This window comes from Mesorhizobium sp. M0207 (assembly GCF_040321995.1).
Taxonomy (GTDB): domain Bacteria; phylum Pseudomonadota; class Alphaproteobacteria; order Rhizobiales; family Rhizobiaceae; genus Mesorhizobium.
This window is the reverse complement of the sequence record NZ_JAMYSQ010000011.1, coordinates 1-113,261: the sequence shown is the minus strand read 5'-3', so window position 1 is coordinate 113,261 and position 113,261 is coordinate 1. Positions and strand designations below refer to the sequence as shown.

At 59.8% G+C, this 113,261-nt stretch carries 102 protein-coding genes and 18 pseudogenes (1 of these 120 running past the window's edge); 64 read left to right on the top strand and 56 right to left on the bottom strand.

All coding sequences use genetic code 11. The annotated features are described in order from the left end of the window. From NKJ15_RS16820 to NKJ15_RS16795, 6 genes are all read right to left on the bottom strand, one after another. A protein-coding gene (locus tag NKJ15_RS16820) for an ABC transporter permease (protein WP_352816314.1) crosses the window boundary here: on the bottom strand, positions 1-150 show its beginning. It extends 729 nt beyond the left edge of the window; only the first 150 of its 879 coding nucleotides appear in the window; its start codon is at positions 148-150; the stop codon falls past the left edge of the window. 11 nt (positions 151-161) lie between these two features. Then, positions 162-971, bottom strand: coding sequence for an ABC transporter ATP-binding protein (locus tag NKJ15_RS16815; protein WP_352816312.1), 810 nt, complete (start codon positions 969-971; stop codon positions 162-164). Between the two features lie 97 nt (positions 972-1,068). Further along, positions 1,069-2,082, bottom strand: a complete 1,014-nt coding sequence (locus tag NKJ15_RS16810) for an ABC transporter substrate-binding protein (protein WP_352816310.1) — start codon at positions 2,080-2,082, stop codon at positions 1,069-1,071. A 127-nt stretch (positions 2,083-2,209) separates the two neighbouring features. Next, the gene (locus NKJ15_RS16805; RefSeq protein WP_352816308.1) at positions 2,210-2,395 is read right to left on the bottom strand and encodes a hypothetical protein; all 186 of its coding nucleotides are present in this window, start codon (positions 2,393-2,395) and stop codon (positions 2,210-2,212) included. Between the two features lie 35 nt (positions 2,396-2,430). Beyond that, positions 2,431-3,186, bottom strand: coding sequence for a COG4280 domain-containing protein (locus NKJ15_RS16800; protein ID WP_352542774.1), 756 nt, complete (start codon positions 3,184-3,186; stop codon positions 2,431-2,433). A 209-nt stretch (positions 3,187-3,395) separates the two neighbouring features. Next, the gene (locus NKJ15_RS16795) at positions 3,396-3,938 is read right to left on the bottom strand and encodes a phosphatase PAP2 family protein (RefSeq protein WP_352816306.1); all 543 of its coding nucleotides are present in this window, start codon (positions 3,936-3,938) and stop codon (positions 3,396-3,398) included. A gap of 41 nt (positions 3,939-3,979) precedes the next feature. Here NKJ15_RS16795 and NKJ15_RS16790 point away from each other — a divergent pair, with 41 nt between their 5' ends. Continuing rightward, positions 3,980-4,462, top strand: a complete 483-nt coding sequence (locus tag NKJ15_RS16790) for a DUF2127 domain-containing protein (protein WP_352816369.1) — start codon at positions 3,980-3,982, stop codon at positions 4,460-4,462. A 343-nt stretch (positions 4,463-4,805) separates the two neighbouring features. Here the strand turns inward: NKJ15_RS16790 and NKJ15_RS16780 are convergent, their stop codons facing one another. The 3 genes from NKJ15_RS16780 to NKJ15_RS16770 all read right to left on the bottom strand — a co-directional run bounded on the left by NKJ15_RS16780 (position 4,806) and on the right by NKJ15_RS16770 (position 5,727). Next, positions 4,806-5,048, bottom strand: a complete 243-nt coding sequence (locus tag NKJ15_RS16780; RefSeq protein WP_352542856.1) for a DUF982 domain-containing protein — start codon at positions 5,046-5,048, stop codon at positions 4,806-4,808. An 88-nt stretch (positions 5,049-5,136) separates the two neighbouring features. Beyond that, on the bottom strand, positions 5,137-5,379 hold the full coding sequence (locus NKJ15_RS16775) for a DUF982 domain-containing protein (protein WP_352542855.1): 243 nt from the start codon (positions 5,377-5,379) through the stop codon (positions 5,137-5,139). 99 nt (positions 5,380-5,478) lie between these two features. After that, positions 5,479-5,727: a DUF982 domain-containing protein gene (locus NKJ15_RS16770; protein ID WP_352816302.1), complete on the bottom strand. Its 249-nt coding sequence runs from the start codon at positions 5,725-5,727 to the stop codon at positions 5,479-5,481. Positions 5,728-6,332: 605 nt separating this feature from the next. Here NKJ15_RS16770 and NKJ15_RS16765 point away from each other — a divergent pair. From NKJ15_RS16765 to NKJ15_RS16740, 6 genes are read left to right on the top strand one after another with little or no spacing between them, the layout of a single operon-like run. Beyond that, on the top strand, positions 6,333-6,662 hold the full coding sequence (locus tag NKJ15_RS16765; RefSeq protein ID WP_352816300.1) for a hypothetical protein: 330 nt from the start codon (positions 6,333-6,335) through the stop codon (positions 6,660-6,662). A 54-nt stretch (positions 6,663-6,716) separates the two neighbouring features. Further along, entirely contained in the window at positions 6,717-7,712 is a 996-nt protein-coding gene (locus NKJ15_RS16760) for a glycosyltransferase family 2 protein (RefSeq protein WP_352816298.1), read from the top strand. Between the two features lie 2 nt (positions 7,713-7,714). Beyond that, a complete protein-coding gene (locus NKJ15_RS16755) occupies positions 7,715-8,881 on the top strand; it encodes a glycosyltransferase family 2 protein (RefSeq protein ID WP_352816367.1) in 1,167 nt (388 codons plus the stop codon). 7 nt (positions 8,882-8,888) lie between these two features. Further along, a complete protein-coding gene (locus tag NKJ15_RS16750) occupies positions 8,889-11,906 on the top strand; it encodes a trifunctional glycosyltransferase/class I SAM-dependent methyltransferase/polysaccharide deacetylase (protein WP_352816296.1) in 3,018 nt (1,005 codons plus the stop codon). Next, complete coding sequence (locus NKJ15_RS16745) at positions 11,903-12,892, top strand: glycosyltransferase family 2 protein (RefSeq protein WP_352542850.1); 990 nt, start codon at positions 11,903-11,905, stop codon at positions 12,890-12,892. The genes NKJ15_RS16750 and NKJ15_RS16745 overlap by 4 nt, the downstream gene beginning before the upstream one ends. Continuing rightward, complete coding sequence (locus NKJ15_RS16740) at positions 12,889-14,706, top strand: ABC transporter ATP-binding protein (protein WP_352816294.1); 1,818 nt, start codon at positions 12,889-12,891, stop codon at positions 14,704-14,706. The genes NKJ15_RS16745 and NKJ15_RS16740 overlap by 4 nt, the downstream gene beginning before the upstream one ends. Positions 14,707-14,859: 153 nt before the next feature. On the opposite strand, the gene galE is transcribed toward NKJ15_RS16740, so the two are convergent. From galE to NKJ15_RS16690, 10 genes and pseudogenes are all read right to left on the bottom strand, one after another. After that, entirely contained in the window at positions 14,860-15,834 is a 975-nt protein-coding gene (galE, locus tag NKJ15_RS16735) for a UDP-glucose 4-epimerase GalE (protein WP_352542848.1), read from the bottom strand. Then, positions 15,831-16,805: a UDP-glucuronic acid decarboxylase family protein gene (locus NKJ15_RS16730; protein WP_352816292.1), complete on the bottom strand. Its 975-nt coding sequence runs from the start codon at positions 16,803-16,805 to the stop codon at positions 15,831-15,833. Before NKJ15_RS16730 ends, galE begins: the two co-directional genes overlap by 4 nt. A 438-nt stretch (positions 16,806-17,243) precedes the next feature. After that, positions 17,244-17,747: pseudogene (locus NKJ15_RS16725) on the bottom strand (ATP-dependent DNA ligase). Positions 17,748-18,063: 316 nt separating this feature from the next. After that, positions 18,064-18,402, bottom strand: a complete 339-nt coding sequence (locus NKJ15_RS16720; RefSeq protein WP_352542257.1) for a slr1659 superfamily regulator — start codon at positions 18,400-18,402, stop codon at positions 18,064-18,066. Between the two features lie 18 nt (positions 18,403-18,420). After that, positions 18,421-18,981 carry a slr1658 superfamily regulator gene (locus NKJ15_RS16715; RefSeq protein ID WP_352542258.1) on the bottom strand — a complete coding sequence of 187 codons (561 nt, stop codon included), beginning with the start codon at positions 18,979-18,981 and terminating at the stop codon, positions 18,421-18,423. A 2-nt stretch (positions 18,982-18,983) separates the two neighbouring features. Further along, positions 18,984-21,350: a SpoIIE family protein phosphatase gene (locus tag NKJ15_RS16710; RefSeq protein ID WP_352542259.1), complete on the bottom strand. Its 2,367-nt coding sequence runs from the start codon at positions 21,348-21,350 to the stop codon at positions 18,984-18,986. Then, positions 21,347-22,525 (bottom strand): methyltransferase domain-containing protein, encoded by a 1,179-nt coding sequence (locus NKJ15_RS16705; protein ID WP_352816289.1) that lies wholly within the window; start codon positions 22,523-22,525, stop codon positions 21,347-21,349. Before NKJ15_RS16705 ends, NKJ15_RS16710 begins: the two co-directional genes overlap by 4 nt. Further along, entirely contained in the window at positions 22,522-23,043 is a 522-nt protein-coding gene (locus NKJ15_RS16700; RefSeq protein ID WP_502906676.1) for a ubiquinone biosynthesis methyltransferase UbiE, read from the bottom strand. The genes NKJ15_RS16705 and NKJ15_RS16700 overlap by 4 nt, the downstream gene beginning before the upstream one ends. Positions 23,044-23,209: 166 nt before the next feature. After that, positions 23,210-24,856 carry a putative bifunctional diguanylate cyclase/phosphodiesterase gene (locus NKJ15_RS16695; RefSeq protein ID WP_352816285.1) on the bottom strand — a complete coding sequence of 549 codons (1,647 nt, stop codon included), beginning with the start codon at positions 24,854-24,856 and terminating at the stop codon, positions 23,210-23,212. Positions 24,857-25,267: 411 nt separating this feature from the next. After that, the gene (locus NKJ15_RS16690; protein WP_502904338.1) at positions 25,268-26,410 is read right to left on the bottom strand and encodes a helix-turn-helix domain-containing protein; all 1,143 of its coding nucleotides are present in this window, start codon (positions 26,408-26,410) and stop codon (positions 25,268-25,270) included. A gap of 228 nt (positions 26,411-26,638) precedes the next feature. On the opposite strand from NKJ15_RS16690, the gene NKJ15_RS16685 reads away from it, so the two are divergent. The 6 genes and pseudogenes from NKJ15_RS16685 to NKJ15_RS16665 form a co-directional block, all read left to right on the top strand. Next, the gene (locus tag NKJ15_RS16685; RefSeq protein ID WP_352816283.1) at positions 26,639-27,154 is read left to right on the top strand and encodes a hypothetical protein; all 516 of its coding nucleotides are present in this window, start codon (positions 26,639-26,641) and stop codon (positions 27,152-27,154) included. 356 nt (positions 27,155-27,510) lie between these two features. Further along, positions 27,511-27,995 (top strand): annotated as a pseudogene (locus NKJ15_RS16680) (recombinase family protein). Continuing rightward, positions 27,961-28,074, top strand: coding sequence for a helix-turn-helix domain-containing protein (locus NKJ15_RS33005; protein ID WP_502906675.1), 114 nt, complete (start codon positions 27,961-27,963; stop codon positions 28,072-28,074). Before NKJ15_RS16680 ends, NKJ15_RS33005 begins: the two are co-directional and overlap by 35 nt. A gap of 324 nt (positions 28,075-28,398) precedes the next feature. Then, positions 28,399-28,701, top strand: coding sequence for a LytS/YhcK type 5TM receptor domain-containing protein (locus NKJ15_RS16675; protein WP_352816281.1), 303 nt, complete (start codon positions 28,399-28,401; stop codon positions 28,699-28,701). Positions 28,702-28,867: 166 nt separating this feature from the next. Further along, a complete protein-coding gene (locus NKJ15_RS16670; RefSeq protein WP_352542266.1) occupies positions 28,868-29,215 on the top strand; it encodes a PIN domain-containing protein in 348 nt (115 codons plus the stop codon). 195 nt (positions 29,216-29,410) lie between these two features. Further along, positions 29,411-30,286: pseudogene (locus NKJ15_RS16665) on the top strand (CBASS cGAMP-activated phospholipase); the annotation flags it as partial. Between the two features lie 272 nt (positions 30,287-30,558). Here NKJ15_RS16665 and NKJ15_RS16660 read toward each other — a convergent pair. The 4 genes from NKJ15_RS16660 to NKJ15_RS16645 form a co-directional block, all read right to left on the bottom strand. After that, positions 30,559-33,219, bottom strand: coding sequence for a caspase family protein (locus NKJ15_RS16660; RefSeq protein WP_352816279.1), 2,661 nt, complete (start codon positions 33,217-33,219; stop codon positions 30,559-30,561). A 488-nt stretch (positions 33,220-33,707) separates the two neighbouring features. Further along, on the bottom strand, positions 33,708-34,121 hold the full coding sequence (locus NKJ15_RS16655) for a curlin (RefSeq protein WP_352542268.1): 414 nt from the start codon (positions 34,119-34,121) through the stop codon (positions 33,708-33,710). 173 nt (positions 34,122-34,294) lie between these two features. After that, complete coding sequence (gene csgH, locus NKJ15_RS16650) at positions 34,295-34,696, bottom strand: curli-like amyloid fiber formation chaperone CsgH (RefSeq protein ID WP_352542269.1); 402 nt, start codon at positions 34,694-34,696, stop codon at positions 34,295-34,297. Between the two features lie 62 nt (positions 34,697-34,758). Continuing rightward, positions 34,759-35,196 carry a curlin gene (locus NKJ15_RS16645; protein WP_352542270.1) on the bottom strand — a complete coding sequence of 146 codons (438 nt, stop codon included), beginning with the start codon at positions 35,194-35,196 and terminating at the stop codon, positions 34,759-34,761. Between the two features lie 176 nt (positions 35,197-35,372). On the opposite strand from NKJ15_RS16645, the gene NKJ15_RS16640 reads away from it, so the two are divergent. Both NKJ15_RS16640 and NKJ15_RS16635 read left to right on the top strand, forming a co-directional pair. Continuing rightward, complete coding sequence (locus NKJ15_RS16640; RefSeq protein ID WP_352542271.1) at positions 35,373-35,612, top strand: hypothetical protein; 240 nt, start codon at positions 35,373-35,375, stop codon at positions 35,610-35,612. Between the two features lie 129 nt (positions 35,613-35,741). Beyond that, a pseudogene (locus NKJ15_RS16635) lies at positions 35,742-36,119 on the top strand (Tn3 family transposase); the annotation flags it as partial. A gap of 336 nt (positions 36,120-36,455) precedes the next feature. Here the strand turns inward: NKJ15_RS16635 and NKJ15_RS16630 are convergent. Then, positions 36,456-38,435 (bottom strand): annotated as a pseudogene (locus NKJ15_RS16630) (AI-2E family transporter). 212 nt (positions 38,436-38,647) lie between these two features. Here NKJ15_RS16630 and NKJ15_RS16625 point away from each other — a divergent pair. The 3 genes and pseudogenes from NKJ15_RS16625 (at position 38,648) to NKJ15_RS16615 (ending at position 41,263) form a co-directional block, all read left to right on the top strand. Then, on the top strand, positions 38,648-39,718 hold the full coding sequence (locus tag NKJ15_RS16625; RefSeq protein ID WP_352542273.1) for a sensor histidine kinase: 1,071 nt from the start codon (positions 38,648-38,650) through the stop codon (positions 39,716-39,718). Between the two features lie 535 nt (positions 39,719-40,253). Beyond that, positions 40,254-40,429 (top strand): annotated as a pseudogene (locus tag NKJ15_RS16620) (integrase core domain-containing protein); the annotation flags it as partial. 633 nt (positions 40,430-41,062) lie between these two features. After that, on the top strand, positions 41,063-41,263 hold the full coding sequence (locus NKJ15_RS16615) for a CsbD family protein (protein WP_023719429.1): 201 nt from the start codon (positions 41,063-41,065) through the stop codon (positions 41,261-41,263). 1,293 nt (positions 41,264-42,556) lie between these two features. Here the strand turns inward: NKJ15_RS16615 and istB are convergent. After that, a pseudogene (gene istB, locus NKJ15_RS16610) lies at positions 42,557-43,285 on the bottom strand (IS21-like element helper ATPase IstB); the annotation flags it as partial. A 16-nt stretch (positions 43,286-43,301) separates the two neighbouring features. Next, positions 43,302-44,036: pseudogene (locus NKJ15_RS16605) on the bottom strand (Mu transposase domain-containing protein); the annotation flags it as partial. Between the two features lie 472 nt (positions 44,037-44,508). On the opposite strand from NKJ15_RS16605, the gene NKJ15_RS16600 reads away from it, so the two are divergent. Then, positions 44,509-44,883 (top strand): hypothetical protein, encoded by a 375-nt coding sequence (locus NKJ15_RS16600; protein WP_352816276.1) that lies wholly within the window; start codon positions 44,509-44,511, stop codon positions 44,881-44,883. Positions 44,884-45,160: 277 nt separating this feature from the next. Here NKJ15_RS16600 and NKJ15_RS16595 read toward each other — a convergent pair whose 3' ends face one another. Beyond that, positions 45,161-45,337, bottom strand: coding sequence for a DUF982 domain-containing protein (locus NKJ15_RS16595; protein ID WP_352542277.1), 177 nt, complete (start codon positions 45,335-45,337; stop codon positions 45,161-45,163). Positions 45,338-45,820: 483 nt separating this feature from the next. Between NKJ15_RS16595 and NKJ15_RS16590 the strand changes: the two genes are divergently transcribed. Together NKJ15_RS16590 and NKJ15_RS16585 are read left to right on the top strand one after the other, a co-directional pair. Further along, positions 45,821-45,967 carry an FAD-dependent monooxygenase gene (locus NKJ15_RS16590; protein WP_352542278.1) on the top strand — a complete coding sequence of 49 codons (147 nt, stop codon included), beginning with the start codon at positions 45,821-45,823 and terminating at the stop codon, positions 45,965-45,967. 497 nt (positions 45,968-46,464) lie between these two features. Then, positions 46,465-46,719, top strand: coding sequence for a DUF982 domain-containing protein (locus NKJ15_RS16585; protein WP_352542334.1), 255 nt, complete (start codon positions 46,465-46,467; stop codon positions 46,717-46,719). Between the two features lie 351 nt (positions 46,720-47,070). On the opposite strand, the gene NKJ15_RS16580 is transcribed toward NKJ15_RS16585, so the two are convergent. Next, positions 47,071-47,526 (bottom strand): Ros/MucR family transcriptional regulator, encoded by a 456-nt coding sequence (locus NKJ15_RS16580; protein ID WP_352816273.1) that lies wholly within the window; start codon positions 47,524-47,526, stop codon positions 47,071-47,073. A gap of 379 nt (positions 47,527-47,905) precedes the next feature. On the opposite strand from NKJ15_RS16580, the pseudogene NKJ15_RS33000 reads away from it, so the two are divergent. Beyond that, positions 47,906-48,132: pseudogene (locus tag NKJ15_RS33000) on the top strand (hypothetical protein). Between the two features lie 77 nt (positions 48,133-48,209). Here the strand turns inward: NKJ15_RS33000 and NKJ15_RS16575 are convergent. From NKJ15_RS16575 to NKJ15_RS16545, 7 genes are all read right to left on the bottom strand, one after another. Then, positions 48,210-48,452 (bottom strand): DUF982 domain-containing protein, encoded by a 243-nt coding sequence (locus NKJ15_RS16575; protein ID WP_352542280.1) that lies wholly within the window; start codon positions 48,450-48,452, stop codon positions 48,210-48,212. A gap of 76 nt (positions 48,453-48,528) precedes the next feature. Further along, positions 48,529-48,774, bottom strand: a complete 246-nt coding sequence (locus NKJ15_RS16570) for a DUF982 domain-containing protein (RefSeq protein WP_352542281.1) — start codon at positions 48,772-48,774, stop codon at positions 48,529-48,531. Positions 48,775-48,960: 186 nt separating this feature from the next. After that, entirely contained in the window at positions 48,961-49,179 is a 219-nt protein-coding gene (locus NKJ15_RS16565) for a hypothetical protein (protein ID WP_352542282.1), read from the bottom strand. A gap of 277 nt (positions 49,180-49,456) precedes the next feature. After that, complete coding sequence (locus tag NKJ15_RS16560) at positions 49,457-49,651, bottom strand: hypothetical protein (RefSeq protein ID WP_352542283.1); 195 nt, start codon at positions 49,649-49,651, stop codon at positions 49,457-49,459. A gap of 154 nt (positions 49,652-49,805) precedes the next feature. After that, positions 49,806-50,048: a DUF982 domain-containing protein gene (locus tag NKJ15_RS16555; RefSeq protein WP_352816365.1), complete on the bottom strand. Its 243-nt coding sequence runs from the start codon at positions 50,046-50,048 to the stop codon at positions 49,806-49,808. 50 nt (positions 50,049-50,098) lie between these two features. Next, a complete protein-coding gene (locus NKJ15_RS16550) occupies positions 50,099-50,332 on the bottom strand; it encodes a hypothetical protein (RefSeq protein ID WP_352542285.1) in 234 nt (77 codons plus the stop codon). Positions 50,333-50,403: 71 nt separating this feature from the next. Next, positions 50,404-50,664: a hypothetical protein gene (locus NKJ15_RS16545; RefSeq protein WP_352542286.1), complete on the bottom strand. Its 261-nt coding sequence runs from the start codon at positions 50,662-50,664 to the stop codon at positions 50,404-50,406. Positions 50,665-50,830: 166 nt separating this feature from the next. Between NKJ15_RS16545 and NKJ15_RS16540 the strand changes: the two genes are divergently transcribed. Beyond that, positions 50,831-51,094 (top strand): DUF6894 family protein, encoded by a 264-nt coding sequence (locus NKJ15_RS16540; protein ID WP_352542287.1) that lies wholly within the window; start codon positions 50,831-50,833, stop codon positions 51,092-51,094. A gap of 179 nt (positions 51,095-51,273) precedes the next feature. Here the strand turns inward: NKJ15_RS16540 and NKJ15_RS16535 are convergent, their stop codons facing one another. Next, entirely contained in the window at positions 51,274-51,990 is a 717-nt protein-coding gene (locus NKJ15_RS16535; protein WP_352816269.1) for a thiamine pyrophosphate-dependent enzyme, read from the bottom strand. A 164-nt stretch (positions 51,991-52,154) separates the two neighbouring features. Beyond that, positions 52,155-52,814 (bottom strand): annotated as a pseudogene (locus NKJ15_RS16530) (thiamine pyrophosphate-binding protein); the annotation flags it as partial. 700 nt (positions 52,815-53,514) lie between these two features. On the opposite strand from NKJ15_RS16530, the gene NKJ15_RS16525 reads away from it, so the two are divergent. Together NKJ15_RS16525 and NKJ15_RS16520 are read left to right on the top strand one after the other, a co-directional pair. Beyond that, positions 53,515-53,904 carry a hypothetical protein gene (locus NKJ15_RS16525; protein WP_352816267.1) on the top strand — a complete coding sequence of 130 codons (390 nt, stop codon included), beginning with the start codon at positions 53,515-53,517 and terminating at the stop codon, positions 53,902-53,904. Between the two features lie 186 nt (positions 53,905-54,090). Then, positions 54,091-54,222 carry a hypothetical protein gene (locus NKJ15_RS16520; RefSeq protein ID WP_352816265.1) on the top strand — a complete coding sequence of 44 codons (132 nt, stop codon included), beginning with the start codon at positions 54,091-54,093 and terminating at the stop codon, positions 54,220-54,222. 463 nt (positions 54,223-54,685) lie between these two features. Here the strand turns inward: NKJ15_RS16520 and NKJ15_RS16515 are convergent, their stop codons facing one another. The 3 genes from NKJ15_RS16515 to NKJ15_RS16505 all read right to left on the bottom strand — a co-directional run bounded on the left by NKJ15_RS16515 (position 54,686) and on the right by NKJ15_RS16505 (position 58,276). Next, the gene (locus NKJ15_RS16515) at positions 54,686-55,711 is read right to left on the bottom strand and encodes an ABC transporter permease (RefSeq protein WP_352542291.1); all 1,026 of its coding nucleotides are present in this window, start codon (positions 55,709-55,711) and stop codon (positions 54,686-54,688) included. Between the two features lie 23 nt (positions 55,712-55,734). After that, on the bottom strand, positions 55,735-57,273 hold the full coding sequence (locus tag NKJ15_RS16510) for a sugar ABC transporter ATP-binding protein (RefSeq protein ID WP_352816263.1): 1,539 nt from the start codon (positions 57,271-57,273) through the stop codon (positions 55,735-55,737). A gap of 73 nt (positions 57,274-57,346) precedes the next feature. Then, positions 57,347-58,276, bottom strand: coding sequence for a sugar ABC transporter substrate-binding protein (locus tag NKJ15_RS16505; protein ID WP_352816261.1), 930 nt, complete (start codon positions 58,274-58,276; stop codon positions 57,347-57,349). Between the two features lie 464 nt (positions 58,277-58,740). Here NKJ15_RS16505 and NKJ15_RS16500 point away from each other — a divergent pair, with 464 nt between their 5' ends. The 14 genes from NKJ15_RS16500 (at position 58,741) to NKJ15_RS16435 (ending at position 75,459) form a co-directional block, all read left to right on the top strand. Next, the gene (locus NKJ15_RS16500; RefSeq protein ID WP_352816259.1) at positions 58,741-59,859 is read left to right on the top strand and encodes a LacI family DNA-binding transcriptional regulator; all 1,119 of its coding nucleotides are present in this window, start codon (positions 58,741-58,743) and stop codon (positions 59,857-59,859) included. 80 nt (positions 59,860-59,939) lie between these two features. Beyond that, positions 59,940-62,042 (top strand): hydantoinase/oxoprolinase family protein, encoded by a 2,103-nt coding sequence (locus NKJ15_RS16495; protein ID WP_352816257.1) that lies wholly within the window; start codon positions 59,940-59,942, stop codon positions 62,040-62,042. 14 nt (positions 62,043-62,056) lie between these two features. After that, positions 62,057-63,871: a hydantoinase B/oxoprolinase family protein gene (locus NKJ15_RS16490; RefSeq protein WP_352542296.1), complete on the top strand. Its 1,815-nt coding sequence runs from the start codon at positions 62,057-62,059 to the stop codon at positions 63,869-63,871. Between the two features lie 75 nt (positions 63,872-63,946). Then, on the top strand, positions 63,947-64,855 hold the full coding sequence (locus NKJ15_RS16485) for an aminotransferase class IV (RefSeq protein WP_352542297.1): 909 nt from the start codon (positions 63,947-63,949) through the stop codon (positions 64,853-64,855). 18 nt (positions 64,856-64,873) lie between these two features. Next, complete coding sequence (locus tag NKJ15_RS16480) at positions 64,874-65,638, top strand: SDR family oxidoreductase (RefSeq protein ID WP_352542335.1); 765 nt, start codon at positions 64,874-64,876, stop codon at positions 65,636-65,638. Between the two features lie 71 nt (positions 65,639-65,709). After that, positions 65,710-66,456, top strand: coding sequence for an SDR family NAD(P)-dependent oxidoreductase (locus NKJ15_RS16475; RefSeq protein ID WP_352542298.1), 747 nt, complete (start codon positions 65,710-65,712; stop codon positions 66,454-66,456). 861 nt (positions 66,457-67,317) lie between these two features. Beyond that, complete coding sequence (locus NKJ15_RS16470) at positions 67,318-67,551, top strand: DUF6894 family protein (RefSeq protein ID WP_352542299.1); 234 nt, start codon at positions 67,318-67,320, stop codon at positions 67,549-67,551. Positions 67,552-67,787: 236 nt separating this feature from the next. Beyond that, entirely contained in the window at positions 67,788-69,002 is a 1,215-nt protein-coding gene (locus NKJ15_RS16465) for an ROK family transcriptional regulator (RefSeq protein ID WP_352542300.1), read from the top strand. After that, the gene (locus NKJ15_RS16460; protein WP_352542301.1) at positions 68,999-70,258 is read left to right on the top strand and encodes a M20 family metallopeptidase; all 1,260 of its coding nucleotides are present in this window, start codon (positions 68,999-69,001) and stop codon (positions 70,256-70,258) included. The genes NKJ15_RS16465 and NKJ15_RS16460 overlap by 4 nt, the downstream gene beginning before the upstream one ends. 33 nt (positions 70,259-70,291) lie before the next feature. Then, entirely contained in the window at positions 70,292-71,353 is a 1,062-nt protein-coding gene (locus NKJ15_RS16455; RefSeq protein WP_352472940.1) for a substrate-binding domain-containing protein, read from the top strand. 60 nt (positions 71,354-71,413) lie between these two features. After that, complete coding sequence (locus NKJ15_RS16450; RefSeq protein ID WP_352542302.1) at positions 71,414-72,475, top strand: substrate-binding domain-containing protein; 1,062 nt, start codon at positions 71,414-71,416, stop codon at positions 72,473-72,475. Between the two features lie 35 nt (positions 72,476-72,510). After that, positions 72,511-73,485: an ABC transporter permease gene (locus NKJ15_RS16445; RefSeq protein ID WP_352542303.1), complete on the top strand. Its 975-nt coding sequence runs from the start codon at positions 72,511-72,513 to the stop codon at positions 73,483-73,485. A 12-nt stretch (positions 73,486-73,497) separates the two neighbouring features. Then, positions 73,498-74,697: an alanine racemase gene (locus NKJ15_RS16440; RefSeq protein ID WP_352542304.1), complete on the top strand. Its 1,200-nt coding sequence runs from the start codon at positions 73,498-73,500 to the stop codon at positions 74,695-74,697. Between the two features lie 9 nt (positions 74,698-74,706). After that, complete coding sequence (locus NKJ15_RS16435) at positions 74,707-75,459, top strand: ATP-binding cassette domain-containing protein (protein ID WP_352458022.1); 753 nt, start codon at positions 74,707-74,709, stop codon at positions 75,457-75,459. A 104-nt stretch (positions 75,460-75,563) separates the two neighbouring features. Here the strand turns inward: NKJ15_RS16435 and NKJ15_RS16430 are convergent, their stop codons facing one another. Further along, on the bottom strand, positions 75,564-77,954 hold the full coding sequence (locus tag NKJ15_RS16430; RefSeq protein WP_352816251.1) for a thiamine pyrophosphate-binding protein: 2,391 nt from the start codon (positions 77,952-77,954) through the stop codon (positions 75,564-75,566). Between the two features lie 128 nt (positions 77,955-78,082). Here NKJ15_RS16430 and NKJ15_RS16425 point away from each other — a divergent pair, with 128 nt between their 5' ends. Next, on the top strand, positions 78,083-78,556 hold the full coding sequence (locus tag NKJ15_RS16425; protein ID WP_352542306.1) for an Lrp/AsnC family transcriptional regulator: 474 nt from the start codon (positions 78,083-78,085) through the stop codon (positions 78,554-78,556). A 134-nt stretch (positions 78,557-78,690) separates the two neighbouring features. On the opposite strand, the gene NKJ15_RS16420 is transcribed toward NKJ15_RS16425, so the two are convergent. Further along, complete coding sequence (locus tag NKJ15_RS16420) at positions 78,691-78,891, bottom strand: hypothetical protein (RefSeq protein ID WP_352816249.1); 201 nt, start codon at positions 78,889-78,891, stop codon at positions 78,691-78,693. Between the two features lie 101 nt (positions 78,892-78,992). On the opposite strand from NKJ15_RS16420, the gene NKJ15_RS16415 reads away from it, so the two are divergent. After that, positions 78,993-79,307: a carboxymuconolactone decarboxylase family protein gene (locus NKJ15_RS16415; RefSeq protein WP_352816247.1), complete on the top strand. Its 315-nt coding sequence runs from the start codon at positions 78,993-78,995 to the stop codon at positions 79,305-79,307. Between the two features lie 418 nt (positions 79,308-79,725). Here the strand turns inward: NKJ15_RS16415 and NKJ15_RS16410 are convergent. After that, positions 79,726-80,140 (bottom strand): annotated as a pseudogene (locus NKJ15_RS16410) (ATP-binding protein); the annotation flags it as partial. A gap of 69 nt (positions 80,141-80,209) precedes the next feature. Between NKJ15_RS16410 and NKJ15_RS16405 the strand changes: the two are divergent. The 3 genes from NKJ15_RS16405 to NKJ15_RS16395 all read left to right on the top strand — a co-directional run bounded on the left by NKJ15_RS16405 (position 80,210) and on the right by NKJ15_RS16395 (position 82,657). After that, entirely contained in the window at positions 80,210-80,506 is a 297-nt protein-coding gene (locus NKJ15_RS16405; protein WP_352542307.1) for a hypothetical protein, read from the top strand. Beyond that, positions 80,496-81,086 carry a type II toxin-antitoxin system VapC family toxin gene (locus tag NKJ15_RS16400; protein WP_352542308.1) on the top strand — a complete coding sequence of 197 codons (591 nt, stop codon included), beginning with the start codon at positions 80,496-80,498 and terminating at the stop codon, positions 81,084-81,086. The genes NKJ15_RS16405 and NKJ15_RS16400 overlap by 11 nt, the downstream gene beginning before the upstream one ends. A 698-nt stretch (positions 81,087-81,784) precedes the next feature. After that, complete coding sequence (locus NKJ15_RS16395; protein ID WP_352472952.1) at positions 81,785-82,657, top strand: ferritin-like domain-containing protein; 873 nt, start codon at positions 81,785-81,787, stop codon at positions 82,655-82,657. 368 nt (positions 82,658-83,025) lie between these two features. Here the strand turns inward: NKJ15_RS16395 and soxR are convergent, their stop codons facing one another. Then, complete coding sequence (soxR, locus tag NKJ15_RS16390) at positions 83,026-83,451, bottom strand: redox-sensitive transcriptional activator SoxR (protein ID WP_502895522.1); 426 nt, start codon at positions 83,449-83,451, stop codon at positions 83,026-83,028. A 94-nt stretch (positions 83,452-83,545) separates the two neighbouring features. Between soxR and NKJ15_RS16385 the strand changes: the two genes are divergently transcribed. The 3 genes and pseudogenes from NKJ15_RS16385 to NKJ15_RS16375 all read left to right on the top strand — a co-directional run. Continuing rightward, positions 83,546-84,268 (top strand): SDR family NAD(P)-dependent oxidoreductase, encoded by a 723-nt coding sequence (locus NKJ15_RS16385; RefSeq protein ID WP_352542311.1) that lies wholly within the window; start codon positions 83,546-83,548, stop codon positions 84,266-84,268. Then, on the top strand, positions 84,265-85,389 hold the full coding sequence (locus tag NKJ15_RS16380; protein WP_352816244.1) for an S-adenosylmethionine:tRNA ribosyltransferase-isomerase: 1,125 nt from the start codon (positions 84,265-84,267) through the stop codon (positions 85,387-85,389). The genes NKJ15_RS16385 and NKJ15_RS16380 overlap by 4 nt, the downstream gene beginning before the upstream one ends. Then, a pseudogene (locus NKJ15_RS16375) lies at positions 85,323-85,594 on the top strand (type IV secretory system conjugative DNA transfer family protein); the annotation flags it as partial. The gene NKJ15_RS16380 and the pseudogene NKJ15_RS16375, both read left to right, overlap by 67 nt. Before the next feature lie 223 nt (positions 85,595-85,817). Here NKJ15_RS16375 and NKJ15_RS16370 read toward each other — a convergent pair. Then, positions 85,818-86,468 (bottom strand): annotated as a pseudogene (locus NKJ15_RS16370) (OB-fold nucleic acid binding domain-containing protein); the annotation flags it as partial. Between NKJ15_RS16370 and NKJ15_RS16365 the strand changes: the two are divergent. The 4 genes and pseudogenes from NKJ15_RS16365 to NKJ15_RS16350 all read left to right on the top strand — a co-directional run. Further along, positions 86,469-86,582, top strand: a pseudogene (locus tag NKJ15_RS16365) (elongation factor P); the annotation flags it as partial. Positions 86,583-86,814: 232 nt separating this feature from the next. Then, entirely contained in the window at positions 86,815-87,855 is a 1,041-nt protein-coding gene (locus NKJ15_RS16360) for a glycosyltransferase family 2 protein (protein ID WP_352816242.1), read from the top strand. Further along, the gene (locus tag NKJ15_RS16355) at positions 87,830-88,522 is read left to right on the top strand and encodes a class I SAM-dependent methyltransferase (protein WP_352816240.1); all 693 of its coding nucleotides are present in this window, start codon (positions 87,830-87,832) and stop codon (positions 88,520-88,522) included. Before NKJ15_RS16360 ends, NKJ15_RS16355 begins: the two co-directional genes overlap by 26 nt. Continuing rightward, on the top strand, positions 88,500-88,955 hold the full coding sequence (locus NKJ15_RS16350) for a GtrA family protein (protein WP_352542315.1): 456 nt from the start codon (positions 88,500-88,502) through the stop codon (positions 88,953-88,955). Before NKJ15_RS16355 ends, NKJ15_RS16350 begins: the two co-directional genes overlap by 23 nt. Here NKJ15_RS16350 and NKJ15_RS16345 read toward each other — a convergent pair. The 3 genes and pseudogenes from NKJ15_RS16345 to NKJ15_RS16335 form a co-directional block, all read right to left on the bottom strand. Continuing rightward, the gene (locus NKJ15_RS16345) at positions 88,952-89,491 is read right to left on the bottom strand and encodes a hypothetical protein (protein WP_352816238.1); all 540 of its coding nucleotides are present in this window, start codon (positions 89,489-89,491) and stop codon (positions 88,952-88,954) included. The genes NKJ15_RS16350 and NKJ15_RS16345 overlap by 4 nt on opposite strands. Before the next feature lie 79 nt (positions 89,492-89,570). Then, positions 89,571-90,728, bottom strand: coding sequence for a putative hexosyltransferase (locus tag NKJ15_RS16340; protein WP_352816236.1), 1,158 nt, complete (start codon positions 90,726-90,728; stop codon positions 89,571-89,573). A 195-nt stretch (positions 90,729-90,923) separates the two neighbouring features. Next, positions 90,924-91,043 (bottom strand): annotated as a pseudogene (locus tag NKJ15_RS16335) (phosphatidate cytidylyltransferase); the annotation flags it as partial. A 334-nt stretch (positions 91,044-91,377) separates the two neighbouring features. Between NKJ15_RS16335 and NKJ15_RS16325 the strand changes: the two are divergent. Both NKJ15_RS16325 and NKJ15_RS16320 read left to right on the top strand, forming a co-directional pair. After that, positions 91,378-91,857, top strand: a complete 480-nt coding sequence (locus tag NKJ15_RS16325) for a hypothetical protein (RefSeq protein ID WP_352816234.1) — start codon at positions 91,378-91,380, stop codon at positions 91,855-91,857. 22 nt (positions 91,858-91,879) lie between these two features. After that, on the top strand, positions 91,880-92,461 hold the full coding sequence (locus tag NKJ15_RS16320; RefSeq protein ID WP_352816232.1) for a hypothetical protein: 582 nt from the start codon (positions 91,880-91,882) through the stop codon (positions 92,459-92,461). Between the two features lie 221 nt (positions 92,462-92,682). Here NKJ15_RS16320 and NKJ15_RS16315 read toward each other — a convergent pair. Both NKJ15_RS16315 and NKJ15_RS16310 read right to left on the bottom strand, forming a co-directional pair. Then, positions 92,683-95,476 (bottom strand): annotated as a pseudogene (locus tag NKJ15_RS16315) (MFS transporter). Between the two features lie 893 nt (positions 95,477-96,369). Next, positions 96,370-96,717, bottom strand: coding sequence for a hypothetical protein (locus tag NKJ15_RS16310; RefSeq protein ID WP_352816230.1), 348 nt, complete (start codon positions 96,715-96,717; stop codon positions 96,370-96,372). 204 nt (positions 96,718-96,921) lie between these two features. On the opposite strand from NKJ15_RS16310, the gene NKJ15_RS16305 reads away from it, so the two are divergent. Beyond that, positions 96,922-97,098 carry a hypothetical protein gene (locus NKJ15_RS16305; RefSeq protein ID WP_023680685.1) on the top strand — a complete coding sequence of 59 codons (177 nt, stop codon included), beginning with the start codon at positions 96,922-96,924 and terminating at the stop codon, positions 97,096-97,098. A gap of 679 nt (positions 97,099-97,777) precedes the next feature. Beyond that, positions 97,778-98,893: pseudogene (locus tag NKJ15_RS16300) on the top strand (IS110 family RNA-guided transposase). 1,445 nt (positions 98,894-100,338) lie between these two features. Here the strand turns inward: NKJ15_RS16300 and NKJ15_RS16295 are convergent. Together NKJ15_RS16295 and NKJ15_RS16290 are read right to left on the bottom strand one after the other, a co-directional pair. Continuing rightward, a complete protein-coding gene (locus tag NKJ15_RS16295) occupies positions 100,339-100,971 on the bottom strand; it encodes an acyl-homoserine-lactone synthase (RefSeq protein ID WP_352542323.1) in 633 nt (210 codons plus the stop codon). A gap of 73 nt (positions 100,972-101,044) precedes the next feature. After that, positions 101,045-101,794, bottom strand: a complete 750-nt coding sequence (locus NKJ15_RS16290) for an autoinducer binding domain-containing protein (RefSeq protein WP_352816227.1) — start codon at positions 101,792-101,794, stop codon at positions 101,045-101,047. A gap of 128 nt (positions 101,795-101,922) precedes the next feature. Between NKJ15_RS16290 and NKJ15_RS16285 the strand changes: the two genes are divergently transcribed. Next, positions 101,923-102,138, top strand: coding sequence for a helix-turn-helix domain-containing protein (locus NKJ15_RS16285; protein WP_352816226.1), 216 nt, complete (start codon positions 101,923-101,925; stop codon positions 102,136-102,138). A gap of 28 nt (positions 102,139-102,166) precedes the next feature. On the opposite strand, the gene NKJ15_RS16280 is transcribed toward NKJ15_RS16285, so the two are convergent. Then, positions 102,167-102,445 carry a helix-turn-helix domain-containing protein gene (locus tag NKJ15_RS16280; RefSeq protein WP_352816224.1) on the bottom strand — a complete coding sequence of 93 codons (279 nt, stop codon included), beginning with the start codon at positions 102,443-102,445 and terminating at the stop codon, positions 102,167-102,169. A 128-nt stretch (positions 102,446-102,573) separates the two neighbouring features. Here NKJ15_RS16280 and NKJ15_RS16275 point away from each other — a divergent pair, with 128 nt between their 5' ends. The 6 genes from NKJ15_RS16275 (at position 102,574) to NKJ15_RS16250 (ending at position 108,244) form a co-directional block, all read left to right on the top strand. Then, positions 102,574-103,365 (top strand): IclR family transcriptional regulator, encoded by a 792-nt coding sequence (locus NKJ15_RS16275; RefSeq protein WP_352816222.1) that lies wholly within the window; start codon positions 102,574-102,576, stop codon positions 103,363-103,365. After that, positions 103,355-104,548, top strand: a complete 1,194-nt coding sequence (locus NKJ15_RS16270) for a M24 family metallopeptidase (RefSeq protein ID WP_352816220.1) — start codon at positions 103,355-103,357, stop codon at positions 104,546-104,548. Before NKJ15_RS16275 ends, NKJ15_RS16270 begins: the two co-directional genes overlap by 11 nt. Beyond that, on the top strand, positions 104,545-105,837 hold the full coding sequence (locus NKJ15_RS16265; protein WP_352472980.1) for a threonine synthase: 1,293 nt from the start codon (positions 104,545-104,547) through the stop codon (positions 105,835-105,837). The genes NKJ15_RS16270 and NKJ15_RS16265 overlap by 4 nt, the downstream gene beginning before the upstream one ends. Before the next feature lie 168 nt (positions 105,838-106,005). Beyond that, the gene (locus tag NKJ15_RS16260; RefSeq protein ID WP_352542327.1) at positions 106,006-106,752 is read left to right on the top strand and encodes a substrate-binding periplasmic protein; all 747 of its coding nucleotides are present in this window, start codon (positions 106,006-106,008) and stop codon (positions 106,750-106,752) included. A 107-nt stretch (positions 106,753-106,859) separates the two neighbouring features. Further along, the gene (locus tag NKJ15_RS16255; RefSeq protein ID WP_352542328.1) at positions 106,860-107,516 is read left to right on the top strand and encodes an amino acid ABC transporter permease; all 657 of its coding nucleotides are present in this window, start codon (positions 106,860-106,862) and stop codon (positions 107,514-107,516) included. Further along, the gene (locus NKJ15_RS16250) at positions 107,513-108,244 is read left to right on the top strand and encodes an amino acid ABC transporter ATP-binding protein (protein ID WP_352816217.1); all 732 of its coding nucleotides are present in this window, start codon (positions 107,513-107,515) and stop codon (positions 108,242-108,244) included. The genes NKJ15_RS16255 and NKJ15_RS16250 overlap by 4 nt, the downstream gene beginning before the upstream one ends. 44 nt (positions 108,245-108,288) lie before the next feature. Here the strand turns inward: NKJ15_RS16250 and NKJ15_RS16245 are convergent, their stop codons facing one another. Then, the gene (locus NKJ15_RS16245) at positions 108,289-109,332 is read right to left on the bottom strand and encodes a cysteine synthase family protein (protein ID WP_352542330.1); all 1,044 of its coding nucleotides are present in this window, start codon (positions 109,330-109,332) and stop codon (positions 108,289-108,291) included. Further along, a complete protein-coding gene (locus NKJ15_RS16240) occupies positions 109,329-109,985 on the bottom strand; it encodes a GHMP family kinase ATP-binding protein (RefSeq protein ID WP_352816215.1) in 657 nt (218 codons plus the stop codon). The genes NKJ15_RS16245 and NKJ15_RS16240 overlap by 4 nt, the downstream gene beginning before the upstream one ends. A 942-nt stretch (positions 109,986-110,927) precedes the next feature. Between NKJ15_RS16240 and NKJ15_RS16235 the strand changes: the two genes are divergently transcribed. Further along, positions 110,928-111,368 carry an RNA polymerase sigma factor gene (locus NKJ15_RS16235; RefSeq protein ID WP_502904340.1) on the top strand — a complete coding sequence of 147 codons (441 nt, stop codon included), beginning with the start codon at positions 110,928-110,930 and terminating at the stop codon, positions 111,366-111,368. After that, the gene (locus tag NKJ15_RS16230; RefSeq protein ID WP_352542332.1) at positions 111,362-112,168 is read left to right on the top strand and encodes a class I SAM-dependent methyltransferase; all 807 of its coding nucleotides are present in this window, start codon (positions 111,362-111,364) and stop codon (positions 112,166-112,168) included. Before NKJ15_RS16235 ends, NKJ15_RS16230 begins: the two co-directional genes overlap by 7 nt. A 258-nt stretch (positions 112,169-112,426) precedes the next feature. Here the strand turns inward: NKJ15_RS16230 and NKJ15_RS16225 are convergent. Then, a pseudogene (locus tag NKJ15_RS16225) lies at positions 112,427-112,607 on the bottom strand (helix-turn-helix transcriptional regulator); the annotation flags it as partial. Positions 112,608-113,261 lie beyond the last annotated feature (654 nt).

The following is a 113,261-nucleotide window of genomic DNA, read 5'->3' as shown; positions in this document are numbered from 1 at the left end:
GGACAGGAAGATGACGAGGATGGCAATCCGCCAGAAGATTACCGTCCGGCGGCGGTGCTTCGCCGCCTTTGCGGCGGCGGCTTCGATTTCGGCGTCAGAGGTTCCTGGCCTGAAGCTTCCGGCGCTGACGTCGATGGCAGCATCAGTCATAATGTTCTCCCTCAGGCGGCGGCCCGCGCATAGCTGGTCTCGACTTCTTCCTTGAGATCGGCCCAGATTGTGCGCGAATAATTGATGAAGCTCTGCTCGTAACGGATATCGGCGACGACGCGCGGCCGCGGCAGATCGATGGTGTAGACCGACTTCACTGTCGCCGGACCAGCAGTCAGCACATAGACCTTGTCGGCCAGGGCGATCGCCTCCTCCAGATCATGGGTGACGAAGACCACCGAGGCCTTGGCCTGCGACCACAGCCGCAGCAGCTCTTCATGCATGAGCACGCGTGTCTGCACGTCGAGTGCGGAGAACGGCTCATCCATGAGCAGAATCTCGGGGCCGTTGATGAAGGTCTGGGCGAGCGCCACGCGCTTGCGCATGCCGCCCGAAAGCTGGTGCGGATAATGCTGCTCGAACCGCGACAGGCCGACGCGCGCCAGCCAGTCGCGCGCCGCGGCCATGGCCGCCGACCTCGGCCTGCCGCGAAACAGCGGGCCCGCCATGACGTTCTCGATCACCGTGCGCCAGGGAAACAGGGCGTCGCTCTGGAAAACGAAGCCGATGCGTGGGTCTATTCCCTTGACTGGGCCGCCCATGACGCGAACCTCGCCGGCGCTTGGGGCTGCTAGACCGGTGATCAGGTTGAGGCTGGTCGACTTTCCGCAGCCGGTCGGGCCGACGACGGCGACGAATTCGCCACGCTCGACCGTCATGGTGAAGTCGCGCAACGCGGTCAGCGATTTGCCGGTGGGGGAGAGGAAGCGGCGGCTGACATTGATCAGCTCGATCGCCGGAACGGTTTTTTCGGCAGCCATGATAAAGATACTCCAAGGCCCAGCGGTCGCCGCGCGGGAGATCGCCGGACGCAGAAACAGGATGGATCCGGCGCGAGGCTCGCGCCGGCGATGTCGGCTATTTCACGTTCTTGACGAACTCGGTGGTGTAGGTCTTCGACAGGTCGATCTGCTTGCCCTGCAGGTCCTTCTTGAAGGCCGAGAGCACGGTTAGCACCGTTTCCGGGCCGCCTTCCGGCATGACGCCGTCGGCGGTGAACATTGCTTTGCCGGCGTCCAGCGCCTTCACATAGCCTTCCTTGTCGCCGACATAGTAGTCCTTCGGCATCTTTTCGGCGATCTCGGCGCCGCTATGGGTGTTGATGAACTTCAGTGTCTTGACGAAGGCATTGGCCAGCTTCTGCACCGCCTCCTTGTGGGCGTCGACCCAGTCCGTTTGCATGTAGAGGGAAGCAGCCGGATAGGTGCCGCCGAGCGCGGCTTTGGTAGCTTCCATCGTACGCATGTCGACAAGAATGGAAGCTTCGCCGGTCTTCAGAAGCCGGGTGATCGTCGGTTCGGTCGTCATGCCGGCCTGAATCTTGTCCTGCTGCATAGCGGCGATGAAGGTGTTGCCGGCGCCGACCGGAACCGAAGTGAATTCACCGAGCTTCAAGCCGTTCTTGACGGCAAGATATTCCGTCAGGAAGTTTGTCGAGGAGCCGAGGCCAGTCACGCCAAGGCTCATTCCCTTGAAGTCGGCGGGCGATTTGATCTCAGGATGCTTTGTGGAAACGAGTTCGACTTCTCCGGGCGCCTGGCTGAACTGGACAACGGATTCGACGAATTTGCCCTTCGCCTGCAGATCGATGCTGTGGTCGTAGAAACCGACCACCGCCTGCACGGCCCCGGCCAGCATCTCGTTCTCGGCATCGACGCCGGCCGGCTCGTTCAGCAATTCGACATCGAGACCTTCGTCCTTGAAGTAGCCGAGCGCTTCCGCCAGCTTGGCGGGCAGATAGATCTGCTTCTCGTAGCCGCCCACCATGATGGAGATCTTATCGTCGGCGCGAGCCGATGGCGCGGACAGGGCTATGGTGGCGACGAGTGCAATTGTAGCGGCTGAATCAAGCAGTGTTCGCTTAAGCAACATGGCCTCTTCCCTTGTTCGTTTCCCGCGTCCCTCTCTTCTCCCATCGCTTTTGCGACATTGCGAGGACGCGGGGCATAGTTATGGCATCAACCTTTCATCAACCTGTCAAACGGGAACGCGAACGGCTTCAAGGTTTGGACTTCTGCCGCACCTGTGCAGCGCGGCGAACGCTGTGCAACAGGATGGCGAGGCAACCAATCAGCAACAGGGCAGCGCCGAGCAGCGGGGGCAGCGCCAGCAGCTTTACAGCCGCCGCGATGACTGCCAGCAGAACCAGCGCCAGCAGCGCCAGACTGCCGTCATCGACGAACATGCCAAAGCATTCCTTGGCTGCGAGCCGAATGACGTTCATCGGGCGAGCTCTCCGGTGAGTGTGGGGTAGGTGCTGCGCAGCCAGCGCACCATGGCAAACGACGCCAGCGCGACGATAGCGAAAATGGCGAGCAAAGCGAGATCGGCGCCCGGCCAGTCGGCGCCAATCCCTTCGCCGGTCCAGAAGATGCCGAAGCTGGTCAGCATCAGCCCGACGACGAATTTGAGCGCATTCTCCGGCACCCGCGCCAGCGGCCGGTGGACCGCCAGGCCGATAAGCATCACCAGGAAGAACGCCGCCAGCGCGCCGAGGCCGGCGTAAAGCGTGTGCCCGTGTGCTGCTCCGACGGCAATGACGATGAACACCACCTCGACGCCCTCGAGGAGCACTGCCTTGAACGACGCCAGTCCAGCGAGGTAGTCGGCGCGGCGGTCGTTTGCCTGCTGGTGCAAGGCAGCGGTTTCCCTGGAGAACGCCGCCGCCTCGTCATGTATGGCGATGACGCCAACAGCGCGCAGAATGGCTTTTCGCAGCCAGCGCATGCCGAACAGGATCAGCAGCACCCCGACGACGAACTGCAGCGTGCTGATTGGTACGAGTGCCAACACTGGGCCGAACGCCAGCACCAGGGCCGTCAGCACCGCCAGCGCCAGTGCGGCGCCGGTGAGCGCCGGGCGCCAGCTGCGCGTCAGCCCGACAGCAAGCACGATGGTGAAGGCCTCGACGACCTCGACGAAGGACGCCAGGAATGCCGCCGTGACCGTCGAAAGGATGGGTGTCAGTGTCTGCATGGAGGTTTCTGTCTCGTTTGACCCAATGCTCATCGCAACCTCTAACATCCGGGATGTTGCGACGACCGTTTGAATCCGCCCATCGCGCCGCGATCAACTCGTGAATTCGCCGACCTCAACTAAGGCATGACAGGATCATCGTCAGCCAGCCGCCGCCTTGGACCTCGACGTTTTGATAGCTGCTCGTCTCATTGTTGGCACATAAGGAGCTAGAGAATTCTTGTCGCCAGGTTGTCCAGCCGGGAGTTCTCACGATAGGCCAATCGCACCATAACGGCACCTAAGACGCCCGTCACTGCGCCGCCGATTACGTCGGTGAGGTAGTGGGTCCCAATGTAAATTCTCGACCAACAAATCAGAAATGCCAGCAGGGACAGCACTAACGTCCGGCGCGGCAGAGCTTGCATCGCAAAGGCCGCAACGATTGCGATGGCTGCGGTCGCGTGATCGGATGGGAATGACCAGTCCGCGCTTGGCGCAATCAACAGGTGGGTCACACCGGCATCGTAGGGGCGGATGCGATGCACGAAAAGAAGAATGAACTGATTGATCGCCAGACCGAGCAGGAACGCCAAGCCGGCGGACAAGGCAGCATGGCGCACATGGTAGCGGTCGGCCTTTGCCCACCATTGCAGGGCAACAGCCAGCACCATCAGCGGAACGCCGATTTGTGAGACGGCGATCATTGCCTTATCAAGAAAAGGGCTGATCCCGGCTGCCGCGTTGATCCAGTGGGTTAGGGCTGCATCCATCGTTTCTCGTTTCCGCTGTTGTCGATCGCAGGGTGAATTTTGTGAAAGCAGTAGACGAACGCCGCATCCATCAGATTTTCGAGCTCAGCATCTGGCTTAAAGGGGCGCATGCCCTGATCGAATGCCTGGGCGGGATCCTGCTTTATGTAGTCACCACCGACACCATTGCCTCCTGGGTCAATACATTCACCCAAGAGGAATTGATCGAAGATCCGAACGATTTCATAGCTGGCTATCTGTCGCAGATGGCAAGCCACTTTTCCGTCGCCAGCAAGGAGTTTTATGCCTTCTACCTGCTTAGCCACGGCCTGATAAAACTGCTGCTCGTTGTCGGGCTTTTGAGAGGCAAGCTGTGGTCGTATCCGGCATCGCTTGCGGCGCTGGGCGCATTTATGTTCTATCAAGTCTACCGCTACTCCTACACTCATTCGTTCGGCCTGCTTGTCCTGACCGTATTCGATGCTGTCGTCATGGTGCTGATCTGGCATGAATGGAAGGTCGTGCGGCAGCACAAGCCGGCATGACAGCGAAGTTTCTCGCCGCTGAGTTGGGAACGCATCAATCTCACCGGCATCGACCCTGGGATTGAACACCACATGCCCGAAGGCTCCAGAACGCTTCGCTTGCCAGCACCAATCCGACGGGCCGCGTGATGTTCATATTTACGTGCCTCCTCCGGTGTCGCCCGGTCCTCGCCGGCGTCGATGCATAGTTGCACAGCCTCCCGCCACTTAGGCCCCATCTTGGTCCACTTCATGAGTTCCTCGGCGGCACCCTCGACATTGTTGCACCCGTAGGTGACCCCAGGTCGGTCGGTTTTAGCGTACACCGGAGCGGAGAACCAACGGGTTGCCATGACACCTTCTCCTACGGGGGGAGATACATCTTGGCTTCCTTAGCGGCAGCCTCGAAGGCCTTTCGTACCACCTGAGGGTCAATCGGATCGCCCTCCAGATCTGAAAGGCAGAGGGTCACCGCCTTTTGCCAGCGAGGTCCTCTCCGAGTCCACGTCTTGAGCTGCTCAAGGGCTGCCTTGGCATTGTTGCAGCCACGCCTGTCGCCGGTTTCAGTCTTCACGAACACCGGAGGGACGAACCAATGGGTTGCCATTGAGGGATAATTAGAGGGGGTGAGAATGTTTGGAAGGATGTCTGAGCTGGTGATCGACTTTGGCTCGCGCGAAGAGCCACACGACCTGCTAATCAGGAAAAAGCATGCCCTCCTCCTCGGCAGCCTGCTCGAACGCGTGGCGGGCCTGCATTGGGGACACCTTACCGCTCAAGGCATCCACACAGACGCGCACCGCCTCTTGCCACCTAGAGCCACGCTTGGTCCACAAGACGAGTTCCTCAGCCGCAGCCTGAACGTGGTGGACCGCGTAGCGGAAGCCTTTATGTTCCGTCTTAACGTACACAGGGGGTGAGAACCAGAGGATTGCCATGGGTGGAATTTAGCGAACGACGTCTTCTGCAGCCAGCCTCCGGTCGGGGAGCATTTGGTGGAATTCCTGAGGCTGAGCGGATGTTGAAGTAATTGGCCGTCAGCCACCAGCCCTAATCAGCTTCCCCTCCTCCTCGGCGGCAGCCAGGAATGCCTTGCGGGCCTCCTCAGGTTCCATCTCGTCGGCAATAACAGTCACGCAAACGCGCACCGCGAGGTTCCAGTGAGGGCCACGGTTGGTCCACTTCAGGAGTTCATTAGCTGCTGCCACTGCGTTGTTGACGTGGTGTGTCAGGCCGGGACCTTCAGTCCTGACGGGAACCGGAGGGGAGAACCAATGGGTTACCATGGGGTCACTCTTTGCGGACCGATGAAGTCCCCTAAGCAAGTTTTGCTCATCCGACAGCGTTCGTTCTGATGATAAAGTGAGCAGCTTTCGAAGGAAACTGCGGGCAGCTTCTGACCTCTGCATTGTTCTCTCGACTTCAACCATGATTGTAGCGACCCAACTTCTGTATTTTGTCGGGAACTAATAAGAGATCAACCGACGATTTCGTGTGGAATGGTGGGCTCAGGAACGTTTGGTAGGAATTTCTGAGCGGGGGATCGGATAACTGGCTAGCGCGAGGACCCCCGTGCCCGCTTCGTTTCCTGCACGGTGCGCGCCCGGCGCGGTGCGGAGCGTGCATCAAATTGTTCCTGAAGGCGCGACGGTGAAGCGGCATTCGGAACGACGGCACGATAGCCGCCGTAACCGCCTTCCCGAGCAGTCCCTCGCCTCGGCGGCTTACGTCCGATCCACGCCGTCTGCGAGGGCCGGAATGGCGAGGTCATCGAAGCGGCGCCATCCTACAGCGAGTTCAGCGCGGCCTGAAGGTCAGGCCGCAGCGCGGCGGCTCGATACCGGCCATAGCCGACGTTCACGAGCAGCCCGTCCTCGCACATCCGGGAGAGATGGCATCGTGGGATGGCGATGTCAGTGAGATCGCGTCCGCACCTCGCCGCGCCCTTGCGCCAGAGCAACGGCGCGATCCTGGAGTGACGGCGGCCGCCCGCCTGCAAGGCGTAGCGCTTCTGCGCGGTCACGATCAGGTTTTCGCATTTGATGCCGCTGTGGCGCGTCTCGGCGTAGGGCTACGGCGAATTCGTATTTCTCAAGATGCGATGGATGTCGCGTCTTTCGGCGACATGATTTTGTCGCGGTCACAGGCTTTAGTCAGGCGAATAGGAACGCCCGAGCTGATTTTGCCGCGAATTCGCCCCGATCTTGAAGAGGAGTACTGACACGTATGGTCGCTAGCCGTTTTTGCCAACCCTAAGGAGAAAACGAAGTCGCCGATGATCCAGGACAAACCCACGGTAGGCGTCGTGGTCCCGATGTTTAATGCCGAGCGAACCATTGGTTCTACCCTGATTAGCATCTGCCGTCAGAATTACCAGGCATTGGACATTATCGTGGTAGACGACGGATCGACGGACGAGTCCGCATCAATCGTGGCCTCATATGCCAAGAAAGATCACCGTATACGCCTCATAGCAAATTCGAATGGCGGCGTGGCGAACGCTCGCAACAGCGGTGCGGCTTCCACCAGCGCGGAGTTTCTGGCGTTTGTCGACGCCGACGATCTTTGGGCCCCTTCCAAGATCGCACTACAGTTGCGCGCCTTGCAGGAAGGTGGCTCTTCGGCGGGCTTGGCCTATTGTTGGTTCGCGCATATCGACCAGGATGGTCGAGTATTCTCGCTGCGCCATCGGCCCGACGCCGAAGGTCATGTACTCCAGCGCCTATGCAGACAAAATTTTGTCGGTAACGGAAGTTCGCTACTCGTACGTCGCTCCGCATTCGAGCGAGCGGGACAGTTCGATCCGTCCTTGCGGGCCAGGAACGCACAAGGCTGCGAGGATCTTCTAATGTGCCTCAACATTGCGGAAACTTATGAGTTCCGGCTCGTCCCTCAGCACCTTGTCGGCTACCGAATGACGAACCTCAACATGTCAAGCGATGTCATGCAGATGCTTCGCTCGTGTGAAATTGTCCTTGCCGAATTTCGTGAAAAGTATCCGTCATTCGGGCGCGATTTCGATGCCCACTTGGTCGACATGATCCATTGGCTTGCCACAAGAGCTTTCATTGAGGGACGGTTTTTCGCGGCCGGCGAGCTGCTGAGGAGGCTTTTTGTGACGGAGCCGGGCGTTGCGATCTCCCGCCTGCCCAATATGCTGGAAGAATATTGCAGGGCCCGACTGGTTCCTCGATGGCTCAAGATGCGCGTGAGACGAATGCGAAACGACAAGAGCGAATTTCGGCCTCTCTATAGCGAATTGAGCTGGTGAAGATGTCCGACATGCCGAGTCGGCGCGCAAATTTGTTGAGCGCAGAACTGTACAAGCTGTTTGGCCCGGATGGCTGCGCAGGTATCCGCCACGTGGATTTGGATACCCAAGTCAGTCCCGAGGATTGCGATTCTGGAATGATCGTGTTGTGGCGCGGCGGGCTTCCGGTCGGGCATTTGCTCAGAGGGAGCGACGGTGAGTGCCGCACTATGCCGATCACGGCCGCTGCAGGTCCAACGCTTACTCCACCGGTTCTGCCGAGCGCCAGCGTGGTCATATGCACACGCGACAGGCCGAAAGAATTGCGGCGCTGCCTCTCCTCGCTTCCCCAGCAAAGTGTCCCGCCGGCAGAGATCATCGTTGTCGATAACGCATCGACAGGTAGCGAAACGCGCGAGGTAGCACTCGCTGCCGGCGCAATCTACGTCCGCGAGGATCGACCTGGTCTGGACATCGCTCGCAACCGGGGCGCCCACCGTGCATCCGCGGAAATCGTCGCCTACACTGACGATGACGTCCTGCTTCACCCGCAGTGGCTTGAGCAGCTGATCACGGCGTTCGACAGGCCTTCGACCGGCGCGGTGACAGGCCTTGTACTGCCAGCAGAACTTGCCACCGAAGCACAGCGCTATTTCGAGACGTTCTGGAGCTTCGGGCAAGGCTACAGGCCGCAATTGTTCCGCGCGGCCGACTTTGCCTCTAGCAGGCACGAAGTGTTCCCGGCATGGAAAATCGGTGCCGGTGCAAGCATGGCCTTCCGGCGCGACGTGTTTGACCGCGCGGGGCTGTTTGACGAGCGCCTTGACGTCGGCCAGGCTGGATGTTCGGGCGACTCTGAATATTGGTATCGGCTGCTTGCCAATGGATATGACTGCCGTTACCAGCCAACCTCCGTCGCATTCCATTTCCACAGGCGGACTATGGAAGGCCTGGCCAAGCAAATCTATTTCTACATGCGCGGTCACTCGGCCGCGTTGCTCGTCCAGCATGAGCGGACTGGCGTGAAGGCGAATTTGAAACAGGCTTTCAAATGGAAGCCACTCTGGTACCTCGGCAGGGTCCGCAGAAGGCTGCTTGGATGCAGGAGCGCTGAGGATCGATTCATTTGGCATGAAATCGCCGGCTATGCTTCAGGAATCCTGTTCTACCTCCGAACCAAGCGCGTGTAAGGACGACGTGGCGGACAATCCCTCGGTTTCAATCGTGGTGCCTGCCCGGAACGCGGAGCTGACGCTGGCACAAGCACTCGATTGTCTCATCAATCAAGACATTACTGATTGGGAGGCGATCATCGTCGACGATGACTCGAATGATCGTACTGCCGCAATCATCGCCAGTTATGTTGGGCGCGATGCTCGATTTCGCACGGTGAATTCCTCTGCCCATAGCGCCGCCGGCGCGCGCAATCAGGGGATCTCGTCAGCGCGCGGACGCTGGCTAATGTTCCTGGATGCCGACGATTGGGTAGACGCCAGCTTCCTTGCCAAAATGCTGGCCGCATTGAAAACCGCTCCCGATGCAGTGGCCGCTTATTGCGGTTCTCGGCGCGTGATGCCCGATGGCGCACTCACCCCGTCGAGCATCGCCCCCGAGGTTGCGATCCAACCCTTCGAAACATTCGCGCGCCGGTGCGCCATCCGTACTCACGCGCTGCTGATCGACCGGGCGACGATCGTCGAGTTAGGCGGCTTCGATGTGTCGCTGGCCACCTGCGAGGACTGGGATTTGTGGCAGCGCGTCGCACGTCTCGGGAACCGTTGGGTGATGGTCGACGAGCCGCTCGCCTTCTATCGGGCGAGCCCCAATTCGCTCACCCGAAATTCGACGCAGATGATATCAGATGCGGAGATCGTGATTACCCGCGGCTTTTCTGCCGACCCCAGAGTCAAACACCCAGCGTCTGCACACGCCAAGGGAGCGAACCCGTTGGACGGCCGCGCCGCTTGCGAAGCACTCGCGTGGTTCGCCTTGTGGAACGCTGCGTCGGATTGCGGCAGCGGCGGCGGCTCGATCCCCTCGCGGATCCTGCGCGCGCTCCCGGCCAGATACGAATGGGCGCCTGAGATCGCTAAGGTGGTCTTCGACGGCCTGATGGTAGGAAGTCTATCGACGCCGCAGCAATTGGCCGCCAGATGGGACAGGTTCGGTGGCCCCCTCACCGACTTGGTGATTGAACTCAGCAATCTCTGGAGCGACCCTGCCGCCGGCCGCCGCGTACAATATCATCTTGACCAAATGCTCCTCGACTTCGATGATCTTGCCGCACCGCGCAGGCTGGCGCGAACGCTGGGGATACGCGTCGATGTTCGGCATCCGGGCTCGACCGAACTTCCGGAGGGGATCGATCAATTTTATGTCTACCTAATGATGGAAGGGCAGATCGAAGCTCTCGTGCAGTTCGGTGTACTCGGGAGAGTGACAAGGCGTCATTGGATTGAATTGATCCTGGCTTTCGTGCCCCCTGAGCGGCTTCTAGGCAATCTCTCCGGCCATAGCCGCATGGCGTCCCGCTTCTGGAAGCGTGCCGCGCGACTTGCGAGGCGATCGCCTGTGGATGCACCGCAAAAGGGCGCCGGTGCCGACAAGTCAAACATGTCTGCAGCCGAGGCATTGTTGTCCATGGCGCGACGCCGGTCTGATCGGGACAGCCATTTCGGCAAACTCGCGGGATTGGCCGCGGAAGCGCAGGCGCTGGTTCGGTCGAGCGCCGAAACTAAAGAGCCTTTTGCAGCGCCGCGCCGTGCACGGGCCGCGGATGGGCGCGACAATGACCGCACATCTTTCTGGAATCGCCATTTTGCGATCGAGGATCCCTGGAACTACGGTTCGCCCTATGAGCAGGAAAAATATGAGCGGCAGCTCGAAATTCTGCCTGCCGGTCCCATCGGACGGGCGCTTGAGCTGGCCTGCGCGGAGGGCCATTTCACGCGGCAGCTGGCGCCGCGCGTGGGCCATTTGATCGCGACCGATATCTCCGCTATTGCCATCGAGCGGGCGCGCGCGCGCTGCAGACACCAGTTGAATATCGAATTCAGGGTACTGGATTTTCTTGCGGATGCACTGCCAGACGGGATGGATTTGATCATCTGCTCGGAAGTGCTCTATTTCCTGGACAATCTCGACGAGTTGCGGCGCGTCGCCTCAAAGATCGTCGAGGCGTTGGCGCCCGGCGGCAGTTTCATCAGCGCGCACGCCTTCGTGCTTCGTGACAATATGGAACGGACAGGCTTCGATTGGGACCACAAGTTCGGCGCGCGACTAATTTCGGAGACGCTGGCCGCGACCGAAGGCCTCGTCCTTGAGCGATCGATCCAGACCGATCTCTATCGCATCGACCGCTTTCGCCGCCTGTCCCCGGCAGAATTTGCGGCGGATCCGACGCTCGACCACCTCCCCATCCGCGCGGCCATCGAGACGGACGTCGCGCGAAACATCGTCTGGGGCGGGGCACGGGCGCTGCGCGGTGAGGTTGCGCGTAGCGAGCGGCGGCAGCGCATTCCCGTTCTCATGTACCACGGCGTCTCCGATGAAGGTCCGGCCGCACTCGCCCGTTTTCGGCTCGCGCCCGCCGCATTCGCCAGCCAAATGGCATGGCTGCGCGCCAATGGCTTTCACGCGATCATGTCAGAGCAGCTCGAATGGTTCATTGCCAACCGTCACCCTTTCGTGGGCCGTCCGGTGCTCATCACCTTCGATGACGGCTTGCAGAACTTTGCCGACCATGCCTGGCCAATCCTGCGCGCCAACGACCTGACGGCCGAAGTCTTCCTGGTAACGGACTTCGTGGGTGAACGTGCACAATGGGATGCCGACAGCGGTCCCCCGGCACCACTCATGGACGCCGAGACCGTGCGACGCCTTGCCGGCGAAGGTGCCTTCTTTGGGAGCCATCTGGCGACGCATCGCGCCATCGATGGCCTTTCGAGCTCCGAGCTGGCCGCTGAGTTGCTGCGCTCGCGTATGTTCGTCGAGCGGTGGACCGGGAGGCCAACGACGGCATTCGCGGCGCCTTTCTCCGTCACGGACCGACGGCTGGGCAGGCTGGCCAAGGAATGCGGCTATCGAATCGGCTTCGGCGGCAGACAGGGGCCGGCGGACCTCGATTGCGATCCAATCGACCTTCCACGCATCGAGGTGCGTGGGGACCGTTCGCTCGATGACTTTGTCGCCATGGTAGAGGCGGTGCTCGAATGAACGGCAAACTCGTCAGCGTCATTATCCCCGCTCACAATGCGCAAGATACAATCGACGAGACGCTCCGCAGCGTTCGGTCCCAGTCTCACCGCGCGCTCGAGATTATTGTCGTCGACGACGGCTCGCGCGACCAGACTGTCACCATCGCCCGACACCACATGGAGGTCGACCCTCGCGTGCGGCTGATCCGGCAGGCTAACGCCGGCGTGGCCGCCGCCCGCAATACGGGTTGGCAAGCGGCGCAATCCGATCTGATCGCATTCGTCGATGCCGACGATCTCTGGGCGCCGACCAAGATTGAGCGGCAATTGGCCGCGTTCGATCGGGCAGGCGAGAAAGTGGGGCTCGTCTACTGCTGGTATCGAGTCATCGATGCTCAGAGTGCGGTAACGGATGATCAGCATCGGCCAAACTGGCGGGGCGATGTGCTTGAGCGCCTTTTCCACGGCAATTTCGTTGGCAATGGCAGCGCAGCCTTGGTACACCGGCAGGCCCTGATAGACGCCGATGGTTTCGAGGCTGGGCTGCGCGAGGCCGGCGCGCAGGGTTGTGAAGATATCCTCTTCTATTGTCGCGTTGCCGAAACCTACCACTTCGAAGTCGTCGAAGAGCCGCTGGTGGGATATCGCTATCTACCGGGAAATATGTCGAGCAACATGACCCGCATGCTGCGGTCCTGGATGCTGGTGGTGGACGAGATGCTCGGCCGCCACCCGGATGCGGCAACCACGCTGCGTGAAGGCCTGCATTTCTATTCGGCGTGGCTCCTGGAGCGGACTTTGCGTCAGAGGCACCCGCGCTTTGTGCTTCCGATCCTGTCACTGCTGCTTCGCCGTCATCCCGCGATCGCCATGCGGGTAATCGCCGTGGATTTGCCCCGGATCGGGGCGCATTTGGCCAAACGCGCCGCGACGAAGTTGGTCCGCGGCCGCCTGCCTGTCCGCCCGCAGGTGATCGTACGCTTCCCAACCGGGGAACTGGAATGAGCGCCGCGAAAGAAGGCATTCGCCGCGGTGCGGTCCGTGCTTCGTTGCGCGATCTTTCGCACCTGCTTCGCATCGTGGGCAAGCCGCGCTGGGCGACGCCCGCTCTGCTCGCTCTTGGCTTTCTGTCATCCTTGGCCGAGACGCTCGGCATCACCCTGATCTTGCTGTTCCTCTATTTGGTGTCCAGCCGAATCACGGATGCTGGAAATGGCCTTCAGGGCCGAGCGCTGGGCCTGGCAGTCGCCTGGCTCGGTAGTCCTACCCGGCTCGCCTTCGCGATCCTCCTACTCATCTTCGCTCGTGGAGCGCTGGCGCTGCTGTATTCGTTGATAAGCTCCAGCATCGGCGAACGGATCAGCGAGCGCGTGCGCAACCTCGTCCACGAACAATATCTCACAGTCGCGTTCGGATCCATCCGACAGCACGAGCAATCGCAACTGATGGAGGTGCTCGGGACCGAATCGTGGCTGGTGGCGCAAGCGTATGGTGCAGTGACCCGACTCATCATCAACAGCTGCTCTATTTTCGTGTTCGCCGTCTTTCTCTTCACGATCTCCTGGAAGATCCTGGTGATCGCAGCCCTTGGCTCAATCGCGATCTCGGCGATCTTGCGCATCTTTTCGCGACCCGCGCGGGACCTGGGACATCGGGTGAAGAAAATCCATCAATCGCTCGGCGAGCATATGCTCATGACACTCCAGGCGTTGCGCACCATTCGCGCCTACGGACAGGAGGCGCTACATCAGCGTCGCTTCGTGCAATCGTCGGCGGCCGCGCGCGACGCATCGCTGTCCCTGATTCGCCTTTCGTCCTGGATCGGCCCAGCGACCGAGATCGGCTATCTGGGAATGTTGGGCTCCATCGTCCTGGTCTCCGGGTGGTGGCATATCAGCTTCGAGGTAACGCTGGCCGCTGTCGCCCTCCTCTATCGGCTGCAGCCGCATACGCAGGAGTTCGAGAGCAACCTGCTGTTTCTGGCGCAGATGCAGCCGCAACTGCGCTCGGTGTTGGAGATGGTCCAGTCCGAGGACAAGGAATATCCATCGCAAGGCACCATCGCACTCGGGAATTTGAACGCGAGTATCGTTTTCGAGCACGTGAGCTTTGGCTATGATCAAAATGCGCCGGTGCTCACGGACCTGTCGTTCGATATACCAGCCGGAGAAACCACGGCGCTGATCGGCGCAAGTGGCGCTGGCAAGACGACGATCGTGAACCTCCTCTTACGGCTGTACGAACCGACCTCTGGCGACATCAAGATTGACGGCACCCGGCTGCAGGACATCAGGCGGGACGACTGGCTGTCCAAGATCGCCGTAACGGGTCAGGACGTCGACCTCGTCGAGGGCACGGTGGCAGACAACATCCGCATGGCCAAAGCCGACGCGTCCCAAGAAGAGATCATTGTGGCTGCCCGCAGTGCCGGCGTCGCGTCATTCGTCGAAGACCTCCCCGATCGCTACGATACCTGGATCGGGCAGGAGGGGCTGCGATTTTCCGGCGGCCAGCGACAGCGCATTGGCCTGGCACGAGCTGTATTGCGCAATCCGGACTTCCTGATCCTGGATGAGGCCATGAACGCACTCGATACCGCGCTCGAGGATCAAGTACGGCGTGCGATTGACAGGCAGCTTGGCAAAAGGACAATTTTGCTGATCACGCACCGCATAGAAACGGCGCGTGATGCAGGCAACGTCATTTGGATAGAGAACGGCAGAGTCAACAGCCAAGGACCTGCCTCCGTCGTTGTTCCTCAATACCAAGGTCGCCAGCACGAAATCGTATGTGCCTCTGACGCTGAGGACAAAGGATGATGGCCCTGCTCTATTTTTCTTCAGTTGCCCTCAACGCTGACGCGCGTCCAAACCCGGAGCCTCTCCATCGCCTCCGTCCGGCGCCGACAGTGAATCGAGAGCTGGTCGGCCGGTCTTTGCTGCTCTCTCGGCCACGGCAGCGTGGCGGACCTGTCATAATCGGCTACGGTACCAGGCCAGCGCCGTCTCGACGATCCTGTCTATTCCGGATTGCTCAGGCACCCAGCCAAGTTCCCGCTGCGCCTTGTCGGCCGCGGCCACAAGCGCTGGCGGGTCACCTGCCCTGCGCGGACCGTAAACCGCAGGAAGGCGCGATCCCGATGCCCGGCTGACCGCATCCACCAGCTCCTTCACCGTCGTTCCAGCTCCAGTCCCGAGATTGTAGACGTGGACACCCTTGTCGCGCAGCAGCTTCTCCCCTGCCAGGACGTGAGCACGTGCGAGATCGGTGACATGGACATAGTCCCGCACCGCGGTTCCATCGCGGGTATCGAAGTCGATGCCATTGATGGTAAAAATCCGGTCCCGCCTGACAGCCGCCTCAATAGCGAGGGGTATGACGTGTGTTTCCGGTTCATGCCGCTCGCCGACCTCGCCGTCGGGATCGCATCCGGCCGCGTTGAAATACCGGAGCACGACCGCGTCGAGGCCATGGGCATAGGAGAGATTATCCACCATCCGTTCTATGATAAATTTCGACCATCCATAGGGATTGATGGGCGACTGCGGATGCGTTTCGTCAATCGGAGAGCGAACCGGAACTCCATACGATGCGCATGTGCTGGAAAAGATCAGCTTGCCCACGCCGACCTTCAACATCTCCTCGAGTAACACCAGCGACCCGAAACTGTTGTTTCGGTAGTAGAGTCCGGGATTTTCGACTGACTCGCCCACATAGGCGTAGGCGGCGAAATGCGCCACCACATCAGGCCGATATTGTCGTAGAGCCGCCGACACGGCCTCGGCGTCGGAAATGTCGCCTTCGACAATCGGTCCCCATTTAACCGCGTCGCGCCAACCGCGCGAGAGATTATCATACGTGATCACCGACCAACCCGATTCGGCGAATGCCTTGCAACAGTGTGATCCGATATAGCCGGCCCCGCCGGTGACCAAGACGGTCTTCATTCGGCAGCGGCCGGCCGTACATAGCCCGACGAAACCAGGCCTTCAAAATAGGCAATGGTCTTGACAAGGCCGTCCCGCAATGCGGTTCTTGGCTCCCAATTGAGTTCGCGCAAGGCGCTCCCGATATCGGGCTGTCGCTGTCTAGGGTCGTCAACGGGCAAAGTCAAAAAACTGATCGACGACCGGCTTCCAGTAAGTTCGATCACCAGATTGGCGAGTTCTAGCATCGTGAATTCGACCGGATTGCCGAGATTGATCGGACCAGTAAGATCGTCAGCCGTCTGCATCATGCGAACCAGACCGTCGATGAGGTCGTCGACATAGCAAAATGAACGTGTCTGCTGGCCAGTGCCGTACACCGTGATCGGTTCGTTCAGCAGGGCTTGGACGATGAAGTTGGAAATGACGCGGCCGTCGTCCGGACGCATCCTAGGGCCATATGTGTTGAAGATGCGCGCTATCTTGATCCGCAGACCGTGCTGTCGCCGATAGTCGAAAAAGAGGGTTTCAGCACATCGTTTGCCCTCGTCGTAACAAGAACGGGGTCCTATTGGGTTTACCCTGCCCCAATAATCCTCGGTCTGCGGGTGAACGTCAGGGTCGCCGTAAACTTCGGACGTCGACGCCTGAAGGATCTTCGCGCGAACCCGTTTGGCGAGCCCTAGCATGTTAATCGCCCCGTGGACGCTGGTCTTGGTCGTCTGAACCGGATCGAACTGGTAGTGAACGGGGCTCGCAGGACAGGCAAGATTGTAGATCTCATCAACTTCAACGTAGAGTGGAAACGTCACGTCATGGCGAATGATTTCGAAGGAATGATTGTCGAGCAAATTGGAGACGTTTCTTCGGCTTCCGGTGAAGAAATTATCGACACAGGCAACTTCGTGACCTTCACCAAGCAGTCGCTCGCACAAGAACGATCCCAAAAAGCCCGCGCCTCCAGTCACCAGGATCCGCTTTGCCTGTGGCATTTTCGGGTCTCCAAGACAAATTAGCCAAGCTCACAATCTCGCTTCACCGTAGCCCGATCTACCGGGGTCTGCTTTCAATTTGCGTTACCAACAAGACATTTTTGTCGAAACGCGACCCGTTCCCGATGTCCGCGGCGGAAGAAGGCTGGGTTCGATTCAGATTAGCGGTCGTGGGTCAGTTTGAAATTCCGAGCCGCTTTCCCATCGTTGTTGCCCTTGGGATCGTGTGCGGTCTGCCCGCCGGGCGCGATCATCAGCCTGCCTGTGGCATATTAAGAGCCGCACCTACAGGTCGGACACATGGCGCACCAGCCAGCAACTGCAGAGCGCTCGAATAGAACCCTTGCCAACGGAGAGCCGTCCATACACGGCCGAATTTTGAGCCTCAGGGCGGTGGTGACTGGAACGCGCAGCATGTCGGTCGGCCGACTTGACCGCCTACGCTCTCGAGCCCACCTTCTCGATGGCCCGAAAGATCGCTAGCGCACTGCTCTCGAAATGCTCGCTGTACTGGATCTTGCCGGGGCCGTGCTCAACGAGCTGCCACAGCGCCTGCTTGCGCTGCAGCAGGGGCAAGGAGGTTAGATTGCGACCGTCGAGATGGAGGATATCGAACGCGACGAACACCAGCCGGCTCGGTTCGAGCCAGATCGCAGCTTCCTGCGCAGGTCAATGGGGAGCGCCCTGCTCGCCTGGAACAATGACCTCGCCGTCGATAATGGCAGCCCGGCATGGCAGTTCGGCCGCCAGCGCGATGGGCCAGTATTTCGTGGCCCAGTCACGGCCGTTCTTGCTGTATAGACGCACGCCGCCTTTATCGATGATGATCTGCGTTCGGTAGCCGTCAAGGTTGACCTCCTGAAGCCATCCCTCATCTTCGGGCGGCTCCGTGACCCGAGTCGGGATCTGCGGCGGAATGAACTCCAGCTGGCCGCCGTTCACCTTGGCACGCTTACTCAATGACGCCACCTTTGATCGCGCGGCGGCTGATCGGCACAGACAGCCCGACATCCCCCCAACTTGGACGCCTGCCGCCTGTGCCGAGCCCCCGCCGAGCCATTGCGAGCATCTGCGCACGAGGCCGGATTGTCGTTAGCTTGGCATCCAAATACTTATCCTGGTGTACATATTCGCTGTAGGCGCCGCGCTCCTGCACCTTCTCACTATCGGTGCGGAGCTCCCGCATCGTCCCGGCTGACCTATACTATCTCGGGTTGCCGCAAGCCCACGCAGTCCCTTGGCAAATTTCGGGACCTGGTCAGTCCATCAAAAGCACCACAGCGGGATGCAGCTTCTTCAGATTCGGCAATGATTTCGACTGCCAGGGTATGTCGGGCGTTCCACGCACGACGAGTCGAACATCGGGATGCTTGCGCACCTCGATGGTAAATTTCGCCAGCAGGTTGATGCCGGAAGAGTTGAGAAAGTGAAGGTCCTTCAGATTGAGCGTAATGGAAGCGGGTTTCGAGGCAAGAACACTGGTCGCCAAAGCCGTGATAGGCGCACCGGCCTCGGAACTGGCAAGCCGCATTGCACCGTCGAAGAAAATTTCGCTTCCTTCAGTCCACACACGATAGTCGTCTGTCTTGATTTCCATAGCCTGGCTTCGTTTCTTCTAGTTGTGAATTTGCGAGATCGGAATGGAGGCATATGTCTCCACGCAGATCCGATCGCTTTCGTCGGCGGCGCTGAATATCCAAGCCAGGCGTGCGCCGTAGTCACTCATCAACGTCAGCAATCCAAGTCCGGAGCCTCCTACGTCGGGGTTGGCGGCATTGGCTTCAATTCGCTGTATCAGCAGGTCCATGGGGTCGCCAACCGTGATGTCCGCCAGGAGACTTTGGAACTCAGACGCATCTTCACCATCGACGTCATTCGACACTTTCAGCTTGAAGCACTCCGAATCCATCGACGCCTCGATCAAGATCTCACCCGGTGCGCGAAACTTGACGGCATTTTCGATGAGTTCGTTGACCAGATATCCAATGCTGTGCCGCACTTCCATGTAGTCATTGCGGGACGACCGGAAGCGCAATGCGAAAAGATCGGCGATGAAGTCCGAGGTCGTGGCACAATGACGCCAACTCAAGTCGAGAGGTCCGTCGAACAGCCGCACGCGACTGACGCTCTCCTTCATCCCGATTGCAACGTCAGGGGTCCCGAACAGCGTTGTCATGGCTATGTGTGCCTTATGATCACGAGGGTGATGTCGTCGTGGATCTTCTGGATCCCGATATGGGCCATGAGATCCTCGATGATCCCGGTTTTGATTTCCTCGGCGCTCCCGCCTTGACGTCTTCGTGCGCTCTGGCAGAGGCGCTCGAACCCGAACAGCCTTCTGTCTTGGTCTTCCGCCTCGGTCACACCGTCGGTGTGCAGCACGATCACGTCGCCACTGCCGAACAGGATGTCGCGTGTGGCAATGAACTTCGAGATGTCATTCTCCAGGCCAACCGGCAGACCCAGATCCATCGTATCGATGCGTTCGACGTCCCCGTCCGCACGCACGACGAGAACGTCCTCATGCTGGCCGGATAGCGTTACCCGCTCATCCTCGAAGTCAAGGAAGGCCAGCGAGAGATGCTTTCCGGTGTTCGTCCGCTCGATGTTCTTGTAGATCGCTCTGTTCAGCCGATCCAGAAACTGGTGCGGATCCGCCTCGCTGGTCTCCTGCAGCGCGCGTGCAACAGATTGGACCATCAGCATCAGCACGCCGCTCTCGAGACCATGACCGGTCACGTCGCCGATGCCGATCTTGACCCGTGACCCGTTCTGCAGGACGTCATAATAGTCACCGCCGACCTCGTCGGCCGGCCGCATATAGGCCGCGATCTCCAGCCCCGGAATCGCTTCGAGTTCGAATTGTTTCGGCAGGACCATCATCTGTATCTGCCTGGCGACCGCGAGTTCGGCGCCAAGGCGGACGTTCTCGTCCTGCAGCTTTTCGTTGAGTGCGGAAATCTCCTGATTGGCGTCCCCGAGTTCCCTGGTTCGTTCGTCGACGAGTTGCTCGAGGTTTTCCGTGTGAAAGCTGATCTGCTCGGCCATCCGGTTGAAAGCGATTCCTGCCGCTCCAACCTCGTCGCGCGTCGGAATGTTCACGCGGACTGAATAATCTTTGGACTGGAGCCGCTGGGCGGCGCTGGCAAGTGCCCTGAGGCCCGCGGTGATCCGTTTCGAAATTCCGAGCACGGCCGCAAAAACAATCAGAAGCGAAACGGCGATCGCCGCGATCTGAAACAGCAGGATACGATTGGTTGCGCGAGAAATACTCTCCTGCGCGGCGAACAGGGATGCATAGATCTCCCGTTCGGGAACGACGATCCCGACCGACATCGTTTCGGACTTGATCGGTCCCGAACTCCACAAGTTGGTCGGCTTCAATCTCTTGAGGACAACAATATAGGGAACGTGTTCGCCCTTATTGTCGAGCATGATATGCTGAATGACACCGTCATTGTTCTTGTCTAGAGGTAGTGACGCGATAGCCGGCTGCGTACTTCCCCGCAGAGACCTTTCCAAGCCGGTGACGCCCTGCGTGCCCGCATCGCTCGATGAAGTCAGGCCGATGATCGCCTGGCCCGACGGATTGATCGCCACCACGTTGCCAGTCGACATCGTGAGGAAGCCGAATCCGGTTTCAGCGATCTTCACCCTTTCGACGACTTTCGCGAGCTGATCGAGAGTGATATCTGCTCCCGTCGTACCGGCGATACCGGTGCGATCGCGCGTCCAAAGCGGGTGGAAAAAGCTGACGATCAACTTTCCCGTGATTGCATCGGTGTAAGGCGCCGTCTGGGTAATATCGTCAGGGACCGGACGTGAGGCGGGATCCCTGGCCCATTGCTGCCATGAACCATAGATTCCCGGAAAGAAGAACTCCCAGAATTCCGCCTTGTTGTGACCTGGATAGAGTCGGTCGAAGGTCTGTGCCTGATCCGTATACGGTACCGTCCGGAAGATCGGCCGTTCCTTTGGACCAATATAGTACATCTGCAGTTTGGACGACCCGCTGGCCATGAGAGTCGGCGCGACGAGATCGATCAGAGTACTGTCTTCTATTTCCTGCCGAACGCTGGGCAGCGGACTGTGGTCGGCGCCCAGCAGGTAGCCCCAGACGCTTACCACGGAAGGCGCGCCCGGCAGATTCTGCGCCCAATCGCCCTGCGCGTTGTAGACAACCTTCACGGAGCCGGGCGCCTCATGCGAAAGCGTGGCGCCGACCTGTTGCTGCCTCCTCGGATCGTCGATCTGGGCCTGCAGCACGCCAGCGAGCGCCTTGACGTCCCCGTGAACCCGATCGAGCAGCAGGTCAACGCTCAACGCTGTCGACTCGGCATAGGAACGAATGTATTCCTGGTTTGCGTTCGTCAGGCCCTCACCGACTTCCGAGGTGGCGTCGCGCGACAGCTTTTGAACGTTCCAAAGCGCCAGACCACCGCTCAGCAGGAGGTCGAACAGTACGGCGCCGCCAACGACCAATACGAATTTCGCTCGAAAGGAGCGCAGGCCGAAGCGCGGTGTAGGCTCGTTATCGGCTTTCATTGTGGCCGTCGCCCCGATGCGACCCAGATCGGCCAACCCGCATAACCCTTGGGGTGTAGTGCAGCGAAAATGTGATCCTGGAAGCCCTGCCGGAACCGTGCGACGAACTCCGGTCCGTCACCGCGTCTGCTCGCCATCTCCCCGGCATAGACATCCGCCCAGGCCGCAATGACGTCGGCGAAGTCCTGCGGATCGCCGTCCAGGTTAGTGACCATGAAGGTCTCCACAAGGATGTCTTCGAATCCGGCTTCCACCAGGTATCGCCGACTCTTGGGCCCAAACTCGACGTCCATCTCGAAATGCCCGAACAGCTTCGCCACCTCGTCGTAGGTCCAGCGAATGCTTTCGGCGCGCGGCTCGCCGAGGCAATGCGAATTCTTCTCGTTGGTGATATAGACCCGACCGCCTGGCTTGCATATGCGGTAGAGCTCCTTGAGGATGAGTTCAGGTCGATTGAAGATTTGAAGCGAATGTCGGCAAGTGACCAAGTCGAACTGCGCTTCGTCGAGCAGCATCTCCGACGCATCGCCATAGGTGTACTCGATGCCCCGGATATCGAACTCCCGCATCACTTGTCGAGCATAGTTCAGGCTTGGCATGGAGTGGTCGAGGGCGACGATCCGCGATGGCTGGAACTCCTTCTGCGCGAGCACGGCGAAATCACCGATCCCGCAACAGATGTCGGCCATGACGATGCCGGGCCGCATGCCGTGTCGCGGCAAGATTGCGCGCTCGTGGCGCCAAGTCATCTTTGTCTGAGTGCGCAGGATCGGTACGAACCCTCCTTCCTCAAGGAAGCCCTGCCCCGGATAGAATTCGGTGTCATACTCCTTGACCGTTATGTTCGGTTCTATTCCGCTCAGGCGACCGAATTTTCGCGAGGTCCATCCGACGACGCTTGATGTGATGACCACGAATTTGAGATCGGGTCGAGCGCGACAAGCGTCGATGATGATCCTCGATAAGGTGTGAAACGCAGCGTTGTTCATCTGCGTCAGGCGCCTGACATTGACGTAGAGAACGCCGCGCACACGGCCAATCGCATCGCGAAGCAATGCTATCGCGGGCCCAAGCTCATCGATCGCCTGAGGCCGGACCACTCCCGATATGGAGAACTCCTGGTTGTTCGCGTCGTATTGCGCCTTGAAGCGCGGGAGAAGGTCGTAAGGGTTCAATTTTGAAAGCCCTCGAGCGGAAGATCCACGACAAGCTTGATTGCATCGCCGTCGGCCTCCTCGGTCCAGAGTGTCGCGTTGTAGTCGACAGCCAGTTCCAGGAGTACGACCTCGCGGCTAGGCGCGAGATCCCCAGACAAGGAATTGAGGTATCGTTCTCTGGCCTCTATTCCAGCAACTTGCGATACGGCTTCTTCGTAGAATTGGCGCTCCTCCGGCACACAAGGAATTGTCAACTCGATCCTATCCGTCGCGCCATGGCGAGACACCCTGCATGCCAGTTCGCCTTCGGCATGGCGCGTACGAAAGGCGACTTCCAGCAATTCGTTGAAGGCAGAGGAAAAGAGATTTGCATGATGGACCGAGTCTGACCTGTTTTGACTGATCATCCGGGCCATGTATGTCGAGACATAATCGCAATGTTTCCAAGCGGAGACAAAAGCTTTGATCTCCAAGTCGATCTGGATCATCGGCTCAAAAGTCGGCTCGCCAGTCAGATCATGATGAACGGGTCCCATCGGCATCTCACTTGTTCCATCAGTATTGAGGCCTCGCGGGCCTCCGCGAAGAAAAATTTCACCGCGCCCTTGATGAGTCAGTCTCGCACCCACTCGAAGCTATGCACGGTATCTGCCTCGATCGTTCTACAAATCTCGACTTCACCGTTAACAAAGGTGCAAGGCGCTAGAGCGCTCGATTTGCCTCCCTCGCTCGTACCACCCTCAGCGGGGACCGCTTGATGAAATCGCTGATGGCCTCGGCTCCAAGCGGCTTTCCCAGGAAGTTGCCTTGCAGGCAATCGCAATTCTCCTTGATCAGCCACCGTGCCTGTGCCGACGTCTCCACCCCCTCGGCAGTGACATTTATTCCCAGGCCGTGCGCCAGATTCATGATCGATCGCACGATCGTTTGGCTTTTGAGATCGGTCTCCAAGTCCGCAATAAAGTACTGATCGATCTTCAAAGTATCGAAGGGGAAATTCTTAAGGTAACTTAATGATGAATAGTATGTCCCAAAATCGTCGAGCGAAATTCGTATTCCCAAGACGTTCAGAGTATTTAAGGTGTCGATATTATCGATCGTCTTCTCAAGAAGAACCTGCTCGGTTATCTCGAGTTCAAGTCGGTCAGCCCGGATTCCAACTGAGTCGATGATTTGAGCAACCGTATCCGTTAGCGAACCGCTAAGGAACTGAGCCGGCGACACGTTCACTGCGACCGTCAGCGAGGAAGGCCACGTCAATGCCTGGCGACAGGCTTCCTCGAGCACCCATCGTCCAATCTCGTCCATCAGACCGTCCGCCTCGGCGATCGGTATGAACACGCTGGGTGGAATGATTCCGACCTCGGGGTGCCGCCACCGCAGTAACGCTTCGAATCCGATCACCGACGCGGGAGGTCGAATGAGCGGCTGATACTCAAGATAAAGCTCGCCGCGCTCCAGCGCGGTTCGAAGGCTGCGCCTCAGATTCTCGCGTTGCTCGAGCAAGAGCAGCATCGAACGGTTGAACGTTCGAGCGCAACCGCGTCCATCCGTCTTGGCTGCGTAAAGAGCAATGTCGGCGGCTTTCATCAACTGCTCGCCGTCGGTCCCGTGCTCCGGCCCGAAAGCAATTCCGATACTCGAGCCGACGAAGACGGGAATGCCGTTGATGACAAACGGTTCCTTGAACGCATCGACAAGCGATCCAGCGAGGCGCTCGGCTTCCGCGGGCTGATCCTTTCCCAATTGGATGACAGCGAACTCATCGCCGGCATACCGATACGCAGATTCGCCGTCCTGCAGCGCGTCGCGGATTCGACCTGCCGCGAGTTGAAGAAGCGTATCGCCTGCTCCATGACCGAGCGTGTCGTTGACCGCTTTAAAATCGTCGAGGTCGATTTGCAGCAGGGCGGCTTTCGGCTTTGGTCCGCCGATGGCCGCCAGTGCTTGCTGCAGCCGTTCACCGAATCGCCGCCGATTCTGCAGTCCGGTCAGCACGTCGTGCGTTGCCTGATGGAGCAGAACTACATGCTCCTGCTCTTCCGCCGCGCTCCGCCCGCCGCGTTCCCTTGATTCGATGATTCCCACACCATTTGCAGTGGGGAAGACGAAAACGGACCGGGGCGCTTCGCCTGATGATGACGGCAAGTCGATGCTTGCCGGAGAGCCGCCCTGGAACACACGAAGGAAATCGTCGCGATACCTCGCATTGAGAAAGCTCGGGTAGATCTCCCATACGGCGGCGCCCAGCGCCACCGCGCCTCCGTACACGCCCTTGAGCCTGGTTGCGTAGTGCGTCAGGCGGAAGTCGCGGTCATAGATTGACAAAAGTTCGGTCGTGTTCGCCAAAAGGTCAGCGAGTATCCCATCGCCGGCACGTGGAGCATCGCTCGAGGAAGGCCCCTCACTCTCCGTGCCGACGCCTGATGCCTGTGGGCGCAAGAGCCACCTCCATAGGCGGTGCAAATTCGCGCCCCCAATCTAGGAATAGCATAACTGTCAACCTTAGCAAACTTTCCACTCGCAGTCTTAACAAGTGCCGCATGCAGCGCAGTTGCAATGTATGCTCCGTCGTGACTGGCGACAAATTATCGGTAACGTCGAACAGTCACAGTTCGTTAATAAATCGCGAATTGGCGGGAATCAGCTATGTGATTGATGGCGCAGTGGACGCGACACGAAGATATTCGTGCGGCGTGGTCTTCCCCGCCCCGGCAAGCCTGTTTTGGGCCCGCCCCATCAGCATCGCCGATCCTGTACTCAGCTTCCGAGCGCTTTGAGCCAACCTTCAAAGGAAGAGGCTTTCTCCTGTCCGGCAAGCGAAACAGAGTTGGCGGGGCGCGGCAACACCACAGTGCTGCGGCCTTCGCGGGGGCTGTAACCGAATTCCTTGCTGAATGCCCGGCTGAAATTAGCCGCTGAACTAAACCCGAAGGCTTCAGCAATTTCAACAATGCGCCGGCTGTCCGCCGGATCGCTTAGCGCAACATGGGCTGCCAGAAGGCGGCGACTTTGTATGTAATGGAGAACACCACCGCTTGGTTCGAACAACTGATAGAGACGAGAGCGCGAGACGCCGAGCGCCCGGCACATCGAATCCGGTGTCAAATGAGCCGCATCCAGATTGTGGTGGACGTATCGACGCGCTCGCTCCATTAGCGCGACACCCGTCAATTGTTCGACGGCCGCAGCCTGTTCCGCCGGAGGCCCGAGGCAGGCAATAATCATGCTGCGTGTTGCGTGCACGATGCGGGGCAGATCGTCAGCCGTGAGGCTGCGCAGTCTTGCTTCTATGCCATTGACGTAGTCGAGCAAGAGGTTGGCAAAGTTGCCGGACAGAATTGAATTGTTCTTGGCGTCCAGGGTTGCCGCCGCATCGGCGAACAAATCGCGCGGCAAATAGAGAAAGAGACTTTCGGAGTCCGTTGTCCTCCCGCGAAACGGGTAGCCAAGCGATCTGATCTCCAATTTGCCCGGCTGGTTCTCCGCTACGCGGCGATCGACCTCCGTCCACGACCGGCCAGTACGTGGAAAGGCGATATACCAGTGATCGATCGAGCTGGACCGAAGCTTCGCGGCAGAACGCATATAACTATGTGCCGGTGCGCGCTGTTGAACGATCAGCATGCCACCGAGATTCCAAGCCGTGTGGTCCGCGGGAAAGCCATCGTTCAGCGATTTGTCATCCGGCAACCTGACCTCTATCAGCGGCGCCATATGCGCCTGCCAAGCGGCTAATTGATCCTTTGGCGCTAGTTCGAGCGTTGAAAAGGACAGAGGTTCAGACACCGACGCGAGCGACGAAGCGTCCTCATTGTGGGACTGACCTTCGCGTGGCCAACGACGCCGATCGAGGTCCCGCGGCTGCCTCGCAGGGGCCTCGTCTCTCCTCTTAGTGTCCATCGCGTGGTGCCATATCCGAATCGGCTATGCCCCATGCCCCTCTCAATCATGTGATGTACTTCAGGATCTGGCAAGGCTGGTGAACTCGAGTCGACTGAAACGGCGATCAAGCTGGTTTACGGAAGAAATGCATTCCGAGATAAGTTTCTGGATGGGAAGCTAACGACACTCTTCAACTTGGTACGTATAGAATCGGTCGTCGTGAAATTAGTTGAGGAGTCCACCGAAATGACCGCAAAGCTCGACAGCGAAGCTCGTCGCAGGACAATTCTTGATCAATACAGTAAATTTGGTTGCATGCGAACTCCGAAAGAGGCGGCGGAATTCCGGCAAGGATTTCATGTCCCAGAACAAAGCTGGACGTCTAGAGCTCGCGAGTGCGCGCTGATTTTAGGATTATTGAAAGTACCAGTCAGCGAGTCACCTCATTTCAACAAACGCCCCAGCGGTTCATCAGCAAAAAGAGGCCCGCCGCAACCACGGGCAGCGGGCCCTGAAAGGTTCGCACAGATGCTGCGTCCGCGTTTCGCTCGCACCTGCCTCAGCCATATTGATCTGGCTATTTGTGAAAGTGTGTTTGATCAGGTTTGCGCAGATGATCTCATCGACCCTTTAAGCCGGGACGCCGAGGCCTTAGCGGTGGCAATTGTCGCAGTCTTCCGAAACATTACTACCAACGAGCGCGAACTGCTGGAGGACGTTAGGTCTTTTCGTCCCTCAAAGGGCTCAGAGACGGCCCACTAGCTTGGCGGCGTTGGGAGGCGAATTGTTAGCCCTACTTTGGCATAGCCGGATTCGCATCTGTATTGGCCATTGACGCCCGCCAAAGTGTAGCCACAGCGCTTGTGAAGGGGATGGAAATGGGTTTAGCCCAAGACTTGTCTGATGTTGCCCTCACATTCGATTGTCCGGATTGCTCGCATCCGGCGGTAAGGAAGGGCTCTGCGCTAAGAACGATCGCGCACTTCAGATGCAACGGGTGCAACGCCAAGGTGCGGATCACTTATCCGCAGAAGGTAGCGATCTTCGAAAAGCACAAATTAGCCGCCCAAGGGGCAGTGCGATAAACCCCCAACGCTGCGGGCGTGATACCTTTTGGCATGTCCTTGGGCGGTGGCCCGGCATGTTCCCGGAAGCGCTTCCACAGCCGCTCCCGCATCTCGCCCGGCCAGAGCATGCGGCTTGAGCAAGCCGGCGCCATCAAGGTCTTCTCCGACGTCAATTCCGGCAGGAGCATGGACCGGCCGGGCTTGGCCGAGCTACTAGATTATGCCGGCGCTGGCGACACCCTGGCCGTCGTGCGGCTCGACCGGCTCGGACGCTCGCTGGCGGAGCTGCTGGAAACGGTGAAGATGCTGCGGGGGCGACAGATCGACCTTCTCAGCCTTGAGGAGAAGATCGATACGTCCTCGGCGCCGGCGAGTTGATCTTCCACGTGTTCGGCGCCATCGCTCATTTCGAACGACGGCTGATCTCGGAATGCACGAAAGACGGGGTGGCAGCTGCACGGGCGAAAGGGAAACGACCTGGGCGACAACCGCTCGACCTGAATCAAGCTGATCAAGGCCGAGGTATCGCCGGCTGAAGCTGCGCGGCAATTGGGTCTCGGCCGATCGACCGTTTATCGGGAAATGAGACGACTGGGCATCAGTCGGCCAGCGTAGCGAGCATTTCCAACGCTTGCAAACTCTCGCGCTGGGGAACTTCAAGGGCAAATAGTGACCGAAGTCGACCTTCGCCGTCTCGGTCTTTATGGCTTCATAACTGCTCATTCTGGCCATTCGCATTGCCGGCCGCAACATCGAGCGGGCGCGACAGCAGTGGGTCCCTATGGCGCATGGACCATAGCTGCCGGTGGCGAAACCATCTTCCTTCCCTACCTGTCGGGTGGAGTTCCGTCAACGGGAGTGCGAGATCCTTAATAAATCGTTGACGCAATGGCACCTACGGTGCTGCCAGACCTTGCTCAGATGTCACGGACTACCGGGATGATGTCAGTCATCAACATGATCGAAAGCGCAGCGGTAGTCATTCTCGCCGTGCTTTTCCTCGCCTTTCTGGGTGACCGTCTCGAGCGTTCCTTCTGGGCAAAGAGCATCGTCTTCGGGATCGTGTTCGGCGCGACCGGACTGATCAGCATGGCATCGCCGGTCGAATTCGCCCCCGGGTATTTTGCTGATGGGCGCAACATCGTGATGGCGTTCTCTGGTGATTGCAAGGGCTGGGCGCGTCGACAATTTGCCTCAGGCGGCGTTTGTCCTATCGTCGGATACCATACTCTCGTTGATTGACTCAGTTCGCGATGGAACAGAACGCAAAACTGCACGGCGAAGGCCCGCGAGTGCATTGCTTGCACAGCTAAAGCCGCTCGATGCAAGCGTTGTGAAGATGCGTCTTGAGCCTCGGTCTCAAGAGGAGACTGTTGGCGGACGCGGACGTGTATTTTAGTCGTCGTTCATGTCGCGCTATTTGATGAGCTCCCAGTGCATCTTTGACGTGATCAAGAGGCGTAACCTCACCGCTGAACTTTGGTTAGAATCCGCAGACTCGCGCGGCATCTATGCAGACGATATCTGCATCAGTGCAGTGACGCCCATGACCATCAGATGGCAACTTGAACAAGCGCTCACGGCGGCACGGGCAAAGCCCGAAGCCGCCGTGCATCCCGTGCCGGTGATCAGAGACTTCATCGACCAGGCAAGCAGGCTGTTCGAAGATTTCGCGCGCGATGACCGGATCATTGCGATGGACCATCGGATCGCCGCACGCTGGGGGGATTTGCTTGACATGAGGATCACATATTGACACCCCGACGGTCGGCCATTCGATGTGCCTAGCGCGACAAAGGTTGAGATCGCAACAGCGTTGGTTGGGAGGGGCGATTTCCCATTTGTCTACGTGGACTACCATCAGGATGGGCACGCAGAAATCCCGGGGCTCACGGTAGAAAATCCTGAAGACTTTGTTCGCAAGTGAAATGGCGCAGTCCGCTCCCAATAGATTTCAGATCTTGGCACTGAGCGGTGGGGCTACCGAGGGCTCTTCGGCGCCGAGTTTCTCGCCGCATGCGAGTCAAAGTTCAACGTTCGGTGCAATAACCGCTTCGACATCATTTCTGGAACCTCTATCGGCGCGCTTCTTGCTGCCGGCCTTTCAGCATCCGTTCCAGCGACGACATTGGCGGCAATAATGAAAGACTACGGACCGTCGATCTTCGCTCGTGGTATCGCCACTGGGGTCAAACGGCTTGTGGTCGCGGCACTCTATAGTCCGGTTCCAATCCTTGAGGCTATTCGTAAGACGCTCGGCAAGCCCGTTGCCGAAACGCTACTCAGCGACTACGAACCTGCGCTCATCATCACGGCCATCAACTACTCCACAGGCGAAACGAGTATCTTCCGTTCCAAAGGCATTGCGGGGAAAGCGGCCAGCGCAGTGAGCATCGAAGATGCCATACTCGCAAGCGCGGCGGCGCCGACTTTTTTTCCGACGAAGAAGATTGGCCCTAGCGAGTACATTGACGGTGGTCTCGTAGCGAACGCACCAGATATCATCGCACTTCTCGACGCTTTGAACTTCTGTCACGCGCGGATGGAGGAGGTCTACCAGCTTTCGATCGGCACCGCGTCACGTCGGCAAGGTTCCGCAGTGCATGATAAATCTCGAGCTCCCGGATCTTTTTCATGGATAGCGCGCCGTGGTCTTATCCAAACAATAATGGCAGCCCAAGAACATTTGGTGCTGTCTCAGATGAGCAGCCTCCTTCGAAATCGATTTCTACGCATTGACGAAGAACCTGCGCAAAACCAGGTCGAAGCCATCAAATCACTGGATCTTGCATCTCCGGCAGCAACAGAAACGCTTCCGCTATTGGCGTCACATCGATCGATCCGCAGTAACGGCATAGGAACTGAAGCCGAATATTCGCTCCGTAACTTATGCCAGTCGCGCCAACTTCGGCCTGAATCGCTTTTCCAGGGCGAAGGCTGTCATCAGAAGGCTTTCATCAAGAGAATACAGAAATGCACCAGGTGCCCGGCGACCCGGCGCTCATCGGGTGAGCGTGACGCGAACAGAACCTTGTCCGTATTTCCTGTCCATCTAGAGCCCCACCGATCCACTGCGGCGCCCCGATTGCTTCCGCGCTCCTATTTGCTGCAGGCCGGCTCGCCCGGATGCCCGCAGGACGGCTTCTTGCCTGGCGGCTGCTTCGGCAGTCGTCGCTCTTGCATCTGGGGCTTGGGCTGGACATGGAATTCCGGCTTCGGCTGGGCATGAAACTCCGGCTTCTGCGGCAGGCCTCGCTCTTGCATTTGGGGCTTTGGCGGCGCGTGAAACTCAGACTTCTGCGGCTTGGAGAAAACCTGCAGGTTCGACTTTTCCTGCAGCTTGAGCTGGCGCTGCGGATCCTCGTTCGGCTTGTTGACTTTGAAGTTCCGCTGGACGTTGACTTCCGCGCCGGCGGAACCTCCACCGCCGTTCTGCGGCTTGCGAAACTTCCTGTTCCCGTCGCCCGGCGCCAGATCACTCGGTCCGACAACGGCCTGGCCTGCGGACAGGTCCTTGCGCGTCAGCTTTTTCGGCTTGCCGCCACCCTGGTCGGAAAAGTCAGGTGGATTGTTCTCCTTGAATTTTTCCTGCGCGCTCTGGCCCAGCCGGGCTGGCGCACCGTTGACGGTCGGCAGCTTGCGAAACTTCTTGTTCCCGTTGCCCGGCGCCAGATCACTCGGTCCGACAACGGCCTGGCCTGCAGACAGATCCGTGCGGGTCAGCTTCTTCGGCTTGCCGCCACCCTGGTCGGAGAGGACAGCTGGGTTGTTCTTCTTGAACTTTTCCTGCGCGCTCAGGCTCTGCCCGGCCGGTGCACCGTTGACGGTCGGCAGCTTGCGGAACTTGCCGTTCTTGCCCAGCCCATTGCCGGCTCCGTTCTGCTGACCATTCCCCTGTCCGGTAACGCCAGCGCCGGCATTTCCCGTAGACTGCTGGCTGCCACCCAAGATCCCTCGCTCGCTAAGCAGCTTCTTGGACCTGTTGTTGGGTAAATTCTGCCCGTTGAGCACCGGCGGTTTGCCGTTGACGAGCGGCAGCGCCCTGCCATTCGCTCCCGGCAAAGCATGATCCATTGAGAGCGTCTTCGATAGCGGCTTTGCGCCTCCAGGCTGCTTGCCTTGCGCAGCCCCCTGGCCGAGCTTGCCCAGGGCGGCAGAGTTCCGGTTGGAGAGTGCAGCCTTCTTCTGCAGCAGCGGCGGCAGCGCCACTTTTGCCGTTAGCGCGGCCGCTCCTAGACCCTCGGCAGCGCCTAGCTTTTGGGCGGTAGTAAGGCCGCCCGGCGCGTTACCATTGGCCTGCCCAGCCTCACCGTTGGTCTCGTTGTTGATCGTCCTGTTGTTGATGATGGTGGTGTTGGGGATGTTGTTGAAGACGATGTTATCGCGCGGTGGCACAATGTTGCGCGGCGGGTTGACCCATACCGGCACCGGCACGAAGACGGGCACCGGCAACACGAAAATATCGACTGCCGGCCGTGGTGGCGCCAACACAATGAAGTCCGGCGGAGGCGGCGGCAGGAAGATCACTGCGACAGGCGGCGGCGGCTCGAAATGGAAATCGGGATCGCCGAAATAGAGTACGGGCCGATCGACATAGATGATTTCCTCCTCCTCCGGCGGCGGCACATCGTAGGCGTAGACGGTGAAATCCTCCGGCGGCTCCAGCGCTGCATCGAAATGCTCCAGCCGCCGGCGGGCATCCCAGGCGTGCGGACCGTGCGGATAGCGATTGAGGTACGACCAGTAGGCTTCCGGCGTATCCTGGAGCCAGGTTTCGCGCCAAGTGATCGCTTCGCGCCGCGCAGCGATGATGGCACGCACGCGCTTGGCCATTGGATCGTGTGGGAAAGCGCCGACGAAATCCTCGTAACCGCGGAGCGTGTCGTGGTCGAGGGCCGCAACATAGGCGTCGTGGGCGTCGAAGTCGCGGATCTCCCTGGTCCGGTTGGCCCGAGACTCAGCCTCCGAGACCTTGGGCGCGGGCGCATCCGGAGCGCGGTCGAAGAAGACGAAGGGCGCCGTGATCTTTGAGGCGTTCCACGGAACTTCCGCGCCCTGGGTCACCCCGTTGACGCGAAGGCGCGTGCGATCGAAAACATCGTCAAGCGGCAGACCGCCTTCGCGCATCATCTCGGCCAGCGCCTGGGCGTAGGCGCCGTACGGTCCCTTGCCCTCTGGCGCGACGGTTCCCGGAGCGGCATTGAATGCGATAAGCATGTTCGGATCGGGATCGACCAGCGCGAGGCCGCCGGCCAGCGGCTGTTTCATCTGCGGGAATGCATTCGGCCGCGCCGCATCTAGCACGACGATGTTGACCTTGGTCGGCAGTCCGGCCAGCGACTTCGAGACATCTGAGAGCCGCATTCCCTGAAGCGGGACGTCGGTTGGATTGGCGATCTGGGCATCGATTGGCAAGAAATAGTTCTCGCCTTCAAACTGCACGCCACGGCCGGCGAGATAGACGAAGACGACCGCATCGGAACCGGCGGCGGAAACCTTGCCGAGGAAATCGCGCAGCGCGCCACGCAGCGATTCCTGGTCGACATCGCGGGCGCCGACCACATCGAACCCCGCCGCCTGCAAGGTCTGTGCGATCAGGCCGGCATCATTGGCCGGCGTCACGAGCGTGCCCGAAGGATAGGCGGCATTGCCGATGACGAAAGCGAGGCGTTTTTCACCCTGGGCGTGAGCCCCCGTCGCCGAAGCGGCCACGAAAACGACGAGGAGGAAGAGGCAGAGGAATTTCTGGAGCGTCAGCATGACAATCCGCCATCCGTACAAACAATAACGCTGCAGAGACAGAAATCTTCCGCAGACGTTGCAAAACAGAATCTCGCGCCGCTTTGCGGCACAATTTCGTCTAAAAAAAGCGGTTCAGATCGGCGGTATCCAGCAATTGAAAGCGAGACTTCTATCTCGCCGTGCATGAAACAGTCAAAATGGAACTATGAAGGTTCATGGGATTCGGCTCAAGCGTCATAAGACCGCGCGAGCGCGCCACGTGGCGTTGTCAGTCGGCGCTCCGGGACTGGATACCTAAAGCGCGATGAATGCCCGCCCTCGCGTTCTAGACCTCACATGGTCGTTCACGGAAAAGAGCGGGAAGCAGCTGGCAGGCCTTCGGATCGCACCTACTCCGCGCGCGCCCATTGGTGCGACCGCCAGCACATTGGAAACTGCCGCCAGGCAAGCGAGCCGCTGGGCGACGCGCAACGATTCTCTGGGCCCGAGTCTCGATCGGTCGGCCGCTACCAGCCATAGCTGAAAGTAGCGCCACCACTGCCATTGCCGTTCTGCGCGACATTGGCGTCGGTGTTTCGGCCAAACTGGAAGATACCGTAGGCGTTCTCATTGCCGTTCTGCTGCAGCGTGGCGGAATGGCCATTGCCCTCCTGCTGGATGATGCCCAGATTGCCGCGACCGTTTTGTCCGATGCCAGCTGCGTTTCGCTGTCCGGACTGACGAATGCTGGCACCATGCAGGCCGCGATACAACGAATAGAAGCGCAGTCCAGTCGCCAGAGCGCGGGCGTCGCGGGCGTTGCCGGGGGCAAATGTCGCCGAAACCCAGCCGCCCGCGTAAGCCGGTGCGGACAACGCCGCCTGGCCGATGCTGCCGGCAACGAGAACGGCGGCAAGAGTTTTGAACATATTGCGGGTCATCTTTGGTCTCCATTTTCCGGCTGCCCAGCCTATGGCCAACCTTCTCATTTGGTGGCTGAACCCTCCCGGAATCCTTCGTTCAGCTGTCGTTCAGTCATTTTTTCTCCCGGCCTGACGCACATAGAAAAAGGGCGCCGATTGCCGACGCCCTTTTCGTAAATCTGGCGATGCGATCAGGTCGCGCCGCCGAGCCGCTCGGCACAGCTGATGCTCTTGCCATCGACCGTGAGCTCGAGCCTAGCATCATAGACGGCGCCCTTCGCGTCAAGGGTGACGGCGCCGAGCGTGGCTGGCTTGCCGGGCGCTGCGCTGAAGGCGCCGTCCTGCTCGATATTGGTGCCGCCGGTGCGAGCGGCACTTTCAACATGGAACGAGTAGGTGCCGCTCACGCTTTTGTCGGCATAGGCGAGCGCCTCCAACGAGACCATGTCGACTTCCGGCGTAGCGCGGATCTCGCAGCGCACCGGCCCGAGGGACTGATCGGCGGTGGCCATGGCCGCCAGCGCGCCGGCCGGGATCAGAACCAGGGCGAGCGCGGCCATGACGCGGCGGGGATGCTTCACGATGTGTGGCATATTCGTCTCCTTGGCGTTCGTGGGCCGCGGCCGCGGACTACGGCCGCCCGGCATTGCCGTGTTTATGGGCAGGCCTGGACGAAAGCGGCGACATTGCCACTGCCACCCTGGCTGACATCGGCGTCGCAGCCGTGGCCCACCTGCACGCCGGCAGCAATGTTGCCGTTGCCGTCCTGGGTTAAGATGGTGGTGTGGTTCGAGCCGAACTGGGCGATGCCGGCCACGTTGCGGTTGCCATTTTGATAGGTGGCGCCGTGGTTGCCGATCCCCTGCTGGCCAATGGCCGAAAGGTTGTGGCGGCCGCGCTGCTGGCCGATCACCTTGTTGAAGCGGCCGTTCTGGTAAACCCGGATACGGTTCTTGAAGCCGTTCTGGGCGCCGCCAGCCGAATTAGACCAGCCATACTGCTCGATGCTCACGTCGTTGGCCATGGCTGGGGCAGCGACGACAATGCCGACAAGAGCGGCGAGCGCGGTTGCGATGAAAGAATTGCGGATCATGAGGGCGTCTCCTTTGGCGGACGGGACCGCGAGTTGAACGGCTTCGTTTTAGGAGATGCCGTTCGAACCGATGCTGAAGGCGGCGTTCAGCCGTGGTTCAGGAGGAGAAGCGGGAGGCCGCATACGTCCCTGCCCCTCATAATTGGGCTGATCGCCACTTCAGGCTGAAGAGGGCGGTGGCCGAAAAGCAACGCCACCTCTTCGATCGAAAAGCCAATTTTGAGCATAACGTTCGACATCCGCAGCTTCGTTACGCCATTGCGGCGGCGGACCACGGCAGCTTCTGCCGCGCCGCGCGGGCGCTCGACAATTGGCGCTACTTGCTCGTTCCGATGCACGCTACTGCAACATTTCCTTCGCCGCCGGCATTGTACTTTTCTGAGCGCTGCACTTTGCTCGTAATTCGTATCTCGTAATTCGTATAAAGACCCGAGATTCGCGGGTCTCTATGCTGGACTCCTCGGCCAGTCTGCGGCTGGCGTACTCCTTCCGGTTTAATTGCTTGATTGCTAATGTCCCGCTAGCCTTCAAATCCAAGTGTGTGACCGGTGCGACGTCCGCGCTGCCAAGCCGGCCTCAAGGGCGAAGGTGCGCATTAACTGAAGTGCGCCGTCTTCTTCCACGAGCGCGGCGAAATCCCGCGACCGATCATTCGAAAGCCAAGCGTTCCGCGCCTCCGGCCTCAACCTCGTCGTTAGCGCGATCGTGCATTGGGATCCGGTCTATATCGAACGGGCCGTCACTCACTTGGGCAAAATGCATCGCGAGGTTCCGGATCACCTGCTGAAGCGCGTCTCGCCGCTGAGCTGGGAACACATCAATGTGACCGGCATCTACACATCTACAGTTGGTATGCAGATCATCAGATGCCAGAAGGCTTCCGGCCGCTCAGATTTCCGGCTCGGTTCCGCCACGCCGCATGAAGTTCATGCTCCGTTCGACCTTATCGTGTCGCTGGGAACAATTCTTGTTCCGACCCTAGAAAAGCCTGCCGCTCGTATTTGTGCGTGCTGATCGGACGGCGACATAGTGCGCCGTTGCGCACAGAGGGCCGTGCCCGTCCATCGGCGGGCTGGGCCTGCTATCGTACTGTCCTTGACGAGTTCGAACTGGATGGCCAGATGCTTGGCGTCATTGGCTGTGCGGTCGGTTCTTCGTTTGCCGTACTGGTGTTGAGCAGCTGTCTGCCTGACCGCTGGCCATCGCTGGGATCAATAACCCGCGCGCCAGGAGTGCCCCGCGGTGTCGTCGCCGCGGCCTCAGCTTGCAACCGCAAGCGGCGCTTTCTTCGTGACGGACGGCTGCCGGCGCAAGCGACGCTTGGCTGCGAGCTTGAGCGCTACCGGCGGCTCGCTTGACAGCGCGCCGCGCACTGCATCGACGATGCTATGGGCAACGAAATCGGCATTGATGTCGCCGGCCAGTGCTGCCGCCGCCTGGCTGTCGTCGTTGCCGGCCTCCGACCAGAACGCGATGCCAACCCTGAGCGCCGGCCTGGCGCGCTTCAGCCGGCGCACCAGGAAGCGGGCGTGCTTGACGGAATCGGGGTTGAGGAAAGCCGACAACGACGGTATCGACAGCGGCAAGATCGAGCCGGCGAATGCTCGCCGGGTCCATATCGGCGAAGCCCGCCGTCGACACCGTCGCGCCTTGAACTTCGAGCACCTGCGCCAGCATGGCAGCGGCGGCATCATCAAGCTCGCCGCGCCCGCCGCAACACAGCACTGACATGCCGACGCCGTTAGGCAGTTCGATCTCGTCCTCGGCTTCCTTGCCCTCCCCGGCTGTTTCCTTTCCCACATCCGTCTTGCCATACTCGGCGAAAGCCGGCTCATCCTCTTCGACCGCTTCTTCGTGTGCGCTGTCGTCGAGATTTGCCACCAGCGTCAGCGCGCTGGCTGCCATCTGCCGTCGCGGACACGATCCTGCTCGCCGAGCAACAAAGCGGGAATGACGATCTTGTCGTAGAACTCGACCAGATATTTCTCAAGCATCTCTTCGGCGTGGTCGGTGGCTTCGTCCGGATCGCCGGCCAGGAGCCGCTGGTAAAGCCGGGCATGCGGTTCGAGCACTGGCTGGTTGCCGAACAGCACGTCGAGGAATTCGAACTGCGGCACGTGCCTGCCGAGCACAACCAGACAGACGGTGAGGGGCGTCGACAGGACCAGGCCGAGCGGGCCCCACAGCCAAGTCCAGAAGATCGCCGCAACGATGATGGCCAATGGCGAGAGTCCCGTGCGCGCGCCATAAAGCCAGGGTTCGATGACATTTCCGGTGAGCAACTCCATCACCATGAAGAGGGCGGCGGTCCACAGCACTAGCGACCAACCGGGCGCCACCGCCAGCGCCAGGAACAGTGGTACGAGCGCCCCGATGACCGGGCCGATATATGGAACGAAGCGCAGCGCCAGCGCCAGCAGGCCCCACAGCAGCGCATTGGGGATGCCCAGAATCCAGAGCCCGATAGCGATCGGTATGGCATAGACGATATTGAGGACCAGCTGCATCAGCAGATACTGGCCGACGCGCTTGCCGGCATCCTGCAGCGCCTGGGTGGTGCGGTGCAGATCACCATAGCCGACTAGGCGGATGAAACGATCGCGCAGATCCTCGCGCTCCAGCAGCATGAAGATGACGACAACGACGATCAGAACCGCCGAGGCCAGCGGGCTGATCAACGGACCCATGAGGTTCTGCAGGATCTCGAGTGGCCGTTCTCTCGCGACGATCTCGACCGGCACGGGCTCGGGCCTCGGCGCGTCGGCGGCGGGCGGTGACGGTTCCTGCAGATCGATCTCCTGCCCGACGCGCTGGATCACCTGACTCAATCTGGCAATGATCCCTCCTCCTGCCCCGGTTTCCTTGAGCGAGCGGATCTTGGTCAGGATATTTGTCTGGTAGGCCGGGATGTTCTGCGCCAGTTCGCTGACCTGCGACGCGGCAATGAAGGAGAACAGAGCGAGTGCCGCGAATGCACCGAGCACACTGACGATGACGGCAGGAAGGCGGGGAATGCCGACGCGCTTCAGAGCCGACACCACGGGCGCGAGCGCGAAGGTCAAAAGCAGCGCAATAGCGATCGGCAGGAACACTTCGCGCCCGAAATACAGCGCCGCAACCGCCGTCACGATGGTAGCGACGGTGGGCAATGAAGTGCGCGGACGGGCATTGGGGGCGAACGGAATGCCCACCAGCCCGGGCTCTGATGGGTAAATTCCGTTTAGACGATTTGCCGCCACTGAATACCTCGCCCTGCCAGCCGCCATGATATCGGGCATATTTAGCTGGCGTGCAACATCAGTGGGTCTACGCGCGCTTGCCGGATTCAGCGAACAGTCCGGCTCGCACGTTGTCGTGCTGCGCCGGTTAGATTCAATCCGCGACACGAGCCGTCAAGTGTGTAACAAGGGCCGAAGAGGAGGCGAAGGCGCCTCCAGATCGGCCTTGAGCCTTGTTCCACCCAATTGCGAATATCGAGGACGCGCAGACGCTGTCGCAGGCCATCGTCAACACGATCGCCGAACCGTTCCTCGTCCTCGACGAAAAGTTTCATGTGCTGGCGGCCAGCCGCTCTTTCTATCAGACCTTCAAGGTCGACCCCGAGGAGACACACGGCGCCCTTCTCTATGCGCTAGGCGACGGCCAGTGGGACATTCCGGCACTGCGCCTGCTCCTAGAGACGATCATCCCTGAGAAGACCGCCATGGACGGCTTCGAGGTCGAGTATGATTTCCCCAACATCGGCAAACGCACGATGCTGCTCAACGCGCGAAAGGTACTTTACGACCACAATTCGGCCGTCACCATCCTTCTCGCCTTCAACGACATAACGGCGCGGCGTGTCATCGAGCGGGAGAAGGAAGAGCTTCTCGGCCGCACCGAAGACCTGTTGCGGCAAAAGGATGTGCTACTACGTGAGATGGAGCATCGGGTTGCCAACAGCCTGCAGATTATCGCCAGCATCCTGTTGCTGAAGGCCCGTTCGGTCACCTCCGAGGAAACCCGCCAGCATCTGAAAGATGCCCACCAGCGGGTCATGTCGGTGGCTGAAGTGCAGCGCCATCTCCACACCTCAGCAGGCATCGACGAAATCGACGTCGGCTCCTATCTGCCGAAGCTGTGCAGCAGTCTGGCCTCGTCGATGATCGGGGATGCACAGCCGATCGCCGTCAAAGTCACCGCGGAAGCCGGCAGGATCGACTCGCAGAAGGCGGTCAGCTTCGGGCTGATCGTCACCGAACTTATCCTCAACGCGATCAAATATGCGTTCCCCCGGGAGAAGACCGCAGCCCTGATCCAGGTGTCTTACGAGACCAATGGCAGCGACTGGAAACTGACGGTCTCCGACAATGGCACCGGCAAGCCAGCCGGCCGCGCACCAAATAGCGGCTTGGGAACAGCCATCGTGGAGGCACTGGTGAAGCAGCTCGAGGCCCGGGTGGATGTTATCAGCGACGCCAACGGCACGAGCGTATCGGTGTCCAGGGCAACGTTCACGTCGCGCATACCGCGGGCGGCGTAGCCCTTCCCACAACTCTCAGACCCAAAAAACAGCAAACCCGAACATCGTATTCTGCGTCAACGGCGTGGGCGACGTGCCTCTGGGGCTGGGACCAGGCCGATTGCGAAGTCTGGTTCGGCGAGCCACGCGGAGGTACGGCGAGCAAATACTATTCTCGAGACTACCTGCTTTGCTTGCTCGCCCCCGCCAATGGCAGCGAGTTCACCTCGAACGCCATCCTCTCCTGGGCGGATCAGAACCGCGTCGAATGCCATTACAACGCGGTGTATGTCCATGCCGATAATACGCACGGCTCCCTCCATCGTTGGTCACGAACAGGGAGCGAGCGGGCAACACGACAAATACGGATCCGCGCTCGCAGCGCATCCGGGCGAGTCGTAGGGGCGGCCAGATAATGTGCTCGAACTCGCAGTTCATCTGCATACGACGGCCTGCCCGCACTAGCGTGCTCCCGGTGCCCCGTGGCCCGGATGCGCCAAGCTTACCGAACCTGACGTACCGAACAAACGATGGCACCAAGAACATCATGCCGGATAATGGCTTCATCGAGAGCTTCAACGGCCGACTGCGCGATGAACTGCTCAACGAGACGCTGTTTACTTCGCTGGCTCAGGCACGCGTCGCCATCGCCCTGTGGCGCGCCGACTACACAACACCGCGCGGCCGCATTCCCAAATCGCCTGGCAGACACCGGCCGAGTTCGCCACTACCTTCAATCTGCGACGGTCGCTCGCGCGTGCGCGAACTCGATCCCTTGCCGCCGGGGGCGCGCGAGCCGCTGTCCGAATGGATCGACGATTGTGCCAATGCGCTGGTCGAGGCGATCATCGCCATCACCTCCGTCATCGACATCGAGGCGATCGTCCTCGACAGCATCCTGCCGCGGCCGATTCATCTCGAGCTGCTGGCAAAGGTGCAGACCCAGTTCAACAGGATCAGCGCCATCGGCATCGTGGCGCCGGAAATCGTCTCGGGACAATTCGGCCCCGAGGCTTCGCCGATCGGCGCGGCGATGCTGCCGTTCTCGGCACTGTTGGCGCCCGACAGCGGCGTGCTGATGATCGGCAAGGACAGAACAATGCTGCTGGGCAGCCTGTCGAGGCTTGCCAGCCAAGGCCAACCAGCAAGAAGCTCAGCGCCTTCAACGCATAAGATAGTGCCGCGAAAGAGCATCAAGCTCCGGGCATCATCAACATCAGCTCACAGTCAGGCACGGGCACGGCGGGCTTTTTGCGCCGGCACCGGAACTTTTAGCGGCTGCTAATCTTCATTCGTCACCGACGTTGCAATGCCGATCGGTCCGCGCTCCGCTTCAGTGCGGGCCCAGGAAGCAAGGAGGAACATATGAACTGGGATCAAATCAAGGGAAAATGGACGCAGTTCAAAGGCAAGGCGAAAGAGCAGTGGGGTGACCTCACCGACGATGATCTTGATCGGATCGAGGGCAACCGGGACCAGCTCTTGGGGCGTATCCAGGAGCGATATGGCATCGCCAAGGAAGAGGCAGAGCGCCAGGTTGATAACTGGTCCAGAAGCATCAGCTGAGCCTTGGGCGCAACGCCGTCTTCTGCCCCCACCGGGGTGAAACGCTGCGTCGCCCGCCGTGCCGACTGGTGCGGTGGGCTCTTTCGACAGTGAGGCCCCGCGAGGAACCTTTAGCCGTATCTAATATTCTACTTGCGTGGCGGGCTTCGCCCCGGCGTGCGCCCCGCCCGGAGGCGAAGGAGTGCAATGATGAACAACATTATCTGGCTGGTCGGCGCCATCGTGATCGTAATCGCCATTTTGAGCTTTTTGGGTCTGCGATAGCATCAGAGCCCTCTCTTCAAGCCGGCGACCGTCCCCGCTCGGCATGGCCTCAGCACGCCCAAGCTGGTCAGACTTAGGTCCCAAGCGAGACGCTCTGGGATTGGACCGAAGCCCCGGCTGAGGAACGTAGCCGGCTGGCTCACGTTGTGGTGAGCTTTTGGCGCGACGAAGATGCGTCCGGGCGGAAGAGTTCAAGCCAGGGAGGAGAGGCCCGACGCTCCTAACAGGCGTCGGGGCTGGGCGTAAATGCAAAAATCAGCAGACTGTTCAATTCCCATGCCCAGGCAGCACGTGCTGTGGCCAGGCTTCAGGCTGCCGGGATTCGTCGCCGGCAAATCAGCGTGGTCGGATCTTACAACGACAATGATGAACCGATCAGCGTTGCTGGATATTACGACGATGAGATGAGCGCTCTCTGGCGGGGTGCGATTGCTGGTGCCGCACTTGGCGCCACGGCTGGTCTGTTGGCCGGCTTCAGCGCTTTTGGAGCTCAAGACGTTGATCCCGCGGGGATGACCGGCATGGCTCTGGTCGGTGCGGCGTGGGGCGGCTTTGCCGGCGTGCTTCTCGGAACTTTCGCCAATTTCGCCCAGAAGCCGCGCAAGCCGAAGATCGCAGAAGGTGTCGTACTGGTGATGGCCCGCGTCGATGAAAGGCAGGCCGGCGCCGCGCATACGGTGCTCCGGAGTTTCGCGGAGATGCCTTCCGGGCTGATGAAGAGGAGCGCTTTGCCAGGTTCAAGCCGGCTCCGCGTCCGATCCGGTGCCCGATGAAGTTTGTTTCGCGAAACGGCAATTCAAACCGGAGGCGCCGGACGAAAGCTTGGCAAACCAACACTTTGGAAGCATGCGGGCTACTTGCCGTCGTGTTGTCCTTTATTATTACCGTTCTGTTGGTTGGTCTCATCCTTGGCTGAACCCATGCCCCTGCCACCGGCGACACTATGCCCGGCAATTGGCGAAGGTTGTGGCCAGTTCGAAGGATTAAACCATTCGTGCTAAGCGTTTTGGCGCCGGTCAAGAGCGGCGGTGGTTTTTGCTTTCTCATGCTGTCGCCTTCGAGGGTGACGCGATGGGCGTTGTGGACGATCCGGTCGAGAATGGCGTCGGCGATTGTCGGCTCGCCGATCATGGCATGCCACTGGGCGATTGGCAGTTGCGCGGTGATCAGCGTCGATTTCCGGCGATAGCGCTCCTCGAAGATTTCCAGCAGATCGAGACGCTGCTGGTCGGTCAGGCTGTGGGTGCCCCAGTCGTCGAGGATGAGCAGTTGCACCCGAGCCAGTTTGTCGATGAGACGGGGAAAGCGGCCGTCCAGACGCGCCAGGGCGAGATCCTCAAACAGACGTGGCATGCGCAGGTAGAGCACGGAATGATCGAGCCGGGCGGCCTGACGTGCGAAGGCGCAGGCCAGCCAGGTCTTTCCGGTGCCGGTCTGCCCGGTGATGATGAGGTTCTCATGCGCCTTCAGCCAGGCGCCATGGGCGAGCGATAGCGTATTGCGCCGGTCGAGCCCGCGATGTGCGGCGAAGTCGATGTTCTCGATGCAGGCGTCGACAAAGCGCAGCCTGGCAACGGCGAGATGGTTGGTCACACGCTTGTCGGCACGCCTGGCGGCTTCACGATCGAGCATCAGGCCAAGCCACTCGTCGCGACTGAGATCGTCGGCGTTGCTCTGGTCGGCCAGGTCCCGATAGGCGGCGGCCATTCCGCCAAGGCCGAGAGCCTGCATCTGGTCGAGGGTTGGATGTGTCAGCATGGTTGGTTTCCTTCCTTCACTGATAATAGGAGCCGCCGCGGATGTTGGTGTGCGATAGCGTGGGCTTGACCGGCTCGGCCGCGGGCGGCACGCGGTCGAGGCCGGATTTGAGGATGGCGTTGACGGAGGAGTAGGTGATCGCATTGATGGCCAGCGCCCGCTCGCAGGCCGCCTCGAGCCGATCCCGCTCGTAGCGACGGGCCAGCGAGAGGATGCCAAACGCGGAACGGTATCCCTGCTCGGGATGGGGACGGTCGCGCATCATCCGCTCGACCAGGATGGCGGTGTTGGCGCCGATCCCGGCTGCCTGCCGGATCAGGTTCGCCGGCGTCGTGTTGGCATAGCGCTGATGCGCCTTGGGCATGTGCTCGTTGACGGTGACATGGCCGCAGCGCTGCGAGCGGCGGACATGGCTGGCGACGCGCTTGTGATCATGGAAGAGCTCGACCACCCGGTGGGTGAGCCGCACATCCACGCGCCGCCCGATCAGCGCGTGCGGCACCGAGTAGAAGGTCCTGTCGATCTCGACATGGTAGTCGGGATGCACCTTGGCCGATTTCCACTCCGCATATTCGAACGGCGCCGGCGGCAGCGGCGCCAGAGCCGACCGCTCGATCTCCTCGAACAGTTCGCGGCGGCTTTTGCCGACATGGCGCATGGGGCGGTTGTTGAGATCCTCCAGCAACACCGCGATCGCGGCGTTGAGATCGCCGAGACTGAAGAAGCGCCGGTTGCGCAGCCGGGCCAGGACCCTGCTCATGCGTCAGGCGCAGGATTGATTGTAGGTCTTTCACTGTCGTTCGTCTCGCTTGCTTCCGTCTTGGCATGGCCCCTCTCAACCCGATGATGAGAGGGCAAAATGCCAGAACGGCGCTCCCGAGAACCGACCGTTATCCGCCCTGAAAACTGTCCGGGAATTAGCGGAATCACGGTCCCGTAATTACTGAAATCGCTGTCCGCGAATTAGCGGAATGGGTGTCCGCGAATTTCTGAAACACGCAATCCGCCAGCAATCGGCGCCCACCGACGCGTGGACTACCGAGATCAAAGGGACGGATGCGGAGGGCAAGCGTGTCGAGGACAACGCGTGAACAGTCGCTCCCGATTTATTCCTGGCCTTTTCTGTACTCAATCTCTGAAACCACCCACCCTGCCGGTTGCCGCCACCGATGCACATGCCAGCGTGCCAATGCGCACGACCGAGTGCGCCGGTGCGGCGAAGCTTGCGCAGCTACCGCGTGCTCATGCACCACAGCCTAAGCCTCATGCTAATCACCCAGCCGGTTGAGTGGAGCAGGTACAAACGTCCGCCTGTAGAATGTCCTTCTTGCCTATTATTGCAGACGCTCTACCTCGTCCCGATGATTTGGGCTGCCGCTGGAAGGTTCTGCGATGCCGGCGAAGTCGCCAATCCACCGCCGATGCACGACCTGGTCATTCTGCGGCTGGTCAAAGAAACGGGGATCACCGTCGAACAGGCGCGCGATCTCATCAACCTATTGGGCAACCTCAACTGGGACTCGCTCTTGCGAGAAGCCCGATTCCTTACCAGCGCCGCTGAGGCGATAGGCACTCAGTCACGGATATTGAAATATTGAAAGCGCCACAAAATCCGCTAATCTCAACTGCGGTCGCCTTTGCTTGCCACGGGGTGACCACCTAGCCTAACCCCGCTCCGGCCAAAGGGTCCCCCGCCCTCGCCCCAACGCCGGAGCGGGGCTTTGGTTACCCTGGGCCTTGTCATGCGCATCGTGGTCCTTGCCACGATGGCCAGTAGCCACGGAGTCGGTGCGGTACTTCATTGTCGCTCAACGTCGGCATTACGATTTCGATTGTCGCGCTAAGGTGGGGATCGTGCCTCAAGCGTCCGTCCCGTCAAGGATCACCCGCGACCAGCATCTTCTTCTCGATGGCGGCAGCCTTGAAACCGATGCGGGCGTCGTCGGGTGATAGCTCGCCGGCTAGTGCCGCCATGCACACCCTTTCCGCTTTATTCCATTTAGGACCGCGCTTGGTCCATCTGACCACCGCCAAGCTTACCACCTCGACCATCTGACTATCTTGTCGTTGGCAAGTTGGGGACGTCTATGACTGCACTGATGTTTTGCGTTCTTATTCGTGGTGATGGTCACCTGCCTGGGTGCGGCTTGACGCTTGACGTTGCCCAGTTTCTATCCATTTTTGAGTTCGTTTCCGGCGTGGGTTGTGCCCTGCTGGGCGGGTGAAGCGATTCGAACGCCCAGCTTGCGCGTGCTGTCTTTGTCAACCGCAGAGTATGCTTCCGGTGTTCCAGTCACTGGAGCACAACGGCTGGATCGTGAGGCGCGCTTCCGCGAAACGTGGTTCACGACATTTCCTATTGGGCCGACATGCAAGCGACGACCGCCTCACCAGGGGGGAGCCGACCAAGGTCCACCATCTCGACCGCGACCCCGAATAACGGATCGAGATCCACCGTGTCATGTCGATGAGCAGGGTCTGCGTGTATTTTGGCCAAACAAAATATCGGATTGATCCAGTCAACGGAATATCCCCGTGGAAAGCACAACCCCAATTGTTATCGTTGGTGGGCGCTTAAACAGCCTGACCGCCGCATCGCTTCTGAGCCATCAGGGCGTCTCCTGCATGGTTGTGGAGCGCCATTCGCCAACATCAGGATGCCGATCCTTGTCTTGGGCATGAAAGCCACGTAGGCGCCGAACCCGTTTGTGGAGCCGGTTTTGTTGAAAGGTTTCGGCTCCGAAGGAATCTCCACCGGCGTAGTTGCGTCGCGGCATTGCCCTCCGTGATCATCGTGCCAGAGTGACCGAGCTCAGACAGATATGAGATTCTTGCAGTTGAGGAGGGGTTCTCCGCAACTCGGGTTGCGAAGCTCAAATCATAGGAGAACCACATGCAGGTTTTTCGCCTGCCCGGTCATCTTATACGCAACGCCGGGCGGGCGTCGCGGCTTCTCGGCGCGAAGACCCCAACTATCGAAGCTGAGAGAAGACGCAACGCGGTGGCGCGCGATGCTCAGGTGGCTGAAGGGTCTTTGTCGCTCTTGATCGCTCTGCTTCAACTCCGGCCCAAGCCGGTCGCCGCTAGAGCGCGGATTGTTCACGGTCGACTACTTGCCGAAGTTTGATGTGGCGCAAAGGATCACCGGAAGCTAACATATCTTGTTCTTGGAGGCTGTCGTGCGTACGAGACGTTTCAGAAAGCCCGTCGTCGTTCAACCCGGCCGGATCGATCGCGACAGAGTTGTTGCATCAGTATCCGACGCGGCCGAAGTTCTATTGAGGGATTGGCCGAGGCCGGCGGGCAAGTCGCGGCTCGCCGCAATCGAAGCATGCCTTGCCGTAATCCGTGGAGAAAAACCACCAAGGATAGCGCGCCAGGCGTTCATCGCTGCGGCCAAGGAGGCCAGGATACTGCTCGGGGAAGAAATTTAGGCTTGCCCAGCACCCGTATGGGCATGCCCTTGAAGCACGGAGCGCTGCTGGATTCAGCGGCTTTGTTGCTTAGTGGCATCGAGCAGAGTGTGACGTATCGATGTAGTGCGATTTTGTCGATATGATTTGATTGTCTGTCGAGGGCGACGATGTATCGGCTCGACTTGTCGATCGCACATTGATCGACCTCCCCTGCCCCGTCAGGATACGAGGACGTGAAGACGCAAGCCGTGCAGAAGCTTGTGTTGTGGCGTGAGCGGCGCTTACTGAACCGCGAAGCCAGGCAGCTCATTCTCAGCCAGGCCACCTAGACCATCTAGACCTAATGGCATGGCCCGAATTCGTGCACTGTCAGGCTTTGGCCTTGCGCTTTGCTGGTGCTTTCTTTGGCGGCGTTTTGTCAACCGCCTTGCGGCCGAGACCGGCAGCTTTGGCAAGCGCAGACCGCTGAGCCGCATAGCTGGGCGCTACCATAGGATAGTCCCACGCCAAACCCCACTTGGCTCTGTACTCATCAGGTGTCATGCCAAGCAAGCCCAGGTGGCGCTTCATCGACTTGAACTTGCGCCCGTTCTCAAGGCTTATAATGTGATCGGGAAAGATCGACTTCTTAGGATTTACCGCGGGCGTCAGTATTGGCGATGCTGCAGCGACCGGCTCAGCCAGGCCAGACAACGCAGAATTAACACTGGCGATCAAATTCGGCAGATCCGCCACGGGCGTTGCGTTGCTCTGGACATAGGCTGCGACGATATCTGCTGTCATCCCTAGCAGATCAGCCCTTCGCTGCCCAATTGCTTCATCCATCAAAATCGTTCCCTTGTTGATCTCCGGCGTTCCTATTTGGAAAATTCGGCCTGCGCAATTGCAAACAATGATTATTTGACGCTAGATTACTCCAAGGCCGACTGTGCTGGTCATCGCCTGCGACACGCGTGTGTGCGGCCGATTCCCTTCAGGTGTAGCACCCTCATTCACCCGAATGCGATCAGCAGATCGTTGGCTGAGGCAGCAACGCTTTTTTCTCCCCACCTAGTTGGTGCGTGAGGACGATGATCCCGCATTTACTCTATGTCGAGTCGGCGCTTGTTTCGCCTGTCACTTTCATGCCCTCTGCCTAGGCTTCACCAATCCGAAAGGCACCAACATGTCAGACAGCTTCCTTCTTCAGCAGAAGGCCCCCTAGCTGATTGTCGTCACCGCCTTCGACCCGCGATGAGAGCGGCGACTTCCAGGCAGCCTATGGGCCAGCCGAGCAGCAGACCGAAGACCGAGCGATAAGGACCGCCAAAGCTCTGGCGACGAAACATGCCGATGTCATTGCGTGGTCGCGTGATGCTAATCCGGCGCTGGACGAATACGGCGAGCCGACGACGCTCTTTGGTTCGGAACGACGTGCCCGAGATGGAGTGACGATTAGGCCGGTATCCCCAAGGCTCCCCTGAACTTCTCCTCAGGGTGTAGCCGAGGGGCACAGGGACACAGGAGACCTAACCAGAGGAGCGTAACACCCCCTCCTCCTTGGCAGCAGCCTCGAAAGCCTGACGGACCTCTTCCGGAATCACACGGTCCTGGAGGGCTTCTATGCATAGTTGCACAGCCTTCCTCCACTTAGGTCCCATCCTGGTCCACTTCATAAGTTCCTCGGCGGCATCCTCGACATTGTTGCACGCGTAGGTGGCCCCACGTCGGTCGGTGACGTACACCGGAGGGGAGAACCAATGGGTTGCCATTGGGTGGAAATTGGAGGGGACTCCCTCAGTAACCAGCTTCCGATCGCGAGTTTTGATAAACTTTCAATCACCAGCTCTAATCTGAGGACCGTAACGTCCCCTCCTCTTTTGCAGCAGCCAGGAATGCCTTACGAGCCTCCTCAGGTTCCATCTCGTCGAATATCACGGCCATACAAACGCGCACCGCGAGGTGCCACCAAGGGCCACGCTTGGTCCACTTCATCAGCTCCTCGCCGGCCGTCTCGGCGTTGTTGACGTTGCGGATGATCCCGGGACGCTCGGTCTTGACCGGGACCGGAGGGTTGAACCAGTGGCGAGCCATGCGGTCACTCTTTGTCGACCTTATCAAGTTCCTCCAGCAAATACCTTTGCTCAGCCGGCAGTTCCCGTTGTACAGGCAGATTCAGCAGGTTGCGAAGGTAATTGCGGATTACCTCTGACCGTTGGAATTGGCGCAGGGCGGCGCGCCTCCGTCGCCATGCCACAGTGACTGAAGTTTGGCTGACAGCTACTCGCGACCGTCGAAAGCCACGTAGAGGCCCATGGCCGTTGCTGCCTCGACTATCGCCTCGGTTAATTCTTCGTCGGAGGCCACCAAATAAGGCGCAGCCTCCCGCGCTTCGCGTAGCGCCACTTTGATCGAGACCGTGTCGCCACGGTCCGCCCTGTTGAGGAGTACGTTGATTGCTTGCCCTAAAAGCGGACCTACCCTTTGCGCGACGCTCATCCAGCCCTCCCCAGGCACACGCCGAAGTGGACTTTACTCCCTGCCTGAGCGACATCAAGGCCATGTACGAGTCGTACAAATTGGCACGGTGCTAGGCCGCAACAGTCAGCATTTTTTAGCTGGAGTTTCTGATCGGATGATCGGGTAATTGGCTCGCGCGAAAACCCCCGTACCCCTCTCGACCTATAGAGCGCGCCCCGATTCGCCTTTCGTCCCAACCTGGGTGCTGTCGGTCCTGCCGTAGACTGGAGGGGACAACCAATGGCTTGCCATGCGGCTATTCACGAAGATCGAACCCGACAAACAGGCCAAAGGCTGGGGCAACATTGACAATAAGCTCCACCAACTCGCAGTCAGTTTCCGCCAGATGTGGCCCGTCTCGGCGCACCGCTGCAATAGTGTCTTTTATGGAGATGATTTGGCCGCGACGGGCCTGTAGGATCAGCTGTTCAACAAGCTCATGTGCAGTCATTATGTCGGGTCGGCGGTTTCGTCAAAAACTTCATACGAGGCCTCCCACCTCGGCGAGAACCCAAGCGGCCATCTTATGGGTCACTCCACGGAAAAATCAATCTTCGAATCATACGAAATAAAGGACTGAATATTGGGAGAAATTTCAGCCCCTCCTACGGGGAAAGACACATCTTGGCTTCCTTAGCGGCAGCCTCGAAGGCCTTTCGTACCACCTGAGGGTCAATCGGATCGCCCTCCAGATCTGACAGGCAGAGGGTCACCGCCTTTTGCCAGCGAGGTCCTCTCCGGGTCCACCTCTTGAGCTGCTCAAGGGCTGCCTTGGCATTGTTGCAGCCACGCCTGTCGCCGGTTTCAGTCTTCACGAACACCGGAGGGACGAACCAATGGGTTGCCATGGGGGTAAGTAGGGCGGCACGAAGCCGCCGACCATCCGAATCATGGTGGGTCATGCTCGGTCCCTTCTCGGCAGGGAGCGGGCAACAAACCGAAGGTGTTCGTAGAGAACGGCCTCGTCGAACTCGCCGTCCGAGAAAAGTGCCATTGCGCTCACGCTCAGGCGCTCCGCCTGCTCGCTTCCTACTGGAATGTCTTGCTCGGCGCATACACGATCAAAGACCTGCTTCAACAGAATCAGGTCGCCAGGATAGGCCGTACCACTAGTTGAGCTGCTGCTGGTCATAGGCTGTCACCATTGGGGCGGACGCGCGGTGGGCTCTCCTGCCAGAGCCGAATGCCCGAGCCCCTAAACCTTCAAGTCGCGCGACTCAGAGCAGATGAAACTACAGCCGCTTCCGTTCCCGGCAGTTCGAACAGCATGGGCAGGTGGCGACACTCGGCTTCGTCCACGATCAGCTCCTCGATAGTCGCGATGGAAAGATGGCTTTTGAGGCGCAGCCGGACAACCGCCGCCAGTTTGTGAACGGGCACTGGCACCGCCCCCGCGTGATCGTCTAGCAGACTATTGACCTCAGCAACTACCTTCGGATCGACGGCGTGGGGCAATGGCAGCATAAGAGCGCTCCTTTCGGAAGTAATTCTAAGCCGATCGCGGCGATGAGTCTTGGCGCGTACGTTTTTAACCAAATGTCGCGGACATTGGAGGTCAGTCCACGGTTGTTATCGGTCGGCGTGATTTAGAGCGACAAAGGCCTGCTGACCAACCAATTGCTAGGCAAGCGTGAACCATTCCCGCCATGGTGTGTTTGTAGGAATGCCTCGCTTTTTCTTCTTCACCGACACCGGCCAAGTCTTCCCAGACCTGGAAGGCACATATCTGCCCAACCTCGAAGCTGCAAACCAAGAGGCGGTAAGAGCCTTGGTCGAAATCACCAAAGATAAGCTGCCGGATGGTCTCTATCGAGAGTTTGTGATGAAGGTACGCGACGAAAGCGGCCACAGGTTCGCAGAGGCAATGCTCAAGTTTGAGCTGCGGGAGCGCTAGACGTCTTCAAAATGCTTTCGGCCTGGGACAAGTCTGAAATAGTAGCTGCTCGATTGAATGAGCGCCGCGCGCGCGCAGACATCGAAGACCTTCGGCAGACCATCGACGAAACCCGCCGTGTAATCGCAGCTTCGCGTAAGCTGTTGGACCGGCTAGCCGAAGACCACCCGGCCATCTTGTCAGTAAGCAGCTCCTGCCGGCCTACCAAGGCGCGTTGACGTTGCGGGGCGTCCTGTAGGGTCAGTTCCGAAAATGCAGCCCAGGGCCGGTTTCAGCTTGTCGGCGCTCTCGACGCGCCAGGAGTCGATGCCGAAGCTCTTGGCAATTTCAGCGAATTGCGGCGAGTAGGCGCCGCCATTGCCCATATTGAATTCGCTGGCGGCATGGCGGCCGAGGATCTTTCGCTGTCCGCTGCGGATCGCCATGTAGCCGGAATTGTTTTGCACGACGACGATGATCGGGATGTTGTGCATCGCTGCCACCGCCATCTCTTGCATCGACATCATGAAGTCGCCGTCACCGAGGATGACGCAGACCTTTCGGTCCGGGCAGGCGAGCTTGGCGCCGAGGGCAGCCGGCAGCGCCCAACCCATCGAGGAGTAGCTGCCGGAGGTGATGTGCGTGCGTGGCTCGTAAACCGGATAGCTCTGTTTCACGACGCCTTGCGTGTTGCCTGAGCCGACGAGAAGAATGTCCTCGCGACCCATGATTTCGCGAAGTTCCTTCAGCGGACGCTGCATCGTGAAAGGGAACTGGTTGCTGTCGCGACGTGCGGCGAGCTGCGTTTCCCAATCAGTCTTCTCACGAGCGACCGCGTTGTGGAATGCTTCCCGCCGGGCAAGTGCCTTGTTTGACTGCTCGGACGAAATGGCATCGATGATATCGGCGAGCGCCATCTTGGCGTCGGCAACAAGTCCGACCGCCGTCGGGCAGTTCTTGCCAATCTCCTGATGGTCGATGTCGATATGGACAAGCTTCGCCGGCGGGATAGAGAAACTGACGCCTTTGCGCCAACTGGACGCCGATCGGTGAAGCGGCAGCCGACGGAAACAATGAGGTCCGCCCCGGCAGCGATATTGTTGCCGGCCGAAGTTCCCGTCTGGCCTACTGCTCCTGCGTAAAGGACATGACCTTCCGGGAAGGCACTCTTGCCGTTCCAGGTCGTGACAACCACGGCGCCGGTCTTTTCGGCCAGCTTCCTCACTTCCGGTGCTGCTTCCGCCGTGATGGCGCCGCCGCCAACCACGATCACCGGACGCTCGGCCGAAAGCAACGCCGTGGCGGCAGCCTCGACTGCCCGCTGGTCAGGTCGGGCGCGGCCCATCGCCATCCTGAGATCAACGTCGTGGATGTCCACCTCGGCTGCTTCCGACTGGATATCCATCGGCACTTGGACATGCACCGGACCCGGATGACCGCTGAGCATGGCGTTGAAGGCTCGATGCATTATAAAGGGCAACTCATCAACGCGACCAGCCTCGAAAGATCGTTTGACGGCGCCGCTGGCGATCTGCGGGAAAAAATTGGTGCGGTGACGATCGAGCTCCTGCATGACCCCGTGGCCTCGCATATGCGTCGCCGGCCCGCCTGTGAAGAGCGGGACCGCCGTCGAGTCGGCGTAGGCCGTTGCGAGGCCGATGATGGTGTTGGCGGCGCCGGGGCCAATCGAAGTCATCGCCGCCATCGGCTTGTCCGAGGCGCGCCAGTAACCATCGGCCATATGCACCGCGCATTGCTCGTGCATCACCTGGATAACCGGGATTTCGCTGCCCTTATGCAAGAGGCCTCGAGCATCGCCCAGCATCCGTGCGCGGGGATGGCTGCCACATATTTTATGCCGTACTTCTTCAACGCAGTCGCGATGACCTGGCCGCCAGTAAGCTTCATGCCTGCAGAACTCCCCTCGCCAGCGGTCTGCCGTGGCACGTCTTCACGCGCAGGCATGCATTTGCTCCGCTCTTTTGTGATTTGCCTTCCATGTGCACGACCATTCCTCTGGTAGGTCGGCCCGGATCGGCTGAATGCCCTGCGATATGACTTCGCCGACAGACAACTCGCAATTTCTCAATGATTTCTAATGTGACGCAATCTGAAGCGCCCAGTGCGTAAGATGCTGTCGGTGCATGCTGACCCGCGTTCGGCGACGGTGCCCGGTTTCCGCAACGAAATCGGATCGGCCGCTTGAATTTCGACGCCAGACCCTCTGTCCGCTGTTGGATCGACGACTCAGCCGGTGTCGCGGATGGTGCAATACCGGCCGGCGACGCGAGTATTGCGTCAGATCGCGCTGATCGAAGCGCGCCTGCGAAATTGCGGATGCCCCCTCTTTCTGTCCTGTTGACCGTCAGTCGTTGCGCCTTTTTCACGACTGCCATCGCAGGACGGCATCGCCCCATGGTCCCGAGAGATGTGGGAATCGAATGAGTATTCATCGGGGTAGCGGCCTGCTGCAGCATCGACCTCTGAATTTCACGGACGATTTTGTCGCCGCCGATTTCTTTGAAAATGGCTCCGGCCTGCACATCGAAAGCGGCATAGTCGTCAACCTGTCGAGCACCCGGCTGGCCCTCGATGATGCGATCAAGACTTCAATTGCGCCGTGGCGCTCGGCCATGCTGTCGAAGGCGATGATCGAACAGAGCGGCCGGATCGAAAATTTGCAAGACAGTCGACCTGAGTGGTGTCATGTTCCGCGGCTGGGACTGGCTCGGCAACCGCATCCGGTCTTTCCCGCGCCAGATTCCGCTCTTCATCTCACCGCAGCACACGGTCGGCGAAGTCGAGCTCGACCCGCTGTTCTTTTCCGGTGAGATCGCCGTGGAACGGCAATTGCAGCGCTTCGTGCTCAAACTAACCTCTGGTGGTCACCCGCTGGAACCGACTGGTTCATTCACCACAACCCTCCCTTCCTCGAGGTCCACACGCAGATATTGGGAACCGGCCGCATGCAGAAATTCCGGGAGAAAGACCAGGCAACGCTTTATTGAGATGTCCCCATGGTGCCGGGCTTTGCCTATGAGGCGTTTTGCCGGGTCAGCGGAACGAACCAGTGGCAATATCCGTGGCATCGCTATTTCGCCGACGCCGACGCGGTTTGGTTGGCTATCGAACTGCACCCGATCAGCTGAGTTGATCGTTATGGTGAGCGACTGTGGGCAGTTCTTGCCGTGGGCTCGAATCGTCCAGTCAATGGTAGAAAATGTCCAACCGCATCAGATCGTTCACTGACTCGGCAACTGCCCTCAGGGTCGCCCCGCGCCTCCCCGATGCTCTGGCAGCGGCCCGTTTTGTAAGATCCGACGCACGGCTCGCCCCATGCTTGTCGACGAGGCGACGAGCAAAGTCGTGAACCCTGGCCAAATATCGCCACCTTTGAGATATGCATTCGACTAATGAGCCGACGTCAAAATGCTGCAGTTCCAAACTGTGTAGCGCTTTGATTTGCATTTTCGATCTCCATCGATGGAATTTTTGAGAATTGACCTAAAGTCCTTTTGTGCTTGCGGAACCTCCTTGCCTTGGTGGGTTTCATCTGAACGGCTTTTTATTGTACCTTTTTGGAAATAGACGCCCTTCGACCGCGAGCTCGATCTAGGAGCGCTTCTGCCGATTCCGGTAGACATCAATGGTCACGGCCGTGACGATGATCAGGCCCTTGACGATTTCCTGATAGTAGGCGTCGACCCGCAAAAACGTGAATCCTGACGACATCACGCCCAGGATCACCACGCCGATTACGGTGCCCCCTATCCGGCCGACCCCGCCGGCAAGCGACGTTCCGCCGATCACGGCTGCGGCAATCGCATCGAGCTCATACATGTATCCCATGCCGGATTGAGCCGTCTGCGCGCGCGCTGCGGTGACGATGCCGGCGAGCCCGGCAAGCATTCCGGCGATCGCGTAGACCTTAACCAGATGCCTTTCGACATCTATGCCGGAGACCCGCGCTGCCTGGACGTTCGCGCCGATCGCATAGGTGTACTTGCCGTACCGGGTGTAGCGAAGCGCAACATGGAAAATTGTTGCGACGACTATGAAGACAAACACCGGCCAGGCAGCCGAGCCGATGGCGGTGAATTGATCGGTCAGCCCCGAAATGGGCTGGCCCTTTGTATACCATTTCGAAATACCCCGAGCCGAAACCATCATTCCGAGCGTTGCGATGAACGGCGGGATGCGGGCATAGGCAACAAAAACGCCGTTGGTTATGCCTGCAATCAAACCGATCAAGACACCAACGGCGATCGGGACGATCGCCGGCAAACCGGTCAGTGATGGATAGAGAGCTTTCGACCATTCCGCGGATTGCGCAAACCCAGCCGCCATCATCGCACTTGCCGCCACGACGGACCCCGAAGAAAGGTCGATGCCGCCGGTAATGATGACCTGCGTCACGCCGATTGCGATGATCCCCACCACGGACACCTGGAGGATGGTGATCGTGAGGCGTTGCGGATTCCAGACGAAACTCTGCCCGATCAAAAGCCAGCCGCACACCTCGCAGAGAAGAACGATCCCCACCAGGACCAGGAAGATATTGAGCTCCTGAGGTTTTCGCCAACCGTCAAAGCTGCCACGGTAATCAGGAATGGCGGCGGCTGTTGTGTCTTTTCCCATCGTGCAGTTCCTCTATTCCTCGCTTATTTCGAAGCGAGTTCCATTATTTTGACCTGCGTCGCCTCATCTCGGTCCAGAACGCCGGTGATCTTTCCTTCATGCATCACCATGACCCGATCGCTCATTCCAAGGATCTCCGGCATCTCCGAGGAGATCAGAATGACGCCCGCGCCCGCGCTGGCGAGTGATGAGACAAGGGCGTGAATCTCAGCTTTGGCAGCAACGTCAATGCCGCGTGTCGGCTCGTCCAGGATTAGGATGCCCGGTTTGGTCAAAAGCCAGCGTCCGATCAGCACCTTCTGCTGATTGCCGCCCGATAGGTTTTCGACCGTGGTGTGGATTCCGGAGCTCTTGACGCGCAACGCCTTGCTCATCTCGTTGCATGCCGCGGCAATCACCTTGGCTTGGACGAAACCGGCTTTGACGAATTGGCTTTGAAGAGCCGCAATCTGCATGTTCTCGAGAATGTCGAGGACGAGAAAACAGCCGCTTTGTTTTCTGTCTTCTGTCAGGAAGGCCATTCCATTGGCGATCGCATCGCGTGGCGATTTCAAATCGACGCGTTGCCCCCTTATCCGTGTCTCGCCGCTGGTGGCGGGCGTCACCCCGAAGATCGTCTCGGCAACGTTGGACCGCCCCGACCCGATCAAGCCGGCGAGGCCCAGTATCTCGCCCGCCCGCAGATCGAAAGAGACCCCCGAGAAGACGCCGCGCAAAGTGAGGTCCCGAACCGAAAGTAAAACATCATCGGTCGGAACATTCTTCTTCGGAAACAGTGTTGAGATGTCTCTGCCAACCATCATGTGGATGATCTCATCCCTGCAGGTGGCCGCCGCCGCGTGGGTGCCGATATATTTGCCGTCACGAAAAACGGAGATCTCGTCTGATATTTCGAAGATCTCGTGCATCTTGTGTGAGATATAGACGATGCCGATGCCCTGGTTTCTCAGGTCGCCTATTATCTCGAAGAGGTGGGCCGACTCGCGCTCTGTCAGTGCCGAGGTGGGCTCGTCCATGATGAGGACGCGCGAGCGATAGGAAACCGCTTTCGCGATTTCCACCATCTGCCTGTTGGCAATCGACAGATGGCGAACTTCCGCCTCTGGATTCAGGTTGATTTTCAACTCCGCCAGAAGATCATAAGATAGGCGATTCATGCGCCGATGGTCGATGATCCCAAATCGGTTGCGCGGCTCTCGGCCTATCCAGATGTTCTCCGCGACCGTCATCGAGGGCATCAGGTTCAACTCCTGATGGATCATGCCGACACCCTGCGCCAGCGCATCGAGAGGCGTTTTGAACTGAGCGGAAACGCCATCGAGGAGGATCTCTCCCGCATCGGGTTGATATATCCCTGCCAGGATCTTCATCAGGCTGGATTTGCCCGCGCCGTTCTCACCCATCAGTGCATGGACGGTACCCCGTCTGAGTTGAAAGCTCACGTCGTCGAGAGCCACTACGCCCGGAAACGACTTGCTGATCCCGGTCACGCTCAGCAGGCAGGGCTGACGCTTGTCCTCAAGACAAGGTGGGGTTGAGGTAGCGGCGACTGTGGTCTGCATCGAAGTCGTCCCAAATCCAGATCGAACGGAACAGTTCGCGCGCCGATCGTCGACCGGCGCGCGATGCTGGCGATCAATTCCTTTTCAGGTATTTGTCCATGTTGTCCTTGGTGACGAGTTCGAGCGTGGTGAAGACCTTCTTGTCGGTCTTCTCGCCTCGCGCCAGCTTCAGAACTGTGTCGAGCGCGCCTTTTCCTTGGCTGATGGCGTCCTGGAAAACGGTCACCTTGAGGTCGCCTGATTTCATGGCTGTCAGGGCGTCCTGCGTTGCATCGATGCCGGCAACGACATAATCGCCGGTTGATCCCCCGCTTGCCTTGATGGCCTGAAGCGCACCCAGTGCCATCTCGTCGTTGTTAGCAATGACAGCGTTGAAGTTGAGACCAGCTGACATCCAGTTTGTGGTCAGGTCGAGCGCCTGCGTGCGAGACCAGGTCGCCGTCTGCTCTTCGACGATTTCGATGCCCTTGCATTCGTCGGACTTGAAGACCTCGTGCACCGCCTCGGTGCGGCCACGCGCAACCAGCGCTCCGAGTTCACCCATCAGAATCACGGCCTTGCCCTTGCCATCCAGCAAACGACAGACCTCGCGCGCCTCCAGGCTGCCTGCCTGGATCTGGTCCGAGCCGACGAACGCCTGCTTCTCCGGCAACTGATCGACGTTGGAAGGCTGATTGTTGGCGAAGACCAGAGGGATTCCGGCTTTGTCGGCCGTCTTGGACATCGCGACGCCGGCATCGGCCTCTACCGGGATCACGATCATCCCATCGACCTTGGCGGCAATAAAGTTTTCGATCTGGCTTTGCTGCCGGGCGATGTCGCCCTGCGCATCCTCGATCAACAACGTCACATTCCCAAGGTCTTTGGCGTGTGCCTCCAGGCCGCTGCGAAGAATCGCAAGAAAATTGTCGTCGAACCGCTGCATGCTGAAGCCGATCGTTTCGGCGTGAGCAGGGACACCGAGTAACGTTAGACAAGCGGCAGCTAGCAAAATCTTTTTCATGTTCCGTCTCCGTCGGTTTTTGATGATTGAAAGTTTGTCATTGCCGACTTCGCCCCGGTACCCGTCGGACTAGCGGCGGCATCGCAAAAAACGATCGTGCAAGTTTCAGGCGTCGCGTTGCCCTTTGCCAAACATGTTCGGCGCCGTTCAGCCTGCTGCGAAGCTCTTCGGCTTGCTTACAGTAGGTAAAACGATACACTAGATTTTTTTCATCTGTCAACTGCCACTTGAGGAGTTTGCCTCCCATCAGAGTCAGGTGATTCCTGCAAACCCCATAATACCAGCGGCATTACCTCCGATAGCCTCAGATCGACCCTCGATTGACACAGACGATTTTTAGTGTACCGTTTTACCGACTTTCTCGATCGCACAGCTGCGGGGCCGGACTCGCGACCATCGAGGTTTCGTTCTCCTTCGGGAGTCGTAGAATGAGGGTCTCTGGGACCTTGGGAGATTTGAACGTCATGCCGCCGAAGAGTGGATCGCCCACAGATGCTGCGGACCGCGCCACCATTCAGGACGTTGCGAAAGCGGCGAGCGTATCGGTGAGCAGCGTCTCGAATTACATGAACAATCGATTCCATCGGCTCGGGACGGAGACCCGGACGCGGATTGCGACGGCAATTGCCGAGCTTGACTTCCGACCAAACCAGGCAGCGCGCCAACTAAAGACTGGCAAGGCCCGGGTAATCGCCCTGGTCGTGCCCAGCATTGTCAACCCGTTCAATGGCCAAATGGTGTTCTCGATAGAACAGGCTGCGGTGAAGGCGGGTTACAGGGTTCATCTGTGCAACACCATGCGCGATCCGAAGCTCGAGAAAGAGTTTTTGGACAATCTGGCTGCCATCGGCGTTGCCGACCTCATCACCATTGCACCCCTGAACACCAGGCGCGGTTACTACTCGGCGTGGAGCGATCTTTCGATCGTTGCCGTGGACGCCAACAGGCTCGATTTGAAGCTTGCTCGGCTCGATACGGTCAATCTCGATCATGAGGCGGCAATCGGGATGGCTGTGGAGCATCTGTTTGCTCTCGGTCATCGGCGGATAGCCTATGTGACCGATCCCCTCATCACCCACAGCCGGGTGATGAGGTTGTCCGGTTTCAAGAAAGCAATGAAGGATCACGAACTCGACGACAGTCAGGCTGTCGTGCTCGAGCGTCACCAGAGCGCACTTGATATCGCAGACGCTCAGATGGTCGAGGTCGGTCGTGATGCCGCTTCCGATGTGGCGGCGCTGTCGCCCAGGCCCACGGCCATTATCGCGTTCAACGACATGATCGCGTTGGGCCTGCTGGCGACTTTCCGTTCCGCCGGCATTGCCGTTCCAAAGGACATGTCGATTATTGGCGTGGACGATGCCTGGATCAGCCAGCTGTCATTTCCTGCACTGACGACCATACGTCAGCCTATCGAGGCGATGGCCAGCGCTGCCGTCGAGCGTGTTCTCAAACCGAATGCGGAGCCGGCCAACGCCGGCTCCGACGCGATTTTTCTGCCCGAACTCGTCATTCGAGACACATGTGCGAAGCCACAGGAAGATGCCGCCACGCATGTCCGGAAACGACACTTAGAACAGTAGCGCCAAACAGCGCCCTTCTGCCAACAACCCCAGAATATCCGGCCGGATACATCCGCGCTGGCACGAAAGAGGCTTGCCTTATGAATACCCACGCCACCCAGATCAAACCAAGCGCAAATCATATCAGGATGGCGTGCGACACCGGCGGTACTTTCACCGACCTTGTCGTTGAAGATGGCAACGAGATAAGGCTGTTCAAAGCATCGACGACGCCTGATGACCCAGTGCGCGGCGTGCTCGATGCCTTGGATCTCGCTGCCAGGCACTACAGAATGAGACTCGGAGATTTCCTGAGCCGTGGCGCCATGTTCGTCCACGGCACCACCCGGGCTATCAACGCGATCATCACCGGCAAGACGGCGAAAACAGCCTTCATCACGACCAAAGGTCATCGTGACATCCTGGTCATGCGCGAGGGCGGGCGCATTGAGCCTTTCAACTTTACGGTCGCCTACCCTGAACCCTATGTGCCTCGGCGGTATACGTTCGAAGTGGATGAACGCGTCGATGCTCGCGGCAAGATCGTCGAGGGACTACACGAAACCGACTTCATCGCGACAATCAAAAAACTGCAGGCGCTGAAAATCGAAGCCGTTGGCGTTTGCCTTCTGTGGTCGGTTGTCAACCCGGTTCATGAGCGGCGTATCGCAGAACTGCTTAAGGAGCATCTACCGGATGTTCCATACACGCTCTCGCATCAGTTGAATCCAACCCTGCGCGAGTATCGTCGAGCTTCCGCGACCGTCATTGACGCCTCGCTGAAACCGCTGATGTTTAAGTATCTCGATGGCTTGACCAACAGGTTGCAAGACGCCGGTTTCAACGGTCGAACACTGATGATTACCTCAAGTGGCGGCATCATGGATGCGACGGCAGTTGCACGGGCTCCGATCCACTCGATCAATTCGGGACCGGCGATGGCGCCCGTCGCCGGCCGCTACTACGCAGAGCGCGATTTTGGCAATGCCATCGCGATTGTCGCGGACACGGGTGGGACCACCTTTGATGTCAGCCTGGTGCGTGACGGGCGCATCCCCTGGAGCCGCGAAACATGGATTGGCCAGCGCACACGTGGCCATATGACCGGCTTTCCATCTGTCGATATCAAGAGTATCGGCGCCGGAGGCGGCTCGATCGCATGGGTCGACAATGGCGGAATTCTGCAGGTCGGTCCGCAGAGCGCGGGCTCGACGCCGGGGCCCGTCGCTTACGGCCGCGGAGGAACCGAGCCCACCGTCACGGACTGCGCCTTGATCCTGGGTTATATCGATCCGGACTTCTTCCTGGGCGGCGCCATGGTCCTCGACCGGGAGGGGGCGACCCGGCAATTGCAATTGAAAGTCGCCGAACCGCTCGGCATCAAAGTTGAGGAAGCCGCTGCCGCTGTGTTGAGGCTTTCAACCGAAAAGATGGTCGGAGCGATCGAGGAGATCACGGTCAATCAGGGCATTGATCCCCGCTCGGCCGTCATGATCGGCGGCGGCGGCGCCGCAGGACTTAATGCAGTCGCAGTTGCCAGGCGCCTTCAATGCGCTGGTGTCCTCATTCCCGAAGCAGGTGCCGTAATGAGCGCGGCCGGGGCCCTGATGTCGGAGCTTTCGTCGGACTATGCGCAACTGCAGTTTACAACCAGCGACAGATTTGCGGCTGACAAGATCAACGAGGTTCTGGCAGAGCTACGGAAGCGATGCCTTGAGTTCGCGGAAGGGCCCGGCGCCGGGGCACTCGACTGCCACATCGAGTATTCCGTAGAGGCGCGGTATCCGCATCAGATCTGGGAAATCGACGTTCCTCTCCCGCTTGATCAGGTGAAGAGCGAAGGCGATTTGAAGCAGGTCACGGATGCGTTCCATGACACCCACCAGCGTATTTTCGAGATCAGCGACCGCAATTCCAATGTCGAATTCGTGACCTGGCGCGCCAAGGTCAGATGCAGACTGACTGATCGGGCCACCGGCACGCTCCCTCCCGAGGGTGATTTTGCCGGTGGTCGCGCAAAGCGGCCGGTTTACTTCACCGAACTCGGCTGGAGCGACGTCTCGGTTCATCGCTACGAAGCCATGCAGCCGGGCGAACCGGTTGCCGGCCCGGCCATCATCGAATCGTCGTTCACCACCGTCGTGGTCGATCCGGGCACAGTCGCAGAACGCACGGCCAGCGGTGGCCTGCGTGTGACATTCTAAGGAGGCGCTTACCCATGTCTGAGCAAGTTTTGAAAAAGGCGCCTGACGGCGTTCAGATGGCGATGATTTCCAGCCGTATGGAGACCATCGCACGCAAGATGCAAAACACGCTTTTCCGAACCGCCCGCTCCGGTATCCTCAACACGGCCCATGATTTCTCATGTGTTGTTCTGACTGCTGACTGCAAGCTTCTGGCGGCTGCGGAAAGTCTGCCGAACCACACGCTCATCGGCCCTGATTTGATGTGCCGGGCGGTCCTCAAACACCATCCGATGCTCAAGCGCGGCGACTGTTTCCTTCACAACAGTCCATACGAGGGAAACTCCCACGCGGCCGACCACTGCATGATCGTCCCGGTCATCGACGACGAAGGCATCCTGCGCTTCTTCGTGCTGGCCAAAGCACATCAGGCGGACTGCGGTAATTCCCGCCCTTCCAGCTATCTGGCGGACGTGAAGGATCTGTATGAAGAGGGTGCCCTGATTTTTTCTGCGACGAAGATACAGGAAGACTACAAGACCAACGACGACATCGTGCGCATGTGTCAGGCCCGCATCCGGGTTCCGGACCAATGGTGGGGCGATTTTCTTGCGAGCCTTGGATCCGTCCGCATCGGCGAACGCGAACTGCTCAACCTCGGCCGCGAGATCGGCTGGCATATGCTTGAAGGCTATGCCGACCGCTGGTTCGACTATTCCGAACAAAAGATGATTGAGGCAATCAGGAGATTGTCTTCAGGACATGTCGTTTTGGTGTCTGCTCACGACCCGTTCCCCGGTATCCCGGAGGGCATTCCCGTCAAGGTGGACGTTGAAGTTGATACGCACGAGGCCAGGATCATTGTCGATCTGCGCGATAATCCCGATTGCCAGCCCTGTGGCCTCAATCTTACTGAGGCAACCGCCAAAAGCGCAGCGATGATCGGGATTTTCAACGGCATCCTCGATCACCGCGTTACCGCCAATGCGGGCAGCTTTCGACGAATTGACATTCGGGTTCGCGAAAATTGTTGCGTCGGCATACCGAGGCATCCGGCCTCTTGCTCGGTGGCGACCACCAATCTCGCCGACCATGTCACCAATCCGGTACAGCGCGCAATAGCCGAGCTTTCGGCTGGCTTTGGGCAAGCCGCGACCGGTCCAATCCAACCACCAGGAATGGGTGTCATCTCCGGGCGCGATCCCTACAACAATGACGAGCCCTTCATCAATCAAGTCCACATCGGCATTAGCGGTGGCGCCGGCACGCCGGTCACCGACGGCTTTCTGACCATGATCCATGCCGGCAACGCGGGCATGTGCCATATCGACAGTGTCGAAGTCGATGAGCTCCACCATCCAATCATCGTCTACGATCGCCATATTCTCGACGACAGCGAGGGAGCGGGCACGTTTCGCGGCGCGCCGTCGGTCTACAGTGAGTACGGCCCGTGGGGCGGAAACTCCTTGACGGTCCTCTATACCGCAGATGGTACCATCACGCCTGCCGCAGGCGCTCGCGGCGGTGGCCCCGGCGGTCTGTCCAGAGCGGCAATGCGCAAGGCCGATGGTTCGGTCGTCGATCTTCCCCCCTGCTACGGGGTCACTCTGCAGCCGGGTGAGCACATGGTCTCTCACTCCGCAGGCGGCGGTGGATATGGTTCTCCACGGGAACGCGATCCCGCGCGCGTGCTGCACGATCTTGCAGAAGGGTGGATCAGCGTGCAGCGTGCACGAGACATCTACGGAGTAGCCGTCAAGGGATCTCCCGAAGACGACAATCTTCAATTGGACATCGTCCAAACACGCATCCTGCGCGCCAGCCGGAGCGAACTGGCGGTGGCCGTTTAGCCCGGCCGATACGCCGGGTGTTTCTTGTCAGGCTGCCCGACAACGGGCACGATTTTCAGGTCAAGGAGAACTACGATGACAGACGTCGATTGGTCCGCTGGCGCGGCCTACATTGATGGTGAATTCATGCCTCTCAAGGATGCCAAGCTCGGTATCACCGAATGGGGCTACCGCCGGTCCGACGTTACCTACGATGTCGCGGGCGTCTACTACGGCGCATTCTTCCGGCTCGACGATCATGTCAAACGCTTTCGCACCTCGATGACGAAATTGCGGATGAATCCGAAGGAAAGCGACGAAGAGATCAAGAATATTCTCGCCGAACTGGTGCGGCGTACCGGGTTGCGCGAGGCTTATGTGGCGATGGACTGTGTCCGCTCCCGCCCGCCGCGCGGCGTGCCGCTTCATCCCATAAACGGCCGCAGTTATTTGATTTGCCATGTCATGCCTTGGGTGTGGGTATTCACCCCCGAGCAGCAGGAACGCGGCGTGCACGCAATGATCGCGTCCCCCCAACGGATTGCGCCGGAATCACTCGACCCGACAATCAAGAATTTCCATTGGGGCGACCTGACGCGCGGGAATTTCGAGGCGCACGATCAAGGCGCCGAAACCTGCATTTTACTGGATCGTGATGGAAACGTCACGGAAGGACCGGGCTTCAATGTCTTCGCCGTCATAGATGGCAAGGTCATCACGCCGAAACGCGGTGCGCTGGAAGGTATCACTCGAAGAACAGTTCTGGAACTGTGCGACGAGTTTGGAATTCGCTGTGAGGTCCGGGATCTCTGCCGCGACGAATTCGAAGCCGCCGACGAAATCTTTTTCTCGACTACGGCTGGCGGCATTATGCCGGTAAGCCGTCTTGGAAAAAGGATCCTGGGGAACGACCGACCGGGTCCGATTTCCGCGCGGCTGAGAACAGCTTTTTGGGACAAGCGGAAGGACGGCTGGCATGCGACGCCAGTGTCTTACGCTTCCTGATCGAAGAGCGAAATGCAGATGCGATGGCTTTTCGACCTCAACGGCAAGATTGCCCTGGTTACAGGCTCGGGCCAGGGCATTGGCCTGGCGCTTGCCCGTGGCCTGGCGGAGTGTGGTGCCCTGGTTGTCCTGAACGGTCGTCGTGAACAGTTGTTGAAGGACGCTGCCACAGACCTGCTCAAGGACGGTCTGTCGGTGGAGGTGGCGGCCTTCGACGTCACGGATGCCCTGTCTGCGCGACACGGGGTCGAGCGGATTGAGACCTCGATCGGTTCGATTGACATTCTCATCAACAATGCCGGCATCCAGCATCGATCAGCATTGGAGGATTTCCCGGAAGAGAAATGGGACGATCTTGTTCGAACCAATCTCTCCAGCATTTTCTATGTGAGCAAAGCCGTCGCCAAAGGCATGATAGGCCGCGGTCGCGGAAAGATCATCAACATCGCCTCTGTTCAGAGCGAATTGGCTCGTCCGGGTATCGCGCCCTACACGGCGACAAAAGGGGCTGTCAGAAATCTGACTCGAGGCATGTGTGCGGATTGGGCAAAACATGGTTTGCAGATCAATGCCATCGCGCCTGGCTATTTCAAGACGCCGCTCAACGAAGCACTTGGTCGGGACCCCGAGTTCTCCACGTGGCTGGAACGGCGCACGCCGGCCGGTCGATGGGGCAATGTTGAAGAACTCATCGGGGCTGCAGTGTTTTTCGCCAGCGACGCCTCCTCATTCGTCAACGGGCACACGCTCTACGTGGACGGTGGCATGACAGTGACGGTGTGAATGACTGGCCATGCTTGGGGCAAGCATGTCCTTTCGCTTCTCCATCATCCACAAAGTGGACGCGGATTCTCATGCAGGGAAGACATTCTCGAAGAAACTCAGCCTGCTACCCTTCGCTCAAGGGCAAGGTCATCTTTGTCACCGGAGGCTGCTCTGGTATTGGCGCAGCGCTGGTCCAAGGATTTTCCTGGCAAGGAGCTAAGGTAGCCTTCGTGGATATCGAGAAATCTTTGGCTGAGGCGCTTGTGACGTCCCTGTGCGAGCACGTATTTCCCCCGGTGTTCATCGAATGTGACATCCGCAATATCGATGCGCTCCAGATGACGATAGAGCGCATCAGGAGAGACCTCGGTGATATTTCAGTTCTCATCAACTATGTCGCCAATGACAGACGCGACAACAGGATGGCAGTCAACCTGCGGCCGATGTTCTTCGCTGCACAGGCTATTATCCCGCAGATGAAGCGTCTCGGAGGCGGGTCGATCATCAACTTTGGATCGTTGAGCGCGCGTACAGCGTCGAACATCCCCACATACATGACCGCCAAGGCTGGCGTGCACGGCCTGACAAAGGGGCTGGCTCGAGAACTTGGTCCTTTCAACATCCGGGTCAACACGCTTCTTCCGGGATGGGTGATGACGGAGAAACAGAGGCGCGCACATCCGACTCTGGAAGGAGAAGCCCAGATTGACGCGATACAGTCCATTCGAGCGCGCATTCGGCCCGAAGATATTGCAGCGATGGCACTGTTCCTGGCCAGTGATGATAGTGCGCTCTGTTCGTCGCAAGAATTCGTCGCAAATGGCGGATGGACCTAGCCCTCTGCGCGGCGACTTCACGGTTCCAGTGTTACAAATCTGACAGGCTGAATTGCCGCAAATCGGCATCAGAAAGGCTGAAGGGCCTTTGCGAGACTGGCTCCGGCCCGCACTAAATCGTCGAGGCGGTTTGTTGGCGTATCGTGCTCGAGCACGAGACAGTCGATCTCGCTGATCTTGCACCCGATAGGCCCTTGTCATTGAGCACCATGATTTCGCCGACGATGATGGCGTTCTCGACGTCTACCGTTTTTTGGCACTACGGGCGACGTCGCGGTATTTCGACGTCCAGTCGACGTCGCGGCGGGTGGAGATGCGAACGCCGCCGGCGTCTATAACAATCTGGAGCGATAGCCGTCGAACTTGACCTCGTGAGACCACCCGTCGTCCTTCGGGCGGCTTGGCGACGAGCTTGCGTTCCATCGGCGGAATGAACCGAGCGGGCCGGAGCCGGCACTTACAATTTACGCACTTCTTCGATTCTAGGCGACCTGATTATATTAGCCAGAACTAACAAAGATGATTCCGCACGTCGCTAGCAACAAAACGTTCAGCATCGCGTTGCAAATGAGCCAAGCCTTTGGAGGCACAAAATGGGCGACGACAACAGCAAGCGAGACTTCAGTGACCGCAACCGTGTCGGCGGATGAGTAGCTACGAGGTCGAATATTTCGCGCGGGAAACGGCGCTTCGCCGAGCCAGGTGAGCAAGCGATCAAGGCCTACGGCAAATAATCGCACTCGCCTGACCCAAGCCGCCAAGTCTTTACTCGATGCGAATGAGGCGTCGCGGCGGGGGCGTCTCACATAGACGAGGACATTTCCGACCGAGACCGACCAACTGAAATCGGCGTTATCGGCAATGCCGCGATATTTTTTCGACTTCGCAGATGCGAACGAACTGTACCCCGACGATCAAGGTACCGATCTGCCGGACGTCGAATCCGCCAGGCTCGAGGCAGCAAAGGCTCTGGCGGCGATAGTAAAAGACAAGGCGGACGGATCTAGCCGCGACTTTACGATGATCGTTCGCACCGAGACGGGCCAGGTTTTGCTACACGCTAGGATCAAATTCGAAATAGAGATGGCGCATTAGGGGCGGGGCGTCATAGAAAATACGAACGAGCGACCGTGTACCCTGCCAATCGTAGTAGCGAGAGCACATACAAAACCAAGACCAACGCACCCACAGACCTGCTTTTCAGCGGGACGTTAGATCGCCAGCGCTGCTGTTTTTCCCCGGTGTACAAACCCCCTTTTTGAGCGGCCAGTTGACGGCCGTCGAAAATGATTATTAAGTTCGGTCATAGAACGAATTAATCGGAGCTGCTGTTGAACGACCTGCCCCGCATTTCTCGTCAGTTCTCGCAGCGCTCCGTCATGGAGGCGATCGTGCAAGGTGGGCCGATCTCGCGCGCTTCGATCGCAAAGCAGACCGGCTTGTCCAAGCAGACAATCTCCGAGATCGTCAGGACACTCGAGCAGGAAGGCTGGGTGCAGGAGACAGGGCGCACGAGCGGACATGTCGGACGCACGGCTGTCACTTACGAACTCGTATTTGACGCGGCCTACATCGCGGCCGTCGACCTCGGCGGCGCCAAAGTCCGGGTCGCGCTCACCGATCTTGCCTGCCAGATATTCGCGGAGGAAACGGCGCCGACCGATCCTCGGGGCGGACAGTTCATCGTCGACCAGATCGTGGATCTAGCGCTTCAGGCGGCCGAGAGGCACCGAATCTCGCGCACAAAGATAAGGCTGGCGGTGATTGGTGTTCCCGGTGCACCCGACAAGAAGACGGGCCGCGTCCTGCTTGCCCCGAATATTGCCGGCTTTGGCACGATGAATGTCGTTGGCGCTTTCGAGCACGCATTCGGATTTCATGTGGTGATCGAGAACGATGTCAATCTGGCGGTGCTCGGCGAAAACTGGCAGGGGTGCGGCCGGGGTATCGACAACCTCGCCTTCATTGCGCTGGGTACCGGTATCGGCAGCGGCCTCATGGTTGGAGGCAATCTGGTGCGGGGCGCCAGCAATGCAGCCGGCGAGATGGGCTTTTTGCCGATTGGCGCCGATCCATTCGCGCCGACATCGTTGCGCGCCGGCGCTTTCGAGCGCGTGGTCGCAACCAGCGCCATGGTTGAACGCTACGCAACGCTGACGGGCAACATCGTCAACGTGCCGACGATTTTCCACTGTGCATCCGCTGGAGACAGGCATGCCGCGACGGTACTTGACGAAACCGCGCGCTACCTCGCACAAGGCATTGTGGCCATAGCGGCAATTGCCAATCCGCAAAAGGTCGTCCTAGGCGGCTCGATCGGGCTGCGGCCGGAAATCCTGTTGCGCGTTAGGGACCTGCTGCCGCGCTGCTTCCCCTACCCTATCGCCGTTGAGGCCAGCGAACTCGGGTCGCGGGCAGCGCTCATCGGCGCTGCCGCGATCGGGCTCGGCCAGTTGCACAACACACTGTTCGGCGTCGACGCGCCCGACGGACGCATTTCGCTTCCCCCAGCCAGTTCGGCCGTGCTGCGCGAGGCCACGCTATGACCGCCTCAAAGGACATCACCACCCGCTTGCGCGCCGCCCTCGATTGGGACGCAGCGGTTGAGCTTCTGCAGGGGGCAATCGGCCGCGAAAGCATAACCGGTCACGAAGAAAATTTTGTCGCCTTCCTTGAAGACCGCATGCGCGTGCTTGGCTTGAGCGAAATTCGGCGTGCGGAATTCGCGCCCGGCCGGCCCAACGTCTGGGGTGAGCGCAAAGGTGCCGGCGCCGGCAAGCGGCTGCTCTTCATCGGCCACACCGATACGGTCCATGTCGAGGGCTGGCGCGAGCACTGGGCTGGCACCGCCAGGCAGGATCCGTTTGCCGCGCCAATGATCGACGGGCAGATCTGGGGCCGCGGCGCCGGCGACCTCAAGGCCGGCATCTGCTCCGCGCTGTCGGCACTCTCTCTGCTCGACACCGCCGACATCCAACTGGCCGGCGACGTTGCCTTTGCCTTCGTCGGCGACGAGGAGAGCGGCCAGCCTGGAACCGGCGTCTCCGCCGGCATCAAGGACTTCGTCGGCCGCATCGAGAAAGGCGAAGTCGTGGCGCCCGATTTCGTCGTCTATGTGGAGCCTACCCGCCTTTCGGTTTATCCGGCCCAAATTGGCTTCTTCATTACCGACATCACCATCACCGGACGATCAGCCTATTTCGGCGTACCCGAACTCGGCAAGGATGCCTTGCGTGCAAGCCACGCCGTCATGAGCGCGCTGTGGAAGCATTCGGAAGATGTTGCAACAAGAGCCGAGCACCCGCTGATCGGGCGTGGCTTCCTGCTGATCACCGGGCTTGCGGGCGGCGGCTACATCGCGGTGCCCGAACGCTGCACGTTGTCGCTGATCCGCAAGCTGTTGCCGGGCGAGTCGCTGGACGAGGCCGCCGCCGAAATCGAGGCAGTGGTGCGCGGCGCCGTCACCGATCCCGAAATCATGTTGGCGTTCGCCTATCCGGCCGGTCGCGATCATCCGCTCGGGGGTAACGCCGCCGAGATTGCACCTGACAGGCCGGAGGTCGGCGCTCTTGCTGCCGCCATGGCCCGATCGATGGCTGGTCGCGGCGCCATCGAAGGCGCGCCATTCTGGTCAGAGTCATCATTTTTCACCAACCGGCTCGGCATCCCCGCCGTGTACTGCGCGCCAGGCGACATTCGCAACTGCCACACCTTCAACGAACACGTCGATGTCGAGGAATATCTGGCCGGCGTCGTCGGCTTCGCCCGGTTCATGGTGGAGTATTGCGGCGTTACGGAATGAAGGACAACTGAGAGCGAAAATGGGAGAACTATCATGCTGATAGACAGACTTGTTGCTACAGCACTTGCAGGTAGCCTGATGCTCATGGCCGGTGGAGCCGGCGCACAGACAGTGGGACCGAGCGGCGAGACGGCGACACCCAGCGCCGAGGTTAGATTGTCGGATGCAGACCTGGCCGCAGTAAAGGAGAAGGGCTACAAGGCCGCGCTGCTGTGGCACACCTCCTCCGACTTCACCAATGCGGTCACGTCCGGTGCCAAGGATGAATTTGCCCGTGCCGGCATTCAAATCGTCGCCACCACCGACGCGGGCTTTGACGCCGCGCGCCAGCGCAGCGACATCGAAACCGCGCTCGCGGCGAAGCCAAACGTCATCCTGTCACTGCCCCTCGATCCGGTCACTTCGGCCGAGGCGTTCCGTCAGGCGCTCACCGACGGCACCAAGCTGGTATTCCTTTCCAATCTGCCGAAAGGCTACAAGCACGGAACCGACTATGCAGCCATCGTCACTGACGACCTGTTCCAGATGGGCAAGCAGGCGGCCGATGCACTGGCCAAGGCGCTCGATGGCAAGGGCAAGGTCGGCTACATCTTCCACGACGCCAGTTACTATGTGACGAACCAGCGCGACCAGGCTTTCAAGACAACGATCGAGAAGGATTATCCCGGCATCAAGATCGTCGCCGAGCAGGGGATCTCCGATCCGGCGCGGGCAGAAGAGCTGGCCAGCGCGATGCTCGTGCAGCATCCCGATCTTGACGGCATCTACGTCACCTGGGCCGAACCGGCCGACGGCGTGCTGTCGGCCTTGCGGGCAAGCGGAAACACCAAGACCAAGATTGTCACGCTCGACCTCGCCGAACCGGTGGCGCTCGATATGGTCAAGGGCGGCAATGTGACCGCACTGGTGGCCGACAAGGCCTATGAGCTCGGCCGCGCCATGGCCGCTGTCGGCGTCAAGGCGCTGCTCGGCCAGGAGACCCCGGCCTTCGTCGTTGCCCCGGCGCTTACCGTGACCAAGCAGAACGTTGCGCAGGGCTGGAAGGATTCGTTGAACCGCGACGCGCCGCAATCGGTGCTCGACGCGGCCAAATGACAGGGCAATGCCCGGCGGCCAATCAGGGCCGCCGACATCATAAAAACAAGGGGAACCGACATGCGCATAGCAATTGGAATGTTGTCGGCACTGGTAGCACTCGTCGCTGCCAACGCCTTCGCAGCCGAGGGCACCACCACGGGACCGAACGGGGAAAAGCCGACGCCGGCAAAGAGCGTCGTGCTCACACCAGCTGAGGAGCAGCAGATCAAGGACGGCAAATACACCGCCGCGCTGGTCTGGCATGAGATGAGCGAATACACCAACGCGGTGAACAGCGGCGCCCAGGACGAGTTGAAGCGGCTCGGCATCACGGTCGTCGCTCAGACCGACGCCGGCTTTGATGCGGCCCGTCAGAAATCCGACGTCGAGACAGTACTCGCCAAAAGGCCCTCTATTATACTGTCCCTACCGGTCGATCCCGCAAGTGCGGCCACCGTCTATGATCCTGCGCGCCAGGCCGGCGTGAAATTGGGATTCGTCGACAATTCGCCGGCAGGCTACGTTCACGACAAGGATTATGTGACCATCGTTTCGGACGACCTTTTCCAGATGGGCAACAAGGCCGGGATCGCAATGGCCGACGCGCTCGGCAAGCAGGGCAAGGTCGGCTACATCTTTCACGATGCCGATTTCTACGTCACCAACCAGCGTGACGGAGCATTCAAGCACACGATCGAGCAGGACTATCCCGACATGAAGATCGTGGCCGAGGCCGGAATGGCCGACCCCGCGCGCAGCGAGGAAATCGCGCAGGCGATGATCACACAGCACCCGGACCTCGACGGTATCTATGTCACCTGGGCTGAGCCGGCGCTTAGCGTGCTGTCCACTTTGCGGGCGGCCGGCAACAGCCACACCAAGATCGTCACGCTCGACCTGAACGAACCGGCGGCACTGGACATGGTGAAAGGCGGCAACGTTGCGGCACTCATCGCAGACGAAGCCTACGACATCGGCGTGACGCTGGCGCGCGCCACGGCCGCCTCGTTGATCGGCAAGAAAGCCGCGCCGTTCATCGTGGTCGATTCCCTCGCCGTCACCAAGGACACTGTCAAGGACGGGTGGAAGCGGTCCCTCAACAAGGACGTGCCCGCGACCATCGCGGCCGCCATGAAATAGCGGCGGACAATGGCGCCCCGCCGGAGGAAGTGAGAATGTCGAGTGTCAACACCAGCCCCGGCCGGGCAGCGAGCTTGGTCAGCCGCTTCAACCTGCAGCAATATGTCGTCTATCTCGGATTTCTGGCGATCTTTCTGTTCTTCGCGATCGTACTGAAGGACAGCGGTTTTCTGACGGTCCGCAACCTGTCGAACATCGTGCTGCAGACGGCACCCGTGACGATCATGGCGATCGGCCTTGTCTTTGTCATGTCGGCTGGCGAGATTGATCTTTCGATAGGTTCGATCGTTGCCGTGGCAGCCCTTGCCGCCGCGGTGGCGATAAACGCCTACGGCTTGGTGGCTGGGGTGCTGGCCGGCCTCGGCGCCGGCCTGCTGATCGGCCTTCTCAACGGCGCCCTCGTGGCTTACGTCAAGTTGCCTTCATTCCTGGTAACGCTGGCGACGCTCGGGCTGTTTGCCGGCGTATCTCGCTCGATGACCGATTTGCGGTCGATCCCGGTCACCAACGACGCCTTCACCGGTTTCTTCGGCTCGGGTTCTTTGCTGGGTGTTCCGTCTTTGATCTGGTGGACGGTAATTGCCGTTGCGATCGCGCATCTCATCTTTCGCGAGACGCGCTTCGGCGCCCATGTGCTGGCCACCGGCGACAACAGCCGTGCCGCCAGTGTTTCCGGCATCAGCGTGGCGCAGATAAGGCTTGCCGTTCTGACCACAAGCGGCGGGCTCGCCGGCCTTGCCGGGCTGCTCTATGCGGGCCGGCTGCAGGCTGCGAAATACACGCTCGGCGAAACCGACCTTATGACGGTGATAGCGGCCGTCATTGTCGGCGGAACCCTGCTTAACGGCGGCAAGGGATCGATTGTCGGTGCGCTGGTGGGCTCGCTGATGATGGGCATGCTGAACAACGGCCTCATCCTGATGGGCCTGTCCGTCTCCGACCAGATGATCGTGCGCGGCTTGATCATTCTTGCGGCCGTCGCCGTATCGCTGCGCGAAAAGTCCCGTTGAAGGAGTTTTGTCATGTTCCTCGATGTTCTGCGGCGCCGCAATCCGAGCTTTATAGAAAGCGCCATGCGCCTGCACCAGGAAGGAAAGCTGCCGGCTAATTCCTATGTGCTCGACCTCGATGCCGTCGAAAGCAATGCCCGGGTCCTGAAGCGCGAGGCCGACCGGTTCGGCCTGAAGATTTTCGCCATGACCAAGCAGGTCGGCCGCGCCAGTTCGTTCTGCCATGCGCTCAAGCGTGGTGGCATCGATCAGGCCGTCGCCGTCGACATGGCCTGCGCGCGGGCAACGCACAGAGCAGGCCTGAGGCTCGGTCATCTTGGCCACCTGCAGCAGATCGCAAGGCACGAGGCCAATGCGGCGGCCAAAACGTTCAGGCCGGACTATTGGACCGTCTTCAACGACACCAAGGCTGAAGAAGCCGCTGCCGGCGCAAGGCTCGCCGGGTACACGCAAAACCTGCTTGCCCGCATCCGCGCCGATGGTGACGTTTTCTACCGCGGCCACGAAGGTGGTTTTGAGGCGGCTGATATCGCCGCGGTCGCCGAAAAACTGGATGGTCTCGACGGCGGACGGTTCGCTGGCATCACCACCTTCCCGGCGCTGTTGTTCGACCAGACCACGCGAACGGTCCTGCCGACACACAATCTGGCGACACTGGGCAGAGCTGCCGAAGCGCTCGCCAAGTCCGGTCGCAGCGACATAGAGGTGAACGCGCCCGGCACAACGTCGAGTGTCCTGCTTGGCGCGCTGGCCGAAGCCGGCGCCACGCAATGTGAACCGGGCAATGGCTTGGCCGGCACCACTGCGCTGCACGTCATGGAAGATCTGCCGGAGCTCCCTGCCGTTCTGTATTTGACCGAGATCTCGCATTTGTCTGGCGGCAAAGCCTACTGCCTGGGTGGCGGCTTCTATATCGATCCGATCTTTCCGGACTATGAGGTGAAGGCAATCGTGTCCGCAGAACCCACCACGGCCGCCGCCGCGCTCAGAAGCGTCGAGGTGCCGCCGCCTGCGGCAATCGACTATTACGCAATGATTGACGCTAGCGGCGCCAATGCGCCACGCTCCGGCGACACGGCGGTGTTCGGCTTTCGCGGCCAGGCGTTCGTGACCCGCGCCTACGTGGTCGGCATCTCCGGTGTCTCAAAGGGGGCGCCCCAAGTCGAAACGATCGAAAACGGTTTTGGCGAAACCGCTGCCTGGCCTGTCTAGGAGCAAGTGATGAACGCGACCACGACCGGCACGCCCCCTGTTTTGCAGCTGCGCGACATCCGCAAGAATTTCGGCGGCCTCACGGCAATCGAAAATTTCTCGCTCGAGCTCTATCCCGGCGAGATAGTGGCGTTGGTCGGCGATAACGGTGCCGGCAAGTCGACGCTGGTCAAGATCGTGACGGGGGTGCATGCTCCGACATCCGGGACGATCATCATCGAGGGGCAGGCGGTGGCAATGTCGAGCGCCACCATGGCGCGCGCCCACGGAATTGAGGTGGTCTATCAGGACTTGGCGCTCGCCGATCAGCAGACCGTCTACATGAATATGTTTCTTGGCCGCGAGCCGGTGAACCGCTTCGGCCTGCTCGACCGACGCCGGATGATCGACGACACCGAAAAGCTGGTGAAGGATCTCGACGTTCGCATCCCATCGGCTCACGCCACCATCCGCGATCTTTCGGGCGGCCAGCGCCAGGGCGTGGCGATCGCGCGCGCCACGCACTGGGCAAGCAAGCTGATCCTGCTCGACGAGCCAACCGCCGCGCTCGGCGTTGCCGAGACCGCCAAGGTCGAGACGATTGTTCTGTCGCTGAAGCAGCGCAATATCGGCGTGCTGATCATCAGCCACAGCCTCGACCAGGTGTTCAGGCTCTCAGATCGGATCTGTGTTCTGCGACGTGGCAAACAGATCGGCGTGCGCAAGACCAGCGAGACCGACAAGAACGAGATCGTCGCCATGATCACCGGGCTTCAGCACTAGCCCGGTCCGACAGAGGCGCGCCGTTCAGATATTGCGTTACCCGAGCAGCGAGTGGCATGATTTCAGATCCACGATCAGGCCTCGGCCACAGAATGTCGTCAGCATCAATCCAGCGCGCGCAGATGGCGGATGGGGCGCCCACCAGCAATCCGGTCGGCGGCTGTGGCTATGGAATTGGCGTCGATGCCGAAGTGGCGGTAAAGGTCGCCGATAGTCCCTGACTGGCCAAAATGCTCGACGCCGAGACTGCGCGTGCGATGGCCGTACACCGAACCCAGCCAGCCGAGTACCGCCGGATGACCGTCGGTGACGGAGATGATGGTGCAATGCGCAGGGAGATCGGCAAACAGCCTTTCGATATGACTCCTGGCGTGAACGAGGCCGCGTTCGCGCGCGCGACTTGCCGCTGTCCAGCCTGCGTTCAAGCGATCGGCCGAAGTCACGGCCAAAAGACCGACGTCGCGACGGTCCTCTGCCATCATGCCGATAGCTTCGATGGCCTCCGGCGCAACCGCGCCGGTATAGGCAACAATCACTTCGGCATTGGGACCCGGAGCCCGCAGCCAGTAGCCCCCGTCGATGATGTCCTGCTCGAGCTGTGGCATCATGGGACGAACGATCTGCTCGACCGGGCGCGTCGAGAGCCGCAGATAGACCGAGCCGCCGGTCTCGTCGCGCAGCCAGGTGCGCTCCGACTGCACGGCGTCGCCGTCGCGCTGCATATAATCCAGCGCAAAGCGCATGATGACGCCCAACTCGTCGACGAAGGCCGGCTCGTAAGCCGCAAGCCCGTCTTGCGCTATGCCGATCAACGGTGTGGCGATCGACTGATGCGCCCCACCTTCCGGCGCCAATGTGACCCCGGATGGCGTCGCGACCAGCAGGAAGCGCGCATCCTGATAGCAGGCGTAATTGAGCGCATCGAGACCGCGCTGGACGAACGGATCGTAGAGCGTGCCGATCGGCAGCAGCCGTTTGCCGAAAATCGAATGCGACAGCCCAAGTGCCGACAGCAGGATGAACAGATTGTTCTCGGCGATACCCAGTTCGATGTGCTGGCCGGAGGGGCCGAATTCCCATTTCTGCGCCGAGGCGATGCGTTCGCTGCGGAAAGTGTCCGCAAGTGACTGACGCGCGAACAGGCCGCGCCGGTTGACCCAGGGACCGAGATTGGTCGAGACCGTGACATCGGGCGATGCCGTGACGATCGCGTCGGCGAGCGGCCCGCCAGCGCGCGCAATCTCGTCCAGAATTCTGCCGAAGCCGACCTGCGTGGAGACGCTGCCTTTGGCTTCCGCAACGAGACGACCGGGGACCACGATGCGCTGGGCGTGCCGGCGCCGCTGGCCCTTTGCCGCGAACGGAACGGCGTCGAGGAACCGTTGCAGCTCCAGATCTCCAACAGCCAATCCCTCGAAGGCGTCCCACTCCCGCCCGTCGCCGATCGACATCGAGGCACGAAGGACCGCCATCTGATCCCTGGTCATCAAGCCGGCGTGGTTGTCCTTGTGGCCGGCGAGCAGCAGGCCGAAGCCCTTGATCGTATATGCAATGAAGCATGTCGGTCGATCGTTGCCGCGTGCCGTCCCGAAGGCCTCGATCAGGCATGGCAGGTCGTGGCCGCCGAGATTGGTCATCAGCGCGGCGAGCTCGGCATCGGAGCGCCGGTCGAGAAGCGATGCCAGGCCCGGCTTGTCTCCGATGTCGGCGACCAGGCGCTTGCGCCAGGCGCCGCCGCCTTGAAACGTCAGCGCCGCATAGAGCTGGTTCGGGCAGGCCTCGATCCAGGCCTTTAGCGCCTCGCCGCCGGGTTCGGTGAAGGAGGCTTCGAGCAGCGAGCCATATTTCAGGATCACGACGTTCCAGCCGAAATTCCGGAAAATGTTTTCGAAGCGTTCCCAAAGGCCTTCGCGAACCACGGCATCGAGGCTCTGTCGGTTGTAGTCGACGATCCACCAGCAGTTGCGCAGGCCGTGTTTCCACCCTTCGAGCAGCGCCTCGAAGATGTTGCCTTCGTCCATCTCGGCATCGCCGATCAGCGCCACCATGCGGCCCTCGGGCATGCTTTCGTCGCGGGCGCCGAGATAATCCTGCACAAGCGAGGCAAACAGTGTCTGCGCGACGCCGAGGCCAACTGAGCCGGTGGAGAAATCGACGTCGTCGACATCCTTGGTCCGCGACGGATAGCTTTGCGCGCCACCGAAGGCGCGAAACCCTTCGAGCTTCTCCCTCGTCTGATTGCCCAGAAGATACTGGATGGCGTGAAACACTGGCGAGGCATGCGGCTTCACCGCGACCCGGTCGTGTGGCCTCAGCACCGAGAAATAGAGCGCGGTCATGATCGTCACCAGCGACGCCGAGGATGCCTGGTGTCCGCCAACCTTCAAGCCGTCCGTATTTTCCCGCAGGTGATTGGCGTTATGGATCATCCATGTCGACAGCCAGAGCACCTTTTTCTCCAGTGCCGAAAGTGCCTCCAGTTTTTGTTTGTCCATGCTGCAAGACTCCCGGTTGCGATGTCTCAATCCTAGGGCTGAGCAAAAGCCAATTGTCGCTAAACTTGCATGAGATTGGCAGCCGCGTTAGCTGGTTGTGCCAATATCAGCCAATGGAGTAACGTTCGATGCCAAAAGGTCGACTGGACAATATCGACCGAAAGATCATTGCCGCGCTGCAGGTCGATGGCAGGATGACGGCGCAGCAGCTTGCCGAGCGGGTCGGCCTTTCGGCCTCGCCCTGCGCCCGCCGGGTCCGCCTGATGGAGGATATGGGGGTGATCACCGGCTATGCCGCACTGATCGACCAGGATATGGTCGATCTGCCGATCTCGGTGTTTGCCTCGATCAAGCTTGAGCGCCAGCGCGAGAGCGAGCTGAACCGGTTCAACGCGGCAATCGCGCGCTGGCCGGAGGTGGTCGATTGCTATCTGATGACTGGCCAGCGCGATTATTTGCTGCGTGTGGTGGTGCGCGACCTGCACGCCTATGAGCGCTTCCTGAAGGAAAAGCTGACGCGGCTCGATGGCGTCTCCTCGATCGAGTCCAGCTTCGCGCTTGCCCAGATCAAGCGATCGAACCGGTTGCCGGTAGAGCCATGATTTTTTGGACGGACCCGCGTGTCGCAGGTCTTGCAGCAAGTGGGCAATATGGGTTCGGCACGCCTCAATACTGACTGTGATTTCTGGTATTTCCGCCGGCTGCAATTGGAGCTTATGCGTCATGATTGCGGCGATTAGATAAAGAATTTTTGTTGCGCCTGGCGAGCATCGTCTGCCTTCCGGCGCATCAGCCGCCGCCGCGCGGATTGCTCAAGAACCTGGCTGACCGCCAAAGCCAACCAGGCTGCAATGGCGCGGGACGTCCACCATTTGGCGGTCCTGTTCCGGGAAAACCGGTCAGAGGCGATCAGAAAAGCGCCGGTGCCGCTCGACATAGCGCGCCAATGGCACTGGAGGGGTCTGCAGATTTTGCGCAACGAAGAACGCCGTCTTTCCGGTGCGACGGCGGAACGTCAACCCGGAAGGGACAAGGACAATGCGAGTTGAACCCAAGAAAACGAAACAGGCAGCTTCTGACGCTATGAATGCGCTTTGGGCGCTTGAACACGCGATCCGCAACTGTTGCCTCGAACCGAGTCTGATCGCGCTCGTAAGGATGCACGCATCCCAGATCAATGGCTGCGCCTACTGCATTCATATGCACACAAGGACGCTCGCGCGCTCGGCGAGACGGAAGAGCGGGCTCTATCTGCTCGATGGCTGGCGCAGGGCAGATTCGCTGTACAGCGAGCGCGAACGCCGCCCTCGCCTGGACAGCGGCCCTTTAGTGACGAAGAGCTCGCCCAGCTGACCTTTCTCACCGGCACCACCAATCTCTGGGACCGTCTCGCTGTCGGCTTCCGATTGGTCCACCCGGAACGCACGAGGCCTACCGACATCAGCCAGGCGCGTTCCTCGTTTGAGCCGGCGAGCGCCAAAGCCCTCTTCATTGCAAACCATTTTCGTCAGGAAAAGGAACTCCAGGAGGAGAGCTGAAATGATTTCAAATCCGCGCCAGCGGGGCATCGCTCATTTTGAACGGCTTTTCGGCGCCGGAGCCGTCCAGGCTTCGCACGGGCTGCCCAGCTTGGAGCTTTCGACTTGCCGGCGGAGGATGGGAATGCGTTCCCCGACGCCGGGCACTCGCCGTCCTTTCGCGGTGTGTTTCTGACGGCCCGGCCGTTTACTTCAGTTTGCAGCCTCAACTCATCCCACGCCGCAGCAGCCAACTACGTGAGCTCGTGAATTGTAACGCCGGGAACAACAGTCTTGGCGATCTCGCACAGGTGCTGGTGATGCGTCAGATAAATCACCTGGCCAGCGCTTGCCATCTGACCAAACAACCTGAAAACCTCCTCGGACCGGAAATGGTCGAAGGTCATGATCTCGTCGGCAATGAATGGCACAGAGGGGTCGAAACTGGGCGAACTCGTAATATCCGGCAAGCCGCAGGGCCAGCTAGAGCTGAAAACGCGCACCCTTTGAGAGCGCGTCGGCGACCTTGGACTGCCCGTCGCGCTGCAATGCGATGAGGACTTCTCCGCCCTTCACGGGTTGGGTCGCAAGCCCCGAATACTGACCGCGCGCGATAAGTGCGAAAGCATCAGATGTCCGTTTGATCATGCCGGAGCGATGGTCCCGACGGCCAGCGGCTACTAAGCCTTGCCTATGCGTTCAACGCAATCTATATTCTGTTCAACACAGGAGGTTCTCATGGCTGCGCAGACACGGACGGCTGCAGAAAGCGAAGCAACGGTCGCATCGACCCGCAATAAACTTGTACTGGAGCAAGCGAAAGCCGCCGGCCTCCTCGGCGCCGCGAAGAATACCCGTCTTTCGGCGCGGGTGCCCGCGGAGTTGATCGAGGCGGCCAAGAAGCGCGCCCATGTCACCTCGGACACGGAGCTGTTGGAACTGGCGCTGTCGCGCCTGGCCCTCGAAGATGACTTTGGCGCCCGCCTGGTCGGACGTAAGGGCAGTATCCCGGCGGACATAGATCTTGGGGTTTGATCTTTCCGAAACGCTCCGATCGCTAAAGCCCCAAAAGCACAACGGAACGCTGAAGCGCAGGGCCGACGACGATCTCCCATGGGTTGCTGACGAACCTGCGATCGGGGGACCGCTGTTTCTGGATACGAGCGTCTATCTGGATGTCCTGCAGGGACGATCGCCGGTTGAAGTCGATACGCTGCTTACCTATCGCCGATGCCACCATTCCGCTGCCTGCCTGTCTGAGCTGACCCAAGCCTTTGGTCGGCTGGACCCTAAGCATGCATCCACAAAAGCTGTCCTCGAGACGATTGAAGCCACGGTAGAGGACATTCCGGACTACCGACTTCATGCACCGGACGATGCGATCTGGGGACAGGCCGGGGTCTTGGCTGGCTTGCTCTTCCGGCTGAGCAATCTGCCCAAGAGGGAGGGGCACGAGCGGCGCTTCCTAAATGACGCCCTCGTGTTCCTGCAGGCGCGTCAGTTGGGTGCGAGCGTGCTGACCGGCAACGTCCGCGATTTTGATTTCCTCACCCAGGTTCTGCCGACGGGACGGATCATCCTCTATCGAGCTCGGCCGGAACGGCGGTCATCATGAACGTCACGGTTGGTCCTCCTGTCGATATTCTTCACGAACTGGAGCAGCTGGATCGGGGGCCGGCGACTGAGGTCAATCATCTGCAGAATACGCCGGCCTTTCTGGGTTTTGTGAAGCTGGGTCAAACTCGATACCCACATTAGATCCGGCTCTATTTGGCGGTTTTCGCTTGCCTTGGCGGCCCGCCAGCTAGGCTTGCCTGTCTCGTCCGTGGCCAGGGTTCCGGTTTGGCGGCGAGTGCAACCGGGATCGCGGACCGGCTTGATAACGCGACGAAAAGTACAGCGTCGAGGCGACTGCACCTCTGCCCGCTTTATCTGGCATCACACCTTCCGGCAATCTCGTTCGGTCCAAACCAAGTGCAGCGCTTTTCTGCGATCGAGCTTGAGCAGCTTTTTGATGTTCCGCAGCTTCACCGCGCGAATGAAAAGTGGTCGTTCGATAGCGGACGTTTCTCCCAGTTCCGACGCGGGCGTAGCTTATCCGGCTCATAATGTGTCACCTCAATGTCTAGACTCGAGGCTTGGTCACAAATAGTCGATGCCAACTCCGACGTTACGCGCCCAAAAAGCCATTGATCCGGAGCACGACCCCTGCAAAGTCCGACCTTTACAGGAACATTTCGCCTATGGCGGAGTTGGGCGCGTGGCCCGCGATAAGGTGCCAACGGTGGTGCCGGCGGGCTTTTGGAGGAAGCCATGATACGTGCCATCCCTTCACTCCACCTTTCCCGTCGCCGCGCATTGCAATTTGGGCTGGGAGCCAGCCTCGCCGCCACGACGGGCCTGGCGCCGGTTTCGCGCGCTTATGCCAAGGAGGAAGTGCAGGACGAGGACATCTTCCGTTTTGCGCTCAACCTGGAATACATGGAGGCCGAATACTACCTTCGCGGCACCACCGGGAAAGGCATCGACGCCGCCGATGCCGGTTCGAAACCCGGCGATGTCGTCGGCGGAAAGAAAGTGTCCTTCGAGACACCCGCCATCGGCGAATTCATGCAAGAGGTTGCTGAAAACGAACTCGCGCATGTCCGGTTCTACCGCAAGACGCTTGCAAAGAACGCAGTCGACAGGCCGGCCATCGATTTCGATGCGGGGTTCAAGGCGGTTGCGGAGGCAGCGGGCCTCGGGCGGGACTTCGATCCCTTCGGCAACGAAACGAACTTCGTTCTCGGCGGCATGCTGTTCGAGGATGTCGGCGTCACCGCCTATGCCGGTGCCGCGACGGTTCTGAAGAACAAGGAGTTTCTCGCCGCCGCCGCCGGCATATTGGCGGTCGAGGCCTACCACATGGGAATGGCGCGTTCCACACTGTACCGGAAGGGAGAGAAAGCCTGGAAGGCCGCCAATGCCGTCTCGGACGCACGAGACAAGATCGACGGGCCGGAAGACAAGGACCAGGGCATCCAGGTGAATGGCAAGGCCAATTTCGTTCCTTCGACGCCCGACGCCATCGCGTTCACCAGGACGCCGCAGGAAGTGCTGCGGATCGTCTATCTCACCGATAAGGACGGCGTGAGCAAGGGCGGCTTCTATCCGGAAGGGATGAACGGGACCCTGAAGAGCACCTGAGTCGCTCGCGACAGGCGATCGGATCGCCGGAAGAGATGCAGCGGGCCTGCGGGCGGCACTGCTGGTACGGCTGCGCGACGATCACGAATCAAATCCGCCGCAGGAGTCTTACGCTCCCGGTTTGTCCATCCTAACGATGCCAACCCCGGTGGAGCGGGAGCCTTCCATCGCGTCGATTTTGAGCAGCTCTTGTTCTGACCCTTTGTTGACCGCGGTTTTGAGACAAATGCAGGAGCTGTCCGGTTCAGCGCGATTCCTGAATTGACATCAGGGCCGCCGCGCCCTGACCTTACCGGGGCCGCAGCGTCTCGCACTTGGCGAAGTCTTGCGCTGCCGAGTTCTGCAATAGGGACAGGCAGGCTGTCAACTCACCCCAGCCAATACCTCGGCCCCGGCCCCTTGCGTCCTGCCATATCGGCAGGGTTCGCAAGGCTACACCGGTCCATCGACAGGCAGCCGCAACCGATGCACTCGGTAAGCCCCGACCTCAGGCGCTGCAACTCGGCGATGCGCTGGTCGATGCGCTTGGTCCACTGGCCCGACAACCGCGACCAATCCCGACGCGACGGCACGCGATCGGCCGGCAACTTGGCCAGCTCGGCGCCGATCTCCTCAAGTGTCAGCCCAATTCGCTGCGCGAAGACGATGAAGGCGATCCGGCGCAGCACGGATCGCGGGTAGCGTCTGTGTCCCGAGCCGGCCCGCTCGGACGCGATCAGCCCGCGCTCCTCGTAGAAGCGCAGGGCCGATGAGGCGACGCCGCTGCGCCGTGACACGTCGGTGATGGTCAGCATGGAATCCATGCATGAACCAAAGCACAATTCCCGCTTGACTTCAAGTTAACTTTAACTTGTAGCAAGAGGCATACGGATTAAGGGAGCACTGGCAATGCAGACGAATATCGAACTTCAGGGACTTCGCGTGGCGGTCACGGGCGGCACGTCCGGTCTCGGACTGGCGCTTGTGCGGCAGCTTGCCGCACAGGATGCGTGCGTCGCCTTCGTCGCCCGCACCGCCGCGAACGTCGCACGCATCGCTGACGAGACGGGCGCGCACGGCGTTGTCGGCGACGTCGGCAAGAAGGAGGACACCTACTCGATCGCGCTACAGGTAACCGCGAGCCTCGGCGGGCTCGACGTCCTGATCAACAATGCCTCGAGCCTCGGCCCTGTCCCTCTGGCGCTCCTCGCCGATACTGAGTGCGAGGAGCTGGAAACAGCGCTCGCCGTCAACCTGGTCGGCGCGTTCCGGCTGACGAAGGCTCTTTTCGGTGCGCTTGCGGCGTCCGCGCGCGGCGGCCGTGGCGCGATGGCGATCAACATTTCCAGCGACGCCGCGGTGAACGCCTATCCCGGCTGGGGAGCATACGGCGCGAGCAAGGCCGCTCTTGCCCATCTGACGGCGATTTGGGACGAGGAGGCGAAAGCAGACGGCATCCGGCTCCTCGCACTTGACCCCGGCGATATGGACACCCCACTGCACGCGCTCGCGATCCCTGATGCTGATCCGGCGACCTTGAAGCGCCCCGAGGAGGCAGCTGCCGAGATCATCGAAAAGATGCTCGACGCGTTGCCGGTCCGCTCTACGCGTCTCGCCGGAGCACATGCATGATTGCCGCCGATCGTCCCGATCAGCGCTCCGCCAGGCTGTTCGTCGTCGAGGCGGACGGCACGATGCGCGACCTGCCGCGAGCTGGACTCGCGACGCTGTTCAACCCCGGCGATCTGGTCGTCGCCAATGACGCCGCGACCTTGCCTGCCAGCTTGCACGGCACGCATGTCCCAAGCGGTGAGGCGATCGAGATCCGCCTGGCGGGCTGGCTATCACTTCCCGATCCAACCCGTTTCGTGGCGATTGCCTTCGGCTCGGGCGATCACCGCACGCGCACGGAAGACCGGCTGCCTCCACCTCCGCTGTCACCAGGCGATCGCCTCCGGCTCGGCTCGCTTGACGCCGTCGTCGAGCGCCTTCTCGACCATCCACGCCTTCTCGAATTGCACTTCCCAGGCAATCGCGCAGCGGTGCTTGCAGGACTGGCGCAGCACGGCCGGCCGATCCAATACGCGCATGTTCCCGAGCCGTTGGCACTGTGGGATGTTTGGACGAAGATTGCCGCCGGGCCGGTCGCGTTCGAGGCGCCATCGGCAGGCTTCGCGCTCGACTGGCGCACGCTCCAAGCCTGGCGTCGGCACGACATTGGCTTTGCAACACTCACGCATGCTGCGGGCGTCTCTTCTACCGGCGATCCCGCGCTCGACTCGCGCCTTCCCTTCGACGAGCCATACCGCATCCCTGGGCGCACCGCGGCGCAGGTCGCGTGGGCGAAGCTGCGGGGCGGCCGCATCATTGCGATCGGCACGAGCGTAGTGCGCGCACTTGAGGCAGCTGCCAATCCCGGCGGCAATGTGCGTGCCGGAAATGGCATTGCGACAGGGCGCATCGCGCGGGGCACGCGGCTTCGCGTGGTCGATGCGGTTCTCACGGGCGTCCACCAGCCCGGCGAAAGCCATTTCGAGCTCTTGCGCGCCTTTGCCGACGATGCTCTGCTCGCCAAGGCCTCCGCAGCCTTCATCGCGTATCGATACCGCGCGCATGAATTCGGCGATTCCATGCTGCTCAATCGCCAACCGCTGCTTCTATCGCGCGAACGGAACCGTGCCGAGGTGCTCCCGAGATGCGCGCCATGCGCAACTATGCGGGCCATCGGCTCTCGCCCTGGCTTGGCCATCTGATGGTGTCGCGCTCCGAGACCGCCAGACCGCTGCTAACCCGGGCGAGATCATGCAGCTCCCGCCCGCCGACGAGATCGTCATGGTGGCGGGCACGCCGCCGATCCGCGCGAAGAAGGCGCGCTACGAGGATCGCCGTTTCAAGGACCGGCTCATGGCGCCGCCGGTGCTTGCCAGGCCGGCACAGCCGGGCACGGACGACTGGAGCCCGGCTGCCGCTTCGGGCCAGGCCGGCGAGCATCGTGTGATCTCGTGAAGCCAATCGGCGCCGTCGGGCGCTTCGTCGACCAGGCGCGTCAGCTGAGGCTCGATCCATTTCGGCGGATGCGTTTTATTCGGCTGAGGGATCCACCGTCTTCCGCGTCACTTGAGATAAAGCGCCGTCATGCGGGCCAGACTACCACATGATGACGGTATATCCGCTGCAGCTTCTATCGGAAATTCCGCGTCTTCACCTTGATGCCGTCGATGTGCTCGTATGGATCGACGATGTTTCGGCCCTTCGACAGGCTCCGCGGATCGACACTCGGCGCGCCGTGATGGGCTTCGTCACCGCGGCCATGCGGCACGGGAAACGGCGTCTCGCGGTTTCCCAGGCTGGCCAGCTCGGGCGACAGGTCGGTCAACTGATGGGAGACGAGATGCACCACCTCCCCTTCCCGCTGGATGCGGCCGCGCACGCCGAGCATGGCCGACGAAAGAAGCACGCGACGGAATTTCTCGAATACCTTGACCCAGACGACGACGTTGGCGGCGCCCGTCTCATCCTCCACGGTGAGGAACATGAGGCCTTTGGCCGAGCCTGGCCGTTGCCGGACCAGAACCAGGCCGGCAGCCTCGAGCCAGCTTCTGTCTCGCGCCTGCATGGTCTCCTGACAGGTCACGATGCTGCGCCGGCGAAGATCGGCACGCAGAAACGACGCCGGATGGCTGCGCAAGGTCAGCCCAACATGGCCATAATCCTCGACAACGTCGCGGCCGGCCGTCATGGGCCTGAACGCAACAACAGGCTGGTGGATCTCAGGCAAAGTCTTCTTCTCACGGCAAGCAGCGGCCGCAAACAGCGGCAGAGGTTCGTCGCGAAACCGGCAACGCTGTCCAACGGCGTGCGCACCCTGGTACCGCTATACATCAGCACCGGCACCCGCGTCGTGGTGATGACTGCGGATGGCGCCTACGTGGAGCGCGCGAAGGAGGGCGTGCAGCGATCTTCAGGGCGGTCAAACAGCTTTGTGCTGGCGTATCGCCAGACGAACCTCGCTGGCGACCTATCGAGTTCGCGCCTCGGTGCGGACGCTCATCTCTCACTGAGAACCGGCATTCAATCAAGAACTAGCTAAATTAGCACTTTCTTGCACACCTTTGGAACTTTGTAGCTTTCGTTACATTTTCAACCGCATGCGAGACTCTGTGGTCCACGGCCCTGGAATGACGGTGAACAGATCACCGCCTCGCTACTCGCTCGTCCTGCCCATATACAATGAAGAACAGGTGCTGCCTCGGCTGATCGAGCGGATCAGTTCGCTTATCGACCGGCTGGACGGCGAGACCGAGGCCATCTTCGTCGATGACGGAAGCCTTGATGGAAGCGTCGAATACCTCCAAAAAGTGGTTGCCGCCGAGCCGCGCTTTCGGCTGATCGAATTTTCCCGCAATTTCGGCCACCAAGTGGCGATTACCGCCGGTATGGACGCCGCTGCGGGCGATGCCGTCATCGTCATGGATGCCGACCTGCAGGATCCGCCGGAAGTCGTTCTCGATCTGGTGGCCAAGTGGAAGGAAGGCTTCGAGATCGTCTATGCCCGCCGGGTCAAGCGCGAGGGCGAATCCTGGTTCAAGCGCTTTACGGCAAGTCTTTTCTATCGCCTGCTGGAGAAAATGACGTCGGTCGATATTCCGCGCGACGTCGGCGACTTCCGCCTGGTCGGCCGCAAGCCGCTGGAAACCTTCAAGCGCATGCCCGAACATGACCGCTTCGTCAGGGGCATGTTCGGCTGGATGGGCTTCAAGCAAACGACCGTGCCATTTGAGCGCCACGCGCGAACCCTGGGCCAGACCAAATACCCATTCTGGAAGATGGTGCACCTTGCGGTTCACGGCATCGTCAGTTTCTCCGAGAAGCCCTTACGCCTGGCGCTCTGGGGCGGATTGGCCATTTCCGCGCTTGCGGTGGTCTTTGGCGCCTATGCCATCTTTGCCTCGTTTTTTGAAACCGGCATCATTGCCGGGTGGACATCCACGGTGGTGATCGTGTCGCTCCTGTGCGGCATCAATCTTTTCATGACCGGTGTGGTCGGGCTCTACGTTGGCAGCATCCACGCCGAGGTGAAACGCCGCCCGCTTTATGTGATTAATCGGCTCACCGGCTTCGACGAGGCGATGCGTACCGTCTCTGGTAAGCGCCGCCTATCGTTTCACAAGCCCAGGAGTGGAGTCCCCGCCAATGGCCGAACTCTTCGACAGCTATAATTCCAACTATGGCGAGGCGGTCGACGGGTCCATCCGATTTTCCGGACTCGGGCACGACTTCTTCCTTGTCGCCAAGGCGGACCTGCTGCGGCGTCTGGTGGTCGAGCGAAAGCTTCGGCGGGGTGGGGCGGCTGTAAGGGCGCTGGATATCGGCTGCGGCGTCGGCTCGCTCCACCCCTACCTCGACGGCGCTTTCGACAGCCTCGATGGCTGCGACGTGTCGGAGCAATCAATTTTGCGCGCCGGCCAGGACAATCCAAGTGTGACCTATAGGGCCTGCACGTCGCCGAGTCTGCCCTACGAGGATGGCGCGTTCGATCTGGCTTTCGCCAGTTGCGTCGTCCATCACGTTCCGCCCTCCTCCTGGTCCGATTTCTTGCTGGAATTGCGGCGTGTCGTGCGGCCAGGTGGCGTCGCCTGCATCATCGAGCACAATCCCTATAATCCGCTGACGCGTCTTGCGGTGTTCCGGTGTCCGTTCGACCACGACGCGGTCCTCCTCAACGCTGCCAACGCAGCGTCCCTCTTTCGGGAGACCGGGTTCCGGGACATCCGATCCGAGCATTTCCTGCTGCTGCCGTCGGCAAGGCCTTTCGCCAGAAGAGTCGAGCGCGCGCTCGCGTCGCTGCCGCTTGGAGCGCAGTATGCCTGCAGTGCGCAAGTCTGAGGGCCCCTCGACCAGCGACGCCGGCCTGAAACTGCTGGTGCGTTTCGGGTCGGTCGGCATCGCTGCAACGATCCTATATGCAGTGATGGCCACCGCTTTGGTCGAATGGCAACGGTTCGGCCTCTCGCCGGTCGGTGCCTCGCTCGCAGCTTATACCGCTGCCGCCCTGTTTTCTTATCTCGCGCATAAGTTCGTGACCTTCGCGTCGAGCGGATCGCATCGATCGGAGGCTCCGCGTTTTCTCTTGCTGACGGCAACCGGCTTCGCGGTGGCTTACGCGGCGCCGGCGCTTTTGACTGCGAAACTCAGTCTGCCGCCGATCATTGCCATCCTGGTTACATGCTTGCTTGTTCCAGCGGTCAATCTCCTCATGCTCGACCGATGGGTTTTTGCGCAGCGAAGACGCGGCCGGCAGCGCGATCGCCCGCCCTAATCCGCATCAGTGGGATCGAGCCGGAGCGACAACAATTTGATGGAGCGCTTATAGACGTTGCTGGCGGCAGGAGTTTGCGGAATGCCGTCGAGGTAGTCGAAGGCGATGTCGAGTGTCTTGGCCTTGGCGAGGGCCGCCGGTGGAATGACGAACGATACCGTGCGTGGCTCTTTGCCGGACAGCGTCACCGCATGCACCCGAACGCCGTTCACCGAGATCACAACCCTTTGCGTGATCTGGGGCGGACGAATGACGGCGGCCATTTGCAGCGTGGCAGTCAGACCGTCGCGAAGCGGCGGTATGTCCAGGCGAAGCCGCGAGGTCTCGCCCAGCGAATGGGTGCCGTCGGCTACCGGCCCCGACCAGCCACAGACCATGATGCCGGTTGCCTTTTTGGCTCCGTCGGACCGGAACGACACCGTCTCGCCAAGTGTGTAGCTGCCGACCGCATCGCGATTGAGGCAGGTCGTCGTCCGGTCGATGTAATAGGCGCGATAGTCGGCATTGACGTCTGGATTGAGAGCAAGCGCAAGCATGATGATTTCTGTCCCGGCCAGAACCGCCGCCAGCGCGTAGCCACCAAATCTGGCCGCGCGCCGATACCGGCCCGAAATGTCAGACCAGGGCAAGATAACCCCCGATCCATGCGACGGTCATGAAATAGCAGGCGCCCAGGAAGAGACCCAGAGCCGCAAGAAAAGTCAGCTTCGACGCCGACAACAACGTCGTCAGCAACATTGTCAGAGGCGCAAGCCCAATGACGTATCTGACCATCGAGGCCAGGTTCGTGATCAGCGGCAGGATGATGCAGCAGGCGCAGAACAACGCGGCGCCATATTGCCTGCGAACCGCCAGAACCGCCGATAGCGCCAGTCCTATGAGTGCGGCGAGCGCGCCCCATTGCGGGGCCGTAGGCAGCCATCCAGTCGCCGGAACGGCCGAGAGTCCATCCCATATGAAGGCGAGCGGATTGCCCACCACCCGTCCAAACGCGCGCTGGACGTGCAGGAAGGCAAAGCCGTCCCCGACCGTCAGATAGAGGAACAGGATGTAGGCGAACAAGCCGGCAGGCGAGATGAGAATTGCAACGAGCAGATCCGGTCGGCCAAGCACCCAACGTGGGAAAGAAAGCGCTGATCCGCCCTTTGCGCGGTAATCCCTGAACATCTGAATGACGGTCGCAAATACAACAAGCACTCCGACGAGCCTGGTTGCCGACAGCAGAGCCGATGACAGCCCCGCGGTCAGATAGCTGGAGCGTTTGAGTGCCAGAAAAACGCACGACGTCACGAGCACGAAAAGAGGTTCGGTCAGGAAAGTCGTAAAATGAAAGGAGAACGGGCCGCTGAGCAGAAAGGCGCAATATAGCACATAAGCGCGCATGTTCTTCTCGAGCAGCGGCCACGCCACCAGACAGGCCGCGTAGCTGCACGCAACCGATGTGATCGACGCGAGCAGTATCGTCGGCAAAGGGAAAACAGACCGGATTGCCGCCACCAGCATCGGATAGAATGGAAAGAAGCCCCAGCGTCCGACATTGCTCTGGTTTGGAATGGGAAAGCGCTCATAACCGTGTTCGGAAATGTCGACATACCACGCGCAATCCCACCGGCAGAGCGCGTGGGCATAGGCTGCGAAGCCTGGTTCCGCCGAGATCGAGGCAAATGCCGCATAGCGAATGGCCAGTCCACCGACGACGAATAGCAGCGGCACCACCACGACCGCAATAAAGCGGCCACCGGCGTTCGGACGCGCGACAGCTTCGAGCGCCACAATCTGCCTCCACCCGTTCAAGTGACTGGCGCCACTCAAAGCTAGATGACGCGCGCCCGGGCGAATTCAAGGCATGCAACGCGGCTCAGATGGCGATAGAGCTACCGCGCGCTTCTGAGCCAGACCAGCATCTCGCCGGGGTCGCGATCGTCCAGGTAAAGTACGGCACGGCGGTGAGTTTCGCTTCCTCCACCGCGCCAGAAGATGCCGGCCGAACAGCTTGCCGAAGATAAATTGCAGCACGTCGCTGCCTTGCACGGTGATGATGAGGAAAGCGATCAGCAACAGGTTGCGGCCTTCGAAGCTTGGGCGATCCGGGTGAGGTGATCGATCATTCAACATAAGCGCGTTTCCGCTGAATCGGCGGCGGAAATTGGTCGAAGGTATCGCCCGGGTCCCAGAATCCAAAAACCTGGAGGACGCGAATGCCTTCTGGCGCAGCACCGCCAAGGCAATTCTCGTCAACTCCGGCAGGCACAAGCTGAGCGGCCGACATGCGGGCGCTTCTCTGAGTTTCAGTTCTCCTCGCGGGCCGCAGCTTAATAGCGGCCATTCGACAAAAGGAACAAAGTGCGGTGTCGCTGGTTGAGATTTGTTGAGACCAGAGCGGAGGCTTTCGCCGCTGTCTCATCCAGCGCAAGGATTCGCCGTGGGCATTCTCGAGAGCCTGAAGAAAGCTACCGAGCAGGCGACGGGTATCGCGCGACCGAGAAAGCAAGAACTCGCCGAATTCGTGAAGATGAAGAAGCCACTCGAATTTCGGTTCAAGGATGACGGCCTCGTGCCGAACCACCCCTTCTGGCCGTTTGTCGTCTATCGCGGCGCCGTAAGGTCGGTGGAACAATTTGATTCCGCAGCCGTGCTGGAAGAGCTTTTCGAGGCCATTGGCTGGAGTAGCGGCTGGCGGGACGGCATCTACCACTACGTTCATTACCATTCCCGCAAAAATGAAGTGCTTGGGGTTGCGGGCGGAACCGGCAAGGTTCGGTTCGGGCCAACAGGGGCCGTACATTGTCCTGGAAGGCCGGCGATATGGCAGTTCTTCCGGCCGGCACCGGGGTCACCAATGTTTCTCCGAGTCTGCTGGTTTCCTGGTGGTCGGCGCTTATCCCGCATCCGACGCTTATGACGAATGCACGACAGCCCAGAACATGAGCGGGCATTACGAGCGATCCCCAAGTTGGCCATCCACGGAAGGATCCGGTCTATGGGAGCAAAGCGCCGCTGGTGTCAGCGTGGAAAAAATGAAGCTTGAAGATGAAGTCCGCCACGTTTCCGAAGACTTGGACGATGATGTACTGAGTGACGCTGTGCGGGCGCTGCATCGTCGGGTTAAGATCGTTCATGATTTCGATATCCCCTACATTGCTGGCTACAGCAAAGATGGCAGGACGATTTATATCGATCGCCATATGCCTCGCACTATGGATTGGAAATCGGCCAAGGTCCGGCTTGCCCCATTTCTGCTAACGCACGAAATTGTTGAAAAGGCGCTCCTAGACGAACTCGGGCTTCATTATCTGCACGCGCATCAAATCGCTCTTCGAGCCGAACGCGATGCAGTGAAGGCGGCGGGTGTTGGCTGGTCCGCTTACCAGGCCTTCAACAAAAAGAACGAAAAACCGATCTCCGAAGAGAAGCTCAAGAAGATCCCCAAGGATCTTGACCTGACGCCCTACCGCGACATGAGTGACTTTTCAACGCTCGAGCGTCTGCTGAAGGCGCAACGATAGTCGGACAAGCCAATGGTCCTCGCTTGCCAGTTCTATGACCGCCGCCTCGACAGTTCAGCATCGACGAGCTCGCGGCACATGTGCAAATGAGCGCATCGACCCTGCACCATCGTTTTTCGCCAGCTGCAGCTCGTTCGCATGGCGCTGCGTGCACCGAACTTTCGCGGCGGTCCCGTGTTCTCAACCGAGATACACAAAAGCGACCCGTAAAAGCGAGCCGTTCAAGCCGCTTGGGTTTTCATGTCTTCGCCGCTCACCATTTTGGTCACAGCGGAGAAATCGAGCTTGCCTGAGCCGAGGACAGGCACTTTCGCAACGACGCGCACTTCGGCCGGCACCATCAGGTCCATGGCGCCGTTGGCCCTGGCGAAGGCCAGGAATTCGGCACGCGTGGCGTTGACCGCCTCGGTAATGAGGACCAGCTTTTCGCCCTTGCGCGCATCTGGCACGGCGGCGACTGCCGAGAGCGAGCCTTTCCACAATTCGCCCGCCAGTGCCTCGACGGCGGCCAGCGAAACCATCTCGCCACCGATCTTGGCAAAGCGCTTCGCGCGGCCTCGAATGGTGATGAAGCCGACGTCGTCGATGGCGACCACGTCACCGGTGTCATGCCAGCCGTCTTCGAGCGGCTCGAGCACGCCCGGCTTCTCGGTGCGCAGATAGCCCGCCATGACATTGGGCCCGCGCACGAAAAGCCGTCCGCCATCCTCGACGCCAGGCACCGGGTCCAGGCGGTACTCCATACCCGGCATGATTTTGCCGACACTGCCGGAGCGGTTGTACATCGGCGTGTTGATGGAGATCACGGGCGCGGTTTCGGTCACGCCATAGCCTTCGAGGATGCGCAGGCCGAACTTTTCCATATAGGTCGCGCGCGTAGAAGCCTTGACCGGTTCCGCGCCGGCAAAGCAATAGCGCACTGAGCGGAAGTCGTAAGGGTGTGCCGTACGCGCATAGCCGCTGAGGAACGTATCGGTGCCGAAGATGATCGTCGCGTTCGATGCGTAGACCAACTCCGGCACCATGCGATAGTGCAGCGGGGAGGGATAGAAATAGACCGGCACGCCCGATATCAGCGGCAGCACCGTACCTGCTGTCATGCCGAACGAGTGGAAGATCGGCAGCACGTTGAAGACCTTGTCGCCCGAATGGAAGTCGATACGCGAGGCGGCCTGGGCGGCATTAGCCAGGATGTTGCGATGGGTGAGCACCACGCCCTTAGGCGTGCCTTCAGAACCTGAGGTGAACAGGATCACCGCCGGTTGGCCGGGCTTGCGGGCGACCCGCGGTGTATTTTTGCGCAATAGGCCGAGCAGCTTGTCCTTGAGGCCAATGGTGGCCCTCAGATCATCAAGCCACACAATATCGACCGAGCGGCCGAGTTCCTCGACCACGGCGCCAAGTTTCGCTTGTTCGACAAAGGCGCGTGAAGTCAGCACGGTGCGCACCTCGGCGGCCTTGCAAGCGGAGAGCATGTTGGCCGCACCGGCAGTGAAGTTCATCATCGCCGGAACCTTGCCGGCGGACATGACGCCGAGCAGCGTCGCACAGGCGCCGTTGGCATTGGGCAGCATGATGCCGAGCGTCTGCTGGCCGGAATAGAGGCTCTTGAATTTCTCTCCAAGCACGGCGGCGGCTGTCAGCAGCTTGCCGTAGCTCAGCGAACCGGTGACGGGGTCCTGCACGGCCAGTTGCTTCATGCCGCGTTCGCTCGCCGTCTGGATGATCTTCTCCAGCACAGTCTTGTCGATGTCCTGGTGCGGAAGACGAGATCCGACATGACCTGGTAGAGGGCAGCACCCGCCGCTGCGCGGCGCTTCCGGCCCTTGAGGTCCGGCAAAGTATGCCGCCCACCGTCATAAAGCCTGCATTGACGATGCTCACCGCGGCGACGACGCGAGCGCGACTGGCTTCGGGCGCCCAGGCTTGTACGGCGGCGAAGGTTGGTACGACAAGAAAGGCGCTGGCAATAGCCATGCCGGCAAGGTCGATCGCAACATGGACCGTGTTTGGCCTGGCGAAGAATATTGCGAGCGTTTCGGCCCCGATCGAAGGCTGCATGCTCCAGATGGTCCAGGCCAGGTCCAAGCCGAACAGTGCCATCAACGCAGTGCCAACCGGGGCTGGCAAGAGCACGATGCGGCCCTGCGACATCCATGCGGCTATGGCAGAGCCAATGGCGATCGACACGGCGAACACCGCGAGATAGGCGGTGACCGCGATTTCTCCGCCACCGAGCGAATCCTTGACCAGTGTAGGCAGGATCGAAAGGACAATGGCCCCGATCAGCCAGAACCACGACGTCATCAGTCCGGCGCGCCAGATCCGCTTGTCGGCACGCAAACCGTTCACCTGTCGCCAGGTCGAGCGAAAGATGTTTTTGTCGATGACTAGGTCGGGAGCCGCAGAACCGGTGGACGGAATGTAGCGGCTGACAAACCAACAGGCCACGGCAAGGACCATCATGATCGGCCCGAACACCGAGACCCCAATGCCATCGGCCGAGACGACGCCTCCGGCGATAGTGCCGCCGAGGATGGCGGCGAAGGTTGCCGATTCGATCCAGGCATTGGCGCGGGGCAATTCCTTGCGCTCGAGGTGATCCGGCAGGATGCCGTACTTGATCGGTCCGAACAGTGCCGAGATGATGCCGAACATGAGCAACGCGATCATCAGCACCGGGATCGACGACAGGGTGATTCCAACGACAGCGACAGCCGCAGCGGCGATCTCGGTGAATTTCAGCCGACGGGCGATGAGCGCCTTGTCGAACCGGTCGGCGATCTCGCCACCAACGGCGGACAGGAGCAGGAAAGGAGCCATGAAGACGGCACCCGCCAGCGTAACCAGTGATGCAGCCTTGTCCGCCGCCAGGGTGAACAGAATAAGGAACACCAGCGTGTTCTTGAGGAAATTGTCGTTGAAGGCGGAAAGGAACTGCGTCCAGAAGAGAGGCGCAAAGCGCCGTGACGTCATCAGATGGCTAGTCGTATGGCCGTTCTTGGCGATTTCCATTGGGGCGGCTTCCATTGGGCAATACCGTTGAACATCGTGGTCGTATCGATCAGCGGTCTTGCGCGGTTTGAGCTTCTTGTAGTGCGAACGCGGTTACACTTCGTTACTGCGGCTCAAATCGATCAGCGGCTTTTGGGTTTGGGGCTTCTAGCCGGTTCATGAAGCGGCTCGCCTCTTCTGCGTCTCGCAGGGTCCTGGTGATGGTGATCGAGGTATGCACGAGCCTGGTCGCCGCCATCGGGCAGAACCCCTTGGCGGCAAAGGTTGCTCCATGAAATTGATGGCGCCGTCATTATCGAAGCGGCGATGGCGAAATTGGCATGGTGAATGTTTGCAGGCGCTTGAACCCTTGGGAGCATAGCTGTTGAAGGGCATCGATATTGTCTTTTGGTTTCAGGGTGAGGTTGCGCCGGCGTTTGTCTGTCTCCAGGCCGGATACAATCAAGCGGTCTTGCGACGGTCCGGACGAACGCAGCGTCAGCGCTGCTCCGCAGCAGCGGCTGCAGACGGCGGTCGCCAGCCAGCTTGAGGCGCAGTTGCCGCAACCACTCGCCATCCTCTCCGAGCGGATCGCAGGACAGCTACGCGATTCTGAGCACTGCCAAATCGGCCTAAATTTCCACTGCCGAATGGACGATGAAACGCGTAAGCGAGTTTCCGGACCGGAAGCTATGCGTTGGGTTGCCCAAACGATGCAGAGGCGCTGCTGTTGGCGCGACAAGCTCGACCGCAGGTGCGGACGGCATAAGAATTTTGAAGAGGCCCGTGGTGACTGGGGATTGCGCCGGTATTGGCGACGCGCGAAGACTGGGTCGATATCTGGGCGAAGGCAGCCCCTGCGACGCAACTTCATACCGGAGAATGGAGGCCGCGCTGGGAGGTTGTTGCTTCGGCTACCAACTCAAAGTGATTGTCCGGGAGAGTTCGGCGATGTCGCCATAGATCATCGAACCTGTGACGAGAAAACATTTATCACCGAGGACTTCGAAGAGTGAGCTTGCCGCGGTACAAACCGGCAGGTTCTTCGAATTGGCGTGCGTGCCGAGGGTCGCGGTTTCGACCTTACGGTCGGTCGCGGTTTCGACCTTACGGTCCTTGGCTTCGGCACAGCCGACACCGATCGCGAGGATTGCGATAGCAATGAGAGTCGTCTTGCTCATATTTTGCCCCTGGAGCCAGCTCTTGTCGGGTAAGTCGCGCGATGCATCAAGTAGCACCGGCCCACGATCGGCTTCATCCATCGATTGGAGGAAGCGGGCTCATCCATAATTAGCAATATCTTGAGTAAGGCGCCGAGCGCACCAGACTCATGGAACGGCGCGCGGAATTTCCATTCGTGACGAGGTGGCGATCCCGGCCGCCTTCGCAAACGGGTCACTCAGCACTGCGTAAACGTCTCGATTCCGAGCTATAGCTTTCCGCATTCGGTCATCGATCATACCAAGGTGAAGAAGGGGCAGCAGATCGAGCTTACCGGAGAGATCACGCGCGTAGACGAGGAAGGCGGCAGGGTGACTGTCGATCTGGGACCGCTGGTGACGATCGACATCGACAAGGTCAGGCTGGTCGAGAAGTACAGGACGCCAAAGCGCAAGAAGCCGCTGCGCGACATGGTGGATTAGCTCGCGGACCGCCGCTTATCCACGCGACATCGGTACCACTCAAACGAATGGCAATTTTCTGTCTGAATGCGTTTAGGGTCCATGCTCGCAGACCACGCATGGGTATCGCGCGGAGACAGGTGACTCTCGGTTTCAAGGCGTCGAGATGCTACGAGCACTGAAAAGTCAGTTCCTTAGACCTAAAGATCGGGCGATCTGCCAGCGGGTTGTCGACCAGGTAACCGCCGACGCCAAATGGTACAGCACCCCGATAGACGGTCAGATTCTGGCCTCGACCACGCTGAATCTCTTTCAATCAGGGGTCGTAAACGAAACGAATTTGCTGGCACATGTTCGCGCGCGGCGCCACGACTTCACTAAACTGACAGGCTAGTTCTTCACCCTCGCGACATGGGCGCGAAATGCGGTTCTTCGTAATCCGCCGGGCGGTCATGCAGCAAGTTGAGCGCCCGCTTTAGGTCCCGATGCAAATTGTCGATGGCGTCGTAGTGCGGACAGAACGGCCTTGGGGACAACTGCGCGACCCACAGTTCCTTCATCAGTAGTCAAGCCTGCCGTTCGATCTTGGCAAGCATGATACTCGGAAATCTGTTCATGGCGGCGACGGTGCGGCATCCCGCAAAATAGGAATATATTCTGCATCCCGTCAAGGCACATAGACTCGTCTCGCCCTCAACGCATGCTCGCCGCGCACATTTTGGGGAAGCCCCCGACCGCTATCCGCGTCGATCTTGCCGCAATATTTGTCTCGTTAGAACTGTCTCGTTCAAAATGGCTCGTGACTTCGCTTTCGCCAGGTGGGGGCGAGAGAATGTCGAGACACCTCGTGCCGGGGGCGACATTCCGGGTTTGCTCGATCACTTCGCAGAGCTGCAACGAAAGGCGGAAGTGCGGACAGGGCAGCGTTTCCGGGTCATATCAATCCAGGAAGCTGGTCTGGATGGATTCTGGATACATCGGGTCCTCGAACGCGAAGGCATCGAGAGTTATGTCGTGGACCCGGCATCCACTGCCACATCGCGTCGCCGCCGGCGGGCCAAGACCGACAGGATTGACGGGAAGCACTGGTTCGAGCGTTGTTGGCCTACAACCGCGGCGAGCCTCGGGTTTGCGCGATGTTGCGAGTGCCAACGCCGGAGGAGGAAGACCGTCGCCGGTTGGTGCGCGAGCGGAAGGCGCTGACGAACGAGCGGATCAGGCACGTCAACAGGAGAAAGGGCCTTTTGTTCAGCCAAGGTGTGTCCGGATACGAACCGTTGAAAGGCGATCGACGCAAATGCCTCGACGCGCTCATTACCGCAGATGGGCGTCCACTGCCGCCAGCGCTCATGGCGCAGATCAGCCGCGAGCTTGATCGCATCGAGTTGCTGATCCAGCAGATCAAGGATGTTGAAGAGGCACGCGACGCCTTGCTCGTCGCGGCAGATGAGCCAACACCGGCCCTGCTGCTCAGGCTCAAGGGAATAGGTCCGGAGTTCGCGGCCGTCCTGTGGTCTGAGGGATTGTCGCGCAAGTTTGACAATCGACGACAGGTTGCCGCCTACGCTGGTTTGGTGCCAACGCCCTGGCAAAGTGGGCAGATTAATTGCGAGCAGGGAGTCTCGAAGTCCGGCAATCCTAGGCTCCGGTCGACGCTTGTCCAGGTTGCGTGGCTCTGGGTGCGCCATCAACCCAATTCCGCACTCAGCCAGTGGCGATCATCGCCCTCGCTCGGAAACTGCTTGTTGCGCTGTGGAAATACGTGAACGCCGGAGTCGTTATAGAAGGAGCTTTCCTGACGGAACCATCAGCGTAGACGCCAATCGATTCTAACAATCTCCAGGACCGATCAGGCCTGGCAGATCCTCGGTAGACGAACCGACGAAACTCATGGCCTCAAACAGCCGCCGCTGAAGAATGGTTTCGTCTCTTGGGTCCGAATCCGCCGCAAGCGGGATCATGGAACAGGTGTATGCGCCTGACCGAATATAAGGTGGACTGGGTTCGTTCGCGAACCGCGTCACGCAAACGGACTCATCGAATGGATCTACGGATTGCGCGGAGGTACATGACAATGTCGACGTGATGCCGCGAGCGCCGGCAGGCGTCCTGAGCGCCCAGTCCGGTCGGTGACGTGGTTGCGATCCCGGCCGCGGTACGGAGGGGGGTCACCGACGACCGTATCAGCGATACACGCACTTCCTTAGCAGGCGGCCCAGCAGCTTGGGTTAGGGGGGCCGCTGAGCCTGACCAGCGAGCCTTCGGGAATGCCCGACTGGCTGGTTAGTACATTAGATAAATGTAATGTAATCGAACAATGTGAACGAAGTACTCGGCGGTAAGAAATTGACTGGCACGATTCACTTACCGCGCGCCTTTGCCTTGGGTTCTGGCGAGCTTTCGGACGGGTTTGCAGCCAATTTTGCAGATCGCCGATCTGTTACCCACAGGGACTTTTTCCTCGCCACCAAATCGTCACGATCGCCCTCAGGGGTCGCTCGGCTATGCATGGCAGCTATGGCGAAGTCGGCTCTGTTGGTTCGATAGTCTTCTTTTTGGACAGTCATCGTTTTCTCCCAGTTTCATAGCCCCTCTTTTGCCCTTGCGGGGAGATTAACTGCCTGTGCATTACGGGAGTCAATCGATGGAACGACCACTCCGCAGTCGCGAGGGCGGGAAGCAAGCCGACAATTTTAACGTTGGAGCGGCTTACAGAGTGCCGGCAACACAGCCGCCCTTTCGTCGGGCTGCGTTGATCGCGTCCATGTTGCGCTTCAGCTCGCCGATCTTGGCTTCACCTGCCTTGATGTCTGTGTTGTCCATCATGGCGATCGAGCACTGCCGCACCGCGACCCTTGGCGGTCACGTGGAGGCCTGCGAGGATGCGGCCAGTGGGTCCCAAGCCAGTCCGCACGATCACAGCGACGCATCGGGAAATTTGGCCAGGCCCTCAAGAATTGTGTCCGTCGCCTTCACCAGGCTCTCGGGCGTGAACTGCCCAAAAAAAGAAATTGGATGAAGGAGAAGTCGTACGCTCCAAGATCCGGTGTGTCCTTTTCCCAGACCTTCTTCTTCGATTTCGATGCCAAGGCTGGTACCGCTTGCCCCGGAGCGCCCGTCTTTGGACACCTCCGCCTTTGAATGGCTGTTATGGCGCGAGGCAGACAGCCGATTTGCACGCGATAGTACATCGCCGCCCTCTGCGAGTGCCAGGCAGCATGTTCGTTCGAGGCGTGACGCCCAAAAGCGGACGGCCCGCGGTCAGGCCAGCCGCTTGAATGGCGTTTCGGCCCAAATCACAGGCTCCGTTATGCGGTAGAATTGTCGCGTCGCGATCAAGGCTGACGGGCTGACATCAACCATCAGACCGATGATCGTCATATCACCATGTGCGAGCGCAGGCCCAAGCTGCTTCGGATTCCAGCCAATCGATGCGAGGCGGTCGAACCAGTACTCCTCGCACACGATTGTCAGATTGCTGATATGTCGCTGGATACAGAATTCCAAAATTCCGCAGTAGATCACGCCGGCTGCCTGGCAAGGTCGGCCGGGCTCACGAAGATCCCGCGCCACGAAGAACCTGGTCCATTCAAAGATATTGGGTCGGCGCGGAACGCCGCCGTCGGCGAGTTGCGGAAAGGTTTCGCTCATCAGATGTGGCCGAAGGCTCGGCACGAAACGGGATCCGGCAACGACGCCTCTTCCTGGCTGGATGCCGAGCAGATGAATCGCTTCTGGAGTATCGAACGCGTCGATCTCGCGACCGTCGGGGCGTCTCAGGTCCTGCCATCCACGTTCATCGACATAGATTTCATGCCGCAGGCGGAAGTAGCTGTCGAGATCCCCTCGATAGGCAAAGCTGTTTGACGCGTCAACGACATGGACCTGAATCATTGCGGTTCCTCGCGATGGAACCCCATCCGACCACGCGACGATTGCCCGGGAAATACCCAGATCTGGGGATGGATCAAAGTTCGATTTCGTGCCTGCGAAACGCCTCCACGATCGCGTGCACAACGTTGGCGGTGCTGAGTTTCTGCTTGATGTTGCGCAGGTGGGTCGTCACAGTGTTTTCCGAGATGCCAAGTATTCGGGAAACCTCCCATGCGGTTTTTCCTCCCGCGACCCACTGCAGGATTTCACGCTCTCGTTGGGAAAGCTTTTGTCTCGGCCGCCTGCGCGAGTTGCCAACGAGGCGTTCGGCAGCCGAATAGGCATGGCGCGCAAGGGCATGAATGGTGCAGCGCACCGTCGGCGCCAAATCAATTTCACTTCCGGCAACCGTTACACAGGCCGGATCGCCAAACGCAGCCTGAATCGGGATGCAGATCCCGTCGCAAAGCCCAAACTCTTTCGCTTCATCCATCACCCTCCTGGCATTTCCGTCCGTCAAGCCGTGATGGACGTCCCGCCAGAGGAAGGGCCCGATCGCACCACGGCACACAGCAACACAAGGGTCATGGCGATAGTGTCCGGCAGCCATATAGCGGTCGTACCATTCCTGCGGCCAACCGTTGACAAGGATGTGTCCATCCAGCGATCCGGTGTCCTGGCGTGGCAATTCGGTGACCAGACAGGCTGCGTAGCCGTGACGTTCGATGCTCTTGCGCAGTTGCCGAATGATCTCGGCGGCGCTGGTTGCACGGTCAATCTGCGCGGTTGCTTCAAAGATTTGTATTAGCTGATCCTGTAAGACGCTCCCGTGAACCGCCGCCATTGTAGGCCCTTTCAATGTACTGAGACAAAGAACAAAATAAATAACTTAGGTCCAACCGCAACGTCCGGCATGACTTTTGACTACTATAGTAGGTGGCACTAAAGGGCGCGTTCTGACTGCCTCGCCGCATGAGGCTGAGGTCTGTTTTTGCTCGCAATCTGAGGTTGCTTCGCCAGGGCGCCGGCTTGTCGCAGGAGCAGCTCGCGGACCTTGCTGGCCTCGACCGCAACTATGTCGGCAAGCTCGAGCGGGAGGAAAACTCACCGACCGTCGATACGCTGGAGGTGCTGGCGTTGGCATTGCAAGTTAACGTGGAGCAGCTCATCCGTCGAAACTCGCCGTGACGCACTGGCCAGCAGGCCGCCGAGAGCATCAGGATTTTCCCTTGCGCCGCTCACGCGACGCCACTGCACAATTACCAGCTGGGGCTCGGGCGTTTTTGCCGGGCCGTTTCGTCAGCTCGTCGATGTCGACGCTCAACGCGGTGGCAAGCTTTGCGAGCGACAGGAGTGTGGGATTGCGACGGCCGGCCTCGAGACCACTCAGATAGGCGCGCGTGAATCCTGAACGGAACGACAGTTCCTCTTGAGAGAGGGCCTGTGCGCGCCGAATCCTCTGTACGTTGAGGCCGACAACCAACCGTAGGTCCATGACGGCATGGTCGTCGCTGGGCACACTTTAGGACGACACACTATAATGAACATTCGTCATTGACAGGCGCGGCTATTGCTGCTTTTCTCATCATATTAAGGAACGCCATTCCGAAATAAGGAACGTCAGTGACAGGAAATCTTTCGTTGGAACGTGGGCTTGCGGTTCTCAATGTCCTCAAGGAAGCGGACGAAGCAGTCGGGGTGCGCGAACTCGCCCGCCGGCTTGAGCAGAGTGCTCCCGCCGTGCAGCGAATTCTGAATACCCTGGCAGAGCAGGGCTATGTCGAGCAGTCGCCAGACTCGCGGCGCTACCGGCTGGGTCACTCCGTGCTGGCGCTGGCGCAGAAGGTCCTGGGCAGAGATCGCCTGGTTGGTTTGGCTGAAATCGAACTGCAGGCGCTGGCCGCCGAAGGGTGCTTCAACGCATTCCTCGGTATCAGGCGGGGCAACTGCGGAATTTATCTCCTGACCGTGCAAAGCAAGAGTCCGGTCGTCATTCGTTCTTCACCTGGCGAGACCTTCCCCTTGCATTCCACCGCGTTGGGCAAGGCGCTCCTGATGGAGCTGAGCGGCGAGGCGGTCATTGCGATTCTTGGACGAGGTCCACTGGAGCAGGTTGCCGTACGCACAGTCACCGATCCGCACAAGCTCGTTGCTCAAATCAGAGCGTCCGAGCCCATTGGTTACACAACATCCCTGGACGAGAACTTTACCGGGCTGATTGCGGTCGGCGCACCGCTTCGCGATGCATCAGGCACAATCATCGCGGCTATAAGTGCGGCCTACCCCCGGTCAGTGGGACCGCATGTGGAGATCGCTGAGATTGGAGAGGCAGTAATGGCGGCTGCGGCGCGCATTTCCACCGGCCTCGGCTTTATGGAAGCAAAACAGGCTCGGGATTCCCATCATGCTGCTTAACCAAGCGCGCCTGAAACAATGCATGACGGCAGCCGGGCTTGACGCAATTATAGCGACTGCCCCGGAAAACGTGACCTACATGAGCGGCTTCTGGGCTCTGCCGCAATGGATCCGTCGCGGCCCGCAGGCTTATGTCGTGTGGCCGGCTCCTGACAAGGGCACGCCTGAAATCATCGCCAGCTCCAGCACGCTCGACCTCGTAGCCGATCAGGAAGTCTGGGTGAGCAAGGTTCGGCGCTATGGCGACTTTTACGCCAATGTCGGTTCCTCGACCACCGTGGACCTCGCCAATGAACGACACCTCCAGCTTCGAGACCTGCCGAGGCATGGCGATGCCATCGCGGCTTTGGTCGCCGCATTGGAAGAAGCTCAGCTCGGCCGTGGGCGGATCGGCATAGACGAGGCCGGGCTCGCACCAGGATACCAGGAAACCCTCAGAGCCCATTTTCCCAATGCGTCGTTCCTACCAGCCACCGCATTGCTTCGCGAGGTTCGTGCCGTAAAAACGGCAGGTGAAATCGAACGGCTCGGCCAAGTTGCCCAGATTGCCGAACGCTCCATTCAAGCAGCACTCGGCGTTGCTCAGGAAGGCGCCACCGAAGCAGATCTGGCGCGCGCTTTTCATGTCAGGACGGTCGAGGAAGGCGCCCTGCCCGTACTGGGATGCATCGGCTTTGGCGAGCGCAGCGCGCTCATGAACGTCCAGCCGTCTGACCGCAGGTTGCGCGCTGGAGAAATCATCCGCTTCGACGTCGGTGGCCGGTTCCGGCACTACCGCGCCGACATTGCCCGTATCGCCACGCTGGGCGAGCCGCCGCCGCAGGCGCATCGGCTTCAGCAGGCGCTGCTGCGCGGCGTTCAGCATGCCTGCGACATTATCCGGCCGGGCATGGCAGCAGCACAGCTCTTCGAAACGGTCGTGCGTGTGGTGAAGCGCGAAGGAATTGCCCACTACGAGCGCGATCACGTCGGACATGGCATCGGCCTTGATGGTTATGATGCGCCGACGCTCTCGGCGCGCAGTACAGACATCCTTGAAGAAGGAATGGTGCTGTGCGTGGAGACCCCCTACTACGAAATCGGCCGCTGGGGACTCCAGGTGGAGGACATGGTGGTTGTTCGCGAGCGCGGAGTGGAGCGGCTGACGCAGACGCGCGATGCAATCACCCGGGTGCCGTTATGAGCCGCGCGGCAGGGTTTTCCTGTATTCGATGCGGCGCCTTGTTCCGGATCGATACCAAAATCGACTCACGCGGCTGCCCGAAATGCTGTGCCGAAGCACCGGCCAATCTTAAGGTCGTCTACGATCCATCCGGAGCTACATCGGCCGCTTCCGCAGCGGGTGCCGCCCTGCCCTCGCTCTGGCGCTATGCCGACATGCTTCCTTGTGGACTCAGCGATGCAATCTCCTTGGGCGAGGGCCTGACGCCATTGCTGAGCGCCGAGAAGCTGGGAAAGCAGCTCGGCGTCCCCAAGCTGCTTATCAAGGACGAGGGCGCAAACCCTACCTGGTCCCACAAGGACCGCTTCTCGACCGTGGCGGTGTCGATGGCACGTTTGAGTGGCGCACGCGTGGTGGCGACTGCTTCGTCGGGAAACGCCGGGGCCTCACTTGCCGCCTATGCTGCACGGGCGGGCCTGAAATGCGTCGTTGTCACATTCTCAGGCACCGCCGGCGCAATGTTGGCGCAGATCCGCAAATACGGCGCAAGCGTCGTATCCCTGGCCGACAAGTCCCATCGCTGGCCATTGCTTGCCGCTGGTACCGAGCGCCTCGGATGGTTTGCAACATCACCGTTTCACAGCCCCGTGGTCGGCAGTCATCCTGTCGGGATCGAGGGCTACAAGACCCTGGCTTACGAAATCGTCGAACAAATGCACGGTGCCGTGCCGGACTGGTGCGCCTTGCCTGTTTGCTATGGGGATGCGCTTGCCGGGCTGTGGGCCGGATTCAAGGATCTTCTCAGCCAAGGCAAGATCGAGCGGTTGCCGAGACTCGTGGCGGCGGAAGTGCACGGATCTTTGGCCAGAGCCCTTGCCGGCAAGGGAGATCTGGTTGCCGAAGTCCCCGCAAGCTTCGACACGCTTGCCATCTCGATCGGCACCACACGAAGCACGTTTCAGGCGCTCAACGCCCTGCGTGAATCTGGCGGCACGGCAATGCCGGTCGGCAATATCGGCTTGATAGCGATGCAGCAGCAGCTTGCGGCCACCGAGGGTGTTTTTGCCGAGCTAGCCTCGGTGACGCCATTTGCAGCTATCGAATCCTTGAGGCGAGAAGGCACCATCGCGCGGTCGGACAGCGTCGTTGCCATCGTGACAGCGAGCGGCCTCAAGGATTTGGATCGTTCGACCGGTCCGAACAAAGCACAACCATCGTTTCAGTCAGTTGCCGAAGCGTGGGAATACGTTGCCGAGGGCCGTGACTATTTCACACCCTCACTTGAACGGCGCGCGACCAAGATGTCCTGAAGAGAAGATAGAGGCGATCATGAACGGATGCGATTTTTTCTGATCGATTGATGATCTCGTCCACCATTGGACGGTATTGCGACTTTTCTAAAAGCTATCCAGGAGAGGCAAATTCAACTCGCTTAGCGAGCGGAATCTCGATTCAAACATGATGTAAGGGGAATGTTCATGCTTCACAAAACGCTCATCGGCTGGCTCGCAGCCCTCAGTGTCGCAATGGCAACTCAGACGATGGCTGAGGAAACGCTCAGAGTCGGCGTCACGCCAACCGGAGTGCCGTTCACGTTTGTCGACACCGCAACCCAAAAGCCGACAGGCGCGATGGTCGATCTGGCAAGTGCGATTGCCGCGAGCCTTGGCACGACCGCCGATTTTCAAATAAACGCTTTTCCAGCCCTGATCCCGGCACTGACGACCGACAAAATCAATCTGATTTCCGCCAGCATGTTCATAACGGACAAACGAAAGCAGGTAATCGATTTCAGCACGCCGGTTTACGCCTATGGCGAGGCGATGTTTGTTGCTGCCGGCGATAGCAAAAACTACACGATCGAGGAACTCAGAGGTGCGACCGTCGGGGCGCAGATCGGCTCGACCTACGCTGATGCTCTGGAAGCGCTTGGCGTCTTCGGTCAAGTCAAGCTCTACGACTCAATCGCTGACATGATGCGCGATGTGGTTCTGGGCCGCATCAAGGCCGGTTTCGGTGACGCCCCGATCGTCGCATATCAGCTTTCAAAGAATCCCGGCCTGGGTGTTCGCCTCGTCGACGGCTATCAGCCGATGAAAAAAGGCGAGGTCGCGTTGGCAGTTGCCAAGGAAAATCCACTGCTTCTCGAAAAGGTGAATGCCTCCATCGCCAAGCTGAAGGAAAGCGGCGAATTAAGCCGAATATTTGCCAAATATGGCCTTTGAGGCCGACCCGCACTGACCTCGACAGAAGCGCCGGCTGGCAGGACCAAAGGATCGCATCGGAATGACCGGCTTTGACGGCCGGGGTACGTGCCAAGAGGAAGCCGGCCATGACCAAATTCATCGCGCATGCAACGGAATATCTGCCGCTTCTTCTTAACGGCGTTTGGCTGACCGTCATGATAACCCTTCTTGCGCTGTGTCTTGCGACGGCGCTCGGCCTTGTTTGGGCGCTGTTCAGGACATCGGGGATACGCTGTCTCGCCGTGCCGACGCGGCTCCTTGTCGACTTCGTGCGCGGCATACCATTGTTGGTGGTTCTCTTTTATATCTACTTCGTCGCGCCCGAGATCGGCATCAACCTGACTGCGCTCCAGGCTGGCACGATCGGGCTGGGGCTGGCGCACTCCTGCTATCTCGGGGAAACCTTCCGGGCTGGCATCGAGGCGGTCGATAAGGGTCAGGTCGAAGCGGCAAAATCGATCGGCATGAAGCGTCCGTTGATGATGCGCCGCGTCGTGCTGCCGCAGGCATTCAAGATCATCCTGCCGCCTTACGCCAACAATATGGTCATGCTGCTGAAGGACTCCTCGCTTGTCTCGGTGATTTCGGTTCAGGAGTTGACCATGCAGGGCAAGATGCTTGCGTCGTCCACATTCGACAACATGACAGTTTTTACCTTGGTGGCACTGCTTTACCTGTGCCTGACGGTTCCGCTGAACCTGTTTATGCGTAGAATCGAAAGCTATCTTGGGGCGGCGGGATGATCACCTTTGAAAACGTGCACAAGTCCTTCGGCTCCCACGAAGTCCTCAAGGGAATCAACGCCGAGATCGCCAAAGGACAGGTCGTATGTCTGATTGGGCCCTCGGGTTCCGGCAAATCGACGCTTCTGCGATGTGTGAACGGGCTTGAGACCTATCAGCGCGGTCGCATCAGTATCGACGGCACCGTGGTCGATGCCGCCTCGCCCCAGGTTCACGCCATCTGCACCCGCGTTTCCATGGTTTTCCAACGTTTCAACCTGTTTCCGCACCGCACAGCCCTGGAAAATGTCATGGAAGGGCCGCTCTACGTGCTGAAGGAAAATAGGAACCAGGTCCGGGAGCGGGCCACGGCATTGCTCAATCGCGTCGGGTTGGCCGACAAGACGAATGCCTATCCCGCGTCATTGTCGGGGGGTCAACAGCAGCGCGTGGCCATCGCCCGTGCCCTGGCGATGCGCCCACAGGCCATTCTTTTCGACGAGCCCACCTCCGCACTTGACCCGGAAACGGTCGGCGAGGTCCTGCAGGTCATGCGCGCGCTCGCAGACGAGAACATGACCATGCTCGTGGTTACGCACGAAATTCAGTTCGCCCGCGAGGTTTCCGACAGCGTCCTCTTTCTCGACGGCGGCCGGATCGTTGAGCAAGGTCCGGCCAAGGAACTGCTTCGAAATCCGAGATACGAACGCACTAGGGATTTTCTTCACCGGGTCATGCACCCTGTGTGACTGCTGGCCGATGTTGTTTGTCGCCTAGCCTCAGTTCGGACCTGTCACTGCGTAGGGGACAGGCCGTCCCCCGCGAGGACGGCGTTTAAAGTTCTGCGGTTCCAAGGGAATCTCGTCCATGCCGTCTCTTCGGCCGGACGAATTTGCGTGAGAACAGTTGGTTCAAGGGGAATGGAGATTGGCCAATGCTTCAAACCGGCGAGCCAGTCGGGGTTGTAGACTGTATCGGAATGACGATGCCCTTCATCTGGCATTATCACGACGGTGGAGGCTTCCGGATTGTGCCTGGCGAACCAGGCGCCGACCAAGGCTGCGGCGCCGCTGGTCGGCCCCATGAACAGCCCGTGATCGCGAAACAGCCCATGCGCCATTGCGTAGGCCGGCAATGCGCCCACCCAATGAATATCGTCGATCATCTCATGACGAACATTGTCCGGCAAAACGCTGTTGCCGAGCCCGCGCAGCATGCGACGTCCGACAGGCTGGCCAAAGAGCATGCTTCTGTGGGTATCGACAGCAATCATCCTGAGATCAGGAAAGAGCTCACGAAGGAAGCCTCCGGTTCCACAAAGCGATCCCCCAGTGCCCACGCAGCCGACGAGGCAATCGATGCGGCCGAATGATCGAACAACGAGGTCCGCCAGGCGCGCGTAAGCAAGGCGGTTTTCCGGATTGTCGTATTGCCGAGGCCAATACGTGCCCGGGCTATCTTGCAGGGTCTGCTGAAGATACTGGAGCCGACCGCGCTGATTGCCGTCTCCTTGAGGATCGTCGATGGCCATGACTTTGGCACCAAGTTGTTCCAGTCGCCGCCTGAGTTTCAGGTCGATGAGGCTGGAGGCCGTGACAAGTATAAGCGCATAGCCACGAGCCGCAGCCAGCATGGCGATGGCGAGGCCGAATGTGCCCGACGTCGTTTCGATGATGTGACCTTCCCGCCTGAGGCGCCCTGACGCTTCCGCCTGATCGACCATGAACCGGGCGGGGATCAGCTTCATGAGGGAAAAGCAGGCGGCGTTGAGGTTAGGTGCGAGTTGGGCAAAACGCGGCGTCTCGTAGGCGCGTAAATAGTCTTGCGCCGCGGTCACTGGATTAGCCTCGTTTCGGCATTAAGGGCAAACGTATGGACGCCTTGCAGACCTGTGCCGCTCACCTGCCTTGCGAGCTCAGCAGCGCGCATGGCCGCCCTGGGCGCAGTCGCATCCAGAAGGATGCCGATCAATGTTCCGCTGTGGGCCACCTGCACACCGCACGCGTCATGCGCCCGCGCTATATCCAAAATGGTGTCGAAGGATGCCTTCGGCAGGTGCTTCTGACTGATACTGGCGCTGATGGTTGCGACACGTCCAAGCAGGCGGGGATCTTGTTGCCGGATGGAGCGGTTCGCCAGTCCCCGCAGAACACGGAACCGCCCGATTTCCTCACTGTCGTAGCGTGCTCGTCGCATGCCTAGCGTGTCGATCGGTCGGGCACTGCCGTCCCTGAAACCCACCACGAGAAAGGGCGGGAACTCGCCTCCGAAATGTTCGATTGTACGGCCTTCCCGGTGAGCGAAGAGGAGAGCTTGGTCGCAGTAGGCGATGGCGTCGCTTGCGCTTTCCGCGGCAACGGCCAGTCGCGCAACAGTTGACTGGCGCAGCGTGACGCGCGCCGAAGCCGCGACCGCGCGGATCGAGGCAATGACGTCTGCCGTGGAGGAACCGTAGCCGTGCCCTATCGGAATAGAGCTTTCGATCGTCAATTCTCCCCCCCTGCCAGCTACCCCGACATGCTCGAGCGTGAGGGCCGCCGCGCGCGCCGCTTTGACCCGGTTTGCGGGTCGCGGCCGAATGCCATCTTGTTCATCCGGCCAGAAGGTCGCTAGCGACCCTTGCGACGTCAGCGGAAGCGTGACGAGTCCGCGACAAAGCCGTCCGTTGTCAGCTTCAAAGACGCCTTGGAGGAATTCCCCGTGATGGGCGTGTGCCCGACCGACTCCTACCACCAGAGGCCATGTGACAGTCTCCTTGTTGATCTTCCTCGAATGTGTCTGCTGGCCGGATCTCGGTGTGCTTGTCTGGGTCACCGCATCATCTCCTCACCATGGCATTGGGCGATGATGCGTGCGACTGACCCGTGCTGTCACTCGCCAAATCTCGGTAGTCCCATTGGCAAGCACATCATGCAAAGATACGGACAAGATTGCCCCACCAATTGGAGCCTCCAATACTGGACTAGACACAGCAGCACTCGTTTCGGGAACCGTTGGTCTTGCGGCCAACCATTCCGAAACAAGTGCGGCCATGCACGGTATTTTCAGTATTGGTCTTGTAAGGAGGGTTGGACTGCTCACCCTGAGTCAATACTGAGATCTGGCGATAGCCCATAGCGGCCTCACCCAGGCGTCGGCGCTTTAGCTCCTTGCCTGTGCGCGTCTTGCGCGGCTAGGCTGCGTGGCGGCTTGAGCGTTCGATTGCGACCTCACCGGCCCTGCATATCGTCGCGCACGAATCTCTTGTCGTCGAAGCGGTGGTGATGACGGAGGCACAGGGTGGCGACGCCTTGATCGGTGCAGGATCTACCATGGACCGCGGCAGTCGGGAGGAGTTCCTCACCGGGTTCGTCACCCTTGCCGTCTCGTTACGGCCTGAACTGCACCGCTATTGCTCGCGTCTCATGGGGTCGGTCGTCGACGGCGAAGACGTTGTGCAGGATCTTTGCTCGAACCCTCGTTGCTCTCGACCAGTTGTGCAAGATTCCGCAGCTGCGACCCTGGTTCTTCCGGATTGCCCATAGCCGTGCGCCGGACCTGCTGCGCAGCCGTGCGATCCGCGCAGCAGAGCCTATCGAGGCGGCCCTTGAAGTCGTTGTCGACGCCGCTCCGGACCCCGTGAAGATTTTGATGCTTCAGGAAGCGATACAAACTGCGGTGTCTCGCTTTACGGAACTCCCGATCCTCCAGCGCAGCGTCATTATCCTGAAGGATGTGCTTGACGAGCCGCTGGCTGAGATCGCCGGTCTGCTCGATATCACGGTCGATGCCATGACGGGGCGAATCTCCTGCTGCTCCGCTGACTCGACGTTACATCAGGGGGCGCTAATTATCGGTCCTCGGGTCAAAAATCTTAGAAGGCCAACATGCTGAAACCATCGTGGAACAACGCTCGAGGAAGCCGACTTCTATCTCTTTTTCGCAGCTATGCTGATCGTATCACAACGCGGCGTGTCACACGCAAACTTGATTCGTACGGAGATTGGCTGAGAGCCCTCACCCTGACACTACTCCCGACGAGGAAGGCTCATCACTGCAATGCCTGCGATCGCGGTGTGGCGGCTTTTTACCGTTTCGGGGGATACACGCTTATTTGCCCGCTTTGTCATGCCCTGGATCGTGAGCGGTTTTTGATTTGTGCTCTAGACCGTAAGCTTCTCGGGCTTCCGGCGGGACCGCTTAGAATTCTCCAGATTGCGCCGAGCGAAAAGGGGCTTTCAAAGAGACTATCTCAGGCGGGCAACCTCATTAAAGGCGATATTGAGCCCGGACGGTACGGCCCCGATACCGTGCAGGTTGACCTAATGAACATGAACGGCATCAGCGATCTCGATATTGTCGTCTTGTGTCATGTCATGGAGCACGTACCTGACGATCGGCATGTCTTTCGGCAAGTTTGGTCATCCCTTAAGCCTGGAGGACAGGTCTGGATCCAAGTACCGCTTATCTATCGTCAAACGCTCGAAGCGACGCCATCCATGTCACGGAGCGAGCGCGACGAACGCTTCGGCGGATCAGATCACGTGCGAGCCTACGGTCCCGATATCAAGGAGCGTATCGAGGACGCGGGTTTTACGGTTGCTCGAATAAATTCAGACCGTATACCTGCCGCCGATCGCGAGCGTCTTGGGCTTCTCCCCGATACTCTCTTTATTGCCGAACGGCCCGAGTAACACAATTCGGATTGAGAGCGCGAAGTTCCCGACGCCATCCCTGGTGGCGATCATCGCTACTGTGGGCAGGCGCATCACCTGTGACCTCTGCCTTCGGAGGGCAGCTCGCGCCCTCGATGTCGGGCGCTGGCGCCTGCGAGTACAGTGTCATGCGCCACCCGCAGGTTGCACAAGCTATCCCCTCCTGGACTTCACTCGACCTGTAGGCTTGGCCGGATAACCGCGGCCGACACCCGGATCAGAGGTCTATGACTTCAACCCCCTGTCGGCCCATTCTTGCGGATTTGCGGGGCATAGACCACGCGACCACCCAACTTCCGATAGGCAGGTCCGGTGCCGTACGTGCGATGCTTTTCAAGCGTCCGGGGGAAAGGCCGACAAGTTTGGCGGCCTCCTCCGTCTTGAGCAGACGGAGAGGGAAGGTGTCTGATCGTGACATGTTTTCTCCTTTCTGTTCGCACCAGATGCAGGTGCGCCGAGGAGAGGCTTACAATTTAGCGAATGCGCCAAGCCCCGCTGGTTGCGCCCTCCCCGCACACGCCCCGGACAAGTTTACTCGCCGTCGCACTATGAAGTGGTGCTGCGTGGTCAATTGGCCATGCGGCTGTGACGGGGCACTACTGCGGTAATCGTCGAGTGCTCATCACGCTTTGGCTCGGTGTTTCGACGAAACAGAAACAAAAGAAAAGGTGCAAACCCGTGTGCACGGCATGTGCACATCGCTCGCTAATTATTTGTTTCCGCTCAGTCCATCATCGTCCCGACTCGCTTCCGAGTTCGTGGTGCTCGATCTCGATTTGCTGTCAGGCCGCTTGGCGACGATAGCAAAAGAATGCCTCCTCAATGGGGGCGTCTTGCGATGTAGCGGCCTTCCGCTACCATCTTCAAACTGTGCGGCCCGGAGACATGGGTAACAGTTGTACCTAAGACATGGGTGACACCCTCGTGCCGAACGGGTTGTCGTAGGTCTGCAAGGTCCTCTGTTCCAAGGTACGCATCCGGTGAAGACCGCAGACGTGCGCATCCGGCAGCCAGGAGAACCTGAGCACCGGAGTGCTGGGGTCAAGCTTTCTTTGGGGAGACGCGATGATAT

Coding starts and splice junctions, on each gene's coding strand:
- NKJ15_RS16815 (WP_352816312.1), bottom strand. CDS start 971: ATGGCTGCCGAAAAAACCGTTCCGGCGATCGAGCTGATCAATGTCAGC.
- NKJ15_RS16810 (WP_352816310.1), bottom strand. CDS start 2,082: ATGTTGCTTAAGCGAACACTGCTTGATTCAGCCGCTACAATTGCACTC.
- NKJ15_RS16805 (WP_352816308.1), bottom strand. CDS start 2,395: ATGTTCGTCGATGACGGCAGTCTGGCGCTGCTGGCGCTGGTTCTGCTG.
- NKJ15_RS16800 (WP_352542774.1), bottom strand. CDS start 3,186: ATGCAGACACTGACACCCATCCTTTCGACGGTCACGGCGGCATTCCTG.
- NKJ15_RS16795 (WP_352816306.1), bottom strand. CDS start 3,938: ATGGATGCAGCCCTAACCCACTGGATCAACGCGGCAGCCGGGATCAGC.
- NKJ15_RS16780 (WP_352542856.1), bottom strand. CDS start 5,048: ATGGCAACCCATTGGTTCGTCCCTCCGGTGTTCGTGAAGACTGAAACC.
- NKJ15_RS16775 (WP_352542855.1), bottom strand. CDS start 5,379: ATGGCAATCCTCTGGTTCTCACCCCCTGTGTACGTTAAGACGGAACAT.
- NKJ15_RS16770 (WP_352816302.1), bottom strand. CDS start 5,727: ATGGTAACCCATTGGTTCTCCCCTCCGGTTCCCGTCAGGACTGAAGGT.
- NKJ15_RS16765 (WP_352816300.1), top strand. CDS start 6,333: ATGGCATCGTGGGATGGCGATGTCAGTGAGATCGCGTCCGCACCTCGC.
- NKJ15_RS16760 (WP_352816298.1), top strand. CDS start 6,717: ATGATCCAGGACAAACCCACGGTAGGCGTCGTGGTCCCGATGTTTAAT.
- NKJ15_RS16755 (WP_352816367.1), top strand. CDS start 7,715: ATGTCCGACATGCCGAGTCGGCGCGCAAATTTGTTGAGCGCAGAACTG.
- NKJ15_RS16745 (WP_352542850.1), top strand. CDS start 11,903: ATGAACGGCAAACTCGTCAGCGTCATTATCCCCGCTCACAATGCGCAA.
- NKJ15_RS16740 (WP_352816294.1), top strand. CDS start 12,889: ATGAGCGCCGCGAAAGAAGGCATTCGCCGCGGTGCGGTCCGTGCTTCG.
- galE (WP_352542848.1), bottom strand. CDS start 15,834: ATGAAGACCGTCTTGGTCACCGGCGGGGCCGGCTATATCGGATCACAC.
- NKJ15_RS16730 (WP_352816292.1), bottom strand. CDS start 16,805: ATGCCACAGGCAAAGCGGATCCTGGTGACTGGAGGCGCGGGCTTTTTG.
- NKJ15_RS16720 (WP_352542257.1), bottom strand. CDS start 18,402: ATGGAAATCAAGACAGACGACTATCGTGTGTGGACTGAAGGAAGCGAA.
- NKJ15_RS16715 (WP_352542258.1), bottom strand. CDS start 18,981: ATGACAACGCTGTTCGGGACCCCTGACGTTGCAATCGGGATGAAGGAG.
- NKJ15_RS16710 (WP_352542259.1), bottom strand. CDS start 21,350: ATGAAAGCCGATAACGAGCCTACACCGCGCTTCGGCCTGCGCTCCTTT.
- NKJ15_RS16700 (WP_502906676.1), bottom strand. CDS start 23,043: ATGGGACCCGTTCATCATGATCTGACTGGCGAGCCGACTTTTGAGCCG.
- NKJ15_RS16690 (WP_502904338.1), bottom strand. CDS start 26,410: ATGGACACTAAGAGGAGAGACGAGGCCCCTGCGAGGCAGCCGCGGGAC.
- NKJ15_RS16685 (WP_352816283.1), top strand. CDS start 26,639: ATGACCGCAAAGCTCGACAGCGAAGCTCGTCGCAGGACAATTCTTGAT.
- NKJ15_RS16675 (WP_352816281.1), top strand. CDS start 28,399: ATGATGTCAGTCATCAACATGATCGAAAGCGCAGCGGTAGTCATTCTC.
- NKJ15_RS16670 (WP_352542266.1), top strand. CDS start 28,868: ATGTCGCGCTATTTGATGAGCTCCCAGTGCATCTTTGACGTGATCAAG.
- NKJ15_RS16660 (WP_352816279.1), bottom strand. CDS start 33,219: ATGCTGACGCTCCAGAAATTCCTCTGCCTCTTCCTCCTCGTCGTTTTC.
- NKJ15_RS16655 (WP_352542268.1), bottom strand. CDS start 34,121: ATGACCCGCAATATGTTCAAAACTCTTGCCGCCGTTCTCGTTGCCGGC.
- csgH (WP_352542269.1), bottom strand. CDS start 34,696: ATGCCACACATCGTGAAGCATCCCCGCCGCGTCATGGCCGCGCTCGCC.
- NKJ15_RS16645 (WP_352542270.1), bottom strand. CDS start 35,196: ATGATCCGCAATTCTTTCATCGCAACCGCGCTCGCCGCTCTTGTCGGC.
- NKJ15_RS16615 (WP_023719429.1), top strand. CDS start 41,063: ATGAACTGGGATCAAATCAAGGGAAAATGGACGCAGTTCAAAGGCAAG.
- NKJ15_RS16595 (WP_352542277.1), bottom strand. CDS start 45,337: ATGGTCGAGGTGGTAAGCTTGGCGGTGGTCAGATGGACCAAGCGCGGT.
- NKJ15_RS16580 (WP_352816273.1), bottom strand. CDS start 47,526: ATGGATGAAGCAATTGGGCAGCGAAGGGCTGATCTGCTAGGGATGACA.
- NKJ15_RS16575 (WP_352542280.1), bottom strand. CDS start 48,452: ATGGCAACCCATTGGTTCTCCCCTCCGGTGTACGTCACCGACCGACGT.
- NKJ15_RS16570 (WP_352542281.1), bottom strand. CDS start 48,774: ATGGCTCGCCACTGGTTCAACCCTCCGGTCCCGGTCAAGACCGAGCGT.
- NKJ15_RS16565 (WP_352542282.1), bottom strand. CDS start 49,179: ATGAGCGTCGCGCAAAGGGTAGGTCCGCTTTTAGGGCAAGCAATCAAC.
- NKJ15_RS16560 (WP_352542283.1), bottom strand. CDS start 49,651: ATGACTGCACATGAGCTTGTTGAACAGCTGATCCTACAGGCCCGTCGC.
- NKJ15_RS16555 (WP_352816365.1), bottom strand. CDS start 50,048: ATGGCAACCCATTGGTTCGTCCCTCCGGTGTTCGTGAAGACTGAAACC.
- NKJ15_RS16550 (WP_352542285.1), bottom strand. CDS start 50,332: ATGACCAGCAGCAGCTCAACTAGTGGTACGGCCTATCCTGGCGACCTG.
- NKJ15_RS16545 (WP_352542286.1), bottom strand. CDS start 50,664: ATGCTGCCATTGCCCCACGCCGTCGATCCGAAGGTAGTTGCTGAGGTC.
- NKJ15_RS16535 (WP_352816269.1), bottom strand. CDS start 51,990: ATGGCGCTCGCCGATATCATCGATGCCATTTCGTCCGAGCAGTCAAAC.
- NKJ15_RS16525 (WP_352816267.1), top strand. CDS start 53,515: ATGAGTATTCATCGGGGTAGCGGCCTGCTGCAGCATCGACCTCTGAAT.
- NKJ15_RS16520 (WP_352816265.1), top strand. CDS start 54,091: ATGGTGCCGGGCTTTGCCTATGAGGCGTTTTGCCGGGTCAGCGGAACG.
- NKJ15_RS16515 (WP_352542291.1), bottom strand. CDS start 55,711: ATGGGAAAAGACACAACAGCCGCCGCCATTCCTGATTACCGTGGCAGC.
- NKJ15_RS16510 (WP_352816263.1), bottom strand. CDS start 57,273: ATGCAGACCACAGTCGCCGCTACCTCAACCCCACCTTGTCTTGAGGAC.
- NKJ15_RS16505 (WP_352816261.1), bottom strand. CDS start 58,276: ATGAAAAAGATTTTGCTAGCTGCCGCTTGTCTAACGTTACTCGGTGTC.
- NKJ15_RS16500 (WP_352816259.1), top strand. CDS start 58,741: ATGCCGCCGAAGAGTGGATCGCCCACAGATGCTGCGGACCGCGCCACC.
- NKJ15_RS16495 (WP_352816257.1), top strand. CDS start 59,940: ATGAATACCCACGCCACCCAGATCAAACCAAGCGCAAATCATATCAGG.
- NKJ15_RS16490 (WP_352542296.1), top strand. CDS start 62,057: ATGTCTGAGCAAGTTTTGAAAAAGGCGCCTGACGGCGTTCAGATGGCG.
- NKJ15_RS16485 (WP_352542297.1), top strand. CDS start 63,947: ATGACAGACGTCGATTGGTCCGCTGGCGCGGCCTACATTGATGGTGAA.
- NKJ15_RS16480 (WP_352542335.1), top strand. CDS start 64,874: ATGCGATGGCTTTTCGACCTCAACGGCAAGATTGCCCTGGTTACAGGC.
- NKJ15_RS16475 (WP_352542298.1), top strand. CDS start 65,710: ATGCAGGGAAGACATTCTCGAAGAAACTCAGCCTGCTACCCTTCGCTC.
- NKJ15_RS16470 (WP_352542299.1), top strand. CDS start 67,318: ATGCCGCGATATTTTTTCGACTTCGCAGATGCGAACGAACTGTACCCC.
- NKJ15_RS16460 (WP_352542301.1), top strand. CDS start 68,999: ATGACCGCCTCAAAGGACATCACCACCCGCTTGCGCGCCGCCCTCGAT.
- NKJ15_RS16455 (WP_352472940.1), top strand. CDS start 70,292: ATGCTGATAGACAGACTTGTTGCTACAGCACTTGCAGGTAGCCTGATG.
- NKJ15_RS16450 (WP_352542302.1), top strand. CDS start 71,414: ATGCGCATAGCAATTGGAATGTTGTCGGCACTGGTAGCACTCGTCGCT.
- NKJ15_RS16445 (WP_352542303.1), top strand. CDS start 72,511: ATGTCGAGTGTCAACACCAGCCCCGGCCGGGCAGCGAGCTTGGTCAGC.
- NKJ15_RS16440 (WP_352542304.1), top strand. CDS start 73,498: ATGTTCCTCGATGTTCTGCGGCGCCGCAATCCGAGCTTTATAGAAAGC.
- NKJ15_RS16435 (WP_352458022.1), top strand. CDS start 74,707: ATGAACGCGACCACGACCGGCACGCCCCCTGTTTTGCAGCTGCGCGAC.
- NKJ15_RS16430 (WP_352816251.1), bottom strand. CDS start 77,954: ATGGACAAACAAAAACTGGAGGCACTTTCGGCACTGGAGAAAAAGGTG.
- NKJ15_RS16425 (WP_352542306.1), top strand. CDS start 78,083: ATGCCAAAAGGTCGACTGGACAATATCGACCGAAAGATCATTGCCGCG.
- NKJ15_RS16420 (WP_352816249.1), bottom strand. CDS start 78,891: ATGTCGAGCGGCACCGGCGCTTTTCTGATCGCCTCTGACCGGTTTTCC.
- NKJ15_RS16415 (WP_352816247.1), top strand. CDS start 78,993: ATGCGAGTTGAACCCAAGAAAACGAAACAGGCAGCTTCTGACGCTATG.
- NKJ15_RS16405 (WP_352542307.1), top strand. CDS start 80,210: ATGGCTGCGCAGACACGGACGGCTGCAGAAAGCGAAGCAACGGTCGCA.
- NKJ15_RS16395 (WP_352472952.1), top strand. CDS start 81,785: ATGATACGTGCCATCCCTTCACTCCACCTTTCCCGTCGCCGCGCATTG.
- soxR (WP_502895522.1), bottom strand. CDS start 83,451: ATGCTGACCATCACCGACGTGTCACGGCGCAGCGGCGTCGCCTCATCG.
- NKJ15_RS16385 (WP_352542311.1), top strand. CDS start 83,546: ATGCAGACGAATATCGAACTTCAGGGACTTCGCGTGGCGGTCACGGGC.
- NKJ15_RS16380 (WP_352816244.1), top strand. CDS start 84,265: ATGATTGCCGCCGATCGTCCCGATCAGCGCTCCGCCAGGCTGTTCGTC.
- NKJ15_RS16360 (WP_352816242.1), top strand. CDS start 86,815: ATGACGGTGAACAGATCACCGCCTCGCTACTCGCTCGTCCTGCCCATA.
- NKJ15_RS16355 (WP_352816240.1), top strand. CDS start 87,830: ATGGCCGAACTCTTCGACAGCTATAATTCCAACTATGGCGAGGCGGTC.
- NKJ15_RS16350 (WP_352542315.1), top strand. CDS start 88,500: ATGCCTGCAGTGCGCAAGTCTGAGGGCCCCTCGACCAGCGACGCCGGC.
- NKJ15_RS16345 (WP_352816238.1), bottom strand. CDS start 89,491: ATGCTTGCGCTTGCTCTCAATCCAGACGTCAATGCCGACTATCGCGCC.
- NKJ15_RS16320 (WP_352816232.1), top strand. CDS start 91,880: ATGAGCGGGCATTACGAGCGATCCCCAAGTTGGCCATCCACGGAAGGA.
- NKJ15_RS16310 (WP_352816230.1), bottom strand. CDS start 96,717: ATGGATGAAGCCGATCGTGGGCCGGTGCTACTTGATGCATCGCGCGAC.
- NKJ15_RS16295 (WP_352542323.1), bottom strand. CDS start 100,971: ATGATTCAGGTCCATGTCGTTGACGCGTCAAACAGCTTTGCCTATCGA.
- NKJ15_RS16290 (WP_352816227.1), bottom strand. CDS start 101,794: ATGGCGGCGGTTCACGGGAGCGTCTTACAGGATCAGCTAATACAAATC.
- NKJ15_RS16285 (WP_352816226.1), top strand. CDS start 101,923: ATGAGGCTGAGGTCTGTTTTTGCTCGCAATCTGAGGTTGCTTCGCCAG.
- NKJ15_RS16280 (WP_352816224.1), bottom strand. CDS start 102,445: ATGGACCTACGGTTGGTTGTCGGCCTCAACGTACAGAGGATTCGGCGC.
- NKJ15_RS16270 (WP_352816220.1), top strand. CDS start 103,355: ATGCTGCTTAACCAAGCGCGCCTGAAACAATGCATGACGGCAGCCGGG.
- NKJ15_RS16265 (WP_352472980.1), top strand. CDS start 104,545: ATGAGCCGCGCGGCAGGGTTTTCCTGTATTCGATGCGGCGCCTTGTTC.
- NKJ15_RS16260 (WP_352542327.1), top strand. CDS start 106,006: ATGCTTCACAAAACGCTCATCGGCTGGCTCGCAGCCCTCAGTGTCGCA.
- NKJ15_RS16255 (WP_352542328.1), top strand. CDS start 106,860: ATGACCAAATTCATCGCGCATGCAACGGAATATCTGCCGCTTCTTCTT.
- NKJ15_RS16250 (WP_352816217.1), top strand. CDS start 107,513: ATGATCACCTTTGAAAACGTGCACAAGTCCTTCGGCTCCCACGAAGTC.
- NKJ15_RS16230 (WP_352542332.1), top strand. CDS start 111,362: ATGCTGAAACCATCGTGGAACAACGCTCGAGGAAGCCGACTTCTATCT.